The sequence below is a fragment of the Pseudomonas oryzihabitans genome (genome assembly GCF_032027545.1).
In the GTDB taxonomy this organism is placed as follows: Bacteria; Pseudomonadota; Gammaproteobacteria; order Pseudomonadales; family Pseudomonadaceae; genus Chryseomonas; species Chryseomonas oryzihabitans_F.
This window is the reverse complement of record NZ_JAVSJB010000003.1, coordinates 398,022-510,261: the sequence shown is the minus strand read 5'-3', so window position 1 is coordinate 510,261 and position 112,240 is coordinate 398,022. Positions and strand designations below refer to the sequence as shown.

General features: G+C 67.3%; 104 protein-coding genes, 1 tRNA gene, 1 pseudogene and 1 riboswitch (2 of these 107 only partly in view). Of the genes and pseudogenes, 58 read left to right on the top strand and 48 right to left on the bottom strand.

Annotated features, from left to right (window positions below; translation table 11 throughout):
• Both RND78_RS07290 and RND78_RS07285 read left to right on the top strand, forming a co-directional pair.
• Positions 1–1,309: the 3' portion of a HipA domain-containing protein gene (locus tag RND78_RS07290; protein ID WP_312727255.1), read on the top strand. 29 nt of this gene lie to the left of the window's left edge; 1,309 of the gene's 1,338 nt are visible here — the last part of the coding sequence; its start codon lies off the left edge, out of view; it ends in the stop codon at positions 1,307–1,309.
• Positions 1,303–1,587: a helix-turn-helix transcriptional regulator gene (locus RND78_RS07285; RefSeq protein ID WP_312727252.1), complete on the top strand. Its 285-nt coding sequence runs from the start codon at positions 1,303–1,305 to the stop codon at positions 1,585–1,587. The genes RND78_RS07290 and RND78_RS07285 overlap by 7 nt, the downstream gene beginning before the upstream one ends.
• A gap of 202 nt (positions 1,588–1,789) precedes the next feature.
• On the opposite strand, the gene RND78_RS07280 is transcribed toward RND78_RS07285, so the two are convergent.
• The gene (locus RND78_RS07280) at positions 1,790–2,836 is read right to left on the bottom strand and encodes a LacI family DNA-binding transcriptional regulator (protein ID WP_312727249.1); all 1,047 of its coding nucleotides are present in this window, start codon (positions 2,834–2,836) and stop codon (positions 1,790–1,792) included.
• Between the two features lie 138 nt (positions 2,837–2,974).
• Here RND78_RS07280 and RND78_RS07275 point away from each other — a divergent pair, with 138 nt between their 5' ends.
• Genes RND78_RS07275 through RND78_RS07265 form a run of 3 tightly spaced genes read left to right on the top strand, consistent with a single transcriptional unit; the run spans position 2,975 to position 6,058 of the window.
• Positions 2,975–3,901 carry a TIM barrel protein gene (locus RND78_RS07275; RefSeq protein ID WP_312727247.1) on the top strand — a complete coding sequence of 309 codons (927 nt, stop codon included), beginning with the start codon at positions 2,975–2,977 and terminating at the stop codon, positions 3,899–3,901.
• 11 nt (positions 3,902–3,912) lie between these two features.
• Positions 3,913–5,082 (top strand): Gfo/Idh/MocA family oxidoreductase, encoded by a 1,170-nt coding sequence (locus RND78_RS07270; protein ID WP_312727246.1) that lies wholly within the window; start codon positions 3,913–3,915, stop codon positions 5,080–5,082.
• A gap of 49 nt (positions 5,083–5,131) precedes the next feature.
• A complete protein-coding gene (locus RND78_RS07265; RefSeq protein ID WP_312727243.1) occupies positions 5,132–6,058 on the top strand; it encodes a sugar phosphate isomerase/epimerase in 927 nt (308 codons plus the stop codon).
• 45 nt (positions 6,059–6,103) lie between these two features.
• Here the strand turns inward: RND78_RS07265 and RND78_RS07260 are convergent, their stop codons facing one another.
• Positions 6,104–7,015, bottom strand: a complete 912-nt coding sequence (locus tag RND78_RS07260) for a MurR/RpiR family transcriptional regulator (RefSeq protein ID WP_312727241.1) — start codon at positions 7,013–7,015, stop codon at positions 6,104–6,106.
• A gap of 228 nt (positions 7,016–7,243) precedes the next feature.
• On the opposite strand from RND78_RS07260, the gene iolC reads away from it, so the two are divergent.
• The 13 genes from iolC to RND78_RS07195 all read left to right on the top strand — a co-directional run bounded on the left by iolC (position 7,244) and on the right by RND78_RS07195 (position 23,403).
• Positions 7,244–9,181 carry a bifunctional 5-dehydro-2-deoxygluconokinase/5-dehydro-2-deoxyphosphogluconate aldolase gene (gene iolC / locus RND78_RS07255; protein WP_312727240.1) on the top strand — a complete coding sequence of 646 codons (1,938 nt, stop codon included), beginning with the start codon at positions 7,244–7,246 and terminating at the stop codon, positions 9,179–9,181.
• A gap of 28 nt (positions 9,182–9,209) precedes the next feature.
• Positions 9,210–10,112 carry a myo-inosose-2 dehydratase gene (gene iolE / locus RND78_RS07250; RefSeq protein WP_312727237.1) on the top strand — a complete coding sequence of 301 codons (903 nt, stop codon included), beginning with the start codon at positions 9,210–9,212 and terminating at the stop codon, positions 10,110–10,112.
• Between the two features lie 11 nt (positions 10,113–10,123).
• Complete coding sequence (iolB, locus tag RND78_RS07245) at positions 10,124–10,939, top strand: 5-deoxy-glucuronate isomerase (protein WP_312727234.1); 816 nt, start codon at positions 10,124–10,126, stop codon at positions 10,937–10,939.
• A gap of 52 nt (positions 10,940–10,991) precedes the next feature.
• Positions 10,992–12,491 (top strand): CoA-acylating methylmalonate-semialdehyde dehydrogenase, encoded by a 1,500-nt coding sequence (locus RND78_RS07240; RefSeq protein WP_312727232.1) that lies wholly within the window; start codon positions 10,992–10,994, stop codon positions 12,489–12,491.
• 25 nt (positions 12,492–12,516) lie between these two features.
• Positions 12,517–13,356 carry a TIM barrel protein gene (locus tag RND78_RS07235; protein WP_312727230.1) on the top strand — a complete coding sequence of 280 codons (840 nt, stop codon included), beginning with the start codon at positions 12,517–12,519 and terminating at the stop codon, positions 13,354–13,356.
• A gap of 50 nt (positions 13,357–13,406) precedes the next feature.
• The gene (gene iolD / locus RND78_RS07230) at positions 13,407–15,344 is read left to right on the top strand and encodes a 3D-(3,5/4)-trihydroxycyclohexane-1,2-dione acylhydrolase (decyclizing) (RefSeq protein ID WP_312727229.1); all 1,938 of its coding nucleotides are present in this window, start codon (positions 13,407–13,409) and stop codon (positions 15,342–15,344) included.
• Between the two features lie 44 nt (positions 15,345–15,388).
• The gene (locus tag RND78_RS07225) at positions 15,389–16,399 is read left to right on the top strand and encodes a Gfo/Idh/MocA family oxidoreductase (RefSeq protein ID WP_312727227.1); all 1,011 of its coding nucleotides are present in this window, start codon (positions 15,389–15,391) and stop codon (positions 16,397–16,399) included.
• A 297-nt stretch (positions 16,400–16,696) separates the two neighbouring features.
• On the top strand, positions 16,697–16,861 hold the full coding sequence (locus RND78_RS07220; RefSeq protein ID WP_312727226.1) for a hypothetical protein: 165 nt from the start codon (positions 16,697–16,699) through the stop codon (positions 16,859–16,861).
• Positions 16,862–16,996: 135 nt separating this feature from the next.
• Positions 16,997–17,926: a sugar ABC transporter substrate-binding protein gene (locus RND78_RS07215; RefSeq protein WP_312727225.1), complete on the top strand. Its 930-nt coding sequence runs from the start codon at positions 16,997–16,999 to the stop codon at positions 17,924–17,926.
• Positions 17,927–18,438: 512 nt separating this feature from the next.
• Entirely contained in the window at positions 18,439–19,386 is a 948-nt protein-coding gene (locus RND78_RS07210; protein WP_312727224.1) for a substrate-binding domain-containing protein, read from the top strand.
• Between the two features lie 47 nt (positions 19,387–19,433).
• Positions 19,434–20,987 (top strand): sugar ABC transporter ATP-binding protein, encoded by a 1,554-nt coding sequence (locus RND78_RS07205; protein WP_312727223.1) that lies wholly within the window; start codon positions 19,434–19,436, stop codon positions 20,985–20,987.
• Between the two features lie 83 nt (positions 20,988–21,070).
• Positions 21,071–22,096: an ABC transporter permease gene (locus tag RND78_RS07200; RefSeq protein ID WP_312727221.1), complete on the top strand. Its 1,026-nt coding sequence runs from the start codon at positions 21,071–21,073 to the stop codon at positions 22,094–22,096.
• Between the two features lie 191 nt (positions 22,097–22,287).
• Positions 22,288–23,403: a Gfo/Idh/MocA family oxidoreductase gene (locus RND78_RS07195; RefSeq protein ID WP_312727218.1), complete on the top strand. Its 1,116-nt coding sequence runs from the start codon at positions 22,288–22,290 to the stop codon at positions 23,401–23,403.
• Here the strand turns inward: RND78_RS07195 and RND78_RS07190 are convergent.
• The 7 genes from RND78_RS07190 to RND78_RS07160 are packed head-to-tail and all read right to left on the bottom strand — an operon-like array spanning position 23,400 to position 31,109.
• Positions 23,400–24,989 carry a gamma-glutamyltransferase family protein gene (locus RND78_RS07190; RefSeq protein WP_312727215.1) on the bottom strand — a complete coding sequence of 530 codons (1,590 nt, stop codon included), beginning with the start codon at positions 24,987–24,989 and terminating at the stop codon, positions 23,400–23,402. The two genes, RND78_RS07195 and RND78_RS07190, sit on opposite strands and share 4 nt — an antisense overlap.
• An 11-nt stretch (positions 24,990–25,000) precedes the next feature.
• Positions 25,001–25,873, bottom strand: a complete 873-nt coding sequence (locus tag RND78_RS07185; RefSeq protein WP_312727212.1) for an ABC transporter permease — start codon at positions 25,871–25,873, stop codon at positions 25,001–25,003.
• A complete protein-coding gene (locus RND78_RS07180) occupies positions 25,870–26,817 on the bottom strand; it encodes an ABC transporter permease (RefSeq protein ID WP_312727210.1) in 948 nt (315 codons plus the stop codon). Before RND78_RS07180 ends, RND78_RS07185 begins: the two co-directional genes overlap by 4 nt.
• 2 nt (positions 26,818–26,819) lie before the next feature.
• Positions 26,820–28,322: an ABC transporter substrate-binding protein gene (locus RND78_RS07175; protein ID WP_312727208.1), complete on the bottom strand. Its 1,503-nt coding sequence runs from the start codon at positions 28,320–28,322 to the stop codon at positions 26,820–26,822.
• Entirely contained in the window at positions 28,319–29,407 is a 1,089-nt protein-coding gene (locus tag RND78_RS07170) for an oligopeptide/dipeptide ABC transporter ATP-binding protein (protein WP_312727206.1), read from the bottom strand. The genes RND78_RS07175 and RND78_RS07170 overlap by 4 nt, the downstream gene beginning before the upstream one ends.
• Complete coding sequence (locus tag RND78_RS07165; RefSeq protein WP_312727204.1) at positions 29,404–30,390, bottom strand: ABC transporter ATP-binding protein; 987 nt, start codon at positions 30,388–30,390, stop codon at positions 29,404–29,406. Before RND78_RS07165 ends, RND78_RS07170 begins: the two co-directional genes overlap by 4 nt.
• Entirely contained in the window at positions 30,387–31,109 is a 723-nt protein-coding gene (locus RND78_RS07160) for an FCD domain-containing protein (protein ID WP_312727202.1), read from the bottom strand. Before RND78_RS07160 ends, RND78_RS07165 begins: the two co-directional genes overlap by 4 nt.
• A gap of 339 nt (positions 31,110–31,448) precedes the next feature.
• Here RND78_RS07160 and RND78_RS07155 point away from each other — a divergent pair, with 339 nt between their 5' ends.
• The 7 genes and pseudogenes from RND78_RS07155 to RND78_RS07125 form a co-directional block, all read left to right on the top strand.
• Complete coding sequence (locus tag RND78_RS07155) at positions 31,449–32,717, top strand: DUF445 domain-containing protein (protein WP_312727200.1); 1,269 nt, start codon at positions 31,449–31,451, stop codon at positions 32,715–32,717.
• A gap of 284 nt (positions 32,718–33,001) precedes the next feature.
• Positions 33,002–34,078, top strand: coding sequence for a UV DNA damage repair endonuclease UvsE (gene uvsE / locus RND78_RS07150; protein ID WP_312727197.1), 1,077 nt, complete (start codon positions 33,002–33,004; stop codon positions 34,076–34,078).
• A gap of 193 nt (positions 34,079–34,271) precedes the next feature.
• Positions 34,272–35,189: an aldo/keto reductase gene (locus RND78_RS07145; protein WP_312727194.1), complete on the top strand. Its 918-nt coding sequence runs from the start codon at positions 34,272–34,274 to the stop codon at positions 35,187–35,189.
• On the top strand, positions 35,190–36,482 hold the full coding sequence (locus RND78_RS07140; RefSeq protein ID WP_312727192.1) for an MFS transporter: 1,293 nt from the start codon (positions 35,190–35,192) through the stop codon (positions 36,480–36,482). It abuts the gene before it with no gap.
• Positions 36,483–36,580: 98 nt separating this feature from the next.
• Complete coding sequence (locus RND78_RS07135; RefSeq protein ID WP_312727190.1) at positions 36,581–37,699, top strand: metallophosphoesterase; 1,119 nt, start codon at positions 36,581–36,583, stop codon at positions 37,697–37,699.
• A gap of 205 nt (positions 37,700–37,904) precedes the next feature.
• A complete protein-coding gene (locus tag RND78_RS07130; RefSeq protein WP_312727187.1) occupies positions 37,905–38,858 on the top strand; it encodes a GlxA family transcriptional regulator in 954 nt (317 codons plus the stop codon).
• A 175-nt stretch (positions 38,859–39,033) separates the two neighbouring features.
• Positions 39,034–39,729 (top strand): annotated as a pseudogene (locus RND78_RS07125) (winged helix-turn-helix domain-containing protein); the annotation flags it as partial.
• Positions 39,730–40,353: 624 nt separating this feature from the next.
• Here the strand turns inward: RND78_RS07125 and RND78_RS07120 are convergent.
• The 4 genes from RND78_RS07120 to RND78_RS07105 all read right to left on the bottom strand — a co-directional run bounded on the left by RND78_RS07120 (position 40,354) and on the right by RND78_RS07105 (position 43,694).
• Entirely contained in the window at positions 40,354–40,803 is a 450-nt protein-coding gene (locus tag RND78_RS07120; protein ID WP_312727184.1) for an AraC family transcriptional regulator, read from the bottom strand.
• A 113-nt stretch (positions 40,804–40,916) separates the two neighbouring features.
• Positions 40,917–41,504 (bottom strand): VTT domain-containing protein, encoded by a 588-nt coding sequence (locus RND78_RS07115; protein WP_312727181.1) that lies wholly within the window; start codon positions 41,502–41,504, stop codon positions 40,917–40,919.
• 81 nt (positions 41,505–41,585) lie between these two features.
• Entirely contained in the window at positions 41,586–42,308 is a 723-nt protein-coding gene (locus RND78_RS07110; protein ID WP_312727179.1) for a pirin family protein, read from the bottom strand.
• A 162-nt stretch (positions 42,309–42,470) separates the two neighbouring features.
• Positions 42,471–43,694 (bottom strand): MFS transporter, encoded by a 1,224-nt coding sequence (locus tag RND78_RS07105; RefSeq protein WP_312727177.1) that lies wholly within the window; start codon positions 43,692–43,694, stop codon positions 42,471–42,473.
• Positions 43,695–43,783: 89 nt separating this feature from the next.
• Between RND78_RS07105 and RND78_RS07100 the strand changes: the two genes are divergently transcribed.
• A complete protein-coding gene (locus tag RND78_RS07100; protein ID WP_312727175.1) occupies positions 43,784–44,704 on the top strand; it encodes a LysR family transcriptional regulator in 921 nt (306 codons plus the stop codon).
• Positions 44,705–44,739: 35 nt separating this feature from the next.
• Here the strand turns inward: RND78_RS07100 and RND78_RS07095 are convergent, their stop codons facing one another.
• Positions 44,740–45,150, bottom strand: coding sequence for a DoxX family protein (locus RND78_RS07095; RefSeq protein ID WP_312727172.1), 411 nt, complete (start codon positions 45,148–45,150; stop codon positions 44,740–44,742).
• 296 nt (positions 45,151–45,446) lie between these two features.
• Here RND78_RS07095 and RND78_RS07090 point away from each other — a divergent pair, with 296 nt between their 5' ends.
• The 7 genes from RND78_RS07090 (at position 45,447) to RND78_RS07060 (ending at position 52,751) form a co-directional block, all read left to right on the top strand.
• Positions 45,447–45,872: a DoxX family protein gene (locus tag RND78_RS07090; protein ID WP_312727170.1), complete on the top strand. Its 426-nt coding sequence runs from the start codon at positions 45,447–45,449 to the stop codon at positions 45,870–45,872.
• The gene (locus RND78_RS07085; protein WP_312727169.1) at positions 45,869–46,498 is read left to right on the top strand and encodes an antibiotic biosynthesis monooxygenase; all 630 of its coding nucleotides are present in this window, start codon (positions 45,869–45,871) and stop codon (positions 46,496–46,498) included. Before RND78_RS07090 ends, RND78_RS07085 begins: the two co-directional genes overlap by 4 nt.
• Positions 46,495–47,313, top strand: a complete 819-nt coding sequence (locus RND78_RS07080) for an alpha/beta hydrolase (RefSeq protein ID WP_312727167.1) — start codon at positions 46,495–46,497, stop codon at positions 47,311–47,313. The genes RND78_RS07085 and RND78_RS07080 overlap by 4 nt, the downstream gene beginning before the upstream one ends.
• A 165-nt stretch (positions 47,314–47,478) precedes the next feature.
• Positions 47,479–49,320 (top strand): amidohydrolase, encoded by a 1,842-nt coding sequence (locus RND78_RS07075; protein WP_312727290.1) that lies wholly within the window; start codon positions 47,479–47,481, stop codon positions 49,318–49,320.
• Positions 49,321–49,331: 11 nt separating this feature from the next.
• Positions 49,332–50,927 carry an MFS transporter gene (locus tag RND78_RS07070; RefSeq protein ID WP_312727165.1) on the top strand — a complete coding sequence of 532 codons (1,596 nt, stop codon included), beginning with the start codon at positions 49,332–49,334 and terminating at the stop codon, positions 50,925–50,927.
• 46 nt (positions 50,928–50,973) lie between these two features.
• Positions 50,974–51,597 carry an isochorismate family cysteine hydrolase YcaC gene (gene ycaC / locus RND78_RS07065; protein WP_312727164.1) on the top strand — a complete coding sequence of 208 codons (624 nt, stop codon included), beginning with the start codon at positions 50,974–50,976 and terminating at the stop codon, positions 51,595–51,597.
• Positions 51,598–51,839: 242 nt separating this feature from the next.
• Positions 51,840–52,751, top strand: coding sequence for a LysR substrate-binding domain-containing protein (locus RND78_RS07060; protein ID WP_312727163.1), 912 nt, complete (start codon positions 51,840–51,842; stop codon positions 52,749–52,751).
• On the opposite strand, the gene RND78_RS07055 is transcribed toward RND78_RS07060, so the two are convergent.
• A complete protein-coding gene (locus RND78_RS07055) occupies positions 52,729–53,988 on the bottom strand; it encodes an MFS transporter (RefSeq protein WP_312727161.1) in 1,260 nt (419 codons plus the stop codon). The two genes, RND78_RS07060 and RND78_RS07055, sit on opposite strands and share 23 nt — an antisense overlap.
• Before the next feature lie 254 nt (positions 53,989–54,242).
• Between RND78_RS07055 and RND78_RS07050 the strand changes: the two genes are divergently transcribed.
• Positions 54,243–54,611: a hypothetical protein gene (locus tag RND78_RS07050; RefSeq protein WP_312727160.1), complete on the top strand. Its 369-nt coding sequence runs from the start codon at positions 54,243–54,245 to the stop codon at positions 54,609–54,611.
• A gap of 358 nt (positions 54,612–54,969) precedes the next feature.
• Here RND78_RS07050 and RND78_RS07045 read toward each other — a convergent pair whose 3' ends face one another.
• Together RND78_RS07045 and RND78_RS07040 are read right to left on the bottom strand one after the other, a co-directional pair.
• Positions 54,970–55,095, bottom strand: coding sequence for a VOC family protein (locus tag RND78_RS07045; RefSeq protein ID WP_312727157.1), 126 nt, complete (start codon positions 55,093–55,095; stop codon positions 54,970–54,972).
• A 13-nt stretch (positions 55,096–55,108) separates the two neighbouring features.
• Positions 55,109–56,029 (bottom strand): LysR family transcriptional regulator, encoded by a 921-nt coding sequence (locus tag RND78_RS07040; protein WP_312727154.1) that lies wholly within the window; start codon positions 56,027–56,029, stop codon positions 55,109–55,111.
• Positions 56,030–56,131: 102 nt separating this feature from the next.
• Here RND78_RS07040 and RND78_RS07035 point away from each other — a divergent pair, with 102 nt between their 5' ends.
• Both RND78_RS07035 and RND78_RS07030 read left to right on the top strand, forming a co-directional pair.
• Positions 56,132–57,319 carry an MFS transporter gene (locus RND78_RS07035; RefSeq protein ID WP_312727153.1) on the top strand — a complete coding sequence of 396 codons (1,188 nt, stop codon included), beginning with the start codon at positions 56,132–56,134 and terminating at the stop codon, positions 57,317–57,319.
• A 109-nt stretch (positions 57,320–57,428) separates the two neighbouring features.
• On the top strand, positions 57,429–57,794 hold the full coding sequence (locus tag RND78_RS07030; protein ID WP_312727151.1) for a hypothetical protein: 366 nt from the start codon (positions 57,429–57,431) through the stop codon (positions 57,792–57,794).
• 5 nt (positions 57,795–57,799) lie between these two features.
• Here the strand turns inward: RND78_RS07030 and RND78_RS07025 are convergent, their stop codons facing one another.
• The 9 genes from RND78_RS07025 to RND78_RS06985 all read right to left on the bottom strand — a co-directional run bounded on the left by RND78_RS07025 (position 57,800) and on the right by RND78_RS06985 (position 65,627).
• Positions 57,800–58,678 (bottom strand): LysR family transcriptional regulator, encoded by an 879-nt coding sequence (locus tag RND78_RS07025; RefSeq protein WP_312727148.1) that lies wholly within the window; start codon positions 58,676–58,678, stop codon positions 57,800–57,802.
• Between the two features lie 159 nt (positions 58,679–58,837).
• On the bottom strand, positions 58,838–59,938 hold the full coding sequence (ychF, locus tag RND78_RS07020) for a redox-regulated ATPase YchF (RefSeq protein WP_312727146.1): 1,101 nt from the start codon (positions 59,936–59,938) through the stop codon (positions 58,838–58,840).
• 40 nt (positions 59,939–59,978) lie between these two features.
• Entirely contained in the window at positions 59,979–60,563 is a 585-nt protein-coding gene (gene pth / locus RND78_RS07015) for an aminoacyl-tRNA hydrolase (protein WP_312727144.1), read from the bottom strand.
• A gap of 34 nt (positions 60,564–60,597) precedes the next feature.
• Complete coding sequence (locus RND78_RS07010; protein ID WP_312727143.1) at positions 60,598–61,221, bottom strand: 50S ribosomal protein L25/general stress protein Ctc; 624 nt, start codon at positions 61,219–61,221, stop codon at positions 60,598–60,600.
• Between the two features lie 124 nt (positions 61,222–61,345).
• Entirely contained in the window at positions 61,346–62,287 is a 942-nt protein-coding gene (locus tag RND78_RS07005; protein WP_312727140.1) for a ribose-phosphate pyrophosphokinase, read from the bottom strand.
• A gap of 41 nt (positions 62,288–62,328) precedes the next feature.
• Positions 62,329–62,403, bottom strand: a tRNA-Gln gene (locus tag RND78_RS07000).
• 25 nt (positions 62,404–62,428) lie between these two features.
• Positions 62,429–63,289, bottom strand: coding sequence for a 4-(cytidine 5'-diphospho)-2-C-methyl-D-erythritol kinase (ispE, locus tag RND78_RS06995; protein WP_312727138.1), 861 nt, complete (start codon positions 63,287–63,289; stop codon positions 62,429–62,431).
• Positions 63,286–63,906 (bottom strand): lipoprotein insertase outer membrane protein LolB, encoded by a 621-nt coding sequence (gene lolB / locus RND78_RS06990; protein ID WP_312727136.1) that lies wholly within the window; start codon positions 63,904–63,906, stop codon positions 63,286–63,288. Before lolB ends, ispE begins: the two co-directional genes overlap by 4 nt.
• Positions 63,903–65,627 carry a tetratricopeptide repeat protein gene (locus RND78_RS06985; RefSeq protein WP_312727135.1) on the bottom strand — a complete coding sequence of 575 codons (1,725 nt, stop codon included), beginning with the start codon at positions 65,625–65,627 and terminating at the stop codon, positions 63,903–63,905. Before RND78_RS06985 ends, lolB begins: the two co-directional genes overlap by 4 nt.
• A gap of 245 nt (positions 65,628–65,872) precedes the next feature.
• Here RND78_RS06985 and hemA point away from each other — a divergent pair, with 245 nt between their 5' ends.
• The 6 genes from hemA (at position 65,873) to RND78_RS06955 (ending at position 71,260) form a co-directional block, all read left to right on the top strand.
• Positions 65,873–67,141, top strand: coding sequence for a glutamyl-tRNA reductase (gene hemA, locus RND78_RS06980; RefSeq protein WP_312727134.1), 1,269 nt, complete (start codon positions 65,873–65,875; stop codon positions 67,139–67,141).
• Entirely contained in the window at positions 67,138–68,220 is a 1,083-nt protein-coding gene (gene prfA, locus RND78_RS06975; protein WP_312727132.1) for a peptide chain release factor 1, read from the top strand. Before hemA ends, prfA begins: the two co-directional genes overlap by 4 nt.
• Positions 68,221–68,223: 3 nt before the next feature.
• The gene (prmC, locus tag RND78_RS06970; RefSeq protein WP_312727130.1) at positions 68,224–69,054 is read left to right on the top strand and encodes a peptide chain release factor N(5)-glutamine methyltransferase; all 831 of its coding nucleotides are present in this window, start codon (positions 68,224–68,226) and stop codon (positions 69,052–69,054) included.
• A complete protein-coding gene (locus tag RND78_RS06965; protein WP_312727129.1) occupies positions 69,048–69,803 on the top strand; it encodes a molybdopterin-synthase adenylyltransferase MoeB in 756 nt (251 codons plus the stop codon). Before prmC ends, RND78_RS06965 begins: the two co-directional genes overlap by 7 nt.
• Positions 69,796–70,587, top strand: a complete 792-nt coding sequence (gene murI, locus RND78_RS06960; RefSeq protein ID WP_312727128.1) for a glutamate racemase — start codon at positions 69,796–69,798, stop codon at positions 70,585–70,587. Before RND78_RS06965 ends, murI begins: the two co-directional genes overlap by 8 nt.
• A 148-nt stretch (positions 70,588–70,735) precedes the next feature.
• Entirely contained in the window at positions 70,736–71,260 is a 525-nt protein-coding gene (locus RND78_RS06955; protein WP_312727127.1) for an acyloxyacyl hydrolase, read from the top strand.
• Between the two features lie 28 nt (positions 71,261–71,288).
• On the opposite strand, the gene phrB is transcribed toward RND78_RS06955, so the two are convergent.
• The 4 genes from phrB to RND78_RS06935 form a co-directional block, all read right to left on the bottom strand.
• A complete protein-coding gene (gene phrB, locus RND78_RS06950) occupies positions 71,289–72,710 on the bottom strand; it encodes a deoxyribodipyrimidine photo-lyase (protein ID WP_312727125.1) in 1,422 nt (473 codons plus the stop codon).
• On the bottom strand, positions 72,707–73,651 hold the full coding sequence (locus RND78_RS06945) for a MerR family transcriptional regulator (RefSeq protein ID WP_312727124.1): 945 nt from the start codon (positions 73,649–73,651) through the stop codon (positions 72,707–72,709). The genes phrB and RND78_RS06945 overlap by 4 nt, the downstream gene beginning before the upstream one ends.
• A complete protein-coding gene (locus tag RND78_RS06940) occupies positions 73,641–74,612 on the bottom strand; it encodes a DUF523 and DUF1722 domain-containing protein (RefSeq protein ID WP_312727123.1) in 972 nt (323 codons plus the stop codon). The genes RND78_RS06945 and RND78_RS06940 overlap by 11 nt, the downstream gene beginning before the upstream one ends.
• Positions 74,613–74,737: 125 nt before the next feature.
• Positions 74,738–75,835: an NAD(P)/FAD-dependent oxidoreductase gene (locus tag RND78_RS06935; RefSeq protein WP_409457022.1), complete on the bottom strand. Its 1,098-nt coding sequence runs from the start codon at positions 75,833–75,835 to the stop codon at positions 74,738–74,740.
• Positions 75,836–75,901: 66 nt separating this feature from the next.
• Between RND78_RS06935 and RND78_RS06930 the strand changes: the two genes are divergently transcribed.
• Both RND78_RS06930 and RND78_RS06925 read left to right on the top strand, forming a co-directional pair.
• The gene (locus RND78_RS06930) at positions 75,902–76,810 is read left to right on the top strand and encodes a TIGR01777 family oxidoreductase (RefSeq protein WP_312727121.1); all 909 of its coding nucleotides are present in this window, start codon (positions 75,902–75,904) and stop codon (positions 76,808–76,810) included.
• Complete coding sequence (locus RND78_RS06925) at positions 76,807–77,862, top strand: ferrochelatase (protein ID WP_312727120.1); 1,056 nt, start codon at positions 76,807–76,809, stop codon at positions 77,860–77,862. The genes RND78_RS06930 and RND78_RS06925 overlap by 4 nt, the downstream gene beginning before the upstream one ends.
• A gap of 20 nt (positions 77,863–77,882) precedes the next feature.
• Here the strand turns inward: RND78_RS06925 and RND78_RS06920 are convergent, their stop codons facing one another.
• On the bottom strand, positions 77,883–79,148 hold the full coding sequence (locus RND78_RS06920; RefSeq protein WP_409457021.1) for a uracil-xanthine permease family protein: 1,266 nt from the start codon (positions 79,146–79,148) through the stop codon (positions 77,883–77,885).
• Positions 79,149–79,150: 2 nt separating this feature from the next.
• Positions 79,151–79,789: a uracil phosphoribosyltransferase gene (upp, locus tag RND78_RS06915; protein WP_312727118.1), complete on the bottom strand. Its 639-nt coding sequence runs from the start codon at positions 79,787–79,789 to the stop codon at positions 79,151–79,153.
• A 264-nt stretch (positions 79,790–80,053) separates the two neighbouring features.
• Here upp and RND78_RS06910 point away from each other — a divergent pair, with 264 nt between their 5' ends.
• From RND78_RS06910 to RND78_RS06900, 3 genes are all read left to right on the top strand, one after another.
• Complete coding sequence (locus tag RND78_RS06910) at positions 80,054–80,608, top strand: hypoxanthine-guanine phosphoribosyltransferase (RefSeq protein ID WP_312727115.1); 555 nt, start codon at positions 80,054–80,056, stop codon at positions 80,606–80,608.
• On the top strand, positions 80,605–81,075 hold the full coding sequence (locus RND78_RS06905) for a WbuC family cupin fold metalloprotein (RefSeq protein ID WP_312727113.1): 471 nt from the start codon (positions 80,605–80,607) through the stop codon (positions 81,073–81,075). The genes RND78_RS06910 and RND78_RS06905 overlap by 4 nt, the downstream gene beginning before the upstream one ends.
• 109 nt (positions 81,076–81,184) lie before the next feature.
• The gene (locus RND78_RS06900) at positions 81,185–81,472 is read left to right on the top strand and encodes a PA4642 family protein (RefSeq protein ID WP_059230789.1); all 288 of its coding nucleotides are present in this window, start codon (positions 81,185–81,187) and stop codon (positions 81,470–81,472) included.
• A gap of 311 nt (positions 81,473–81,783) precedes the next feature.
• Here the strand turns inward: RND78_RS06900 and RND78_RS06895 are convergent, their stop codons facing one another.
• From RND78_RS06895 to ahcY, 3 genes are all read right to left on the bottom strand, one after another.
• Complete coding sequence (locus tag RND78_RS06895) at positions 81,784–83,667, bottom strand: DEAD/DEAH box helicase (RefSeq protein ID WP_312727111.1); 1,884 nt, start codon at positions 83,665–83,667, stop codon at positions 81,784–81,786.
• 184 nt (positions 83,668–83,851) lie between these two features.
• On the bottom strand, positions 83,852–84,736 hold the full coding sequence (gene metF, locus RND78_RS06890; protein WP_312727110.1) for a methylenetetrahydrofolate reductase [NAD(P)H]: 885 nt from the start codon (positions 84,734–84,736) through the stop codon (positions 83,852–83,854).
• The gene (gene ahcY, locus RND78_RS06885) at positions 84,736–86,142 is read right to left on the bottom strand and encodes an adenosylhomocysteinase (protein WP_312727108.1); all 1,407 of its coding nucleotides are present in this window, start codon (positions 86,140–86,142) and stop codon (positions 84,736–84,738) included. The genes metF and ahcY overlap by 1 nt, the downstream gene beginning before the upstream one ends.
• Before the next feature lie 22 nt (positions 86,143–86,164).
• Positions 86,165–86,307: riboswitch (S-adenosyl-L-homocysteine riboswitch) on the bottom strand.
• Between the two features lie 152 nt (positions 86,308–86,459).
• Here ahcY and RND78_RS06880 point away from each other — a divergent pair.
• A complete protein-coding gene (locus tag RND78_RS06880; RefSeq protein ID WP_059230797.1) occupies positions 86,460–86,855 on the top strand; it encodes an acyl-CoA thioesterase in 396 nt (131 codons plus the stop codon).
• On the opposite strand, the gene RND78_RS06875 is transcribed toward RND78_RS06880, so the two are convergent.
• The 12 genes from RND78_RS06875 to RND78_RS06820 form a co-directional block, all read right to left on the bottom strand.
• A complete protein-coding gene (locus tag RND78_RS06875) occupies positions 86,839–89,613 on the bottom strand; it encodes a response regulator (RefSeq protein ID WP_312727105.1) in 2,775 nt (924 codons plus the stop codon). The genes RND78_RS06880 and RND78_RS06875 overlap by 17 nt on opposite strands.
• Positions 89,614–89,706: 93 nt before the next feature.
• The gene (gene purD / locus RND78_RS06870) at positions 89,707–90,990 is read right to left on the bottom strand and encodes a phosphoribosylamine--glycine ligase (protein ID WP_312727102.1); all 1,284 of its coding nucleotides are present in this window, start codon (positions 90,988–90,990) and stop codon (positions 89,707–89,709) included.
• Positions 90,991–91,080: 90 nt separating this feature from the next.
• Entirely contained in the window at positions 91,081–92,673 is a 1,593-nt protein-coding gene (gene purH / locus RND78_RS06865; RefSeq protein WP_312727100.1) for a bifunctional phosphoribosylaminoimidazolecarboxamide formyltransferase/IMP cyclohydrolase, read from the bottom strand.
• A 66-nt stretch (positions 92,674–92,739) separates the two neighbouring features.
• Positions 92,740–93,060: a DNA-binding transcriptional regulator Fis gene (gene fis, locus RND78_RS06860; protein ID WP_059230803.1), complete on the bottom strand. Its 321-nt coding sequence runs from the start codon at positions 93,058–93,060 to the stop codon at positions 92,740–92,742.
• On the bottom strand, positions 93,057–94,049 hold the full coding sequence (gene dusB, locus RND78_RS06855; RefSeq protein WP_312727094.1) for a tRNA dihydrouridine synthase DusB: 993 nt from the start codon (positions 94,047–94,049) through the stop codon (positions 93,057–93,059). The genes fis and dusB overlap by 4 nt, the downstream gene beginning before the upstream one ends.
• 156 nt (positions 94,050–94,205) lie before the next feature.
• Positions 94,206–95,588 (bottom strand): DUF3426 domain-containing protein, encoded by a 1,383-nt coding sequence (locus RND78_RS06850; RefSeq protein ID WP_312727093.1) that lies wholly within the window; start codon positions 95,586–95,588, stop codon positions 94,206–94,208.
• A 110-nt stretch (positions 95,589–95,698) separates the two neighbouring features.
• The gene (prmA, locus tag RND78_RS06845; RefSeq protein ID WP_312727091.1) at positions 95,699–96,574 is read right to left on the bottom strand and encodes a 50S ribosomal protein L11 methyltransferase; all 876 of its coding nucleotides are present in this window, start codon (positions 96,572–96,574) and stop codon (positions 95,699–95,701) included.
• 94 nt (positions 96,575–96,668) lie between these two features.
• Positions 96,669–98,015, bottom strand: coding sequence for an acetyl-CoA carboxylase biotin carboxylase subunit (gene accC, locus RND78_RS06840; protein ID WP_312727090.1), 1,347 nt, complete (start codon positions 98,013–98,015; stop codon positions 96,669–96,671).
• Positions 98,016–98,031: 16 nt separating this feature from the next.
• On the bottom strand, positions 98,032–98,487 hold the full coding sequence (gene accB, locus RND78_RS06835) for an acetyl-CoA carboxylase biotin carboxyl carrier protein (RefSeq protein ID WP_312727089.1): 456 nt from the start codon (positions 98,485–98,487) through the stop codon (positions 98,032–98,034).
• Between the two features lie 53 nt (positions 98,488–98,540).
• Positions 98,541–98,987 carry a type II 3-dehydroquinate dehydratase gene (aroQ, locus tag RND78_RS06830; protein WP_312727088.1) on the bottom strand — a complete coding sequence of 149 codons (447 nt, stop codon included), beginning with the start codon at positions 98,985–98,987 and terminating at the stop codon, positions 98,541–98,543.
• A 118-nt stretch (positions 98,988–99,105) separates the two neighbouring features.
• Positions 99,106–100,857: a protein-disulfide reductase DsbD gene (dsbD, locus tag RND78_RS06825; RefSeq protein ID WP_312727085.1), complete on the bottom strand. Its 1,752-nt coding sequence runs from the start codon at positions 100,855–100,857 to the stop codon at positions 99,106–99,108.
• A gap of 264 nt (positions 100,858–101,121) precedes the next feature.
• On the bottom strand, positions 101,122–102,741 hold the full coding sequence (locus tag RND78_RS06820; protein ID WP_312727082.1) for a PleD family two-component system response regulator: 1,620 nt from the start codon (positions 102,739–102,741) through the stop codon (positions 101,122–101,124).
• 267 nt (positions 102,742–103,008) lie between these two features.
• Between RND78_RS06820 and RND78_RS06815 the strand changes: the two genes are divergently transcribed.
• The 7 genes from RND78_RS06815 (at position 103,009) to RND78_RS06785 (ending at position 108,470) form a co-directional block, all read left to right on the top strand.
• Positions 103,009–104,025: a DUF2333 family protein gene (locus RND78_RS06815; protein ID WP_312727080.1), complete on the top strand. Its 1,017-nt coding sequence runs from the start codon at positions 103,009–103,011 to the stop codon at positions 104,023–104,025.
• The gene (locus RND78_RS06810; RefSeq protein ID WP_312727079.1) at positions 104,025–104,576 is read left to right on the top strand and encodes an NUDIX hydrolase; all 552 of its coding nucleotides are present in this window, start codon (positions 104,025–104,027) and stop codon (positions 104,574–104,576) included. Before RND78_RS06815 ends, RND78_RS06810 begins: the two co-directional genes overlap by 1 nt.
• A gap of 158 nt (positions 104,577–104,734) precedes the next feature.
• The gene (locus RND78_RS06805) at positions 104,735–105,079 is read left to right on the top strand and encodes a translation initiation factor Sui1 (protein ID WP_312727078.1); all 345 of its coding nucleotides are present in this window, start codon (positions 104,735–104,737) and stop codon (positions 105,077–105,079) included.
• A gap of 86 nt (positions 105,080–105,165) precedes the next feature.
• Positions 105,166–107,079 (top strand): arginine decarboxylase, encoded by a 1,914-nt coding sequence (gene speA, locus RND78_RS06800; RefSeq protein ID WP_312727076.1) that lies wholly within the window; start codon positions 105,166–105,168, stop codon positions 107,077–107,079.
• A gap of 64 nt (positions 107,080–107,143) precedes the next feature.
• The gene (locus tag RND78_RS06795; protein ID WP_059230831.1) at positions 107,144–107,398 is read left to right on the top strand and encodes a hypothetical protein; all 255 of its coding nucleotides are present in this window, start codon (positions 107,144–107,146) and stop codon (positions 107,396–107,398) included.
• Positions 107,395–107,958 (top strand): lipocalin family protein, encoded by a 564-nt coding sequence (locus RND78_RS06790; protein WP_312727073.1) that lies wholly within the window; start codon positions 107,395–107,397, stop codon positions 107,956–107,958. The genes RND78_RS06795 and RND78_RS06790 overlap by 4 nt, the downstream gene beginning before the upstream one ends.
• Positions 107,959–107,975: 17 nt before the next feature.
• A complete protein-coding gene (locus RND78_RS06785; protein WP_312727072.1) occupies positions 107,976–108,470 on the top strand; it encodes a YbhB/YbcL family Raf kinase inhibitor-like protein in 495 nt (164 codons plus the stop codon).
• 16 nt (positions 108,471–108,486) lie between these two features.
• Here the strand turns inward: RND78_RS06785 and RND78_RS06780 are convergent, their stop codons facing one another.
• Positions 108,487–109,293 carry a hypothetical protein gene (locus tag RND78_RS06780; protein WP_312727070.1) on the bottom strand — a complete coding sequence of 269 codons (807 nt, stop codon included), beginning with the start codon at positions 109,291–109,293 and terminating at the stop codon, positions 108,487–108,489.
• A gap of 132 nt (positions 109,294–109,425) precedes the next feature.
• Between RND78_RS06780 and pip the strand changes: the two genes are divergently transcribed.
• The 3 genes from pip to RND78_RS06765 all read left to right on the top strand — a co-directional run.
• Positions 109,426–110,391, top strand: a complete 966-nt coding sequence (pip, locus tag RND78_RS06775; protein WP_312727067.1) for a prolyl aminopeptidase — start codon at positions 109,426–109,428, stop codon at positions 110,389–110,391.
• The gene (dtd, locus tag RND78_RS06770) at positions 110,388–110,825 is read left to right on the top strand and encodes a D-aminoacyl-tRNA deacylase (protein ID WP_312727064.1); all 438 of its coding nucleotides are present in this window, start codon (positions 110,388–110,390) and stop codon (positions 110,823–110,825) included. The genes pip and dtd overlap by 4 nt, the downstream gene beginning before the upstream one ends.
• A gap of 168 nt (positions 110,826–110,993) precedes the next feature.
• Positions 110,994–112,240: the 5' portion of a glucan biosynthesis protein G gene (locus tag RND78_RS06765; RefSeq protein WP_312727062.1), read on the top strand. The gene runs 319 nt beyond the window's last position; 1,247 of the gene's 1,566 nt are visible here — the first part of the coding sequence; its start codon is at positions 110,994–110,996; its stop codon lies off the right edge, out of view.

Here is a 112,240-nt window from a genome sequence, read left to right as displayed (position 1 = left end):
CGGCCGTTGGCAGGATGCGCTGTCGCTCACCTTCGTGCGGCCGGAGCGACTGGCGGAATCCCTGTGTACCAGTGGCTACGAGATGAGCTATCTCGCCGCGCATTATGAGCAACTGGATTCACCTTTCGCGGTATCGGTCAGCGCGGCGCGACGCCTGAGCTGGACGGGTCAGTACGCTACTGGCCTGCCTGCCTTCGTTTACGACCTCTTGCCCGCGGGTGCGGCACGGCGCTGGTTGGAGCAGCGTTTTGGCCAAGAGCGACCAGCGGGCTGGGATCCGGAGCTGTTCCTGCTAGCGCGCTGCACGCCGGCGCCTATCGGCCACCTGCGAATTGCCAGCGCCGAGTGGATAGAACCCTCTGCCTCCCGGGCTTTCTCGCGAGACGAGGTGGTGTCCCGTGCCGAGGAATTTCTCGAATACGCCTATGAACAGGGCGCGGCCATGGGTGGTGCGACCGGCGCGGGCGGCGAGGCGCCCAAGCTGCTGCTGACCGAGGATGCACAGGGTGGACTGCATGCCGATGCCGCCTTGGCCGATGCTCAGGCGCAACGCCATTGGCTGGTGAAGTTCGCCCGCGGCCAGGCGACCGCTCGGGATCGCGACATCCTGCGCAGCGAGTATCACTACTATCGCGCAGTGAATGCGCTGGGCCTGAACACCATCGACCCGCGTGGCCTGGCACTGGCAGAGGGGGACAAGCCCAGTCTCTGGTTGCCGCGCTTCGATCGCAAGGTCGGGGCGAATGGCGTCGAGCGTATCGCGCTGGAGTCCATCTATTCCCTATGTGGTAACACCCGGCCGGGCTCGCATCTGGTCCATGAAGAGGTGGTGGCGCGCCTAGTCGAACTTTGGGACCTCGCCGGTCAGGGGAGTGAGGTAGAGGAACTGGTATTCGAGTACGTGCGGCGCGATCTGCTCAATCGGATTCTGGGCAACTCCGACAACCATGGCCGCAATCTAAGCGTGCTGCGCTATGCGGATCGGTTGGAGCTGGCGCCCATCTACGACCTGGCGCCCATGGTGCTGGACCCGGAGGGCATCAGCCGCAGCACCAAGTGGCGCGAGGAGCAGGCAGGGTCGCCGCCCTGGCGCGGTCTCTGCGATGACTTGGAGCGCCAGTTGGCGAAGCGAGCGGGATACCGGCCCCTGGTGCCAGGTTGGCTCTTCGAACGGGTGCGCGAGCAGGCCCGGGCGTTCCTGGCGCTCCCCGATCTGCTGACGGCTTTGCCAAACGATATTCGCCGCCAGGAGCAACGGCTACCTGTGCTGCGGCTCGAACAACGGCTGCAGGAGTGGGGATTATGGTGAGGCTGCTGGACGTCGCGGAGCGCGATCAGCTGATCACTGACATCTGCCAGGGCGTGATCGACGGCAAACTCGATTTCGCCACCGCTGTGCGCCGGCTGCGGGTCGAGGTGACCGGACTCAACCAGGCGCCTTTCGCGCGAATGTGCAAGATTTCCCTCGGTGCCTTGCTGCAGTTGGAGCATGGCACCGGCAATCCGACGGTGAAGACGCTGGACTCGGTGTTTCGGATATTTGGCCTGCGGTTGTCCCTGGCGCTGCGCACCGACACCCGGCCCTGAGCGGGGTGCCCCAGTCAGCTACAGACGATAGCCCAGCATTAGTGTGGTGTTTCAGAAGTTATCTACACAATTTTGGCGGCGCTTTTTGCCTCCGGGGCGGCGTTGCCACTCCTCGCCATAGCCCTGCTATGACTCGTCGCGGCGCCTGGCCCGGAGACAAAAATCACTCGCCAATTCTTGCGCGAACTTCTGAAACACCACGCTAGTGACATTCCGGAACATCGAGTTGCAGGGGCAGCAGTTCGTAGCCCGGTTGCCCGTTGTCCAGGCTCGCGGCCACCAGGGCCTCCACCGCGCGCCGGGCCAGTTGCTCCCGGGGATGGGAGAGGACGGCCTGGACGAGTCCGCTGCGCAGGGCTTCCCGGGTGACGGGGGTGAGGTCGTGACAGACCACGGTGGGGCGTGGCAGACCCTGATCGTGCAGGTCCTGCAGGGCCTGGACCACCCCCTCGATACCGCCGCCAGCGACATAGAGACCCGCCAGATTCGGATAGGCGCTCAGTAGGTCGAGGGTATTGCCGTGGGCGTAGCCTGGATCCTCCAGTGTCAGGCGGGACGCCAGCAGCTCCCAGTCGCCCGGCGCCTCGGCCAGGTAGCTGCGAAAGCTGAGTTCGCAGAGCTCCTGGCACTGGAATCTCTGGCTGCCCACCATCACCGCCACCGGTCCGGGTTGCTGGGCGAGCTGGGTGACGAACCAGCCGGCGACGCGGCCCATGCGGCGATTGTCCACACCCAGGTAGCCGGCGCCCGCGCGGGTCGCCAGTTCAGACAGCATCGCCAGCACGGGCATGCCGTTCAGGCGCAGGTCCGACACCGCTTCGCGTACCGCCACATGGTCGACCGCCACCACGCCGAGGGCATCGACTTCGCCGCGTTGCGCCGCGATGCGCCGGGCCACCACCAGCGGATCCAGGTCATCGAGATAGCCGATCATCACCCGTACCCGGGCGCGCGCAGTGGCCGCCGCCGCCTCGGCCAAGGCCCGGGCCAATCCCTGGTAGAAGGCCACGCCGCTTTTCTGCAGCAGGAAGCCGAGGCGCAGCGTCGGCTTATCGTGCCGCAGGCGTTGTTCGATGACGCCCTGGGCATGAAAGCCGAGCTTGGCGGCGGCGTTGGCGATGCGTTGCGCGGTGTCCGCCCGCACGCCGGCGCGCAGGTTGAGCACCCGGTCGACCGTCGACAGGCTGACCCCGGCTTCGCGGGCCACGTCGGCCATCGTCGGACGTCGAGACGCTACGGAATCTGACATGAAATGAAAGGCTCCTGGCCTGGCGATGAGGGGTTTTGACAGGTTCGCGCCCCGCACTATAGCAGCCCTAGCAGGCCCGCCTTAGCATCCAGAACACGCCTGTCGCAGGCGCCACAACAACAATATCGGAGCCGACCTATGGCTATTCACATCTCCACCGCGCCCTGTTGCTGGGGCGTCGATGATGTCAAGAATCCCTTCCTGCCACCCTGGCGCCAGGTCCTCCGTGAGGCGGGCCAGGCCGGCTACCGCGGCATCGAACTGGGGCCCTATGGTTACCTGCCGCTGGATGCCGCCGAGGTCGGCCTGGCCCTGAAGGAGAACGGCCTGCACGTGGTGGCCGGCACCATCTTCGACGATCTGGTCGATCCGGCGAATCTGCCCTCCCTGCTGACCCAGACCCACAACCTCTGCGCCCTGCTCAAGCAGTTGCCCGCGGTGCACCAGGAAGCCGGTCAGCGCTTCCCGATGCCCTATCTGGTGGTGATCGACTGGGGGCATGACGAGCGCGACTACGCCGCCGGCCATTCCGATCGTGCGCCCCGTCTGGGCGATGCGGCCTGGAACGCCATGATGGCGCACATCCGTGCCATCGCCACCCTGGCCTGGCGCGAGTACGGGGTGCGCGCGGTGATCCATCCCCATGCCGGTGGCTACATCGAATTCGCCGATGAACTGGCGCGGCTGGTGGACGATATCCCGGACGAGATCGCCGGCCTTTGCCTGGATACCGGTCATCTCTACTACGCGGGCATGGACCCCGCCGCCACCCTGCGACAGTACCAGGCGCGCCTGGATTACCTGCACTTCAAGGATATCGACCAAGGGGTGTTCGACCGGGTACTGAACCAGCGCATCCGCTTCTTCGAGGCCTGCGCCCAGGGCGTGATGTGTCCGCTCGGCCGGGGTGTCATCGACTATCCCGCGCTGCGGACGCTGATCCAGGAGCTGGGGTACCAGGGCTACATCACCGTGGAACAGGAGCGCGATCCGCGCAACGCCAACGGCAGCCTGGACGATGTGGCCGAGAGCCGCGCCTACCTCACCCGTGCCGGTTTCCAATAAGGAACAACCAGATGATCAACGGCAGCAAGCGTCTCTCCCGTCCCCTGCGCTGGGCCATGGTCGGTGGCGGCAGCAACAGCCAGATTGGCTACATCCATCGCTCCGCCGCCCTGCGTGACCAGAACTTCACCCTGGTCGCGGGCGCCTTCGACATAGATCCGGCCCGGGGCCAGGCCTTCGGTGAAACCCTGGGCGTGGCGCCGGAGCGCTGTTATGCGGACTACCAGAGCCTCATCGCCGGGGAAGCCGGGCGGGAGGATGGCGTCCAGGCGATCTCGGTGGCCACCCCCAACGGCACCCACTTCGCGATCACCAAGGCCGCCCTGGAGGCCAGCTTGCACGTGGTCTGCGAGAAGCCGCTGTGCTTCACCCTGGCGGAAGCCGAAACCCTGCGCGAGATCGCCCAGGCGCACAACCGTATCGTCGGCGTGACCTATGGCTATGCCGGCCACCAGCTCATCGAGCAGGCGCGGGAGATGATCGCCGCGGGTCAGCTCGGTGAGATCCGCATGGTGCACATGCAATTCGCCCACGGCTTCCACAGTGCGCCGGTGGAAGCGCAGAGCGAGGCCACCCAGTGGCGGGTGGATCCGCGGCTGGCCGGGCCGAGCTATGTGCTGGGCGACGTCGGCACCCATCCGCTGTACATCGCCGAGACCCTGCTGCCCCAGCTCAAGATCAAGCGCCTGCAGTGCAACCGGCAGAGCTTCGTCAAGAGCCGTGCGCCCTTGGAGGACAACGCCTACACCCTGATGGAATACGAGGGTGGGGCCATGGGCTGGGTCTGGTCCAGTGCGGTCAATGCCGGCTCCATGCACGGCCAGAAGGTCCGGGTGATCGGCTCCCTGGCCAGTCTCGAATGGTGGGACGAGCGGCCCAACCAGCTCAGCTTCGAGGTCCAGGGGCAGCCGGCGCAGGTGCTCGAGCGCGGCATGGGCTATCTGCACGCCAACGCCCTGCTGGACGACCGTATCGGCGCCGGCCACCCCGAGGGCCTGTTCGAGGCCTGGTCCAACCTCTATTACCGCTTCGCCCTGGCGATGGATGCCGCGGACCGCGGCGATGCGGCGGCGCTGGCGGGGCTGCGCTATCCGGATATCCATGCCGGGGTCGAGGGCGTGCGCTGGGTGGAACGCTGCGTGGAGTCCGCCGACCGCGGTGGGGTCTGGATCGATTACTAGGCTGAAGCCGGAGTCGATCCGGCGATTCGAACGTCAGGGGAAAAGCACCATGAAAATAGCCATAGATCCCTACATGTACCGCAACCTGAGCCTGGCGGAGACCTGCCGGCACGTGGCGGAATCGGGCTTCGAGTACCTCGAGCTGTCGCCACGGGAAGATTTCCTGCCCTGGTGGAAGCGCCCGCGCGCGCACCGGGAGCGCATCGCCGAGTTCAAGCAGGCGCTCAAGGACCATGGCCTGCAACTGGCCTCGCTACTGCCCATGTACCGCTGGGCGAGTCCTCATGAAGACGAGCGGCAGGCCGCCGTGGGTTACTGGAAGGAAGCCATCCAGGTGGCCGTGGAGATGGGCTGCGACACCATGAACTCCGAGTTCGGCCGCGGTCCTTCGCCCGAGCGGGGCCATCGGATCAGTTGCTGCGGTGGCAGCCACAGCCATGAATCCAGCGAGGCGGCCTGGTGGCGCTCCATGGAGGAACTGGTGCCGATCTTCGAGCGCGAAGGCATCACCCTGAACATGGAACCCCATCCCGAGGACTGGTGCGAGACGTTGCACCCGGCCATCGACATGCTCAAGAGCCTCGGCTCGAATAACGTCAAGTTCCTCTACTGTGCACCCCATACCTTCTATTTCGGCGACGACATGGCGCAGATGATCCGGGACGCCGGTTCGCTGATCGGCCACGTCCATGTCGCCGACACCTGGAACCACAAGGCCTCTTCCGGGCTGCGCTACATCGTCAATCCACCCGGCGCCCAGGTCACCGTGCACCAGCACATGAATCTGTACCAGGGCGAGATCGACTGGGAACTGTTCTTCGCCTCCCTGGCCCAGGTGGGTTTCGACGGCATCGTCACCTCCTGCGTGTTCGGCTGGGAAGAGAAAGCCGACGAGTCCGGTCGCTTCATGCGCCAGGAGATCCAGAAGTACGTGGATAGGTACTGGCCCGGCGCTACGCCGGGAGCGGCGCGCTAGCGGCGGCACCGGCGCGCGCCGCCGAGCACTGGGCCGCAAGGCGGCTCAGTCTTCGTCCGGCCCCGGCTGGATGTCGTCCATCTTCAGTTCGAGGCGATAGGCCAGCGCCAGGAACAGCGCCTGGCAGAGGCAGAGGGTGGCGGTCAGCGAGCGAAAGGCGAAGGCACTGCCCTCGCTGACCAGCAGCAGGCCGTCGGCGCGCTTGGCCAGGGGCGACAGGGTGCTGTCGGTGATGACCAGGGTCTTGGCCTTGTGGTGCTGGGCGATGCGCGCGCACTGCTGGCTTTCCTTGCCATAGGGGCTAAAGCTGATGGCGATCAGCAGGTCGCCCTGGGCGATGCTGCGCATCTGCTCGCGATAACCGCCGCCCAGGCCGGTGATGAGGTGGATGCGCTTCTTGGTGTGCTGCAGGTTGTAGACGAGATAGTCGGCCACCGCGAAGGAGCGCCGCACCCCCACCACATAGATGTTCTCGGCATTGACCAGCAACTCGATCGCCTGGTCGAAGGCCGCGTCGTCGAATTCCTCGCCCAGCCGCTCGATCCCGGAGCGCGTGGCATTGATGCATTCCCGGGCGAGATCGCTGCCGCTCTCGTTCTTGCTCTTGTTGGCGATCAGGGTGCGGATGCGCTGCTGGTAGTTCTGCACCGGCGTGGTCTTGTGGGTATAGGCCTCGCGGAACAGCGCCTGCATCTCGCTGAAGCCCTTGAAGCCGAAACGCTGGCAGAAGCGCACGATGGCCGAGGGGTGCACCTCGCACTGGCTGGCGATATCGCTGATGCGGTCGACCATCACCCGGTCGCTCTGCTGGCTGACGTAGGCCGCCACGCGCTTGAGCTGACGGGGCAGGCTTTCGTAGTCGTTGGCGATGGCGGCCAGCAACAGCTCGACGCTGATGGGCGGCTCGGCGTGGGGACCGCCCGAGGGCATGGCGTCGGGCAATGTCTCGGAGGACATGGAGGCTTTCTCTCTTATCTGTGCTGTCGGCAAGGTAACCCATTCGCCGGATGGCGTCGAAGTGGCGGGCATGAAAGCGCCTGGCGGCTGATTGGAAAATTAATTCTATAAAATTGCATTTGAAAAAAATATTGATTTTTGTGTTTTCGCGTTCTAGCCTGGGGTCATTCCGAACAAGCTCGATCCTGGTGCAGCGATCGCGGCGATAACAATAAGCAGGAGCCACCCATGGGTGATCAATTCTTCGCCAGCGGGCGCCAGTTGGACGTGATCTGCCTCGGACGCCTGGGGGTCGATCTCTATGCCCAGCAGATTGGCGCGCCGCTGGAGGATGTCAGCAGCTTCGCCAAGTACCTGGGGGGCTCCTCCGCCAACATCGCCTTCGGCACCGCGCGGCTGGGGCTGAAATCGGCGATGCTGACCCGGGTCGGCGACGACCACATGGGCCGCTTCCTGACCGCGGCGCTCAAGCGCGAAGGCTGCGACACCCGCGGCATCACCGTGGACCGTGAGCGGCTGACCGCCATGGTGCTGCTGGGCATCAAGGACCGCGAGACCTTTCCCCTGGTGTTCTATCGCGAGAATTGCGCCGACATGGCGCTCTGCGCGGACGACATCGACGAAGCCTTCATCGCCAGCGCCAAGGCGCTGCTGATCACCGGCACCCATTTCTCCACCGACGGCGTGTTCCAGGCCAGCAGCCGGGCGCTGGACTATGCCGAGCGCCACGGCGTGAAGCGGGTGCTGGACATCGACTACCGTCCGGTGCTCTGGGGGCTGACCGGCAAGGCCGATGGCGAGACCCGCTTCATTGCCAGCGCCGAGGTCAGCGCCCACGTGCAGCGCATCCTGCCGCGCTTCGACCTGGTGGTGGGCACCGAAGAGGAATTCCAGATCGCTGGCGGCAGCGAGGACCTGCTCACCGCCCTGCGCCGGGTCCGAGAGGTGACAGCGGCGACCCTGGTGGTCAAGCTCGGCGCCCAGGGTTGCACAGTGCTGCACGGCGCCATCCCGGCGCGCCTGGAAGACGGCGAGATCCAACGCGGCATCCGCGTCGAGGTGCTCAATGTGCTGGGCGCTGGCGATGCCTTCATGTCCGGTTTCCTGCGCGGCTGGCTGACCGGGGGGGACGATGCCCAGTGCTGCCGGCTGGCCAATGCCTGTGGCGGCCTGGTGGTCTCGCGCCACGGCTGCGCCCCGGCCATGCCGACCCTGGCCGAGCTGGACTACCTGCATGCCAGCCCGGTCCCCATCACCCGGCCGGACCTGGACCCGGTGCTCACGCGGCTGCATCGGGTCAGCACCCGGCGGCGCCCCTGGCAGCAGCTGTTCATCTTCGCCTTCGACCACCGCTACCAACTGGTGGAGTGCGCCCAGCAGGTGGGCGCCGATCCGGCGCGCATCCCGGCGCTCAAGCGGCTATTCGTCCTGGCCATCGAGCAGGTCGAACAGGATCTGGCACGCCACGGCGTGGCGGCCGACGTCGGGCTACTGGCCGACGAGCGCTTCGGCCAGGACGCCTTGAATGCCGCCACTGGCCGCGGCTGGTGGGTGGCCCGCCCGGTCGAGTTGCAGAACTCGCGGCCGCTGGCCTTCGAGCACGGTCGCTCGGTGGGCACCACCCTGCTGAGTTGGCCGAGCGAGCAGATCATCAAGTGCCTGGTGCAATTCCACCCCGACGACGAGCCGCTGCTGCGCCTGGAGCAGGAGGCCCAGCTCAGGGGGCTGTACCAGGCGGCCCAGGCCAGTGGCCATGCGCTGCTGCTGGAGGTGATCCCGCCGAAGAATCATCCTTCCACCCGGCCGGATGTGCTCTATCGCGCCATCAAGCGCCTGTACAACCTGGGTATCTACCCCGAATGGTGGAAGATCGAGGCCCAGCCGGCGGCGGTCTGGGAGCAGCTCGACCAATTGATCGCCGAGCGCGATCCCTATTGCCAGGGCGTCGTGTTGCTGGGGCTCAATGCCCCGGCCGAAGACCTGGCCGAGGGCTTCCGCCAGGCCCGCGCCAGCCAGCGTTGCCAGGGCTTCGCCGTGGGGCGGACCATCTTCGGCCAGCCGAGCCGGGCCTGGTTGGCCGGCGAGATCGACGACGCCGGGCTGATCGCGCAGATCCGCGGCAACTTCGAATTCCTGATCCAGGCCTGGCGTGACGCCCGCGCCTGATGATCGCCACCCGACGAGCAAGGCTGACATGACCGCACAACAACAACGACTCAAGATCGGCATCAACCCCATCTCCTGGGCCAACGACGACCTGCCGGCCCTGGGCGGCGACACTCCGCTTGCGACCATCCTGCGCGAGGGCAAGGAAATCGGTTTCCAGGGTTTCGAGCTGGGTGGCAAGTTTCCCAGCGAGCCCCAGGCCCTGGGCGAGGTGCTCGGCCAGCACGGCCTGGAGCTGGTCTCCGGCTGGTATTCCAGCGGCCTGGCGCACCGCGATGTGGCGGCCGAGATCGAGGCGATTCGCCCGCACTGCCGACTGCTAGCCGAAAACGGCGCCAAGGTGCTGGTCTATGGCGAGGTGGCCGGGTCCATCCAGGGCCAGCGCGTTCCGCTGATCGAGCGGCCGCGCTTCCACAGCGACGCCGCCTGGCAGGCCTATGCCGAGAAGCTCGACCGCCTGGCCGCCTTCACCCTGAGCCAGGGCCTGCGCCTGGCCTATCACCACCACATGGGCGCCTACGTGGAGTCACCCGAGGACATCGCCCGGTTGATGGCGCTGACCTCCCCGGACGTCGGCCTGCTGTTCGATGCCGGCCACTGCTACATGGGCGGTGGCGATCCGTTGAGCGTGCTGCAGCGGCATCTGGACCGGGTCTGCCACGTGCACTTCAAGGACGTGCGCAAGAACGTGGTGCAACTGGCGCGCAACCACCAGTGGAGCTTTCCGGACTGCATCCTCAACGGCACCTTCACCGTACCGGGCGATGGCGACATCGACTTCTCGGCGCTGCTCAAGGCGCTGGTGGCCGGCGGTTATGCCGGCTGGCTGGTGGTGGAGGCCGAACAGGACCCGGCGGTGGCGCCGGCCTACGAATACGCCAAGAAGGGCTACGATCACCTGCGCCAACTGGTGGCGCAGGCCACTGCCTGAGGAGGCCGTCGATGAATCTACTCGTCAAAGCCGCCAAGTCCGCGCGCGACATCGTCAACGTACCGCGCGGTGCCCTGGACTACGTCGGCTTCGCTGCCCATCGCCTGCACGCGGGCGAATCCCTGCCGGTGGTGGCGGGAGACCTCGAGGTCTGCATCGTGCTGCTCAGCGGCGGCGCCAGTATCGAGGGCGGTCATCCGCAGCTGGGCGACTTCGCCTGGCGGGGGCTGGCCGGTCGCCAGAGCGTCTTCGAGGACGTTTCGCCCTATGCCGCCTACCTGCCGCCTGGTAGCGAGGCGCGGGTGACCGCCGAGAGCACCGCCGAGGTCGCCCTCTGCACTTCGCCCGGCAATCCGGTGGCGGCGGACCGGTTGCCACCGCGGCTGATCGAGCCGGCGAGCATGCAGAGATCCACCCGCGGCAAGGGCGCCAATACCCGCTATGTCTGCGACATCCTGCCGGACACGGCGGCGGCCCATTCGCTGCTGGTGGTGGAGGTGCGTACCCCGTCCGGGCATTCCTCCAGCTATCCGCCCCATCGCCATGACCGCGACAACCTGCCGGAGGAGAGCCTGCTGGAGGAGTCCTACTACCACCGCATCGATCCGGGCCAGGGCTTCGTCTTCCAGCGCGTCTACACCGACGAACGCGACCTGGACCAGGCCATGGCGGTGGAGGATCACGACGTGGTGCTGGTGCCGCGCGGCTATCACCCGGTCAGCGTGCCCTATGGCTACGAGTCCTATTACCTCAACGTGATGGCCGGGCCCAAGCGCATCTGGAAATTCCACAACGATCCGCAGCACGAGTGGCTGCTGACCCGGTAACCCCCTTTCGCCTTCGCCATGGCGGCGACCCCAGGACACGAGGATTCAGGACATGAGCGACACCCCCGTCATCGGGCACTACATCAACGGCGAGGTCTCGACCCAGGCCGAGCGCTTCAGCGACGTCTTCAATCCGGCCGAGGGCGTGGTCCAGGCACGGGTCGCCCAGGCCACGGCGCAGACCGTGGACCAGGCCGTCGCCGCGGCCAAGGCGGCCTTTCCGGAGTGGTCCGAGCAGTCGGCCCTGCGCCGGGCGCGCATCCTGTTCCGCTTCAAGGAGTTGCTCGACCAGCACCACAAGGAACTGGCGGCCACCATTACCCGCGAGCACGGCAAGGTGCTGTCCGACGCCATGGGCGAGGTGACCCGCGGCATCGAGGTGGTGGAATTCGCCTGCGGCGCGCCGCACCTGGCCAAGACCAGCTACACCGACAACATCGGCGGCGGCATCGACAACTGGAACCTGCGCCAGCCGCTGGGCGTGTGCGCCGGCATCACCCCCTTCAACTTCCCGGTGATGGTGCCGCTGTGGATGATTCCCATGGCGCTGGCCACCGGCAACACCTTCATCCTCAAGCCTTCCGAGCGTGACCCTTCCGCCAGCCTGCTGCTGGCCGACCTGCTCAAGCAGGCTGGGCTGCCCGATGGCGTGTTCAACGTGGTCCAGGGCGACAAGGTGGCGGTGGATGCGCTGCTGCAGCACCCGGACGTGGAGGCCATCTCCTTCGTCGGCTCCACGCCCATTGCCGAGTACATCCACCAGGAGGGCACCCGCCGCGGCAAGCGCGTCCAGGCCCTGGGTGGCGCCAAGAACCACATGATCGTGATGCCCGATGCCGACCTGGACCAGGCCGCCGACGCCCTGATCGGCGCCGGCTTCGGCTCTGCCGGCGAGCGCTGCATGGCCATCTCCATCGCCGTGGCGGTGGGCGAGGTGGGCGATGCCCTGATCGAGAAGCTCTTGCCGCGCATCGATGCCCTGCGGGTGCGCAATGGCGTGGAGGCCGACGCCGACATGGGCCCGCTGGTGACCGGCCAGCACAAGGCCAAGGTCGAGGGCTACATCACCAAGGGGGTGGAGGAGGGCGCCAAGTTGCTGGTCGACGGGCGCGGCTTCAAGGTGCCCGGCGCCGAGCACGGCTTCTTCGTCGGCGCCACCCTGTTCGATGGCGTGACCCCGGAGATGACCATCTACCAGGAAGAGATCTTCGGCCCGGTGCTGGGCATCGTGCGGGTGCCGGACTTCGCCAGCGCGGTGGCGCTGATCAACGCCCACGAATTCGGCAACGGGGTGTCCTGCTTCACCAGCGACGGCGGCATCGCCCGCGCCTTCGCCCGCACCATCAAGGTGGGCATGGTCGGCATCAACGTGCCCATCCCGGTGCCCATGGCCTGGCACTCCTTCGGCGGCTGGAAGCGATCGCTGTTCGGCGACCACCACGCCTACGGCGAGGAAGGGCTGCGCTTCTATACCCGCTACAAGAGCGTGATGCAGCGCTGGCCCGACAGCATCGCCAAGGGTGCCGAATTCAGCATGCCCACCGCCAAGTAATGCCATCCACACTGCCGGAGCTGCCATGAGTCGACCCCTGCGTTTTGCCCTCAACCGCATGGTAGCGCCATCCCTCGCGCTGCCGGCCTTCATCCAGTTGACCCAGGGGCTCGGCTGCGATGCCCTGGAGCTCCGTAACGATCTCCCCGGCGTCGAGTTGGACGATGGCACGCCGGCGACCGAGGTGCGGGCACTGTGCCAGGCCGCGGGCCTGCGCATCCTGTCGATCAATGCCCTCTATCCCTTCGACGTCTGGAACGACGAGCGCCGCGCCCAGGCGCTGCGGCTGGCCGCCTATGCCCGGGATTGCGGCGCCGAGGGCCTGGTGCTGTGCCCGCTCAACGACCGTGGGGACCCACGCGACGCCGCCCAGCGCGCCCGGGATCTGCGTACCGCCCTGAGCGAGTTGGCGCCCATCCTGCGCGACCACGGCGTACTGGGTTTCGTCGAGCCGCTGGGTTTCCCGGAGAGCGCGCTGCGCCTCAAGCGCCAGGCGGTGGAGGCCATCCGCGCCATCGGCGGACTCGACGTCTTCCGCCTGGTACACGATACCTTCCATCACCACCTGGCCGGCGAGACCGAATTCTTCGCCGAGCTGACCGGGCTGGTGCATGTTTCCGGGGTAGCCGCCGGCGAGGTGCCGGTCGAGCAACTGCGCGATGCCCATCGGGTGTTGGTCGAGGCGGCCGACCGCCTGGGTAACGTGGCCCAGCTCGAGCGCCTGCTGGACGACGGCTATCGCGGTGCGCTGTCCTTCGAACCCTTCGCCGCCAGCGTCCACGGGCTACCCGATGTGGCACCGGCACTGGCGCGGAGCATGCGCCTGCTGCAGGAGCGGCTAAGCTGCGGCGCGGCGCCGGCGTGAGCCTGCCGCACCGACGCCACTCGCGACTCTCATAACAAAAAGGTGAATCCATGAGCACCCAACGTCTGACCATGGCCCAGGCCCTGGTGAAGTTCCTCGATAACCAGTACCTCAGCGTCGACGGCATCGAGACCAAGTTCGTCGCCGGCGTCTTCACCATCTTCGGCCACGGCAATGTGCTCGGCCTCGGCCAGGCCCTGGAGCAGGAGGCCGGCGACCTGGTGGTGCACCAGGGGCGTAACGAGCAGGGCATGGCCCATGCCGCCACTGGCTTCGCCAAGCAGAAGCTGCGCCGGCAGATCTATGCCTGCAGCTCCTCGGTGGGTCCGGGCGCGGCCAATATGCTGACCGCTGCGGCCACCGCCACCGCCAATCGCATCCCGCTGTTGCTGCTGCCGGGTGACGTCTACGCCAGTCGCCAGCCCGATCCGGTGCTGCAGCAGATCGAGCAATTCCACGACCTGTCGATCAGCACCAACGATGCCTTCCGCGCGGTGAGCAAGTACTGGGACCGCATCAACCGCCCCGAGCAACTGATGAGCGCGGCGATCAACGCCATGCGGGTGCTGACCGATCCGGCCGAGACCGGCGCCGTGACCCTGGCGCTGCCCCAGGATGTACAGGGCGAGGCCTACGACTATCCCGACTACTTCTTCGCCAAGCGGGTACACCGCCTGGATCGCCGGCCGCCGGTGGCCGCGGCTATCGAGGATGCCGTGCGACTGCTGTCGGGCAAGCGCAAGCCGCTGCTGATCTGCGGTGGCGGGGTGAAGTATTCCGGCGCCGCCGAGGCCCTGCAGCGCTTCGCCGAACGCTTCGAGATTCCCTTCGCCGAGACCCAGGCCGGCAAGAGCGCCATCGTCTCCAGCCACGAACTCAATGTCGGCGGCATCGGCGAGACCGGTTGCCTGGCCGCCAATTTGCTGGCCAAGGAAGCGGACCTGATCATCGGCGTCGGCACCCGCTACACCGATTTCACCACCTCCTCCAAGTGGCTCTACCAGCATCCCGAGGTAGAGTTCCTGAACCTGAACGTGGCCGCCTTCGACGCCGGCAAGCTCGACGGCCTGGCCGTGGTGGCCGATGCCCGCGAGGCGCTCCTGGCCCTGACCGAGGCGCTGGGCGCCACCGGTTACCGCGCTGGCTGGGGCGCCCAGGTAGGGGAGGCGCGCGAGCAGTACCACCAGGAGGTGGCGCGGGTCTACGCGGCCGGCTACACCGGTGCCGACTTCGTCCCGGAGATCGACGACGACCTGCCGCGGGCGGTGCTGGAAGACTTCGTCCGCCTGACCGGTTCTTCCCTGACCCAGAGCCAGGTGCTGGGCCGGCTCAACGAGCGCCTGGCCGACGACGCCATCATCGTCGCCGCCGCCGGCAGCCTGCCGGGTGACCTGCAGCGCGCCTGGCACAGCAAGGGCGTCAACACCTATCACCTGGAGTACGGCTACTCCTGCATGGGCTACGAGATCAACGCCGCCCTCGGCGTGAAGCTGGCCGAGCCCGCGCGCGAGGTCTATGCCTTGGTCGGCGACGGCTCCTACCAGATGCTGCACTCGGAGCTGGCCACCTCCATCCAGGAGCGGCGCAAGATCAACGTGGTGCTGCTGGACAACATGACCTTCGGCTGCATCAACAACCTGCAGCTGGAACACGGCATGGGCAGCTTCGGCACCGAATTCCGCTTCCGTAATCCGGAGACCGGCAAGCTCGATGGCGACTTCATGCCGGTGGATTTTGCCATGAGCGCCGCCGCCTACGGCTGCAAGACCTATCGCGTGAAGACCCTGGAGGAACTCGATGCCGCCCTGGCCGATGCCCGCCAGCAGCAGGTCTCCACCCTGATCGACATCAAGGTGCTGCCCAAGACCATGATCCACAAGTACCTGTCCTGGTGGCGGGTGGGGGGCGCCGAGGTGTCCACCAGCGAGAAGGTCGCCGCCGTCTCGCGGATGCTCAAGGAGAAGACCGCCCAGGCCCGCCAGTACTGATCGGCTGCTCGCTCCACAACAATTCCAACACGGAGAATGAAGTCATGACCTTGAACATCGGTGTCATCGGGACCGGCGCCATCGGCCGCGAACACATCCGTCGCCTGAGCCATACCCTGCTGGGCAGCCGCGTGGTGGCGGTGACCGACATCAACGCCGAGCAGGCCACCCGGGTGGTCCAGGAGCTGGGCATCGCCGCGGAGGTCTACCCGGACGGCCATGCGCTGATCGCCGCGGCGGACGTCCAGGCGGTGGTGGTCGCCTCCTGGGGCCCGACCCACGAGGAATACGTGCTGGCGGCCATCGCCGCCGGCAAGCCGGTGTTCTGCGAAAAGCCCCTGGCGACCACCGCCGAGGGCTGCCGGCGCATCGTCGAGGCCGAACAGGCTCACGGCAGGCGCCTGGTACAGGTCGGCTTCATGCGGCCCTACGACGCCGGCTACCGCCAGCTCAAGGCGGTGCTCGACGCGGAGCGCATCGGCGCGCCACTGATGATCCACGCCGCCCACCGCAATCCCACGGTGGGCGAAAATTACAGCACCGACATGGCCATCACCGACACCCTGATCCACGAGATCAACGTGCTGGCCTGGCTGCTGGACGATCATTACGTGTCCGCCCAGGTGGTCTTCCCGCGCAAGGCGCCGGCCGCGCGGGAGCAGCTGCGCGATCCCCAGGTGGTGTTGCTGGAGACGGCCAAGGGCGTGCGCATCGACGTCGAGGTGTTCGTCAACTGCCAGTACGGCTACGACATCCAGTGCGAGATCGTCGGCGAGCGCGGCATCGCCCGGCTGCCCGAGCCGACCTCGGTGCAACTGCGCAGTGAGGCGCGGCTGTCCAACGAGATCCTCATGGACTGGAAGGACAGGTTCATCGCCGCCTACGACGTGGAGCTGCAGGCCTTCATCGATGACCTCGCCGCCGGCCAACTGACCGGCCCCTCTTCCTGGGACGGCTATATAGCGGCCGTGACCGCCGATGCCTGCGTCAGGGCGCAGGACAGCGGCGCCATCGAACCCATCAGCCTGCCCAGCCGGCCAGCCTTCTACGGCTGAACGCTGTCCGGCGGCGTGGTGCGAGCAGCCTCGCCCTGGCACCTGCGTGACTGGGCCGGGGTTTCCATCACCCTTGCCGTTCGCCCGCTGGACGACTGGGAGAAAGCCAGCGCCAATGGCGAGCGGCCGCGCCTGGTGGGGTTTTCGCCAGGCGCTGAAGAGGTCTGTATATTTTTTCTATAGCGTTTGTACTGGAAATAAAATTCCAATACAGTGATTTCAGGTAGCTGCACGAACACGACCTTGCGTCTCCAGGCCAAGGCGTAACCAACAAGAACAAGATCAGGTGCCCTCCCCATGAAGACTTCCGCCTCTCCTTCGGTTAGCTCCACCCCCGCGTCCGAACTCGCTCCGCCGCTGCCAGCCGTCCTGGCCTGGCTGCTCCGGCTGTGCAGTCACGAACAGTCAGGCGCCGTGATCGGCGCCATGCCTGGCGCCCCCGTCCTCTACCGACTCAAGTGATGCGCGCCTGAGTCGATCGCGAGCTCAAGCCACGCGGCGGCGCCGATCCCGATAGGTCAGTGCCTTCCTCGGTGTGCCTCGCGGCGACGCCGCGCTGTTGCCTTGTCATCCCGCCTACCGAACGGAGTCTCGTCCATGTCCCGTACACCTCGCCTCGCCGCCCTCGCCGTGTCTCTGCTGCTGGCCAGCACCTCCGTGCTGGCCGACCTGAAGATCGGCGTGAGCATGCCCACCTTCGACGATAACTACCTGACCTACCTGCGCGAGAACATGAGCAAGAAAGCCAAGCAGGACGGGATCTCCTTGCAGTTCGAGGATGCCCGCAACGATGTGGTCAAGCAGTTGAACCAGGTGCAGAGCTTCATCAGCCAGAAGGTCGATGCGGTGATCGTCAACCCGGTGGATACCGCGGCCACGCGCAACCTGATCGAGTCGGCGACCAAGGCCGGTATCCCCCTGGTGTTCGTCAACCGCAAGCCGGACGACGCCAAGCTGCCCAGCGGCGTGGTGACGGTGACCTCCAACGATCGCGAGGCCGGGCATCTGCAGGCGCAGTACATCGCCGACAAGCTGGGCGGCAAGGGGCAGGTGGCCATCTTGCTGGGTGAGCTATCGAACAATTCCACCCAGGTGCGGACTGCCGGCTTCAAGGAGATCCTCGGCAAGTACCCCGATATCAAGATCGTCGAGGAGCAGACCGGCATGTGGTTGCGCGACAAGGGCATGGACCTGACCAGCAACTGGTTGCTGGCGGGCAAGGAGATCGACGCCATCCTGTCCAACAACGATGAAATGGCCATCGGCGCGGCCATGGCGCTCAAGCAGGCCGGCAAGCAGGGCGTGCTGGTCGGCGGCGTGGACGGCACCCCCGATGCCCTGGCGGCCATCAAGCGCGGCCTGATGAGCGTCTCGGTGTACCAGGATGCACGTGGCCAGGCCGAAGGCGCCCTCAACGCCGCCGAGAAAATGGCCAAGAAGGAAACGGTCGAACAGAACGTGACCATTCCCTACCGGCTCATCACCCCGGAGAACGTGGCCGAGTTCCAGGCCATGCTCAAGCAGTAGGGAAGACCTGGCCTGTATCTACCTTGGTGAGCACAAGAAACGCCGCGTTCTCTTCGCCAGAACGCGGCGTTTTCATTATCCGTTCGGAATTGGCCAATGCCGGGTTGCTGCATGGACCCTCTGGGCATCTACCGCTAAAGCCTTATCGCGGCCATGGGCCGCTCCTACGAGATATAGCGGTGCCTGTAGGAGCGGCCCATGGCCGCGATGAGACAGGTGCGCCTACCCTGGGAGCGGCCGCACCGGCGGACCGCCATGGCCGCGATAGCAGGCCTGAAGCCAGATCCAAGCGCTACCGTTGATAGGCACCCACGCCTTCCCGACCCGCTAGGCGAAGGCTTGACTGATGGGCCTTGCCCGCAAGGGAGCCCTTTTCGTCGGTCGGCCGTTAGTACAATAATTTCCAAAAATCTGTTGACTGGAAAATAAATTCCAATCAAAGTCGGGGTATTGGCTAGATCCGATGAGGCCTCTGCTTGCGAAGGCCGCTACAACAATAAGAAGGTGTGATCATGTCGTCCGCTCCCCTGGCGCTCGTGCTTGTCCGCATTCCGCTCGCCTGCTGCCTGGTGCTGCTGCTGACCTTCAGCGGGGTCGCCGCGGCGGAGCTGCGCATCGGCGTCACCGTCGGCAACCTCGACAACTACATCGCCTACCTGGTGCGCGCCATGCAGGACCGCGCCAAGCAGGTGGAGGGCGGCGCCACGCTCCAGGTCGAGGACTCCGCCAGCGACGTGGTCCGCCAGCTCGGTCACGTGGAGAACTTCATCGCCCAGCAGGTCGACGTCCTTATCGTCAATCCGGCCGATACCGCCGCCACCCGCAAGATCACCGAACGCGCCCGCGCTGCCGGCATCCCCCTGGTCTATCTCAACAGCCGTCCGGAAGTGGCCAGCTTTCCCGCCGGTGTCGTGTTCGTCGGCACCGACGAGCGCGCCATCGGCCGGTTGCAGATGCAGTACCTGGCCGAGCGGATGGGCGGCAAGGGCCACCTGGCCATCCTCCTCGGCCGCCTGGCCCACGACGACACCCGCCAGCGTACGGCCGGGGTCAAGGACGTGTTGGCCAACTATCCGGACATCCAGGTGGTGGAAGAGCAATCCGCCGACTGGCAGCGCGAGAAGGGCCTGGACCTGATGAACAACTGGCTACTTGGCGGACGCCAGATCGACGCCGTGGCCGCCAACAACGACGAGATGGGCATCGGCGCCGCCATGGCCCTGCAACGCGCCGGTCGCCACGAGGTGCTGGTGGGCGGCATCGACGGCACCCCGGACGGCCTGGCCGCCATCGCCCGGAAGCAGCTCGCCGTGACGGTGCTGCGCGATCCGGTGGCCATGGGCAACGGCGCGGTGGATGCCGCCGTCAAGCTGGCCCAGCACCAGCCGCTGCAGGGCGATCTGTGGATCCCGGTGCAGCTCGTCACCCCCGACAACTACCAGCAGTTCCAGCGTCTATGACCTAAGCCGCGGGCCGCCCGTTGGCGGGTCGCGAGGAGAGCGTGATCATGCTAAGTCCTGCCACCGCCGCCGCTCCGGGCGTCCTGCCAGCCGCCGCAGCGTCCAGCGAATACCTGCTCGAGATCGTCGACGTCACCAAGGAGTTTCCCGGCGTCAAGGCGCTGTCCCACGTCCAGCTGCGGGTGCGCCCCGGCACCGTGCTGGCGCTGATGGGCGAGAACGGCGCGGGCAAGTCGACGCTGATGAAGATCATCGCCGGCATCTACCAGCCGGATGCCGGCGAGGTGCGGCTGCGCGGCGTGCCGGTGCGCTTCGAGACGCCGCTGCAGGCGCTGCAGGCGGGGATCGCCATGATCCACCAGGAGCTCAACCTGATGCCCTTCATGACCATCGCCGAGAACATCTGGCTGGGTCGCGAACCGCTCAATGCCCTGCACCTGGTGGACCACGGCAAGATGCGCCGCCAGACCCAGGAGCTGCTGGATCGACTGCGCATTGCCCTGGACCCGGACGATAGCGTGGGCGAGCTGTCCATCGCCGGGCGGCAGATGGTGGAGATCGCCAAGGCGGTGTCCTACGACAGCGAGGTGCTGATCATGGACGAACCCACCTCGGCCATCACCGAGACCGAGGTGGCGCACCTGTTTTCCATCATCGCCGACCTCAAGGCCCAGGGTAAGGGCATCGTCTACATCACCCACAAGATGGACGAGGTGTTCCAGATCGCCGACGAGGTGGCGGTGTTCCGCGATGGCCAGTACATCGGCCTGCAGCGCGCCGACAGCCTGAACGGTGACGGCCTGATCGCCATGATGGTGGGCCGCGAACTGACCCAGCTGTTCCCCGAGCGCACGGCGCCGCGCGACGAGGTGCTGCTGTCGGTGCGTGACCTCACGCTCGATGGGGTGTTCTCCGGGGTCTCCTTCGACCTGCGTGCCGGCGAGGTGCTGGGTATCGCCGGGCTGATGGGCTCGGGGCGCACCAATGTCGCCGAGACCCTGTTCGGCGTGACCCCGGCCACCGCGGGCGAGATCCGCATCGACGGCCAGCCGGTGCGGATGAGCGATCCTCACCTGGCCATCCAGAAGGGCCTGGCGCTGCTCACCGAGGACCGCAAGGACACCGGCATCTTTCCCTGCCTGTCGGTGGGGGAGAACATGGAGGTGGCGGTGCTGAACGGTTTCGCCAGCGGCGGCTTCGTGCAGCAGCAGCGCCTCGACCAGCTGTGCGAGGAGATGCGCCAGCAACTGCGGGTGAAGACCCCCTCGCTGGACCAGTGCATCGCCAACCTCTCCGGCGGCAACCAGCAGAAGGCGCTGATCGCCCGCTGGCTGATGACCCGGCCGCGCATCCTGATCCTCGACGAACCCACCCGCGGCATCGACGTGGGTGCCAAGGCCGAGATCTACCGGCTGATCGCCAAGCTCGCCGCCGAAGGCCTGGCGGTGATCATGATTTCGTCCGAATTGCCCGAAGTGCTGGGCATGAGCGATCGGGTGATGGTGATGCACGAAGGCACCGTCACCGGTTTTCTCGATCGCAGCGAGGCGACCCAGGAGCGGGTCATGCACCTGGCCTCGGGCAATCCCGTCCTGCACTAGGCACTTTTCGTACAGCGCCTAGAACGTATCACCCGCGGCGGGCCCTTGCCCACCGCCCCCGGCATACCAAGAGGTAGAACAAGATGAGTGCCCTATTGGACAAGAAAACCGCCGAGCTACCCGCCGCGCGCCCGCGGCGCCGCATCCCCACCGAGCTGGGTATCCTGCTGGTGCTGCTGGGCATCGGCCTGGCCTTCGAAGCCTTCGGTTGGGTCCTGCGCGACCAGAGTTTCCTGATGAACTCCCAGCGCCTGGTGCTGATGATCCTGCAGGTGTCGGTGATCGGCCTGCTGGCCATCGCCGTGACCCAGGTGATCATCACCACCGGTATCGACCTCTCCTCCGGCTCGGTACTGGCGCTGTCGGCCATGGTGGCGGCAAGTCTCGCCCAGACCTCGGATTTCGGCCGGGCGGTGTTTCCCTCGCTGACCGACCTGCCGGTGTGGGTGCCGGTCATGGCCGGCCTTGGCGTAGGGCTGCTGGCCGGCGCCATCAACGGCAGCATCATCGCCGTCACCGGTATCCCGCCCTTCATCGCCACCCTCGGCATGATGGTCTCGGCCCGCGGCCTGGCCCGCTACTACACCGAAGGCCAACCCATCAGCATGCTGTCCGACAGTTACACCGCCATCGGCGCCGGCGCCATGCCGGTGATCATCTTCCTGGTGGTGGCGGTGATCTTCCACATCGCCCTGCGCTACACCAAGTACGGCAAGTACACCTACGCCATCGGCGGCAACATGCAGGCGGCGCGCATCTCCGGGATCAACGTCAAGAAGCACCTGATCATCGTCTACAGCATCGCCGGCCTGCTGGCGGGGCTGGCCGGGGTCGTGGCCTCGGCCCGCGCCGCCACCGGCCAGGCCGGCATGGGCATGTCCTACGAGCTGGACGCCATCGCCGCCGCGGTGATCGGTGGCACCAGCCTGGCGGGCGGGGTCGGGCGCATCACCGGCACCGTGATCGGCGCCCTGATCCTCGGGGTGATGGCCAGCGGCTTCACCTTCCTCGGCGTCGATGCCTACATCCAGGACATCATCAAGGGCCTGATCATCGTGATCGCCGTGGTCATCGACCAGTACCGCAACAAGCGCAAGGCCAAGCGCTGAGGATCGCTGTTCCCCTTCTCCCTCCGGGAGAGGGCCGGGGTGAAGGCCAGCCTGCACCCGATTACTTTTCCCCCTCTTCCTCCGGGAGAGGATTGGGGTGAGGGCGCTCTTCCACCGCTCACCCACCCTTTTACCCGGCAGGCTACTGGCTTCGTCTGCCGGGTCTTTCTACAGCCCTGACGGAGAGAAACATGCGCGACATCGGCATCGGTCTGATCGGCACCGGCTTCATGGGCCATGCCCATGCCCAGGCCTTCCATCATGCGGCGAGCAGCTTCAGCTTGCCGGTGCGCCCACGGCTGGTGGCCCTGGCCGACGCTGATCCGGAGCGCGCCGCGCGTTGCGCCGATGCCTGGGGTTTCACCCGCAGCTGCGAGTGGGAGCGCCTGATCGCCGATCCCCAGGTAGAGCTGGTGGCCATCACCACGCCGAATCTCTTGCACGCACCCATGGCCCTGGCCGCCCTGGCGGCGGGCAAGGCGGTCTATTGCGAGAAACCGCTGGCGGTGAGCCTGGAGGAGGCCACGCGAATGCGTGATGCCGCCCGCCAGGCCGGAGTGGTCAACCGGGTCGGCTACAACTACCTGCAGAATCCCATGCTCAAGCAGGCGCGCGAGCTGATCGAGAGCGGCGAGCTGGGCGAGATCACCAGCTTCAGCGGTGAATTCAGTGAAGACTTCATGGGCGATCCCCAGGGGCCCTTCACCTGGCGCTGCGAGACCCGCCAGGCCGGCGGCGCCCTGGCCGACTTGGGCAGCCATATCCTGTCGCTGGCGCGCTTCCTGCTCGGCCCGGTGGCGGCCCTGTGCGCCGATCTGCACACCGCCCATGGCCAGCGGCCCCACCCGGGGGGCACCCGCACGGTGGAGATCGACGACCAGGCCCATCTGCTGTTGCGCTTCGCCAATGGCGCCCGCGGCACCCTGACCACCAGCTGGCTCAAGCACGGCCGCAAGAATCGCCTGGCGGTCGAGGTCTGTGGCACCCGCGGCACCCTCACCTTCGACCAGGAGCGACTCAACGAACTGCGCCTCTACCAGGTCGGCGACCGCCCTGGCCTGGCCGGTTTCCGTACCCTGCTGGCCGGTCCGCACCTGCCGGACTACGCCGCCTTCTGCCCGGCCCCCGGCCACCAGCTCGGCTACAACGAACTCAAGACCCTGGAAGTCCGCTCGCTGCTGGAAGCCCTGGGTGGCAACCCCGGCCATACCGGCGTCGACTTCCAGGAGGCCTGGGAGGTAGAACGCCTGGCCCAGGCCGCGCGGCAATCGGCGCAGGAGGAGCGCTGGGTCAGGCTGGACGCTTAGTACCCCGCCACCAGGCCATCCTTGCGCGGGTCGGAGCCGCCCACGTAGCCGCCGGCGACGCGCTGGATGATCTGGGCGCCGCCGAAGGCGAACACCCCGGACGGCTCTTCCACGGTCACCTCGTGGCCCAGCGCCCGCAGCGCCGCCAGGGTGGCCGGGTCCAGGCTGCTTTCCACCGCGACCCGGCGGCCGCCTTCGAGGCGCCAGCGCGGGGCGTCGGCGGCGGCCTGGGGATTCTGCCGGTACTTGAGGATGCGCAGCATCAGCTGCAGATGCCCCTGGGCCTGCATCGGGCCGCCCATCAGGCCGAAGGCCATCAGCGGGGTGCCGTCGGCATTCATGGCGAAGCCCGGGATGATGGTGTGGAAGGGCCGCTTGCCCGGTGCCACGCTGTTGACGTGGTCCGGCGCCAGGGTGAAGCCGGCACCGCGATTCTGCAGGCTGATGCCGGTGCCCGGCACCACCACGCCCGAGCCGAAGCCCATGTAGTTGGACTGGATGAAGGAAATCATCATGCCGCTGGCGTCGGCCGCCGACAGGCAGACGGTACCGCCAGGACGGGGTGCGCCATAGCCGGGATCGCCGGCACGTGGCCCGAGCAGTCCAGCGCGTTCGCGCAGGTAGGCGGGGTCCAGCAGGTGCTCGGCCTGGATGCGCATGTGCGCGGAATCGGTGACGTGCTGGTAGAGATCGGCCAGCCCCAGCTTCATGGCCTCGATGGACCGGTGCAGGGTAGCGGGGCTGTCCACGGGATCAGCGCCGATGCCGGCGGCCTCCAGGATACCCAGGCCGGCGAGGGTGGCGATGCCCTGGCCGTTGGGTGGCAACTCGTGCACCACGGCGCCGGCGAAGGGCACCGAGAGGGTATCGATCCAGTCGGCCCGGTGGGCGCGCAGGTCTTCCTCGTCCAGCACCGCGCCGTGTTCGCGGGCATGGCGGGCCATGGCCTGGGCCAGGTCGCCCTGGTAGAAGGCGGCGCCTTCGCTTGCGGCGATGGCTTCCAGGGTTCGCGCATGATCGGGCAGGCGCACCAGGGTGCCGGCGCGGGGGACGCCGTTGGCCAGGAAGCAGGCGGCGAAACCGGGTTGGTCCTTGAGCTGCTCGGCGCCGCGGCGCCAGAGTTCGGCGATCACCGGGGTGAGCAGGAAGCCGTCGCGGGCATAGTGGATCGCCGGGGCGGCGAGGGTGGTCAGCGGCAGCTTGCCGTAACGCTGGGCCAGGGCGACCCAGGCGGAGACGGCGCCGGGCACCGTGACCGCGCCCCAGCCGCGGGCCGGCATGGCGCTCTGGCCGGCGAAGAACTCCGGGGTCCAGCCGCGCGGTGCGCGACCGGAGGCGTTGAGGCCCTGCACCTTCTCGCCGTCCCAGACGATGGCGAAGGCGTCGCTGCCGATGCCGCAGCCGGTGGGTTCCACCACGGTGAGCACCATGGCGGCGGCCACCGCGGCGTCCACCGCGTTGCCGCCGCGGCGCAGCATCTCCACTCCGGCCTGGGCGGCCAGCGGCTGCGAACAGGCCACCAGGTTGCGGCCCATGACCGGCGAGCGAGCCGAGGAATAGGGGTTGTGATAGTCCAGATCGGGCATGGCGAAGGGTCTCATTGGTGACGAGGATCAAGGGCGTCGCGCAGGCCGTCGCCCAGCAGGTTAAAGCCGAGGACGGTGAGGTAGATGCAGACGCCCGGGGCAATGGACATCCAGGGCGCCTGCTCCATGAAGTTCTTGGCGGTGTTGAGCATGGAACCCCAGGAGGGCATCGGCGGTTGCTGGCCGAGGCCGAGAAACGACAGGCTGGCCTCGGCGAGGATGGCGGCGGCGATGGTCAGGGTGGCCTGGACCACCAGCGGCGAGAGGATGTTGGGCAACACGTAGCGCCAGAGAATCCAGCGATCCGGCAGGCCGATGGCGCGCGCCCCTTCGAGGTAGTCCTCGTGGCGGATGGCGAGCACCTGGCCACGGGTCAGCCGGGCGAATACCGGCATGGCGGACAGGCCGATGGCGATCATGGCGTTGCCCAGGCTCGGCCCGAGGAAGGCGCCCAGGGCGATGGCCAGCACCAGGAAGGGGCAGGACAGCAGGGCCTCCACCAGGCGCGAGATAAGGGCGTCCAGCCAGCCGCCGAAATAGCCGGCCACCAGGCCGAGGGGGACGCCCACCAGCAGGGCGATGGCCACCGAGACCACCCCGGCCAGCAGCGAGCTGCGCGCGCCCCACAGTAGGCGCGAGAGCAGGTCGCGCCCGAGTTCGTCGGTGCCCAGCCAGTTCAGCGCCGAGGGCGCCTTGCGTACCGCCAGGAAGCTGGTCTTGAGCGGATCGAAGGGGGCCAGCCAGGGCGCCAGCAGGGCGGCCAGGGCGAACGCCAGGATCAGCGCGGTGCCGAGCAACGCCCCGCGATTGGCGCTGAACTTGCGCCAGAAGGGCGAGCGAGCGGGCCTCAGGGTGGCCGGGCGGGGCAGGGTCAGGGCGTTCATGCGGCTTGCCTCAGGCGCGGATTGATCAGGCGGTAGAGCAGGTCGGCGACCAGGTTGAGCAGCACGAAGCCCACCGCTACGCAGAGCACCACCCCCTGGACCACCGCGTAGTCGCGGTTGAACACGGCGTCGACGATCATCTTGCCGAAGCCGGGGATGCTGAAGACCTGCTCGGTGAGCACCGCGCCGCCGAGCAGCTCGCCGAACAGCAGGGTGGTGAGGGTGACGATGGGCATCAGGGCGTTGCGCAAGGCATGGCGCAGGATCACCACCCGCTCGCGCAGGCCCTTGGCCCGGGCGGTGCGCACGTAGTCGGCGCGCAGCACTTCCAGCATGGCTGCCCGGGTATGGCGCATCAGGGTACCGGAGAGGCCGGCGCCCAGCACGAAGGCCGGCAGGACCAGGGTGCGCAGGTTGCGCAGCGGGTCTTCGTGGAAGGGCACGAAGCCGGAGGCGGGCAGCCATTGCAGCTTCACCGCGAACAGCAGGATCAGCAGGATGCCGAGCCAGAAGTGCGGGATGGAGATGCCGGACAGGGCCACCAGGTTGGCGCCGTAGTCCACCGCCGTGCCCCGGCGTACCGCGGCGAGGATGCCGGCGGGGATGCCGATGAGCAGGGCGATGACGATGGCCAGCAGCGACAGCTCCAGGGTCACCGGCAGCTTCTCGGCGATCAGCGCCGTCACCGGCTGGTCGGTGCGTAGCGAGATGCCCAGGTCACCCTGCAGCACCCCGCCCATCCAGTGCAGGTACTGCACCGGTAGCGGGTCGTTGAGCCGGTACTTCTCGCGCAGGAATTCCAGCACCTGGGGATCGCGCTCCTCGCCGGCCATGGCCAGCACCGGATCGCCCGGCAGCAGTTGCTGCAGGGTGAAGACGAACAGCGACACCAGCAGCAGGGTCGGCAGGGCACTCAGCAGGCCACGCAGGAAGAGGCGCAGCATGGCTATTGCCCGCGGGTGACGCCGGCCAGGCGAATCAGGCCGTCGGGGTTGGGGACGAAGCCCTTGATATCGGCGCGGGTGGCGATGATGCGCGGATCGAAATAGAGGTAGAACACCGGCAATTCCTCGCGCAGCAGGGTCAGGGCCTGGGCATAGAGCGCCTGGCGCTGGGACTGGTCGTTGGTGGTGCGGGCCTGGTTGAGCAGTTGGTCCAGCGCCGCGTTGCAGTAGTGGCCGTCGTTCTGGTTGCCCTTGCAGGTGACGAACTGGTGTACGTTGCCATCCGGATCGGGGCGGCCGGACCAGGCGCTCAGGCCGAGCTGGAAGTTGCCGGCATGCTGTTCCGCCAGCAGGGTGGCGTATTCGGTGGCGACCAGGTTGACCTCGAAGCCGGCCTCGGCGGCCATGGCCTGGATCAGCTGGCCCACCTGCTGGGCGATGGGGTTGTTGGCGATCTTGAGTTCGACCTTGACCGGCAGAGCGACGCCGGCCGCCTTGAGCAGCGCCTGGCTGCGCGCCACGTCGCGGGCCGGCACGGCGAAGGCCTTGTCGTAGTAGGGGCTGCTCTGCGGGAAGGGCTGCACGCTGGGCGCATAGAGGCCCTCGAACACCACCTGGTTGAGCGCGTCACGATCCAGCGCCAGGTCGAAGGCCTGACGCACGCGCTTGTCCCCGGCGAAGGGATTCTTCGCCCGGTCGCCGTTGGCCATGTTCACCATCAGCTGCATGTAGCCCAGGCCCGGGGTGTTGTAGAGGGTGAAGCCGGCCTGGCCCTGCAGGCCCTTGACGTCGGTGGGCGCGACCCGCTCGACGATGTCGAGGTCGCCCGAGCGCAGGTTGGCCAGGCGTACCGAGGTGTCCGGGATGGGCAGGAAGATCAGGCGGTCGAAGTGGTAGGCGCTGGCGTTCCAGTACTGCGGGAAGCGCTCCAGCACGATGCGGTCCTGCTGCACCCGCTGCACGAAGCGATAGGGGCCGGAGCAGACCGGCTTGCTGCCCACGTCGCCCGCCGAGGCCTTGGGCGCCAGCATCATGCCGGCGCGGTCGGAGAGTTGGGCGAGCAGGGTGGCATCGGGTTGCTTGAGGCGGATGCGCACGGTCTGGGGGTCGACCACCTCCACGGTATCCACCGAGGCCAGTTCGCTCTTGCGCAGCGAGTCGGGCAGGGTACGGGCGCGGTCCAGGTTGAATTTCACTGCGGCGGCGTCGAAGGTCTCGCCGTCATGGAAGGTCACGCCCGGGCGCAATTGCAGCGTCAGGCTGCGGTTGTCGTCGCCCCACTGCCAGGCGGTGGCCAGTTGGGGCACCAGCTCCAGCTGTGGCGAGACGTCCACCAGCTTGTCGCACAGGGCGGTGTAGACCAGGCGCCCGGAGTAGGTCCGCGAGCGGTGCGGATCGAGTACGTCGGGATCATCCTGAATGCCGATGCGCAGGGTGGTCTCGGCCAGGGCGGAGCCGCCGGCCAGGAGCAGAAGGGTGGCGGTGAGCCAGGCGGAGGCTTTCATGGGGTGGACTCCAGGAGGGACTGATGACGGTTGAACAGGGCCAGGCGGCGGGTGAAGGCCGGGCTGGTGGCGATCAGCGGCGGCGGGGCGGCGCCGGCCCCGGCGATCTCGCGCCAGAAATGGCAGGCCACCCGGCCCTCGCCGGCAGAGGTTTCCAGCAGCGGTTTGGCCTCGCGGCACAGCGGCCGGGCGTGGGGGCAGCGGGTGTGGAAGCGACAGCCGCTGGGCGGCGCCGTGGGGCTGGGCAGGTCGCCGCCGAGCAGGGTGCGCGGTCGCCGCGCCCGTGGATGGCTGACCGGCACCGCGGCCAGCAGCGCCTGGGTATAGGGATGCAGGGGCGTCTCGAATAGCGCTTCCACCGGCGCCAGCTCGACGATCTCGCCCAGGTACATCACCGCCACCCGGTCGCTCATATGGCGGATCACACCTAGACCGTGGGCGACGATGATCAGGGTCAGGCCGAAGCGCGCCTTGAGGTCTTCCAGCAGGTTCACCACCTGCGCCTGTACCGAGACGTCCAGCGCCGAGACCGGCTCATCGCCGAGCAGCAGGCGCGGTTCGGCGGCCAGGGCACGGGCGATGCCGATGCGCTGGCGCTGGCCGCCGGAGAATTCGTGGGGATAGCGCCCGGCCAGTTCCGGCGCCAGGCCCACGGTGCGCAGCAGCTCGGCCACGCGCTCGGCGCGCTGACCGCGATCCAGCGGCTTGTGCAGCCACACGGGCTCGCCGACGATGTCGCCCACGCTCATGCGCGGATTCAGCGAGGCGAAGGGGTCCTGGAAGATGATCTGCAATTCCTGGCGCACCTGGCGCAGCGCCGCCGGGCTGAGATTGCCCAGGTTGCGGCCCTCGTAGATGACGTCGCCGGCGGTGGGCGCGAGCAGGTTGAGCAGCAGGCGGCCGAGGGTCGACTTGCCCGAACCGGACTCGCCCACCAGGGCCAGGGTCTCACCGCGGCGTACCGCGAAGGAGACGTCGCTCACCGCCTGTACCGGTGGGCGCGGGCGTTGCAGGAAACCGGCCTGGCCGCCGAAGTGCTTGGTCAGGCCGATGGCTTCGAGGATGGGACGTTCGACCGCTTTCATGCACTGGTCTCCAGGTGCTGTTCCAGGGGCGCGCGGAGGCAGGCCACCTGCTGGCCCGGAGCGAGCTCCACCAGTGGCGGCGGGGCCAGGCGACAGGTGTCGAGGACGAAGGGGCAGCGGCTGGCGAAGCGGCAGCCGGCCGGCATCTCGGCGGGCGTCGGTACCCGGCCGGCGATGGTCGCCAGCCGACCCGTGCGCGGCCCCAGCGAGGGCATGGAGCCCATCAGGCCGATGGTGTAGGGATGCTGCGGGTCATCGAACAGCTGGGCGACCGGGCCGGACTCCACCACCCGGCCGGCGTACATCACCGCCATCTCGTCGGCGACTTCGGCGACCACGCCGAGGTCGTGGGTGATGAGGATCATGGCGCTGCCGGTCTCGGCCTGCAGCCCGCCGATGAGTTCGAGGATCTGCGCCTGGATGGTCACGTCCAGCGCCGTGGTGGGCTCGTCGGCGATGATCAGCGCCGGGTCGTTGGCCAGCGCCATGGCGATCATCACCCGCTGGCGCATGCCGCCGGAGAGTTCGTGGGGATAGGCCGCCAGCCGCTGTGCCGCCGCCGGCACCCGCACCTTCTCCAGCATCTCCAGGGCGCGCTGGCGGGCGGCCTGGGCGCTACCGCCGCGATGGCGCAGCACCGTCTCCATCAACTGCTCGCCGACGGTGAAGGCCGGATTCAGCGAGGTCATCGGCTCCTGGAACACCATGGCCAGGCGATCGCCCCGCAGGTCACGGCGGCGCGCCTCGGGCATGCCCAGCAGGTCCTCGCCCATGAAGCTGGCCTGGCGGGCCTGGACCTGGGCGCTCGGCGGCAGCAGCCCCATCAGGGCCATGGAGGTCACGCTCTTGCCACAGCCGGATTCGCCCACCAGGGCCAGGGTCCGGCCCGGCTGCACGGCGAAGCTCAGGCCTTCCACCACCGCCGCCGGGGCGCCGGCGAAGCGCACGCTGAGATCGTCCACCACCAGTACCGGGGCGCTCATAGGGCCTGCTCCAGGGTCTGTTGCAGCACGCTGTCCAGCGCCAGTTGCAGGGCGCGCAGATGGGCGCGCATCACCGCCGCGGCGCGGACCGGATCGCGGGCGTCGAGGGCTTCCACCAGGGCCTGGTGGTCGTCGTGGTAGGCCAGCAGGCGCTGGGCGTTGCGCGCCCGGTGGCGCAGGTCGCGCCAGATCGGGTCGAGGCGGATGGCATCGAGCATCTCGAACAGGTCCAGCAACAGGCGATTGCCGGCGGCCTCGGCGATGCTGCGGTGGAAGGCGCTGTCCCACAGCTCGATGGCATCGGCGTCCTCGCTGTTGCCCAGGCGCTCGAAGGCAGTGCGCTCGGCCATGCGACGGATCAGCGCGCGCTGTTCGCCACTGGCGCGCTGGGCGGCCAGGGCGGCGAGATTCGGCTCCAGGTGCAGGCGCGCTTCCATCACCTCGCTGAAGTTGGTGCGTGCCGACAGCTGGGTGAGGGTGAGGGCCGCGCTCGGCGGCGTGGGGCCCACATAGGTGCCCTTGCCCTGGCGACGCCAGACCTGGCCCTCGGCTTCGAGCACCGCCAGGGCGCGGCGGATGGAGCGCCGGCTGACGCCGAATTCACTGGCCAGCTCGCGCTCCGGCGGCAGGGGCTTGTCGGGGACGCTGCTCTGCTGGGCCACCAGATTGCGCAAGGCATCCAGGGCCAGGCGCGCACTGTCGTCGGTATGGATCTGCATCGAACCTTTGCCTCTTAGGTCTGGGCGGGCGCCCGTGGCGGAGCGCGCTGCCAGCGGCGTCGCGGGGGCATCCGGATACCAGGGGCGGTTGCAAGGCCGATGCCATTGAAAATTGGTTCGCCAGGTCTTTCGGCGCGAGGCTCTGGGGCAATGGCTGGAATCGAGTCGCGGACCAGGTCGTCGGCATTGGTTCGCGTCTGGGCGAACCTTTCACCGCCGGCCTGTCAGGGGCTGCGCTAGGATGGAGCCGGGTCGCACCGTGGCGGCGCGTGGGAAACTCCGTCCGGGCGTCGCTTTCTACCCAGCATCCGTTCCAGGCAAGAGGACCGTCCCATCGTCATGACCACGCGCTCCCGCGACGGCCTTACCCCGGTCCGGCGCATGAAGCTCATCGCCTTGCTGCTGCTATTCCTGGCGGCGGGGCTCTACTGCCTGGCCACCGCGTTGGAAGCCCGGCATCCGGCCTGGGGCTATGCCGCCGCCTTCGCCGAGGCGGCCATGGTCGGCGCCATCGCCGACTGGTTCGCGGTGACTGCGCTGTTCCGCCATCCCCTGGGGCTACCCATCCCCCATACCGCCATCATTCCGCGCAACAAGGCCGGGGTCGGGCGCAAGCTGTCGGACTTCATCTGCCTGCATTTCCTCGCCACGCCCCAGGTGCTGGCCAAGCTGGAAGAGCTGGACGCCGCCGGGCGCCTGGCCGGCTGGTTGCGCCAGCCGGACAACGCGGTCGCGGTGGCCAACCAGGCCACCGGCGTCGCCCGCTACTCCCTGGAAGCCCTGCGCGAGGTGCGGGTGCAGGCCTTCATCCGCCGGGTGGCGGTGGAGCGCCTGCAACGGCTGGACGTGGCGGCGCTGTCCGGCGAACTGCTGGATGTGCTGACCGCCGATGGTCGCCACCAGGCGGTGCTCGACGAGGTGCTGCAGGAGATCGACCGCCTGTTGCAGGACGAGGACACCCAGGCGCTGATCGCCCGTACCATCGGCGGTGAGTTGCGCACCCTCAAGTACCTGGGGCTGGACGAGCGGGTCGGGCGCTGGTCGGCGATCAAGGTGGTGCAGGCGGTGTCGCGCCTGATCGGCGAAGTCAGCCAGGACCGCGAGCACGAGCTGCGCCGGCACTTCGATGGCTATCTGGTCGGCTTCATCGAGCGCCTCAAGCAGGACCCGGCCTTTCGCCTGCGCGGCGAACAGCTGCGCGACCGACTCCTGGAGCACCCGGCGCTGGCCGGCTATCTGCAGGAGCTATGGGGCGAGCTGGTGAACTGGCTGCAGGCGGATCTCGCCGCCCCGGACTCGCGCATCCGCCGTCGCCTGGGCCGACTGCTGGCCGAACTGGGCGAGACCCTGAGCCGCGACGAGGCCATGCGCCTGTGGATCAACGAACAGCTGATCGCCGTCGCCCCGCCCTTCATCGACCGCAACCGCCAGCGCATCGGCGACTACATCGCCGACCGGGTGGCCGCCTGGGACACCGGCGAACTGGTCCAGCAACTGGAGCAGAGCGTCGGCAAGGACCTGCAGTTCATCCGCATCAACGGCACCCTGGTAGGCGGCCTGGTGGGGCTGGTGCTGCATGCCCTGACGGTGTGGTTGGGGCCGGGGTAGGGCAGAAGGCCCTCCAGAACACGCGTGGAAAAGGCTGCGCCGTTTTCCACCCTACCGCCGCCGTAGCGTGGAAAACCGCGCAGCGTTTTCCACTGGCTGCCGCCGCTCAGGCTGATACATCGAGAACGTCGCCCCCTGCCGCACCACCCCCTCTCCCCCTGGGAGAGGGCCGGGGTGAGGGCAAACCCGGACGCCAAACCCCAAGCCCCCTCCACCCATCACCCCACCCGCACCCAGGCGGCGCCGCGCGGACTAAAGCCCATAGTCCCTGTCCCGAGCGTCCCATGTATCGAATCGGCTTTGCCTGCATGTACCGTCATCCCGAGCGCAGTCTGTCGCTCAAGGCACTGGAGCAGGTCGAGCGGGTCTTCAACACCCGCACCACCACCCTGCGCTGGCTGGGCAGCGTCGAGCGCGCCGCCGCCGAGGCCAAGTTGCTGGATGTGGTCACCCACAACCTGGATGCCCAACTGAGATTCGTCGAGCACGTCGCCGACCTGCCGGCCAATCTGCGCATGCTGCGCCTGAGCAGCGACTTGCTGCCCTTCTACAGCCACGCCGAATTCGCCTACTTCTATCGCTCCCAGGAGCTGCAAGCACTGCTGGAAGACCGCTTCGGTCGGCTGGGCGAACTGGCTCGCCGCCGCGACGTGCGGCTGTCGCTGCATCCCGGGCAATTCTGCGTGCTGGGTTCGGACCGCCCCGAGGTGGTGGAGAACAGCCTGGCGGAATTCGAATACCACGCCGACATGATCCGGCTGATGGGCTACGGCCAGCGTTTCCAGGACTTCAAGTGCAACGTACACATCGCCGGTCGCCTGGGCGTGCCGGGAATCCGCGCGGTCTGGCCGCGTCTGTCGAGCGAGGCGCGCAATTGCATCACCTTCGAGAACGATGAAAAGACCTACGGCGTCGACGACTGCCTGCAACTGGCCGACCTCGCCCCGGTGGTGCTGGACATCCACCACTGCTGGATCCACGAGGAGGCCTACATCGATCCCTGGGAGCCGCGGGTGGCGCGGATCATCGACAGCTGGCGCGGCGTGCGCCCCGCCATGCACTACTCCCAGCCACCGGAGGCGCTGCTGGAAATGGGCGTCTCGCCCAGCGAGCGGATCGATATCACGTTCCTGTTGCAGCAGATCAGCAAGCGGTTGCTCTACGGCCACAGCGACATGATGTGGAACGACTGGTGCAATCGCTACGCCTGCCAGTTCCTCGACCGCTTCGACATCATGTTCGAGGCCAAGCACAAGAATGTCACGGTGCGGGATTTCTACGATCGCTACCTGGGGGGCGATGGAAGTCTGCCGCCGCCGGATCATGGCATTCTTGCTGGCCAGGATGCCGCCAACCCGTAGCGTGGAAAACCGCACAGCGTTTTCCACTGATAGGTTCGAGCATAAATAGTGGACAAGGCTGCGCCGTTGTCCACGCTACGGGGCCGCATGCCCGGAAAGCGCAACATGTTGCAATGAGCCCAGGGAGCGGCCGACCGGGGGAAGGTCTTAACTGAAGGGTCACATTCCCGAACCGACCGTCGCGAGGCCCGCCATGCCGACCCGTCGCCATTTCCTGCAGACCACCACCGCCCTGGTCGCCGCCGTGACGGCTGCGCCCTGGCTGTGGCAGAGCGCCCAGGCCGCCGAGCCACTGCTGACCCGCAAGATCCCGCGCAGCGGCGAGGCGCTGCCGGTCATTGGCCTGGGCACCTCGGGCAACCTGAACGTCGATCTGAACGACGCCGCCCTGGCGCCGCTGCAAGAGGTGCTCAAGGCCTTGCTCGACGGCGGTGGCACCCTCATCGATACCGCCCCCAGCTACGGCAACTCCGAGCGGGTGGCCGGCGAGCTGGTCAAGCACGCCCAGGCCCGGGAGCGGGTCTTTCTCGCCACCAAGGTGTCGTCCACCGGCCGCGAGCGCGGCGCCGCCCAACTGGCCGCCAGCTTCCAGGCCCTGCAGACCGACCGCCTGGATCTGGTCCAGGTGCACAACCTGCAGGACACCGCCAACCAGTTGGCCCTGCTGCGCGAACAGCAACAGGCCGGCAAGGTGCGCTACGTGGGCGTCACCCACTACCGCGAGGCGGCGCTGGACGATCTGCTCGCTACCCTGAAACAGGAGAAGGTCGACTTCGTGCAGTTCAACTACTCGGTGGGCGAGCGCGAAGCCGAGCAGCGCCTGTTGCCCTATTGCCGTGACCAGGGCATCGCCGTGCTGATCAATCGACCCTTCCAGCGCGGCAACCTGCTCTCTGGCACCCGCGGCAAGCCGCTACCGCCGCTGGCCGCCGAGCTGGGCGCGACCAGCTGGGCGCAACTGCTGCTCAAGTTCATCCTCTCCGACCCGGCGGTGACCGCGGTGATTCCGGCCACCAGCAATCCGCGCTACATGGTCGACAACCTCCAGGCCGGTCGCGGGCGACTGCCCGATGCCCGCCAGCGCGAGGCCATCGCTCGGCTGTTCGCCTAGATGAAGGACTGGCTCGGCCGCGTCCTCGACGCCCGCGCCGGCGAGTCGTCCGCGGCCCTGGCAGGCTTCGCGTTGTTCCTCTGCCTGTTCGCCGGCTACTTCATGCTGCGGCCGATCCGCGAGGCCATGGGCATCGCCGGTGGGGTGGACAATCTGCAGTGGCTGTTCACCGCTACCTTCGTGGTGATGCTGGTCGCGGTGCCGCTGTTCGCCTGGCTCAATTCGCGAGTGGCGCGCCGGCGCTTCGTCGACTGGGTCTATGGCTTCTTCGCCCTCAACCTGCTGGCCTTCGCCGCCTGCTTCGCCAGCCTGGGCGATGGCGTCTGGCTGGCGCGTACCTTCTACGTCTGGATCTCGGTCTACAACCTCTTCGTGGTCTCGGTGGCCTGGAGCCTGATGGCCGATGTCTTCGACGGCGCCCAGGCGCGGCGGCTGTTCGCCTTCATCGCCGCTGGCGCCAGCGTCGGCGGCCTGCTCGGCCCGGTGCTGGCGGCGGCCCTGGCCCCGCTGGTCGGCGAGGCGGGCCTCGCACTGCTGGCCGCCGCGCTGCTGCTCCTGGTCCTGGCGCTCAAGGCCTATCTGCTGGGCTGGCGCGAGACCCGTGGCGCCGGGCGACCAGGCGCACCTCCTACGGAAAGTCCGCGACGGCCGGTGGCTGGCAATCCCTTCAGCGGCCTGACCCGGGTGCTGGCGTCACCCTATCTGCTGGCGGTCAGCGCCTTCGTCATCCTGCTGGCCACGGTCAGCACCTTTCTCTATTTCGAGCAGGCACGACTGGTGGCCGAGTTGTTCCCCGACCGCGCGCGCCAGGTGCAGGTGTTCGGCCTGCTGGACTTCGTGGTCCAGGCCGGCGCCCTGGCCAGCCAGGTGCTGATCACCGGCCGCCTGGCCCAGCGCTTGGGGGTGCGGGTACTGCTGGCCGGGGTGCCGCTGCTGATGTGCGTGGGCTTCGTGGGGCTCGCGCTGCTGCCCACCTTCGCCGTGCTGGCGGGCTTGATGATCGTGCGGCGCATTGGCGAATACGCCTTCATCCGGCCGGGCCGCGAGATGCTCTTCGCGCCACTGGACGCCGAGACCAAGTACAAGGCCAAGAACTTCATCGACACCGTGGTCTATCGCGCCGGCGACGCCGCCAGCGGCTGGGCCAAGAGCCTGCTGGACCTGCTCGGCCACGGCGCCTGGCTGCCGGCCCTGGTCGGTGCCGGCTGTGCGGCGCTCTGGGCCTGGCTGGGTTTCTACCTGGGCCGCCGCGCCGATCAGGCCGCGCAGGCCGGGGAGGCGGAGCGGCGCTGAATACCGGCTGAATCGTTGTAGCCGGAAACACTCCGGGGCTCCGGCGCCCGGTCGGTAGGGTGCTAAGGTAGAAGCTTCTCCTTGCCCCAGGGCCCTCCATGTTCCGCTCCCGTACCGCGATGTACCTGGTCCTTCTCGCCTTGCACCTGTTCATCGGCGTCAGTCTGATCGGCGATCTCGGGTTGTCGCTGGCCGGGCAACTGCCGTTCTGGCTTCTGTTGATCCTGTCCTTCGTCCTGGTCCCCCTGGGTTTTCGCTCGCGGGACATGAGCTCCCGCCTATTGGCCTGGACGGCGCTGATCGCCATGGGGGTGTTTTCCAGCCTGGCGATCTTCAGCCTGCTGCGTGGCCTGGTCATGGCCCTGGCGAGCCTGGTCGGCCAGCCGCTGGACGCCGCCTGGCGGGCCGGTAGCGCCTGGGCGGTGCTGGGCCTGGTGTTGCTGGTGGCGCTGCGCAGTGTCTACAACGCCCGCCGCACCGCCAAGGTCAAGGAGGTGGAGCTGGCCCTGCCGGCGCTGCCCGCCGGCCTGGACGGGCTGCGCATCGTGCAGTTGAGCGACCTGCACATCGGCCCGACCATCAAGGCCGGCTATCTGCAACGCATCGTCGACCGGGTCAACGGCCTGGACGCCGACCTGGTGGCCATCACCGGCGACCTGGTGGACGGCAGCGTGGCCGAGCTGCAGCACGAATTCCTGCCGCTGCAAGGGCTCAAGGCGCGCCTGGGCACCTACGCCATCACCGGCAACCACGAGTACTACTCTGGCGCCGAGGCCTGGGTGCGCGCCTGGCGTGACCAGGGGCTGGCGATGCTGATCGACGAGCATCGGGTGCTGGAGCATCAGGGCACGCCCTTCGTGCTGGCCGGCATCACCGACTACTCGGCGCCGCTCTATGTCCCCAGCCACAGGAGCGACGCCGCGGCTGCCTTCGCCGGTGCCCCGGAGGGGCTGTTTCGCCTGCTGCTGGCCCACCAGCCGCGCTCGGCGCCCAAGGCCGAAGCCGCCGGCGCCGACCTGCAGCTCTCCGGCCACACCCACGGCGGCCAGTTCTGGCCCTGGATGTACTTCGTGCGCCTGCAGCAACCCTGGGTGGCCGGCAGCCATCGTCTGGGCCGGCTCACCGTCTACATCAGCCGCGGCACCGGCTATTGGGGGCCGCCGCTGCGTTTCGGCGCGCCGAGCGAGATCACGCTGATTCGGTTGCGGCGGGGGTAACGACAATTTCGAATGCCCAATCCGCCAAGAACCGCGCGCTAAACGGGTTATCGCCGTTTGGGCATGGCGGCAGGCTCACGGAGCCCGCTGCCTGGCGTTGTGCCAGTCCTTGCCCCCAGGGGCTGAATCCTTATCCTCAGCCGATATTCGCCCGGACGCCCTGCCGTCCAAGGACCATTCGCCACACGGATAAGGACGTACCACCATGACGAGGACAGTGGCCTTCCTGCTGGTCCCCGAGGTGCTGATGCTGGATTTCGCCGGGCCGGTGGAGGTGTTCTCCATCGCCAATCGCTATCTGCCAGCCGCCGATCACTATCGCCTCGTGACCATCGCCGCCGGGCGGCGGCGCACCCTGCGCTGCTCCAACGGCATGACGATACGCACGGATCTCACCACCCAGCAGCCGCCTGGGGCCTATGACCTGCTGCTGGTGCCCGGCGGGCCGGGGGCCTACCTGGAACCGCACCCGGACGTTGCCGCCTGGTTGCGCCAGGTGCCCGCGCGCTGCGCCCGCTATGGCGCGGTCTGTACCGGGACCTTCCTGCTCGGCAGCGCCGGCCTGCTCGATGGGCGCCGGGTGACTACCCACTGGAATTATCGCGAGCGTCTGGCGCGGCGCTATCCCCGCGCCCAGGTGACCGCCGACGACATCTACCTGAGCGATGGCCCGCTGCTGACCTCGGCCGGCGTCACCGCCGGCATCGACCTGGCGCTGGCCCTGGTCGCCGAGGATCACGGCAAGATCATCGCGCGCGAGGTGGCCAAGGTGCTGGTGGTGGTGACCCAGCGCCAGGGCAAGCAGGCGCAGTTCAGTCCGCTGTTCGACGACCCGGAAGCGACCACGCCCATCGCCCACGTCCAGCGGCATGTGGTCGCCCACATCGACCAGCCCTATTCGATCAACCGTCTCGCGGAGTTGGCGACCATGGGCACCCGCAACTTCGCCCGGGTGTTCAAGCGCGATACCGGCATGACGCCGCTGGAATTCGTGCTGCGGGCGCGCATCGATCACGCCCGTGGATTGCTGGAGACCAGCGACCTGCCGCTGAAGACGGTGGCCTTTCGCAGCGGCTTCGCCAGCGACAGGTGCATGCGCGCTGCCTTCCAGGGCCATCTGGGGCTGACCCCGGCCCAGTACCGCTACCAATTCAGCTGAAAGCGGCCCCGATGGCGGTATCACGCCCATCGATGGCAGCTTCTGGCCGTAGATCGGCGTACGGCCTGCCAGGGCAGCGGCCAGAATGGTATGACCTATCGGCGAAGGAGAGGCGCAGACGCCTACCGGGTCCGCCTGCGCGAGCAGCGGCAGACCTGGCGCGACGCGGCGCAGCATGGTCATGCATGAACTCAAGCCCTTGTCAGTGGCAGGTGCCTACCGCTTCTGCGGTCTGACCCTGGATCCCCGGCGGCGCCTGCTGCTCGACGGCGAGCGCCCGCTCCCCGTCGGCGGGCGGGCCCTGGACATCCTGCGGGTGCTGCTGGAGCACCCCGGCGAGTTGATCGACAAGCAGACCTTGATGGCCAGGATCTGGCCCGACAGCATCGTCGAGGACATCAATCTGCGGGTGCACATTGCCGCCCTGCGTCGGGTGCTGCGCGCCTATAGCGCCCGCGACCCGATCCTCAGCGTACGCCAGCGTGGCTACGGCTTCGCTCTCGCGGTGGAGCGTCTGGGCGAGGAGGATCTCGCGCCGCTGGTCGAAACGCCGCGACCCCTGACGCCCCTGGAAGGCCGCGCGACCAGCCTCGCCGAGTTGCGCCGGCTGCTCGCCCAGCGCCGGCTGGTCTCGCTGGTCGGTCCCGGGGGGATCGGCAAGTCGCTGCTGGTCCAACACCTGCTGCCCACGCAGGGGGAAGGCTTTCCCGACGGCGTGCACTGTCTCGACCTGGCCACCCTTGGCAATGTCATGGGGCTGGTCGAGCGGCTCGTGGGCGAGCTGGGACTGGCGGGCGGGACGGGGTTGCCGGCGCTGCAGGACGCCCTGGCCACCCGGCGGATGCTGCTGGTACTGGACAACGCCGAGCGCCTGGTGGAACCCGGCGCCTGGCTGGTGGAGCGGCTGCTGCAGGGCTGTCCCCAGCTCAAGGTGCTGGTCACCAGTCGTGAAGCCCTGCGGGTGGAGGGGGAGGCGGTGCTGCGCCTGGCTCCCCTGGCGGTCGCGACCCCACCCGTGTGGCGCCTGCGCGAGGCCATGCGCGAACCGGCCTTTCGCCTGTTCGTCCGTCGCGCCCGGGCACGGTTGCCGGGACTGCAGTTGCGGCCGAGCGATGTGCAACTGGTCGGCGAGATCTGCCGGCGCAGCGAGGGGGTGCCGTTGGCCCTGGAGATCCTGGCCGAGCAGGTGGCGGCCCAGGGCCTGGCCGGGGTACTGGCGCAACTCGAAGGGGGTTACTACCTGGACGTGCAGGGCCGGCGCACCGCGGCGCAGCGTCAGCGCAGCCTCGGTGCCATGCTGGACTGGAGTCTGCACAGCCTGAGCGAAGCCGAGTTCGCCGTGCTGGCGACCCTGGCCGAGGCGGGCGAGCGCTTCAGTCGCCCCGAGGCCCTGGCCCTGGCGGCGCAGCGGGGGTTGGAAGAGGCACACTTCATACCCCTGCTGGGGCAACTGGTGGACAAGTCGCTGATCCTGGTGGAGGACGGTGGCGAGCGCCTAGGCTACCGCCTGCTGGCCATGCTGCGACTGCATCTGCGTCAGCTCCGCCAGCAGCCGCCGTTCCAGGGCCTGTTGCTGCCAGGCCAGCGGTGGCACACCCACGGCGCGGGTGAACACCCGGCTCAGATGCGCCTGGTCGAAGAAGCCGCATTCCAGGGCGATCGCCGCCAGGGGTAGCCCATGTTCGGCCAGCAGGTGCTGGGCGCGAACGATGCGCTGTTGGCGCAGCCACTCCAGCGGAGCGAGGCCGGCGCTGAGCTTGAATTGCCGGGTGAAATGGCTGCGCGACAGACCGCAGACCGAGGCGACCTGGCTGACGCTGATCCCGCGCTCCAGGTGCTGCAGCAAGACTTCCTTGGCCAGGCGTTCCTGCCAGGCCGCCAAACCGACCAGACGCCCATCCGGCCGCCTGGATAGGGCTGTGTTGCTATCGACGGTCATGGACATGGCGCTCTCCCTATCAAGCCAGCCTGGCAACGGCGGCCTGGATGAGAATGATTCCGTGCGGTTGTCTGACGTGCGAGTTGCCTATCGTTAATTAGCGTTAAGGCGGCAACCTGTTAGGCGCAGCAGTGTCGTGGATCGGCGTGACGGGCGCGGCGCTGCGGGAGGAAATGCCAGGCCAGGACGGCGAGGCCGAGTCCCGCGGCGACCAACAGCGGGGCCGGACCATAGCCTTCGAGCTCGGCCAGCAGCGCCAGGATCTGTTCTTCGAACAGGCGGCCCAGGGCCAGGCCGGAGCCGATCCAGAGGGTGGCACCGCCGAGGTCGTAGGCGAGGAAGCGCCGCAGGGGCATGGCGCTGGCACCTGCGCTCAGGGTCGCCAGGGCGGCGGCGCCGGGCAGGAACTTGGCCACCAGGAGGATGCCGGGCAACCGGGTGGCGGCAGGGACGTGCCCAGGCAGATGACGCAACAACCAGGCACCGTGGCGCCGGCCAGCCCAGTACCAGAGCAGATCGGCCAGCCCGGTGACCGCGACGGTGGCCAGCAGCGCCAGGAGCAACTCGGTCTCGTCGGCCGCGGCGCCCATCACCACCAGCGACGGATAGGCCGGCAGCGGCAGGCCCAGCTGTTCGCCGAAGACGTTCAGCGTCAGCCAGAGGGTGGCGTTACCGGCCACCAGGGAGGTCAAGGCTTGGGTGCTCATGGCGTGTTCTCGGCAAGGGGGAGGCCGTGGGAGCGGCCTCCGGGCGCAAACTAAGCCTACGATTTCGCGAGCAAATCGTAGTCAGGGCATTTGCGGCAGTTCGTTGGGCCGGAGGTCAAACACCAACACCTCGGCGTCGGACCCGTGGGCCAGGGCCAATTCGCGCTCGCCGCGCAGCCGTACGCCATCACCGGCCTGCAGCAAGACGCCATTCAGCTCCAGGCTGCCGCGGGCGACGTGCACATAGGCATGGCGCTCGGGGGCCAGTTGCAGGGTGGCGCTTTCGGCGCCGTCGAACAGACCGGCGTAGACGCGGGCGTCCTGGCGCACTTCCAGCGAACCCTCGGCGCCGTCCGGCGAGATGATCAGCGCCAGGCGGCCACGCTTGGCCGCGGTGCCGAAATGCTGCTGCTGATAGCGCGGTTCGGCACGGCGGACGTTGGGCACGATCCAGATCTGCAGGAAGTGCACCCACTCGCTTTCAGAGTGGTTGTACTCGCTGTGGCTGACGCCGCTGCCGGCGCTCATCAACTGGACGTCACCGGGACGGATCACCGAGCCGGTGCCCAGGCTGTCCTGGTGCTCCAAGGCGCCTTCGAGCACATAGGAGAAGATCTCCATGTCGCGATGCGGGTGCTCGCCGAAACCCTGGCCCGGGGCCACGGTGTCGTCGTTGATCACCAGCAGGTCGGAGAAGCCCTGCTCCGCCGGGTTGCGATAGCTGGCGAAGGAAAAGGTGTGGAAGGACTTGAGCCAACCGTGGTTGGCGGCGCCGCGATCGGAAGCTTTACGAATGGCCAGCATGGTGAGGCTCCTTCTGTAGGTGAGGGCGCGGTCGGTGCCGACGCCATGGAAGATATCCTACTGTGGAGCCGGACTTTGATTAACGAGCTGTCAGGGGAAGGTTCGTCCTGTTTTGGTTGACGATCATCAGGTGGGATATGGCGACCCGAGCCGCCATTCTCCCTACGCTTGGCGCGGTCGTGCCGGCCACAGCCGCACCAGCAACGCCAAGAGCGCGGCAGTGAGCGCGAGACCAGCGACGCCGCTCCAGCCCAGCCGGGCGAGCAACAGGCTGCCCAGGGCCGCGCCACTGGCCATGCCGACGAACATGCCGGTGAAGAGCACCGCGTTGAGCCGGCTGCGCGCCTCGGGTTCCAGGCCGTAGACCTGCGCCTGGTGCGCGATGAGCGTGGCCTGGACGCCGAGGTCGAAGACCACCGTCGCCACCGCCAGCAGGACCAGACCGGTCACCCCCGGCAGCCAGGGCAGGGTGAGCAGGCTGGCGAAGGCCAGGGCGGCGAGGCCGATGCCCAGGCGCGTCACCCATTCCGAGCCGTGGCGATCCGCCAGGCGGCCGGCCCAGGGCGCGGCCAGGGCTCCGGCGGCTCCGGCCAGGCCGAAGGCGCCGGCCGCGGCGCTGCCCAGTTGGAAGGGGCCGGCATGCAGATAGAGGGCGAGGGTCGACCAGAAGGCGCTGAAGCCGACCGACAGCAGCCCCTGGGCCAGGGTCGCCCGGCGCAGGGCGGCATGCCGGCGCCAGAGGGTGCCCAGCGAGCCGAGCAGCGCGGGATAGCTCACCTGGGTCGTCGCCGGGAAGCTCGGCAGCCCGCGCCAGACGGCCACGCCGATGGCGGCGATGCTCGCCGCCGCCAGCACGAAGAGCGCCCGCCAGCCGAACAGCTCGCCGACCAGGCCGCTGACCACCCGCGACAGCAGGATGCCCAGCAGTAGCCCGGTCATCACCGTCCCGACGATCCGTCCGCGTTCGGCCGGCGGCGCCAGGGTCGCGGCGGCGGGCACCAGGTCCTGGGCCACGGTGGCGGCCAGGCCGGTCACCAGGCTGGCGACCAACAGTGCATGCAGACCCGGCGCCAGGCTGGCGCCGAGCAGGGCCAGCAGCAGGACCGCCAGCTTGGCCAGGATGATGCGCCGACGGTCGAAGCGATCGCCCAGGGGCGCGAGCAGCAGCAGCCCCAGGGCATAGCCGAGTTGGGTAAGGGTGGGGATCAGACCCACGTCGGCGGCGGTTGCCGGCAGGGTGCTGGCCAGGGTACCCAGCAGCGGCTGGCTGTAATAGAGGTTGGCCACGCTCAGGCCGGCGCCGGTGGCCAGCAGCCCCAAGAGGGCAGGGGAGAGGCTGGCCGTACGGGAAGGGTGTTGGTCATGCGAAAGCGGAATGTCGGTCATGCGGGTTCTCCTGGCGATGGGCCCATTCTTCGCCATCTTCCTGGCCCCTGGTAGCCGAACGCACGGTACAGGGGGTATACGTAGAGCGTATGAACACGACCTTTTCCCATGATCGGCTCGACCTGCTGGAAACCTTCGTCCGCATCGTCGAGGCCGGTAGCCTGTCGGCGGCGGCGCGCCAGCTCGGCACCACCCAGCCCACCGTCAGCCGGCGCCTGCAGGCGCTGGAAGCGGCGCTGCAGGTCCGCCTGGTGCAACGCTCGACCCACGCCCTGCGCCTGACCGAGGACGGCCAGCGCTGCTATCGCCAGGCGCAGCAGTTGCTCGGCGACTGGCAAGCCTTCGCCGCGGCCCTGCACGGCGCCCATGCCGAACCCGAGGGGCGGCTGCGGGTGGTGATGCCCCACGCCTTCGGCCAGGAGCAACTGCTCGATCCCCTGGAGGCCTATCTGCGCCGCTATCCGGGCATGCAGGTGGACTGGGTGCTCAGCGACCGGGCCCCCAACTTCGTCGCCGATGGCGTGGATTGCGCCATCCGCGTGGGCGTGGTGGAAGATCCGGACACGGTGGCAGTGCGCCTGGGCGATGTCCAGCGCATCCTGGTCGCGGCGCCGGAGCTGGCTGGAACCCTGAGCGGGCCCGAGGAACTGGCGGCGCTGCCCTGGATCGCCATGACCCAGTTCTACCAGAACGAGTTGCGCCTGGAACGCCAGGCCTCGGGCGAGAGCCAGGTGGTGACCCTGCGCCCGCGCCTGGCTACGGAAAGCCTGTTCGTGGCGCGCCATGCCGCGGTCCGCGGCCTGGGTTGTGCGGCGCTGTCGCACTGGATGGTGCGCGAGGACGTGGCAGCAGGGCGGCTGGCGCACCTGCTGCCCGAGTGGCAGGCCGCGCCCCTGCCGCTCTATCTCATCTATCCCTACGCCCGGGTCTATCCGGCACGACTACGGTTGTTCCTCGACCTGCTGCGCGAGGCCTGCGCGCAGATGCTGGACGTGACGGCGCCCGCCTGACCGCGGAATCAGGCGGGCGCATCAACCGAGCGCGATCAGGCCAACCGGGCCGCCCGTACCGGCCGCCGACCATCCACGCTCAGGGCCCCGGCACCGAAGGCGGCCACCTGCAATAGGCCACCGGCGATGGCGACGTTCTTGAGGAAGTGGATCAGCTGGTTCTGGTCGGCGAAGTTGTGGTGGAACACCAGGGCGGTCACCAGGGTGAAGGCGGCCATGGCCAGCGCCACCGGGCGGGTGCGATAGCCGATCAGCAGCAGGCTGGCGAGGCCCAGCTCCACCACCAGGGCGCCCAGGTAGGCGAGGTCCGGGAAGGGCAGGCCCATGGCGGCGATGTAGCCCTTGGTGGCGGCCGGGGCGAGCAGCTTGCCCACGCCGCTGAACAGGAAGAGGCTGGCCAGCAACAGGCGGCCGGTGGTGGCGGTGAAGGCTTGGGTGGTGTTCATCGTCAGCGGTCCTTTCAAGGTCTGGCATCCGTCGTGGATGCGATGGGTGCAGATTACTGTCCACCCTCATCCCGATTAAGTAGCTGATGGGTGTTTTACCGTCACGTATGAGTTGACTGTTCAGCACGTTCAGGTCGTTGTTGTGACCTGAATCCTTTCACCTGCACGCCACAGCACAGACGTACAAAAACCAGCACAGGCGTCCAAGGCCGAGCCTCGTCGTCCGGGCGAAAGTCCGCCCCATCGACGGCGCGGGGTCTTTCTCGCAGCCGACTCTCTCATCAGGAGGATGGGCCATGCGTGACGCGCGGCTGGATCTGGGGCTCTTGTTCCTGCGCCTGGGTGGCGCCGGGCTACTCTTGGCGGTGCACGGCCTGCCCAAGGCGCTGCACTTTCGCCAGCAGCTCGGATTGATCGAAGACCCTTTGCACCTCGGTGCCTGGCCGACGCTGGGCTTCGCCGTCTTCGCCGAGGTGCTCTGCCCGCTGCTGATCGCCCTGGGCTGGGCGACACGCCTGGCCTGCCTGCCGATCCTCGGCGTGCTGCTGATCGCCCTCCTGGTGGTGCATCCGCAGTGGTCCCTGGAAGAGGGCCAGTTCGGCTGGCTGCTGCTGGTGCTGTTCGGCACCCTGGCGCTCACCGGGCCGGGTCGCTACTCGCTGGAGGCGCGGCTGGCCAGGCGTCATGCCGCCCAGGGCGGTTTCGCGAGGGCGCTGTCATGACCGCCGCATTCGGGCAAGGTCCGCAACAGACCCATGGCCGCATCGTCACCCTGGTGATCCGTCACCAGCCGCTGGCCGGCCAGCACCACGCCTACCAGCGCTGGCTGGAGCGCGCCGTCACCGCCGCCCGCGAAGCCTGCGGCCACCTGGGCGTGGACGTCATCCCGCCAGCCGAGGAGGGCGCCGCCTTCACCACCCTGGTGCGCTTCGCCGACGTCGAGCAACTGCAGGCCTGGCTGGCCTCGCCCCGGCGCCAGGCGTTGATCGCGGAAGTGGCGCCGCTGCTGCGCGAGGCCGATGCGCCTGAGGTGCATGCCGACGCCGAATTCTGGTTCAACCCGCCGCGTCCCGGTGTGCGCCCGCCCCCGGCCTGGAAGCAGGCGGTGCTGACCTATCTGGTCATCGCGCCCCTGACGATGCTGATCCCGCCGCTGTGGCAGCCGCTGTTCACGCGCTATCCCGCGCTGGCCGGCACGGTGCCGAGCAACCTGCTGATCACCCTGTGCATCGTGCCGCTGGTGGTGTTCCTGATCATGCCCAGGGTGAGTCGCCTGTGCGCACCCTGGCTCAACGCCCGCTCGGGCGCCTTTTCCACTCCTTCCACCCACCGAGGCGAACAACCATGAGCACCTTCACCACCCGCGACGGCGTCGAGATCTATTTCAAGGACTGGGGCAGCGGCAAGCCCGTGCTGTTCAGCCACGGCTGGCCGCTGGATGCCGATATGTGGGACTACCAGATGCACCAACTGGCCGCCAACGGCTATCGCGCCATCGCCTTCGACCGCCGCGGCTTCGGGCGCTCCGATCAGCCCTGGAATGGCTACGACTACGACACCTTCGCCGACGACATCAAGGAGCTGATCGAGCACCTGGACCTGCGCGACGTCACCCTGGTGGGCTTCTCCATGGGCGGTGGCGACGTCAGTCGCTACCTGGCGCGCCACGGTTCGGCGCGGGTGGCCAAGCTGGCGCTGCTGGGCGCCGTCACCCCGCTGTTCGGCCAGAAGCCGGACTTCCCCCAGGGCGTGGATAAAGGCGTCTTCGACGGTATCCGCGGCGGATTGCTGAAGGACCGCGCCCAGTTCCTCGCCGACTTCGCACCGATCTTCTATGGCACCAACCAGGGCCAGGAGGTCTCCGCGGGCGTCTTCACCCAGACCCTCAACATCGCCCTGCTGGCCTCGCTGAAAGGCACCCTGGACTGCGTCACCGTCTTCTCCGAGACCGACTTCCGCCCGGACATGGCCAAGATCGACGTACCCACCCTGGTGATCCACGGTGACGCCGACCAGGTGGTGCCCTTCGCCACCACCGGCAAGCTCGCCGCCGAGGCGATTCGTGGCGCCGAACTCAAGGTGTACGCCGGCGCGCCCCATGGCTTCGCGGTGACCCACGCCGAGCAGCTGAACCAGGACCTGCTGGCCTTCGTGGCGAGCTGAGTACCCGCCCGGGCAGCTTCAGGCGCTGGCCGGGCCGCGAGCGCCGCCATGAGCCAAGAACCCCTGGACCCCCAACGCCGCCGCGCCCTCCTGCTGGGCGCCGCCGGCGCGCTCTGGTCCGTCCTGCCCCTGGCCGGACGCGCCGACAACGCCTCTGGAGGCATCATGCAACACGCCGATCTGATCCTGCACAACGGCAAGCTCCACACCGTCGATCCCGAGCGGCCCGAAGCCACCGCGGTCGCCATCAAGGACGGCGTCTTCCTCGTCGTGGGCAGCGACGGCGAGGCCATGGCCCATCGCGGCCCGGCCACCCAGGTGGTCGACCTGCGCGGTCGCCGCGCCATCCCCGGCCTCAACGACTCCCACCTGCACCTGATCCGCGGCGGCCTCAACTACAACCTGGAGCTGCGCTGGGAGGGCGTGCCCTCGCTGGCCGACGCCCTACGGATGCTCAAGGACCAGGCCGAGCGCACCCCGGCGCCCCAGTGGGTGCGGGTGGTGGGCGGCTGGAACGAATTCCAGTTCGCCGAGCGGCGCCTGCCGACCCTGGACGAACTCAACCAGGCGGCGCCGGACACCCCGGTGTTCATCCTCCACCTCTACGACCGGGCGTTGCTCAATCGCGCCGCCCTGCGGGTGGTCGGCTACACCAGGGACACACCCAATCCGCCAGGCGGCGAGATCCAGCGCGACGCCAAGGGCGAGCCCACCGGCATGCTGATCGCCCGGCCCAACGCCATGATCCTCTATGCCACCCTGGCCAAGGGGCCCAAGCTGCCGCTGGAATACCAGGTCAATTCCACTCGCCAGTTCATGCGCGAACTCAATCGCCTGGGCCTGACCAGCGCCATCGACGCCGGCGGCGGTTTCCAGAACTACCCGGACGATTACCGGGTGATCCAGGAACTGGCCGATGCCGACCAGCTCACCGTGCGCATCGCCTACAACCTCTTCACCCAGCGGCCCAAGGAAGAGCTGACCGACTTCAAGAACTGGACCAGCAGCGTCACCCTGCACCAGGGCACCGACTTCCTCCGCCACAACGGCGCCGGCGAGATGCTGGCCTTCTCCGCGGCCGACTTCGAGGACTTCCTCGAACCGCGCCCGGACCTGCCGTCCACCATGGAAGCCGATCTGGAGCCGGTGGTGCGCCACCTGGTGGAGCAGCGCTGGCCGTTCCGCCTGCACGCCACCTACGACGAATCCATCTCGCGCATGCTCGACGTCTTCGAGAGTGTCAACCGCGACGTGCCCTTCAATGGCCTGCCTTGGTTCTTCGATCACGCCGAGACCATCAGCCCGCGCAACATCGAGCGGGTCAAGGCGCTCGGCGGCGGCATCGCCATCCAGGATCGCATGGCCTTCCAGGGCGAATACTTCGTCGACCGCTATGGCGCCCAGGCCGCCGAGCAGACCCCGCCGATCCAGCGGATGCTCGCCGAAGGCGTGCCGGTGGGGGCCGGGACGGACGCTACCCGCGTCTCCAGCTACAACCCCTGGACCTCACTGTACTGGCTGGTCAGCGGTCGTACCGTCGGCGGCCTCGCGCTCTACCAGGAGGGCCTGCCACGGGCCACCGCCTTGCAACTGTTCACCCAGGGCAGCGCCTGGTTCTCCTCGGAGCAGGGCAAGAAGGGCCAGCTGCGGGTGGGCCAGCTGGCTGACGTGGCGGTGCTCTCGGCGGACTTCTTCACGATCAAGGAAGAGGCCATCAAGCACCTGGAGTCGGTACTGACCGTGGTCGGCGGCCGCATCGTCCATGGCGCCGAGGAATTCGATCGCCTCGGCCCGGCCCCCCTGACGGTCACCCCGGACTGGTCGCCGGTGGTCAAGGTGCCCGGCCACTGGAAGCCCGGTGCACCGCTGCAGGCCGCCGTGCACCAGTGCGCCGGCGCCTGTGCCGTGCATGGCCACGGCCATGAGCGGGCGCGCCAGAGCCGGGTGCCGGTGAGCGACTTCAGTGGCTTCTGGGGCGCCTTCGGCTGCTCCTGCTTCAGCTTCTGAGGACCGCCGCCATGACCGCCGCCGCCCTGAATCCCAACGCCGCCTCGCCTTGGCAACCCTTGCGCCAGCGCACCTTCCGCTGGCTGTGGCTGGCCAGCATCGCCTCCAACATCGGCACCTGGATGCACGAGGTGGGCGCCGGCTGGCTGATGACCTCGCTGTCGGCCAGTCCGCTGGCGGTGGCCCTGGTGCAGGTGGCGGGCGCCTTGCCGATGTTCCTGCTGGCGCTGCCGGCCGGCGCCCTGGCCGACATCGTCGACCGGCGCCGCTACCTGCTCGGCGTGCAGCTGTGGATGGCCGCGGTGGCCTTGGCCCTGGCGGGTCTGACCCTGGCTGGCTGGATGACCGTACCCCTGCTCCTGGGCCTGACCCTGGCCATGGGCGTGGGCACGGCGCTGATGCTGCCGGCCTGGTCGGCGCTCACCCCCGAGCTGGTGGACAAGAGCGAACTGCCCGCCGCCATCGCCCTGTCCAGCCTGGGCATGAACGTGGCGCGGGCCCTGGGTCCGGCGCTGGCCGGGGTGCTGGTCAGCCTGGCCGGTCCCTGGCTGACCTTCGCCCTCAATGCCGTCTCTTTCCTTGCCGTCATCGTCGCGCTCCTGACCTGGCGGCGAGAGCCTGCAGCCGCCGTGCTGCCCGCGGAGCGCCTGCTGGGCGCGGTCCGGGTCGGTTTCCGCTATGCCCGCAGCTCTCCCCGGCTGCAGGTGGTGCTGGCCCGGACCGCCGCGTTTTTCCTCGGTGCCAGCGCCGGCATGGCCTTGCTGCCGCTGCTGGTCCGCCAGGCCCTGCAGGGCACCGCCCTGGATTTCGGCATCCTGCTCGGTTGCGTCGGGCTGGGTGCCATCGGCGGCGCCATGCTCTTGCCGCGCCTGCGCGAACGGCTGTCCAGTGACCTGCTGGTCGCCAGCGCCAGTGCGCTCTATGCCCTGGTCCTGCTGGGCCTGGCCTGGATTCGCGACTTCGCCTGGCTGCTACCGGTGATGCTCGCTAGCGGCCTGGCCTGGATCGCCGTGCTCTCCAGCCTGCAGGTGGCGGCCCAGACCGCCGTGCCCGGCTGGGTACGGGCTCGCGCCCTGGCCGTCTACATCCTGGTGTTCTTCGGTACCAGCGCCCTGGGTGGCGTTGTCTGGGGCGCCCTGGCCAGCCACTTCTCCCTGAGCCTGGCCCTGAGCGCGGCGGCTGCGGTACTGCTGGCTGGCATCGGGCTCACCTGGCGCCTGCGCCTGCCGGTCACCCCGGCGGCGGACATCGCGCCTGCGCTGCACTGGCCGGCGCCCATCCTCGACGATTCCCTTGACCGCGAGCGCGGCCCGGTGATGGTCACCCTGGAATACGACATCGCCCCCGAACACGGCCCGGCCTTCCGCCAGGCCATGCAGGCGGTAGGTGCCATGCGCCGCCGCAACGGCGCCTTCTCCTGGGCCCTGCTGCAAGACAGCGCCGAACCGAGACGCTGGCAGGAATTCTTCTGCGACGAATCCTGGCTGGAACACCTGCGCCACCACCACCGCGTCACCCAGGGCGAACAGCGCCTGGAAGCGGCGGCGCGGCAGTACCAGACCCCCGGCGTGCCCGTCGCCATTCGCCATCTCCTGGGCGGCGCCTGACGTCGCCCTTCATCCCAAGCACCACCACTCCACTGAGGACTCCACCATGAGCAAGCCCTACAACCGTCTCGACAAGAACGATGCCGTCGTCCTACTGATCGACCACCAGGCCGGTCTGATCTCCCTGGTGCAGGATTTCACCCCCAGCGACTTCAAGAACAACGTCCTGGCCCTGGCCAACAGCGCCAAGTTCTTCGGCCTGCCCACCATCCTCACCACCAGCTTCGAACAGGGCCCCAACGGCCCGCTGGTGCCCGAGCTGGTCGAGCTGTTCCCCGAGGCGCCCTACATCGCCCGGCCCGGCCAGATCAACGCCTGGGATAACGAAGACTTCGTCGCCGCCATCAAGGCCACCGGCCGCAAGCAGCTGATCATCGCCGGCGTGGTGACCGACGTCTGCGTGGCCTTCCCGGCGCTGGCGGCCATCGCCGAGGGCTTCGATGTCTTCGTGGTGACCGATGCCTCCGGCACCTTCGACAAGACCGTGCAACAGGCCGCCTGGGCACGCATGAGCGCCGCCGGGGTGCAACTGATGAACTGGTTCGGCGTGGCCTGCGAACTGCACCGCGACTGGCGCAACGACATCGAGGGCCTGGGTGCCCTGCTGTCCAACCACATCCCCAACTACCGCAACCTGATGACCAGCTACGCCAAGCTGGCCGCCAAGTAAGAGCCTATCCAAAGTCTGCTGCGCGTCGGCCAAACGGCGTTGAAGAGGCCCTGGGTCGCCAGCCCCACCTAGGCGGCCCCGTCGGAATGCTCATTTACTATTTGTAAACTCGAGCGCGAGTCCGATCCGCTTCCTCAGGCCTCTTCGCCTTGTTTGGCTCTAGCTCGCGAGACTTTGAACAGACTCCAAGGTAACGACAGTCAGGCGCCCCTTCCGGCGCCTGACCTTCGCGGAGGGATGCCGTGAACCGCAACGACCTGCGCCGCATCGACCTGCACCTGCTGGTGGTGTTCGAAAGCCTGATGCACGAGCGCAATCTCACCCGCACCGCGGAAAAGCTCTTTCTCGGCCAGCCGGCCATCAGCGCCGCCCTGGTGCGCCTGCGGCAATTCTTCGACGACCCCCTGCTGGTGCGCAGCGGTCGCGCCATGGAGCCCACGCCGCGGGCCCTGGCCATTCTCGATCGGCTGCGCCCGGCCCTGGACAGCCTGTCCAACGCCCTGAGCGAGGTCGACGACTTCGATCTCGGTGCCAGCCGCGCGGTGTTCCGCATCGGCATGTCCGACGATGTCGAGTGCGGCCTGCTGCCACCGTTGCTCGCCCATCTGCGCGAGGTGGCGCCGCACTGCGTGCTGGTGGTGCGCAACGCCAACTTCCTGCTGCTGCCCGGCCTGCTCGCCAGTGGCGAAGTCTCCCTGGGCATCAGCTACACCACCCAACTGCCGGCCAACGCCAAGTGCCGCACCCTGAGGCACATCCGCGCCCTGGTGGTCCGCGCCGACAGCGATCCCGCGCCCCTGAGCCTGGACGACTACTGCGCTCGGCCCCATGTGCTGGTATCCATGTCCGGCGATCTCTGCGGCAACATCGACGACGACCTGGCGCGCCTCGGTCGCAGCCGCAAGGTGGCGCTCGGCGTGCCCCACTTCAACGGCCTCGGCGCCCTGCTGGCCGGCAGCGAACTGCTCGCCACCGTGCCCGACTACGCCGCCCGCGCCCTGGCCGCCGGTGGCGGCCTGCGTATCGAGGAGCCGCCCTTTGCCATCGTCCCGGCCAAGCTCTCGCTGGTCTGGCGCGCTGCCCAGGACCAGGACCCGGGCGAACGCTGGCTTCGTGGCGAAATTTTCAGGTTCATGGGCGAGCCGGCTGCGTGAGTCGTGCCGGTTGGCTCGCGGCCGACGGGTCGGCCACCGCTCCGGAAATCCGCATGCCACGGGTTTCCTTGCCGAAGGCCACGAACAGCACGATCAGCACGGCGACGGTACCGGCCACCAGCGCCATGGCCAGGCCATAGTTGCCGTCGTGGGCCGCGGCGATCTGCGCCTGCAGGGTGGCGTTGACCGAGGCCAGTAGGTTGCCCATCTGGTAGACGAAGCCTGGTAGCACGGCGCGCGCATTGCCCGGCACCAGTTCGTTGAGATAGGTGGGTATCACGCCCCAGGCGCCCTGCACCATGAACTGCATCAGGAAGGCGCCGATGCCCAGCGTCCAGGAGCCGCTGGCGAAGGCCCACAGCGGCAGGATCGGCAGCGACAGCAGGGCGGCCAACATGATCGCCTTCTTGCGCCCGATGCGCTCCGACAGCGAACCGAAGAAAACCCCGCCGAGCATCGCCGCGATGTTGTAGCTGATGGCGATCAGGCTCACGGTGTGGGCGTCGAACTGGTGCTGCACCTTGAGGAAGGTGGGATAGAGATCCTGGGTGCCGTGGCTGAAGAAATTGAAGCAGGCCATCAGCAGCACCATGTACAGACAGATCGGCCAATGCTGGCGCAGGATCGGCAGCAGGGCGGTGCTCTCCTTGCGCTCCCGCGCCGCCAGCCACACCGGTGACTCCGGCACCTTGAAGTAGATGAAGGGCAGCAGCAGGATCGGCACCGCGCCGATCAGGAACAGGCCGCGCCAGCCCACCGCCTCGAAGCACAGCCCGTAGACGATGGAGGCCAGCAGGTAGCCGCAGGGATAGCCGGCCTGGAAGATCCCCGACATCAACCCGCGCGAGCGATCGGGGATGGTTTCCATCGCCAGCGACGAGGCCACGCCCCAGACCCCGCCCATGGCCACGCCGTAGAGGATGCGGAAGGCCATGAAGGCGGTGAAGGTCGGCGACCAGGCGGAAAGGACCTCGAACAGCGAGAACAGCACGATATTGAGCATCAGGATCGGCCTGCGCCCGTGGCGCTCGGCCAGGCGCCCGAACAGCAGGGCACCCATCGGCCGTACCGCCAGGGTCAGCATGATCGCCAGGGATACGTCGGTCACGGAGTCCTGGAAGTACTGCGCCAGGTTGCTGAGGACGAACACCAGGATGAAGAAGTCGAAGGCATCCAGCGTCCAGCTGGCGAAGGTGGCGAAGGCCACGTTGCGTTGCGTGGAGGTCCAGCTAGACATGGCGATCTCCTTGCCCGAAGGGCTTCCCGTCCCTGGCGGCAGGAGCGGCCGGGGAGGGAGGCGACAGGGTTGTGGTGGTTGTGCCTCCAGCCTCCACCCGCCCGGCTTACCAGAACCTTAAGGTGGACATCACCGTCTTCCCCGCCTGACCGGGGGTAGCCATCAGCCGCGTCGATAAGCGCTATCCGCCGGTACGATTTATGGACGAGGGATGGGTTTCTTACGATGGCTCCATACTTTTCGGAGCCACTCCCATGCCCCTCGCCGCCCTTCGCAACGCCCTCCGCCTGCTGGCCTGCGCCGGCTCGCTCGCCCTGCTGGCCGGTTGCGCCAGCTCCCATACCGCCTACCTGCAGGACGGCCGTACCGCCTACCTGGTGCAGTGCAACGGGGTGTTCGGCAACTGGTCCGGCTGTGCGGGCGAGGCGGCCGAGCGTTGCGCCACCGGCAGCTATCAGGTGCTGGCCCGCAACCACCTCGACGGCGCCAGCGAAGCCCAGGCCGAAGCCAGCGTAGCCGGCCAGTCCTATCCGGTGCGCAACCTGTTGGTGCAGTGCCAGGGCGAACAACTGGCCTGGCGCGTCGGCACCTTCGTCCGCCGCCTGCCGGTGAGCGAGGGTTGAGGGTAGCTCGGGAGGCTACCGAGCCTTTGGCCGTTGGCTTTAGGCAAGGCGCGGAGGTACCGCTCCTACGGACAGGGGCCGGAGGCTGATCGCGAGCCTGCCGGGGTTGCTGGAGATGAACGCCTGCTCGGATAACCCCCTCTCCCCTCGGGAAAGGGTTGGGGTGAGGGCGCCCCGCGCAACGAAGTCACCCGCGGAAAAGGCTGCGCCGTTTTCCAGGCTACGACTCGGTAGCCGATTGATCTGTGATTTATCGCGGCCATGGGCCGCTCCTACGGGCTATCCGGCTGCTGTAGGAGCGGCCGCATCGGCGGACCGCCATGGCCGCGATCATGCGATCAGACCGTTCGCCAAATCCTCAGGCATGCTCCAGGAAATTCAACAGCCGCCCGCCGGGATCGCGGACGAAGAAGCGCCTCACGCCCCACGGCTCCGTCACCGGGCCATACTCCGGCGCATAGCCCGCGCTTTCCAATCGACGCAAGACCTCGTCCAGATCATCGATTTCCAGGGACAGCTCCGGCACCGGTGTTCCCGCGCCGCCTTCCACCGAGCGCCTCTGCCACGATCTGCAAAAACTCCCGGGTCGCCGGCGTCGGTAGCCGTGACCAGATGGCATGGACATTACGCTGCGGCGCATCGCTCACCGGCACGCAGGCCAGGCCGCTGAAGGTCAGCGCCAGGCTGCGTGGTACCAGTCCCACTGCCAGGCCGCGGCGAACGAAGCGCTCCAGCAACTGCATGTGGCTGGTCTCGAAGCGCACCCGATGAGGCAGGCCCAGGGCGGCGAAGGCCTCGTCGGTCTGCCGCCGCGCCCCGCTGCCGGCCGGCAGATCCACCAGCGGCAGATCCACCAGCTCGTGCAGCGACAGCCTGTCCCGCCCGGCCAGGGCGTGCTCCGTGGGCAGCACCGCCACCAATTCCTCGCTGAGCAGCAGACGACTGTCGACCCCCTCCAGCCGGACCTGCCGCGAGACGCCGATCAGGGCGAAATCCAGCTGCCGCTCCCGCACCGCCGCCAGCAGCGTCTCGCTCTTGTCCTGGCGCAGCTCGATGTCCACCTGGGGATGGCGGGCGTGGAAGGCCGCCAGCAGCTCGACGATGTCCAGCCGCGGCACCGAGGAAATCAGGCCTACCGTCAGGCTGCCACGAATGTCGCCCACCGCCGCCGCCACGTCCTGCTGCAACCGCTCCACTGCCGCCAGCGCCTGGCGCGCATTGGCCAACATCGCCTCGCCCGCCGGGGTGATACGCACCTGGCGCGGCAGCCGCTCGAACAGGGTAGCGCCCAGCTCGGCTTCCAGCCGGGCGATCTGGTGGCTGAGCGCCGACTGCACCACGTGGCACCGCTCGGCGGCGCGGGTGAAGTGGCGCTCCTCGGCCAGGGCGACGGCGAATTCCAGTTGCTTGAGATTCATGGCGCTATCTTGAAGTGAGATCGAAGTCATCTTAAGGATTCATTTAACCGATAACTACCGTTGTCCGATACTGATCAGCCTCTCGCTTGCCGGATCTCGCGGATGTCGACCCCAACGCCACCCCTCAGCCGCTGGCTGACCCTGCTCATGGCCGTCGCCACCGGCATCGCCGTGGCCAGCAACTACTACAACCAGCCGCTGCTGCACACCATCGCCCAGCGCTTCGACCTCAGCTACACCCAGGCCGGCAGCATCGTCACCACCGCCCAGCTCAGCTATGCCGCCGGGCTCCTGCTGCTGGTCCCGCTGGGCGATCTCCTGGAGCGGCGGCGGCTGATCGTCAGCATGAGCGTGATCGCCGCGGCGGGCCTCGCCCTGAGCGCCACCGCCACCAGCCTGCCCTGGCTGCTCTTGGGTACCGCCATGACCGGACTCTTCTCGGTGGTGGCCCAGGTGCTGGTGCCCTTCGCCGCGACCCTGGCGGCGCCAGAGCAGCGGGGCAGGGCGGTGGGCACGGTGATGAGCGGTCTCATCCTCGGCATCCTGCTGGCCCGTACCGTGGCCGGGGCGCTCTCGTCCCTGGGCGACTGGCGCACCGTCTATGCCGTGGCGGCCGGTCTGATGCTGGCTACCTCCCTGGCCCTGCGCCTGGCGCTGCCGCGCTATCAGCAGTCGGCGGGCCTGAGCTATCCGCGGCTGCTGGGCTCAGTGTTCGTGCTCTTGCGTGACGAACCCCTGCACCGGCTGCGCACCCTGCTGGGCTGCCTGGGGTTCGCGGTCTTCGCGGTGTTCTGGACGCCCCTGGCCTTCCTGCTCGCCGCCGAGCCGTATGGCTTCGGCGACGGCACCATCGGCCTGTTCGGTCTTGCCGGCGCGGTGGGGGCACTGGCCGCCAACCTGGCCGGGCGCATGGCCGACAAGGGCCAGGGCAATCTCGCCACCAGCATCGGCCTGGCGGCCATGGTCCTCGCCTGGCTGCCGCTGGCCTTCGCCCAGGCTTCGCTGGCGGCGCTGTTGCTCGGCGTCCTGGTGCTGGATCTCGCCGTGCAACTCACCCACGTGAGCAACCAGAACGTGGTCTATCGCCTGCGCCCGGAAGCCCGCAGCCGCCTCAATGCCGGCTACATGACCGGCTATTTCCTCGGCGGCTCCCTCGGTTCGCTGCTGTCGGCGCGGCTGTACGAACACTTCGGCTGGACCGGTGTGAGCCTGGCCGGCTGCCTGCTGGCAGCCACGGCCTTGGGTGTCTGGTGCCTGTTCCTGCTGCGTCAAGGCCAGGCACGGGGCTAGTCCTGGACGATCATCAGCGCGGTCGATGATCGCTATCCCGCAAGACGATTTCTAGGCGAGGGATGGGCTGGGGACAATGAGTCCACACCCACCCGACAAGGTACTCGCCATGAAAACCCTCACCGCACTCTTCGCCGCTTCCCTGCTCACCGCTGCCGTCGTCCAGTCGGCCCAGGCCGAGGAAAGCGCCCTGCGTCCCCTGGGTTCGCTGATCGAAAAACACCAGCAAGGTGCTGACCGTACCCTGGCCGAGAACGGCACCGACCGTAGCCTGCAGCCCTCGATCGAGCGCCAGCAGCAACGCCTGGAGCCGCGTCGCGCCCTGGCCGAGAACGGCACCGACCGTAGCCTGCAGCCCTCGATCGAGCGTCAGCAGCAGCGTCTCGATGGTCGGCGTCTGGCGGCAGATGGCGCCGAGCGTACCCTCCAGCAATGGCCCCAGCGTAAGCCGAGCCCCCAAGGCACCGTGGCTTGAGTCGGCTAGACCGTCAGTCGGTCGCGCAGATAGTCCGAGAACAGCTGGACGATGCGCGCCGACTGGCGATGCTGGGGATAGACCGCATAGACCGCCGCACTGGGCAGGGTGAAGTCCTCCAGCACCTGCACCAGCGCCCCTGAGGCCAGTGCCTCGTTGACGATGAAGGTCGGCAGCACCGCGATCCCCTGGCCGGCCATGGCCGCATCCCGCACCACCTCCCCGTTGTTGGCCCTGAGCTGACCCTGCATGGGCAGTACCAGCGGCTTGCCCCCACGCTGGAAGCGCCACTCCACCTGGCGACCATGCCCATAGAGCAGACAGCTGTGCCCGGCCAGATCCTCCGGCTGCACGAGTGGTGGCGCCTGGCGCAGATAATCCGGGCTGGCGCAGGTCACCAACTGCATCTCGGTCAGCCGCTTGGCGATCAGGCTGGAATCGGCCAGGGTGCCGATCCGGATCGACATGTCGTAACCCTCGGCCAGCAGATCCACCGCCCGGTCGTTGAGGTCCAGCTCCAGGCGAATCTGCGGATAGGCCGAGAGAAAATCCGGTAGCAAGGGACTCAGATGCAGCGTGCCGAAGGTCATGGGGGCACTGACCCTCAGTACCCCCTGGGGCACCGTGCGCCGGCTGGAGAGCAACTCCTCGGTGTCGTTGACGTCCTCGAGGATCTTCACCGCCCGCTCATAGAGCAGCACCCCCAGCTCCGTCGCCTGCAAGCGTCGCGTGGTGCGATTGATCAACCGCACGCCAAGACTCTCTTCCAGCAACAGGGTCCGCCGACTGACGAACTGCTTGGACAGCCCCAGCTTGTCGGCAGCGGCCGTGAAGCTGCCCTCGTTCAGGGTGGTGACGAACAGGCGCAGGTCATCGAAATTCATGGCGGCATCCAGGCAGCGGGAGACGTTCGACGGCGGTCGGATCGCCGTCATTGTGCCAAATCGCCAGGCGTCCGGTGTCAGCAGGCCGTTGGCGAACGGGCAAAAGAAAACCCCCTCGCCACCTTGCGGTGAGGAGGGGGTTCTGGCGTTCGCAGTCGCTTAGACATTGAAGCGGAAGTGCATGACATCACCGTCCTTGACGATGTAGTCCTTGCCTTCCAGGCGCCACTTGCCGGCTTCCTTGGCACCGTTCTCGCCCTTGAAGGCGATGAAGTCGTCATAAGCCACCACTTCGGCGCGGATGAAGCCCTTCTCGAAGTCGGTGTGGATGACGGCAGCGGCCTGGGGCGCGGTGGCGCCGATGCGCACGGTCCAGGCACGGACTTCCTTCACCCCGGCGGTGAAGTAGGTCTGCAGGTTGAGCAGCTCGTAGCCGGCGCGGATCACCCGGTTCAGGCCCGGCTCTTCCATGCCCATGGATTCGAGGAACATCTGCTTTTCCTCGTCGTCGTCCAGCTCGGCGATTTCCGCCTCGATCTTGTTGCACACCGGCACCACCACGGCGCCTTCTTCCTCGGCGATGGCACGGACCACGTCCAGGTGCGGGTTGTTCTCGAAGCCGTCTTCGGCGACGTTGGCGATGTACATCACCGGCTTGCTGGTCAGCAGGTGGAAGCTGCGCACCAGGCGCTTCTGCTCGTCGTCCAGGCCCTTCAGCAGGCTACGGGCGGGCTTGCCGGCCTCGAAGTGGGGGATGAGCTGTTCCAGCAGGGCCTTTTGCGCCAGGGCTTCCTTGTCGCCGCCCTTGGCATTGCGGGTGACGCGCTGCAGTTGCTTCTCGCAGCTGTCGAGGTCGGCGAAGATCAGCTCCAGGTCGATGACCTCGATGTCGCGCTTGGGGTCCACCGAGTTGGCCACGTGGATGACGTTCTCGTCTTCGAAGCAGCGCACCACGTGGGCGATGGCATCGGTCTCGCGGATGTTGGCGAGGAACTTGTTGCCCAGGCCTTCACCCTTGGAGGCGCCCGCCACCAGGCCGGCGATGTCGACGAACTCCATGGTGGTGGGGATCACTCGCTCGGGCTTGACGATTTCCGCCAGGGCGTTCAGCCGCGCATCGGGCATGGGCACGATGCCGCTGTTGGGCTCGATGGTGCAGAAGGGAAAGTTTTCCGCCGCGATACCGGATTGGGTCAGGGCATTGAACAGGGTGGACTTGCCGACGTTGGGCAGGCCGACGATGCCGCAATTGAATCCCATGGTGTGTGTCCTCGCGGAAGAAAAGGAAGAGAGTGGGGGGTCAGGTCTTGCGACTGTGCAGGCGCTGCATGGCGCGGGTCAGATCACCGGCCAGCAGTTCCGGCACGACTTCCAGGGCGGCGTCTATGCTGGTGTCGAGCAGGTCCTGCTCGCTGCGCGGTGCGCGGCCCAGGACGAAGTTGGAGACCAGGCTGGCGTGCCCCGGATGGCCGATGCCCAGGCGCAGGCGCTGGAAGCCGTTCTGATTGCCGAGCTGGGCGATGATGTCGCGCAGCCCGTTGTGACCACCATGGCCGCCGCCGGTCTTGAGGCGCGCGGTGCCGGGTGGCAGGTCGAGTTCGTCGTGAGCCACCAGGATGGCCGCCGGCGGGATGCGGAAGAAGCCGGCGAGCGCCGCCACGGCCTGGCCGCTGCGGTTCATGTAGGTGGTGGGAATGAGCAGACGAACATCGTTGCCCGCGTGGCGAAAGCGCCCCACGAGGCCGTGATACTTGCGCTCGACCGCCAGGCTGGCGCCCTGGGCGGCGGCGAGTCGCTCAACGAAAAGGGCCCCTGCATTATGCCGGGTCTGGTCGTATTCGGGGCCTGGATTACCCAGGCCAACGATCAGTTGAACGGCAGTCATGTCAGGGGCCCTTCTCGGTCAGGCGTGCGCGAGATTACTCGGCAGTGCCTTCTTCGGCAGCACCGTCAGCAGCTTCTTCACGGATGCGCGGCAGGTGGATGCTGGCAACCGGCAGATCGCTGCCGTGGGCCAGGGACACCAGCTCGACGCCAGCCGGGACCTTCAGGTCGCTCAGGTGAACGATCTGGTCCAGCTCGACCTTGGCCATGTCGACTTCGATGAATTCCGGCAGGTCTTTCGGCAGGCAGGAGACTTCGACTTCGTTGACGGTATGCAGGATCTCGCCACCTTGCTGCTTCACGCCCACGGAAGTTTCCTGGTTCATGAAGTGCAGGGGTACGTGAGCGGTCAGCTTCTGGTCGGCGATGACGCGCAGGAAGTCGGCGTGCATGACGTAGCCCTTGGAGGGGTGACGCTGCAGGGCCTTGACCAGGACGCTTTCGTTGCTGCCACCGACCTTCAGGGTGATGACGCTGGCGAAAGCGGCTTCGCTTTCCAGCATCTTGGCCAGGTCCTTGCCGACCAGGGTGATGGACGTCGGGGCCTTGTCGCCACCGTAGATCACGGCGGGAACGTTACCGGCGTTACGACGCAGGCGGCGGCTCGCACCTTTCCCCAGGTCGGAACGCACTTCGGCATTCAGAGTGAAATCAACCATTGTGAATCTCCAGGATAAGGAATCGGCGGGACGCGAACTTGCGACCAGTTTCTACGACCCTACCGACTAAAAAGCCCCGGTAGGCCATCACGGCCTTCCGGGGCGCTTCCAGAGCGGCTGTTCCTTAACGGAACATCGCGCTGATGGATTCTTCGTTACTGATCCGGCGCACTGCCTCGGCCACCACTGGCGCGATGTCCAGCTGGCGGATACGGCTGCAGGCCTGGGCCGCGGTGGACAGCGGAATGGTGTTGGTCACCACCAGCTCGTCCAGCACGGAGTTGTCGATGTTCTTGATGGCGCGGCCCGACAGCACCGGGTGGGTGCAGTAGGCCAGGACCTTGGCGGCGCCGTGTTCCTTCAGGGCCTTGGCCGCATGGCACAGGGTGCCGGCGGTGTCGACCATGTCGTCGACCAGCACGCAGGTGCGGTCCTGGATGTCACCGATGATGTGCATCACTTCCGACTGGTTGGCCTTGGGACGACGCTTGTCGATGATCGCCAGGTCCACGCCCAGGCTCTTGGCCACGGCACGCGCACGCACCACGCCGCCGATATCGGGGGAGACGATCATCAGATTCTCGAAACGCTGGTCTTCGATGTCATCCACCAGGGCGGGGGAGCCGTAGATGTTGTCCACGGGAATATCGAAGAAACCCTGGATCTGGTCGGCGTGCAGGTCAACGGTGAGCACCCGGTTGATGCCCACCACGGTCAGCATGTCGGCCACGACCTTGGCGCTGATGGCGACCCGCGCGGAACGCGGACGGCGATCCTGGCGCGCATAGCCGAAATAGGGGATGACTGCGGTGATACGCGTCGCCGAGGAGCGGCGGAAGGCGTCCGCCATCACCACCAGTTCCATCAGGTTGTCGTTGGTCGGCTCGCAGGTTGGCTGGATGATGAAGACATCCTTGCCGCGCACGTTCTCGTTGATTTCGACGCTGATCTCGCCATCGGAGAATTTGCCGACGGAGACGTCACCGAGAGGGATATGCAGCTGGCGCACGATGCGCCGTGCCAGATCGGGGTTGGCGTTCCCCGTGAAGACCATCATCTTGGACACGCTGCAGTTCCTGCGGCTTGAGGTGGGTCTTGGAAGGAAAATGGCAGGGGCGGCTGGATTCGAACCAACGCATGGCAGGATCAAAACCTGCTGCCTTACCGCTTGGCGACGCCCCTGTATCTTGCTGAGTACTAGCTGTACTCATTCTCTGGTCAGACTTGCTAGCGCTCGGTGCAACATCGAAACGTTGCTGCCCTTGGCTACGAAGCCTGGAAGTGATGCTGGTAGCTGGCTCGCCACTGTATCAGCTTCGGTCTTATTTGGAAAGCTTCCAAATATGCAACCTCCAGTGCCGGTTAATCTAGCTGAAACAAATTTGTTTAGCAAGATCAAAGCGTTACGAATTTCTGGGTAACGCTTCTCGACCGTACTCTGGCAGTCATTCCGACCTGTCCACTCGAGAACGGCGCAAACTTTAATGGCGGGAGTGTCTCGTGTCAACAGCGGATCGGAAAAAATTTCTGCTGTACTTACAGAGACTTGCGGCACGGCCACGAGATACCAGGGTTCCGGCGGTGCGACCGGGGTGAGCTTTTCCCCCACGCCCTCGGCGAAGGCGGCCTGGCCGCGGACGAACACCGGTACGTCGGCGCCCAGGCGCAGCCCCAGTGCTGCCAGGTCGTCGAGGCTGGCACCGAGGCCCCAGAGGTGGTTGAGGCCGAGCAGGGTGGTGGCGGCGTCCGAGCTGCCGCCGCCGATACCACCGCCCATGGGCAGGCGCTTGGTCAGCCAGAGATCGGCGCCGCGGGTGGTACCGCTTTCCGCTTGCAGCAGACGGGCGGCGCGCAGGATCAGGTTCTGTTCCGGGGCGACCCCGGGCAGGCCGTCGTGCAGCTCGAGGGTGCCGTCGTCACGCGCGGCGAAACCCAGGTCGTCGCCCCAATCGAGGAATTGGAAGAGCGTCTGCAGTTCGTGGTAGCCGTCCGGCCGGCGACCGAGGATGTGCAGGAACAGATTGAGCTTGGCCGGCGCCGGCAGGATGAAGGCGGGCGCCGCGGTCATTTGCCCAGCTCACGCGGCTGCCAGCTCTTCACCACTAGGATGACTTCCAGGTCCTTGCCGGTGAGCTTGAGGCGCTCGGGCAAGGTGTAGCCGTTCTGTTCGGTATAGCGGGTGTATTCGACGGTCCAGCCGTCCTGCACCAGGCGCGCCAGATGGCTGTCGGCGTCCAGGGTCAGCTGGCTGCGGCTGTCCGGTGCCGGCAGGCCGCGAACCCACCAGAGCAGGTGCGAGACCGGCAGGCGCCAGCCGAGTTGCTGTTCGAGCAGGGCTTCGGGAGAGTCGGCCTGGTAGCTGCCCTGGCCGGAGACGTCGAGGGTGACGGCACCCGGACGCCCGGTGAGGCGGGTGGCGCCGCGCCCCAGGGGGCCGGCCAGGCGGATGTCGTAGTAGTCCTGGCGCTGCAGCCAGAACAGGGTGCCGCTGCCGGAATCGCGCGGGGCACGGATGCCGACCTTGCCGTCGATCTGCCAGCCGTCGAGGGCGGCGATGCGCTGCTTGTGGGCCTGCCACTGGGCAGCGTTGCCCTGGCGTTCCACGGCCTCCTGGCGAGAGGTGCTGGCGCAGCCGGCCAGCAGGGCGAGCAGGAACAGGGTGAGGAGGGTACGCACGCGGATCATCGGAGGGTTTCGCTTCCAGTCAGGCGTTTGAGGGTGCTGCGCAGGATGGCGTCGTCGGCATCGGCGTCGAGACCGGCGCGCCAGACCTTGCGGGCTTCACTGCGCTTGCCCTGGGCCCAAAGCACCTCGCCGAAGTGGGCGGCTACCTCAGCATCGGGGAAGCGTTCGAAGGCCTGGCGCAGGTAGCGCTCGGCGTCGGCCAGCTGGCCCTGGCGATAGCGGACCCAACCCATGCTGTCGAGGATGGCCGGATCGTCCGGGCTCAGCTGGTGCGCCTTGTCGATCAGTTGGCGCGCCTCGGTCAGGCGGGGGGTGCGATCGGCGAGGGTGTAGCCCAGGGCATTGAGCGCCATGGCGTTGTCGGGGTCGTGGGCGATGATGTAGCGCAGGTCGCTCTCCAGCTGACCGAGATCGCCGCGCTTCTCCGCCAGCATGGAGCGGACGTAGAGCAGGTTGAGGTCGTTGGGGTATTGCTGCAGGGCCTGCTGCACGGTCTGGTCGGCGAGGGCGAGCTGGTCGGCGCTGGCCAGGCCCTCGGCTTCGAGCAGGTACAGCGGCACGGCGTATTCGCTCTGGCGCTTGCGGGCCTCGGCCAGGTGCTGGCGCGCCTCCACGGTGCGGCCGGCGCCGAGCAGGATTTCCGTCTGGCGCTGCTGGGCGGCGAGGTAGTCGGTGCCCGGACCGACCTGGGCGTATTCGGCCAGGGCTTGCTCGGGCTGGTCGAGTTCTTCGTAGCTGCGCCCCAGGTTGAGGTGTGCGGCGTCCACATGGCTGCCGCGGGCGACCAGCTCCTTGAGGTAGACCTGGGCTTCCTGCCAGGCCTGGGCCTCCAGGCAGACCAGCGCCAGGGAGAATCTGAGGTCGTCGTCATCGGGGAACTGGCTGACCAGCTCGGCGAATTCGCGCTTGGCCTGGTCCAGGCGATCCAGCTCCACCAGCAGGCGCGCATGGGCCAGGCGCAGGCGACGGTCTTCCGGATGTTGGCGGATGCCGGCCTCGAGCAGCGGCAGGGCCTCGGCGCTGCGATCCTCGCTCTGCAGCAGGCGGGCCCGCAGCAGCAGCGGGGCGACTTCGCGCTTGGCCGCCGGATTGCGCTCCAGCAGTTTCAGGGCTTCGTCGGCACGACCGTCCTGCTGCAGCAGCAGTGCCTTGCCGAACAGCAGCTGGCCGTTGTGCGGGTACTTGGTCAGCAGCCGGTCGAAGCTCTTGAGCAGGCCGGCGCGGGTGGTTTCGTCGGTTTCCGCGGCGGACAGCGCGAGGAAATCGAAATGGGTATCGCCCTGGCCCTGGAGCACCCTTTCCATGTAGACCATGGATTCGTCATAGCGCCCGGCGCGGGCCAGCATGATGGCGGCGGCACGCTGGGCGTCCAGGTTGTCCGGCGCGTTGCGGGCCCAGATCTGCGCGGTTTCCAGCGCCGGGGTGTCGGCGCCGAGGTATTCGGCGATGCGGAAGGCCCGTTCGGCCACGCCCGGATCCTGGGTCGACTTGGCCTGTTCGACGTAGTTGGTCAGGGCGATGTCGAAGCGATTGCGCTGGCCGGCCAACTCGGCGACCAGCAGGTCATAAAGGGTGTCTTCGCGGAAGGAGCCGGCCGGTTGTGGCGTGCTCGTCTTGGCGGTGGGCGCAGGAATGGCGGCTTCGGGCGTCGGTTGACGGCCGAGATTCTGGCAGCCGGCGAGCAACAGGGCGGTCGTCAGCAGCGCGAGGTATCTGGTCATAGGGTCGGGGCGGCCTTTTTACAGTCGGTCCATCATGCCACAAGAGTCGCCGTGGCCGCGTTGCCCACGCGTGGCGACGCGCACGGGAAGTGCGGTGGTCGAGGCTGTTGACGCCTTTTGTCCGGCAAGATTCATTCGCCCAGGCTATGACGGCCATTGTCCGACGGCTCGTCGCTGCTGGTTGTCGCCACCGCCCGCGCGTAGGACAATGGCCGGCTTTCCTATCCGTTCGACTGCTTGCGTCCATGGCCTTTCTCGCGCTCGGCATCAATCACAAGACCGCCTCGGTTGAGGTGCGCGAACGTGTGGCTTTCACTCCGGAGCAGACGGTCGAGGCCCTGCGCCAGCTGGAGCAGGCCACCCACAGTCGCGAAGCGGCCATTCTCTCCACCTGCAATCGCAGTGAACTCTACCTGGAGGTGGAGCCCAGTCTGGCGGAAGCCGTGCTGGCCTGGCTCGCCCAGTATCACCGGGTGCCGCTGGAGGATCTGCGCGCCAGCATCTATTTGCATCAGGACGAAGCCGCGGTGCGCCACATGATGCGGGTGGCCGCGGGCCTGGATTCCATGGTGCTGGGCGAGCCGCAGATCCTCGGCCAATTGAAGTCGGCCTATGCCGTGGCGCGCGAGGCGGGTACCGTCGGCCCGCTGCTGGGACGGTTGTTCCAGGCCACTTTCAACACTGCCAAGGCGGTGCGCACCGACACGGCGATCGGCGAGAACCCGGTGTCGGTGGCCTTCGCTGCGGTCAGCCTGGCCAAGCAGATCTTCAGCGACCTGAGTCGCAGCCAGGCGCTGCTGATCGGCGCCGGCGAGACCATCACCCTGGTCGCCCGCCATCTCCACGAGCAGGGCGTACGCCGGATCGTGGTCGCCAACCGCACCCTGGAGCGTGCCAGCCACCTGGCGGAAGAGTTCGGCGCCCACACCGTGCTGCTCGCCGATATTCCCGACGAACTGGTCAACAGCGACATCGTCATCAGTTCCACCGCCAGCCAGTTGCCCATCCTCGGCAAGGGCGCGGTCGAGCGGGCGCTCAAGCAGCGCCGGCACAAGCCCATTTTCATGGTCGACATCGCCGTCCCACGCGACATCGAGCCGGAGGTGAGCGAGCTGGAAGACGTCTACCTCTATACGGTGGACGACCTGCACGAGGTGGTGGCGGAGAATCTCAAGAGTCGCCAGGGCGCCGCCCAGGCCGCCGAGAAGCTGGTGCTGGCCGGGGTCGAGGACTTCATGCAGCGGCTGCGCGAACGCGCCGCGGTGGACGTGGTCCGCGCCTATCGCCAGCAGGGCGAGCAGATCCGCGACGACGAACTGGCCCGTGCCCAGCGCCTGCTGGCCAATGGCGCGGATCCCCAGGAAGCCCTGGCGGCCCTGGCGCGTAGCCTGACCAACAAGCTGATGCACGCACCCAGCGTGCAGCTCAAGAAACTATCCGCCGAGGGGCGCGTCGATGCGCTGACCCTGGCCCAGGAACTCTTCGCCCTCGACGAGGGTTTGGACAAGACATGAAGACCTCTCTGTTGCACAAGCTCGACGGTCTGCAGGATCGTTTCGAGGAACTGACGGCGCTGCTCGGCGACGCCGAGGTCATCAGCGACCAGACCCAGTTCCGCGCCTATTCCAAGGAGTACGCCGAACTCGAGCCGGTGAGCCAGGCGTTCAGCGAGTATCGCAAGGTGCAGGCCGATCTGGAGGGCGCCCAGGCGCTGCTCAAGGACAGCGATCCGGACCTGCGCGAGATGGCCGAGGAGGAGGTCGCCACCGCCAGGGCGCGGCTGCAGGCGCTGGAAGACGAGTTGCAGCGCATGATGCTGCCCAAGGACCCCAACGATGGGCGCAACGTCTTCCTGGAAATCCGCGCCGGCACCGGTGGCGACGAGGCGGCGATCTTCGCCGGCGATCTGTTCCGCATGTATTCGCGCTATGTCGAGCGCCAGGGCTGGCGGCTGGAAGTGCTGTCGGAGAACGAGGGCGAGCACGGTGGCTTCAAGGAAGTCATCGCCCGGGTCGAGGGTGACAACGTCTACGCCAAGCTCAAGTTCGAATCCGGTGCACACCGGGTCCAGCGCGTTCCCGAGACCGAGTCCCAGGGCCGCATCCACACCTCGGCCTGCACCGTGGCGGTACTGCCCGAGCCCGACGAGCAGCAGGCCATCGAGATCAATCCGGCGGACCTACGCGTCGACACCTATCGTTCCTCCGGCGCGGGCGGCCAGCACGTCAACAAGACCGACTCCGCCGTGCGCATCACCCACCTGCCCACCGGCATCGTGGTGGAGTGCCAGGAAGAGCGCTCGCAGCACAAGAACCGCGCCAAGGCCATGGCCTGGCTGTCGGCCAAGCTCAACGACCAGCAGGATGCGGCGGCGCACAAGGAAATGTCCGATACCCGCCGCCTGCTGGTGGGCTCCGGTGACCGTTCCGAGCGCATCCGCACCTACAACTTTCCCCAGGGCCGGGTGACCGATCACCGCATCAACCTGACGCTCTATTCCCTGGGCGAGGTGATGAATGGCGATGTGCAGCAGGTGATCGACCCGCTGCTGCAGGAATACCAGGCCGATCAACTGGCGGCGCTGGGAGACTGACCCATGGCCACCATCGGCGCCTTGCTGCGCGAAACCCAGTTGCCGGACTCGCCCAGCGCTCGCCTCGACATGGAACTGCTGCTGGCCGCCGCCCTGGGCAAGCCGCGCAGTTACCTGCGCACCTGGCCGGAAAAGCTGGTGCCGCGCGAGGTCCTGGCGCGCTTCCAGGCCGATCTCGAGCGGCGCCGCCAGGGCGAGCCGGTGGCCTACATCCTCGGGCAGCAGGGCTTCTGGTCGCTGGACCTGGAAGTGAGTCCCGACACCCTGATTCCCCGCCCGGACACCGAGGTGCTGGTGGAGACCGTCCTGGCGCTGCCCCTGGCCGAGGAGGCGCGGGTACTGGATCTGGGGACCGGCACGGGCGCCATCGCCCTGGCCTTGGCCCACGAGCGGCCGCGCTGGACGGTGCTCGGCGTGGATCGCATTCCTGAGGCGGTAGAACTGGCGCGCCGCAATGCCCAGCGCTTGCGCCTGGCCAACGCAGGCTTCGAGCAAAGTCACTGGCTCGCCGCCCTGGCTGGCCAGCGCTTCGAACTCATCGTCAGCAATCCGCCCTATATCGCCGGTGACGATCATCATCTGGATGAAGGCGACGTGCGCTTCGAGCCGCGCAGCGCCCTGGTGGCCGGCGCCGATGGCCTGGACGACATCCGTGAATTGGTCGCGACGGCGCCCGCCCACCTGCAGCCCGGTGGCTGGCTGTGGCTGGAGCATGGCTTCGAGCAGGCGGCCGAGGTGCGCGAGCTGCTGGTACGCCAGGGCTTCAGCGCGGTCGAGAGTCGGCGCGACCTGGGCGGTCATGAGCGCATCAGTGGAGGCCATTGGCCATGCTGAGCGACGGCGAGCTGCTGCGCTACAGCCGGCAGATCCTGCTGGCCCAGGTAGACATCGCCGGACAATTGCGGCTGAAAGAAGCCAAGGTGCTCATCGTCGGTCTCGGCGGCTTGGGCTCGCCAGTGGCGCTCTACCTGGCAGCCGCGGGCGTCGGCGAGCTGCACCTGGCCGACTTCGACCAGGTCGACCTGAGCAATCTGCAACGCCAGGTGCTGCATGACGAAAGCCGCATCGGCCAGGGCAAGGTGGATTCCGCCCTGCAACGCCTGGCCGCGCTCAATCCCGAGGTGCGCCTGGTGCCGCTGCGCGAGGCGCTGGATCCCGACAGTCTGCGCGAGCGGGTAGCCGCAGTCGATCTGGTGCTGGATTGTTCGGATAACTTCACCACCCGCGCCGCGGTGAACGCCGCCTGTGTCGCCACCGGTCGCCCGCTGGTCAGTGGTGCGGCCATTCGCCTGGAGGGCCAGCTCAGCGTCTTCGATCCGCGCCGAGCCGACAGCCCCTGCTACCACTGCCTCTACGGCGAGGGTAGCGAAGCCGAACTCAGCTGCAGCGAAGCCGGTGTGCTCGGCCCGGTGGTGGGGTTGGTAGGCAGCCTGCAGGCGCTGGAAGCCCTGAAGCTGCTGGCCGAATTCGGCGAGCCCCTGGTGGGCCGCCTGCTGCTGGTGGATGCGGCGAGCAGTCGCTTCCGCGAATTGCGGGTCAAGCGCGATCCGGGCTGTCCGGTGTGCGGCGGGCGTCATGGCTGACGAGGCGCCGATCGGGGTCTTCGATTCCGGCGTCGGCGGCCTGTCGGTGCTGGCGGAGATCCGCCGGCTGTTGCCGGCGGAAACCCTGCACTACGTGGCCGATTGCGGCCATATCCCCTATGGCGAGAAAACCCCGGAATACATCCGCGAGCGCTGCCAGGTGATCGCGGCACGGCTGCACGACCAGGGTGCCAAGGCGCTGGTGGTGGCCTGCAACACCGCGACGGTGGCGGCGGTGGCCGATCTACGCGAGCGCTATCCCGACTGGCCCATCGTCGGCATGGAACCGGCGGTGAAGCCTGCGGCAGCCGCCACGCGCAATGGCGTGGTGGGCGTGCTGGCGACCACCGGCACGCTGCAGAGCGCCAAGTTCGCCGCCCTGCTGGACCGCTTCGCCCATGGCGTCCAAGTACTCACCCAGCCGTGCCCGGGTCTGGTGGAACAGGTCGAGCGGGGCGACCTCGTAGGGCCCCAGACCCGACAGCTGCTGCAGGGATTCCTGGCGCCGCTGCTGGCTGCCGGCTGCGATACCCTCATCCTCGGGTGCACCCATTATCCTTTCCTGCGTCCGCTGCTGGCTGAACTGGTCCCGCCGGAGGTCACCCTGGTGGATACCGGCGCCGCCGTGGCGCGGCGGCTGCAGAGCCTGCTGGAGGTGAACCAGCGCCTGGCGACGGGGTCCGCGGGTCCGACTCTCTTCTGGACGTCGGGCGATCCAGGCGCTCTGGCGGCGGTGCTGCCCCAGCTATGGCCGGCAGGCGCCGAGGTGAAGGCGTTCGTCTGACTTTCCCTCGGAGTTTCGCTCGCCAAGCCTCTGTCCAACGACTAGCATTCAGCCTTGTAGGTAAAATGCCGCAGCCTGTGAACCCCTTCACGACTTCGCGGTCAATCTGCTGTTCGTAAAAACTAGAAACATCAACAAGGGCACTCTTATGAACAAATTGCTTTCCTTCGCAGTAGCCACCGCGCTTGCGCTCGGTGGAGTGGCGTCGGTACAGGCCGCCGAGATCACCGGTGCGGTCGGTGCGACCAGCCAGAGCGGGATGACCTACCGCCTCGGTGCCGGTTGGAAGTGGGACAAGAGCTGGTGGGAAAGCTCCACGGGCCGCCTGACCGGCTACTGGGATGCCGGCTACACCTACTGGGAAGGCGAGAGCGGCCATTCCTCCGGTGAGCATTCGCTGTCCTTCGCTCCGGTATTCGTCTATGAATTCGGCAGGGGCTACGTGAAGCCCTTCGTCGAGGCCGGTATCGGCGTTGCGGTGTTCTCCAGCACCAAGGTCGGCGAGCAGGACCTGGGTTCGGCCTTCAACTTCGAGGACCGCATCGGCCTGGGTCTGAAGTTCGGTGAAACCCAGCGCGTCGGCATTCGCGCGACTCACTATTCCAACGCGGGGATCAAGCAGCCCAACGATGGCATCGAGTCTTACGCGCTGTTCTACAGCCACAGCCTCTGAGCCGCGGTTGGAATGAAAAAAGCCGGACCTAGTCCGGCTTTTTCTTTGCCGTCTTCCGCGCCATGCCACGATAGGCGGCCAGGGCGCGCTGGCGGCTCTCGCCGAGATCCACCAGGGGCGTCAGGTAGCGGGCGCCCGGGGTGTGCACGGCCTTGCCCTTGAGCTCGGCCAGTTCCGGTACCCAGGTGCGCACGTAGTCGCCCCGCGCATCTATCTTCAACGCCTGGGTCTGGGGATTGAACACCCGGAAGTAGGGCACCGAATCCGTGCCGGTGGAGGCGCTCCACTGCCAGCCGCCGTTGTTGGAGGCCAGGTCGCCATCGACGAGATGACGCATGAACCAGCGCTCGCCCTCACGCCAGTCGATCAGCAGGTTCTTGCAGAGGAACATGGCGGTGAGCATGCGCATGCGGTTGTGCATCCAGCCGGTCTGCTGGAGTTGGCGCATGGCCGCATCGATGATGGGAATGCCGGTGCGACCTTGCTGCCAGGCGGCGAGGCCGTCGGGATCGTCGCGCCAGGGCAGGGCGGCGAGCTCGCGATTGAAGGGTTGATGACGCGAAACCCAGGGATAGCCCACCAGCACATGGCGATAGAATTCGCGCCAGAGCAGCTCGGTGATCCAGGTCGCCGCGCCTTGGCTGCCGCCGCTCAAGCGACCGCCGTTGGCCTCGACCGCTGCCTGCAGGCATTGCCGTGGCGACAGCACACCGGCATTCAGATAGGCCGATAGCTGGCTGGTACCGGGTTCGGACGGGATGTCGCGTGCCTGGTGATAATCGTCCAGGTCATCGCGGATGAAGGTCGCCAGGCGCTGCAGTGCCGCCTGTTCACCTGCCGGCCAGAGCTGGCGCACCTCGGCCACAGGCTCGGCGAAGCCATCGATCCGGGTGGGCAACTCGTCGGACTGAAGCGCAGCCTTCTGTTGCTTGCCAGGCGCTGGCAGCGGCGTAGGCAAGCCGGTCTCCAGGCGCGCCAGACAGGTCTTCTTGAACTGGCCGAAGACCTTGAAATAACCGCCACTCTTGGTCAGCACCGTACCCGGCGCGAACAGGGTCTGGTCCAGATAACGATGCACGACGAGCCCGGCGGTGTCGAAGGCCTGGGTCACCGCCTCGTCACGGGCGGCTTCGTTGAGGCCGTATTCATCGTTGAAATAGAGATGCTGGGCCTCGACTTCCCTGGCCAGGTCGAGCAGCACCTGCGGCGCCTGCTCCCAGGTAGCGGCCTTGCGGACCAACAGGGGAATGCCCAATGCCTTGAGGGTCTTGCCCAGCTCGGCAAGATTGCGCAGCCAGAAGTCGACCTTGACCGGCGCCTCGTCGTGCGCCTGCCATTGCGCAGGGCTCACCAGGAAGACGGCGATGACCGGTCCCTGTTCGACGGCGGCGTGGAGAGCGGGATGGTCAAGGTGGCGCAGGTCGGTTCGAAACCAGACGAGGCCACTCATGCATGGCGTTCCTGACGCAACAGCCCGGCGCTCTGCAGGCGGTCGAAGGCTTCGCCCGGACCGCGGGCCGGTGCGGCATCGGCGGTCAGGGACTCGCCCAGCGCACCCAGGGTCAGGCAGGGCAGCGAATGCCGGTTGGCGAAGGCATGCAGCTGGCGGCGCAGCTCGCTGTCGGGACGGCTGTCGCGGCAAAGGATCAGTGCACGGGGTTTGAGCTGTTCGACCAGGCGATCCAGATTGCTGGCCGGGATCGACCATTCCACCAGCTCCACCGGGCAATCCGCGGCGCTGATCAACCAGGCGCACAGCCAGAGCGACGCGTTCATCGGCGTCTCGTCCAGATTCAGCAGCACCAGCGGGGCACCACGCAGACTGTGCTGGCTATGGTAGATACGCGCCCCCAGCTTGCTGCGCAGCCAGGTATGGAAGAACACCTGCTGCAGGCGACCGTCGTCGGTGGCCTGGCACAGCCGCTCCAGTTCGCGCAGCAGGGGCGCCAGCAACTGGTCCAGCAATACTCGCGGCGGATAGAGCGACGCCGCGCGGTTGTAGGCTTCATCCAGTGACCGCGAGGCGAGCCGGCCGATGGCGTCCATCATCTCCCGATGGATGCCTTGCCAGGGCGTATCGCTGGGCAGCACCGCCGGCCGCTGCTCGTCGAGCAGTCCCTTGACCTGGCTGACCGCTACGCCACGGGCGATCCAGGCGAGGACCTGCTGTACGCGGACCACATGGGCCTCGCTGTACAGGCGATGGCCCTTGGGGGTGCGCTTGGGCACCAGCAACCCATAGCGACGCTCCCAGGCGCGCAGGGTCACGGCATTCACCCCCGTACGCCGGGCGATTTCGCGGATGGGCAGCCACCCTTCGTGGAGGGCGGAATCGTAGTCCTGATCCTCACCGCCGGGCGATGAAGGCAGGGGGGTAGCGCTAGATGGCATTTCGCAGACTCAGACGTTCGGGGTGCGGTTGCAGGTAGGCCTGCTCGTTCACATAGCGATCCGGATGCTGGCGGAAGTGATGCTTGAGCAGGGTCAGGGGGACTACCAGCGGGACGATCCCCTCATGGTACTGCTCGATCAGCTGCTGCATCTCCTGCTTCTCGCTGTCGCTCAGCACACGACGCAGATAACCGAAGAGATGATAGAGCACATTGCAGTGGGTGCCACGGGTCGCGCAGCGCTTGAGCGCCGCCATCAAGCCACTGAAGTACTCCTGGCCCAGTTCGTCCAGGTTGCGCTGGCCGATGCTGCCGACCAGTTGGCCGAGCACCCGGGCGCGCTGCGGATCGTGGGCCATCAGCTGATACTTGTAGCGGGAATGGTAGGACAGCAGTGCCCGCGCCGTCAGACCCTGTTGCACCAGTTGCAGCCAGTGGGCGTGGGCGAAGACGCGGGTGACGAAGTTTTCCCGCAGCACCGGATCGTTCAGCCGACCGGCTTCTTCCACCGGCAGGTCCGGTCTCAGACGCATGATGGCGGCGGCGAACAGGCCACGCCCGTCGCTGTCGCTACCCTGGCCGTTGGCGTGATAGACCTTGACCCTTTCCATGCCACAGGACGGAGATTTCTGCATGAAGATGAAGCCGGACAGGTCGCTGAGTTCGGCCGCCATCCTCTCGCCGTAGCCGGTGAGTGCGGCGGTCACGTCGAGATCGCGGTCGACGGTGCCGACGGCGCGTGGCGCCTGGGAATCACCCAGCAGCCGAATGGGTTCGCGCGGCGTCCCCAAGCCAATCGCCATCTCCGGGCAGACCCGGACGAAGTCGAAGTGCTCGGCGAAGGTCTGGCTGCAGAGCCGGGATTCCTTGTGTCCACCGTTGTAGCGGACTTCGTCACCCAGCAGGCAGGCACTGATACCCAGGCGCGGGCGGGGCAGGCTGGAGGAGGCATTGGCAACCATGGAGATCCCCTGTCGTGTAATTTCTTGTACAAGGTTTTCCTATTTGTACAAGTTTGGTGCAACTTTCGACAGGGGGCTGCGGCAAAAGATTCGCCGCAGGTTACAGACGGCGTGCGCTTCGTCGATTAATCCAGACTGCCAAGGAGCTGCTGCGCGGCCTCATGACCACTCAACCAGGCCCCTTCCACCCGCCCGGTGGAACACCAGTCGCCACAGGCGAAGACGCCCATGTCCGGATCGGCCAGGGCGCCCCACTGGTGCGGCTGGGCCGGCCGGGCATAGAGCCAGCGATGGGCCAGGGTGAAGCTCGGCGCTGGCAGAGGGCAGCCGATCAGCTCGGCGAAGGCACCGTGCAGCCGCTCGATCACCTCGTCCTTGGTGGCGTCGATGTGCGCCTTGCTCCAGGCGCTGGTGGCGTGCAGCACCCAGGTGTCCAGGGCGGCATCGCGGCCGGGCTTGCAGCGGTTGCGCGCCAGCCAGTCCAGCTCGCTGCCCTGCACGAAGCAACCCTCCACCGGCGTCTGCAACGGCGTGGCGAAGGCCAGCGCGACCGACCAGGTCGGCTCCATGCTGACGCCGGCCACGGTCGACGCCAGCTTGGGCACGCTGGACAGCAGCGCGGCGGCCTGGGGCGCCGGCATGGCGATGATGACCTGGGCGAAGGGGCCGTGGGTCTCGCCGTTGGCATCCAGCAGGTGCCAGTGCTTGGCACCGCGGAAAACCTCGGTGATGCGGCAATCGAAGGTGGTCGGCAGATCGGCCAGCAGGTGGCGGGTGATGGCGCTCATGCGCGGCACCCCGACCCAGCGCGGCTGCTCGTCCTGCGACGGACTCAGGCGCCCGTCGCGATACTGGTAGAGCGACGGATTCCATTCGGCCGCGCAGCCGGCGCGGCGCCATTCGTTGAGGGCGTCGATGAAGCGGCGATCCCGCGCCGTGAAATACTGGGCGCCCAGGTCCAGGGCACCGGCTTCGCTGCGCTTGCTGGCCATGCGGCCGCCGCTGCCGCGGCTCTTGTCGAAGATCTGGACCTGCTGCCCGGCGCGAATCAGCGTCTGGGCAGCGGAAAGTCCGGCTATTCCTGCGCCAATGATGGCGATAGGGGCAGTCATGATGGACCTCGCTTGTCTGACGAATCGCCCTCGACGAACGTTTGCGCGCGCAAGGGCTCTACGGCTACGACTGGCAACCGTTCTGGATCTTTCGACCCACGACCATAACAAACAATCCTCATCCCTATCGTCCAGATGCCAACTGGCGAGAGGGCTTTACGAGAAGGAAGTGACGACATGCATATCCTGCTGACGGGTGGTACCGGACTCATCGGCCGCGCCCTGTGCCGCCAATGGACGGCGGCTGGGCACCGGCTCAGCGTGCTCAGCCGCGATCCGGGGCGGGTCGCCCGGGAGTGCGGACCGGGCGTGCGCGGCATCGCCCGGCTGGAAGAACTGGGTGACGAACCCCTGGACGCCGTGGTCAACCTGGCCGGTGCGCCCATCGCCGACAAGCCCTGGACGCGCAGTCGCAAGGCCGAGCTCTGGGAGAGCCGGATCGGCACCACCGAACGGCTGGTCGACTGGTTGCGCGGCCGCAGTCAGAAGCCCGCGGTGCTGCTCTCCGGCTCGGCGACCGGCTTCTATGGCGACAGCGGCGAGAAGCCGGTGAGCGAGACCGACAACCTGGCGGGTCCCGATTTCGCCGGCGAGCTGTGCCTGGCCTGGGAGCAGATGGCCAACGAGGCCGAGAAGCTGGGGATCCGAGTGGTCAATCTGCGTACCGGTCTGGTGCTGGCCGCCGACGATGGCTTCCTGCTGCGCCTGTTGCCACCCTTCCGCTTCGGTCTGGGCGCGCGCCTGGGCAATGGACGCCAATGGATGCCCTGGATTCATTTGCAGGATCAAATCGGGGCCATCGATTTTCTTCTCAACCGCAGCGACGCCCGGGGTCCCTATAATCTCTGTGCCCCCCAGCCGGTGCGCAACCGCGACTTCACCGAAGCCCTGGGCCGGGCCTTGCGGCGCCCGGCGCGATTGCTGATTCCTGCCTTCGCCCTGCGCCTGATGGGAGAGCTGTCCATCCTGCTGCTGGGTGGCCAGCGCGCCCGCCCCGAGCGCCTGCTCGCGGCCGGGTACGTCTTTCGCTATCCCGAGCTGGACGCGGCCCTGACCGACCTGCTCGCTGCCAAGGATTCACGATGACTGCCAACGCTCTGCTGCTCGCCAACCTGGGTTCGCCCGATTCGCCCCACGTCCCCGACGTGAAGCGCTATCTCAATCAGTTCCTGATGGACCCCTACGTGGTCGACCTGCCCTGGCCGCTGCGTCGGTTGCTGGTCTCGCTGGTGCTGATCAAGCGACCCGCGGCCTCGGCCGAGGCCTATGAGTCGATCTGGTGGGACGACGGCTCGCCGCTGATCGTGCTCAGTCGCCGGCTGCAAGAAGTCGTGCGCCCGCACTGGCGCCATGGCCCGGTCGAGCTGTGCATGAGATACGGCGAGCCGTCGGTGGAGTCGGTGCTCAAGCGCCTGGCCAGCCAGGGCATCCGCGAGGTGACCTATGCGCCGCTCTATCCGCAATTCGCCGACAGCACCACCACCACCGCCATCGTCGAGGCACGGCGGGTGATCGAGACCCACCAGCTGCCGCTCACGCTGAAGATCCTGCCGCCCTTCTACGACCGTCCCGAGTACCAGGCGGCCCTGGCGGCCAGCGTCGAACCCTATCTGCAGGAGCCCTACGACCACCTGCTGCTGTCCTTCCATGGCCTGCCCGAGCGGCACATCCGCAAGCTGGTCAAGGATCGTAGCCACGACCTGCGCGCGCCCGACAGCAGCAAGGTCAGCGCCAAGGCCCTGGCCGTCTGCTATCGCAGCCAGTGCCAGCGCACCGCCGAGCTGGTGACCAAGCGCCTGGGCATTCCCGACGGCAAGTGGTCGGTGTCCTTCCAGTCGCGACTGGGCAAGGACAAATGGATCGAGCCCTACACCGAAGCGCGGCTGGACGAGCTGGCCAAGGCGGGGGTCAAGCGCCTGCTGGTGATGTGCCCGGCCTTCGTCGCCGACTGCATCGAGACGCTGGAGGAAATCGGGGATCGCGGGCGCGAGCAGTTCATCGAGGCCGGTGGCCAGGAGCTGGTGCTGATCCCCTGCGTCAACGACCACCCGGCGTGGGTAGAGGCGCTGGTGGAGCTGTGCGAAGAGGTGGCGGAACTGCCGCCGCAGCCCATCGAACAGCCCGAGATGCCGGCCTAGCCGACATCTCGGGCGAGCCGTCAGAGCAGCGGGCGCTCTGGCGGTTCGGCGTTCTTCTTCCAGGCATTGTGCCCGGGCAGGACCAGGTTGAGGCCGATGGCGATCAGGCCGCAAAGCGAGATGCCCTTGAGGCCGATGTCGCCATTGCCGAAGACGATGCCGCCAATACCGAACACCAGGGTCACCGAGACGATCACCAGGTTGCGTGCCTCGGACAGGTCCACCTGGTGGCGGATCAGGATGTTCAGGCCTACCACCGCGATGGAGCCGAACAGCAGGCAGAGGATGCCGCCCATGACCGGTACCGGGATGGTCTGCAGCGCCGCGCCGAACTTGCCGACGAAGGCCAGCACCATGGCGAAGCCCGCCGCCCACAGCATGACCCTTGGGTTGTGGTTCTTGGTCAGCATCACCGCGCCGGTCACCTCGGCGTAGGTGGTGTTGGGCGGGCCGCCGAACAGGCCGGCGGAGGAGGTGGCCAGGCCATCCCCCAGCAGGGTGCGGTGCAGGCCGGGCTGCTTAAGGTAGTTCTTGCCGGTCACTCCCCCCACCGCGATCACCCCGCCGACGTGCTCGATGGCCGGCGCCAGGGCGACCGGGACCATGAACAGGATGGCGCCCCAGTGGAATTCCGGTGCGACGAAGGCCGGGATCGCCAGCCAGGGCGCGGCGCCTATGCCCTCGGTATGGACGATGCCGAAGACGAAGGCCAGGGCATAGCCGACGAACACGCCCGCGAGGATGGGGACCAGGCGGAACATGCCCTTGCCATAGATGGCCACCAGCAGGGTGGTGACCAGCGCCGGCATGGAGACCAGCATCGCCGTGGCATAGGGCACCAGCTGGGCGCTGCCGTCGCCGGCCTTGCCCATCGCCATGTTGGCCGCCACGGGTGACAGGCCCAGGCCGATGGAGATGATCACCGGGGCGATCACCACTGGCGGCAGCAGCCGGTCGATGAAGCCCACGCCGCGCAGCTTCACCGCCAGGCCCAGGAAGGTGTAGACGAAGCCCGCCGCCACGACGCCGCCCAGCACCGCCGGCAGGCCGAATTCGGCCTTGGCGGCGATGATCGGGGCGATGAAGGCGAAGCTCGACGCCAGGAATACCGGCACCTGGCGGCCGGTGACCAGGTGGAACAGCAGGGTGCCGAAGCCGGCGGTGAAGAGGGCTACATTGGGGTCCATGCCGGTGATCAGCGGCATCAGCACCAGGGCGCCGAAGGCCACGAAGAGCATCTGGGCACCGACCACGATTTCCCGCCAGAGCGGTTCCCGCGTCGTCACGCTCAGGCGTCCTTCTGCTTGGTGCCGAAGATCTTGTCACCGGCATCGCCCAGCCCCGGCAGGATGTAGCCGTGCTCGTTGAGGCGCTCGTCGATGGAGGCGGTGTAGAGGCGCACGTCCGGATGGGCTTCCGCGACCGCGGCGATGCCTTCGGGCGCGGCCACCAGCACCAGGGCGCGGATCTCCTTGGCGCCGGCCTTCTTCAGCAGGTCGATGGTGGCGATCATGGAGCCGCCAGTGGCCAGCATGGGGTCGATGATCATGGCCAGGCGCTGGTCCAGCTCACCGACCAGCTTCTCGAGGTAGGTGTGGGCCTGCAGGGTGGATTCGTTGCGGGCGAGGCCCACCACGCTGACCCGGGCGCTGGGGATCAGGCTGAGCACGCCGTCGAGCATGCCGATGCCGGCGCGCAGGATGGGCACCACGGTGACCTTCTTGCCGGAGATCTTCTCCACCTGCACGGTGCCGCACCAGCCCTCGATGTCCACCGTTTCCACCGGCAGATCCTGGGTCGCCTCGTAGGTGAGCAGGGCGCCGACCTCCTGGGCCAGCTCCCGAAAATTCTTGGTGCTGATGTCGGCGCGGCGCATCAGGCCCAGCTTGTGGCGGATGAGCGGGTGGCGGATTTCGTGGACGGGCATGGGATTCTCCAGAGACGGTGGGGCAGCGGATCGCCGCGAGCGAGGAGGGTGTCGGTACGACCGGCGGCCCGAAGGCTTGCCGCAGGGTAGGGCAAGCCATAAAAAAACCGCGGTACATTAAAGCATCCGACTCGAGCTGGGCAGTACCCTGCGACAATACTAGCCGCCTGCCGGCGCTTGAGATCGGCCGGCGGTATCTGTACCTTTGCCGCCTTTTATCCGCGCCAACCACCAGGCAGGCGCCCCGTCCCCCGGAGAAGCCCCATGTCCGCCGATCTCGCCCATATCCGCCAGGTCATGCAGGAGGCCGACTGCCTCTATGACGAAGCCCAGGTCGAAGCGGCCATCGACAAAGTCGCTGCGGCGATCACCGCCGATCTCGCCGAGCGCAACCCGGTGGTCTTCTGCGTGATGAACGGTGGCCTGATCTTCACCGGCAAGCTGGCCACCCGGCTGAACTTCCCGCTGGAAATGTCCTATCTGCACGCCACCCGCTATCGCAACGAGACCACCGGCGGCGAGCTGTTCTGGAAGGCCAAGCCCGAGGTGTCCTTCATCGATCGCGACGTGCTGATCGTCGACGACATCTTCGACGAGGGCCACACCCTCAAGGCCATCATCGACTTCTGCTGCCATGCCGGTGCGCGCCAGGTCCACACCGCAGTACTGATCGACAAGACCCACGACCGTAAGGTCAAGGGCCTGGAAGCCACCTACGTCGGCCTGCCCTGCATCGATCGCTACATCTTCGGCTATGGCATGGACTACAAGGGTTACTGGCGCAATGCTCCCGGCATCTATGCCGTGAAGGGGCTGTGACCGCTCGCCTGTTCGATCAGGCGCTGTTCGCCGATCTGCTCCGGCAGGCGGCGCTCAGCCCACGGCGACGTGCCCACCACGCCCTGCACGCCATGGACGAGCCCTGCCATCGGCTAGTGGTCGGCCTGTGCGAAGACAGCTACGTCCCGCCCCATCGCCACCTGGATCCGCACAAGGCCGAGAGTCTGCTGGTGCTGCAAGGGCGGCTCGGGCTGCTGACCTTCGCCGAGGACGGCCAGGTGCTGCTGCGCCGCGAACTGTCCCAGGTCGCCGGCTGCCTCGGTGTCGATCTGGCGCCAGGCCATTTCCACGCCCTGGTCGCCCTGGGCGGCGATTGCCTGTTCTTCGAATGCAAGGCCGGCCCCTTCGTACCCCTGGGCGAAGGCGAGCGGCCCGCCTGGGCGCCGCTGGAAGGGGCTGCGGATGCCGACCGTTATCGCGCCTGGATGCGTGCTCAGTTCGATTGAACTTTTGGTCGGCCTCGCGGTATTGCCATGGCTTTGTCACTGGCGGGGCGGCGGACGGCGGGGGTAGAATCGATCCTCCCTCAAATCCCCCAGCACAGGTAGCCAAAGGATGCGCAAGGATAAAAAGCAGGTCATCGGTGAAGAGATCAGTGACGAGCAGATCAAGCTGTTCCTCGACGTCGAACCGGCGGACGATACCCCGGCGTCTCTGCACAAGCTGGTCAAGGCCTATCGCGGGTTGCGTCCCGACGACTTCGAGCGTTTCGTCGGCTTCTTCGTCGAAGCGGGCTACGATCTCGATGCACGCAATGCCGAGGGTGAAGACTTCATCGCGCTGATCCGCAGCCATCGCCAGGCCGAGCCCTATATCGACGCCCTGCGCGCCGCCCACGCCTGATTCGGTTGATAAGTGCCTGCGCTCGGTCATGCTGCGTTAAAAACCGGCTGGATCGCCAGCTCGGCCTAGGCGGCCCCGTCGCAATGCTCATTTACCCGTAAACGCGAGCGCGAGTCCGGTCCGCTTCCTTGCCGATTTGACTCGTTGGCGCTCACCCTTCGGGCCAGCCATTGGCTGTTACTCCCGTTGGTCGTTGCGCCTTGCCTGACCTTCGCTCGGCGACTTCTCAAACAGGCCTAAAAAAGAAACCCCGCCATGGCGGGGTTTCTTTTTGCCTGATGGATGGGCCGCCAGGGCGGCCCATCCATTCCTCAGGCTTCGCGGTTGCGGGTCAGCAGCGCAGGCTTCTCGCTACGCGGCCGGCTTGGCAGCTCTTCCAGCTGCTCCAGCGTCGGCAGGCGGTCGGCACGGGATGGCTTGTGTACGATCTTTGGCTGCGGCTTGCTCGACGCCCGCTCTTCGGTGGCATAGGCGCGTGGCTCGCTCGGTGCGGCTTCGTAAGGCCGCGCCGCGCGGGGCTGGCCAGCGTTCTGGCCACGGCGCTTGCCGGGCTGCTGCTGTTGCTGACCACGCGGACCACGGGCGGCGGCGCCCTGGCCCTGGCGGGGCTGGCCAGTGCCAACTGCGGCGGCAGCAGGACGGGCGCCATTGCTGCCATTGCCGCTACGCGGGCCTTTGCGACCCTTGCCCTGGTAGGGGCTGACGTAGTCGACGCTATTGCCGAAATTGTCGTAATCGTCGTCCAGGAATTCTTCCGGGTCGCGATTGCGCGGCTGCTGGGCCACGGCCTGGCCGGGCTGGGCGGCCTTGTCCTGGCCGGCATCATCGCGATCGCGGCGGTTGCGACGATTGCGGGTGCGGCCCTTGCGCTCGCCCTGGGGCTGCGCGCCGGAGGCCTCGCCATTGCTGGCTTTGCCTTGACCTTGGCCCTGATTCTGGCCCTGGCCTTCACTGCGTGCCGGCTTCTCGGCCTTCTTCTGGCGATTCTGCTGCGGCTTGCCACGCGGCTCGCGCGGCGCCCGAACTTCCGGTTGCTCCGGTGGGACGCTGGCGGGGTCGAAGCCCTGCATGTCGCCGTCGGGGATGCTCTGCTTGGTCAGGCGCTCGATGGCCTTGAGCAGCTTCTCTTCGTCCGGCGATACCAGCGAGATGGCCTCGCCGCTACGACCGGCCCGGCCGGTACGGCCGATACGGTGCACATAGTCTTCCTCGACATTGGGCAGCTCGAAGTTGACCACATGGGGCAACTGGTCGATGTCCAGGCCGCGGGCGGCGATGTCGGTGGCCACCAGCACACGGATGTCGTTGCTCTTGAAGTCGGCCAGGGCCTTGGTCCGCGCGTTCTGGCTCTTGTTGCCATGGATCGGCGCGGCCGGCAGGCCATGCTTGTTCAGGTACTCGGCCAGACGGTTGGCGCCATGCTTGGTGCGGGTGAACACCAGCACCTGCTCCCAGGCCCCCAGGGTGATCAGGTGGGCGAGCAGGGCGCGCTTCTGGTTGGCCGGGATACGGAAAAGCCGCTGCTCGATGCGCTCGACCGTGGTGTTCGGCGGGGTGACCTCGATCCGCTCGGGATCCTGCAGCAACTTGCCGGCGAGGTCGGTGATGTCCTTGGAGAAGGTGGCCGAGAACAGCAGGTTCTGGCGCCGCGCCGGCAGGCGGGCCAGGACTTTCTTCACGTCATGGATGAAGCCCATGTCGAGCATGCGGTCGGCTTCGTCCAGCACCAGGACCTCGACGGCGGACAGGTCGACGCTCTGCTGGCCGGCGAGGTCCAGCAGGCGGCCGGGGCAGGCGACCAGGACGTCGACACCCTTGGCCAGGGCGGTAACCTGCGGCTTGAGGCCGACGCCGCCGAAGACGCAGGCGCTGCGCATGGGCAGGTCGCGGGCATAGACCTTGAAGCTGTCGTGCACCTGGGCTGCCAGCTCGCGGGTCGGGGTCAGCACCAGCACGCGCGGTTGCTTGGCGACATAGTGGTGACCATCGGGATGACCGTTGGGGAACAGCCGCTCCAGGACCGGTAGGGCGAAGCCGCCGGTCTTGCCGGTGCCTGTCTGGGCCGCCACCATCAGGTCGCGACCCTGCAGGACGGCCGGAATGGCGCGTTGCTGGACGGGAGTGGGGTTCGTGTAGCCGGCGTTTTCCACGGCGCGGGCAAGGGCCTCGGAGAGACCGAGGGAAATGAAGGACATGCGGGGTTCCTGTCTCTGTCGGCGTCCCGCCGACGTGGGGGCGCGGTTGCGCTCCTGGTTGACGTCCGGAAAGATCCAGGCGTCTCGCCCGCACTCGTCATCCTGCGCTGGATGAAAAGCCGGGCGATGACCGGAAGCGGTAATCACGATTGGGTGAAGCCGCCGCCAAAACGCGTGGCCGACTTCAGAAGCCGAGGTTTCGCCAGATGGCGATGCACGGCTCCGCTTGGTTCAGGGTGTAGAAGTGCACGCCGGGTGCCCCGCCTTCGAGCAGACGCTCGCACAGGGCGGTCATGACTTCTTCGCCAAAGGCTTGGATGCTCTGGGTATCATCACCATAGGCTTCCAATTGCTTCCGCAGCCAGCGCGGCAGTTCAGCGCCGCAGGCATCGGAGAAGCGCGCCAACTTGCTGTAGTTGGTGATCGGCATGATGCCAGGGATCACCGGAGCTTCGACTCCCAGTTTGCGGACACGTTCCACAAAATGGAAGTAGCAATCGGCGTTGAAGAAGTACTGGGTGACCGCGCGGTCGGCACCAGCCTCCATCTTGTACACGAAATTGCGCACGTCGTCCGTAAAGCTGCGCGCCTGCGGGTGGGTTTCCGGATAGGCGGCGACCTCGATATGGAAGTGATCGCCGGTTTCCTCGCGGATGAAGGCGACCAGATCGCTGGCATGCCGCAACTCACCACCGCCCGACAGGCCCATGCCGGAGGGCAGGTCGCCACGCAGGGCGACGATGCGGTTGATGCCGGCTTCCCGGTATTGCTGCAGCAGTTCGCGCAGCTTGGCCTTGCTGTCGCCCACGCAGGACAGGTGCGGCGCGGTCGGTACGCCGACCTCGTCGTTGAGCTGGCGCACGGTGCGATAGGTGCCATCGCGGGTCGAACCGCCGGCGCCGTAGGTGCAGGAGAAGAACTCCGGCCCGTGGCCTGCCAGCTGCCGCGCGGTAGCGATCAGCTTTTCGTGGCCCGCCTCGGTCTTGCAGGGAAAGAATTCGAAACTCAGACTGGGTTTCACGTCGTTTCTCTCGTGAGAAGCCCCGCCCTCGCGGGCGGGGCGCGCCATCAGTAGCGGTAGCTGTCCGGCTTGAAGGGGCCGTCCTGGGTCACACCGATGTACTTGGCCTGGGCCTCGGTCAGGCGGGTGACGACGCCACCGAAGCCTTTCACCATTTCCAGGGCCACTTCTTCGTCGAGCTTCTTGGGCAGGACCATGACGGTGACATTGGCGGTCTTCTCGGCGACCGGCAGGTCGGCGAACTTCTCCTGGTACAGGTGGATCTGCGCCAGGACCTGGTTGGCGAAGGAACCGTCCATGATGCGGCTGGGGTGGCCGGTGGCGTTGCCCAGGTTCACCAGACGGCCTTCGGCCAGCAGGATCAGGTAGTCGTCGTTGGTCGGGTCGACGGTCAGGCCGGTGCGGTGAATCTTGTGCACCTGCGGCTTCACCTCTTCCCAACCCCAGTGCTGGCGCATGAAGGCGGTGTCGATCTCGTTGTCGAAGTGACCGATGTTGCACACCACGGCACGCTTCTTCAGGGCCTTGAGCATGTTGGCGTCGCAGACGTTGACGTTACCGGTGGTGGTGACGAGCAGGTCGATCTTGCCCAGCAGGGCGCGATCCACGGAGCCTTCGCTGCCGTCGTTGAGGCCGTCGACATAGGGCGAGACCAGCTCGTAGCCGTCCATGCAGGCCTGCATGGCGCAGATCGGATCGACTTCCGAGACCTTGACGATCATGCCTTCCTGACGCAGCGAGGCGGCCGAGCCCTTGCCCACGTCGCCGTAGCCGATCACCAGCGCCTGCTTGCCAGACAGCAGGTGGTCGGTGGCGCGCTTGATGGCGTCGTTGAGGCTGTGGCGGCAGCCGTACTTGTTGTCGTTCTTGCTCTTGGTGACCGAGTCGTTGACGTTGATCGCCGGGACCTTGAGGGTGCCGTCCTTGAGCATGTCCAGCAGGCGGTGCACGCCGGTGGTGGTCTCTTCGGTGATGCCGTGCACGCGCTCCAGCACCTGCGGGTACTTGTCGTGCAGGATCTGGGTCAGGTCACCGCCGTCGTCCAGCACCATGTTGGCGTCCCAGGGCTGGCCGTCCTTGAGGATAGTCTGCTCGATGCACCACTCGTACTCGGCTTCGGTCTCGCCCTTCCAGGCGAACACCGGAATGCCGGCGGCGGCGATGGCGGCAGCGGCCTGGTCCTGGGTGGAGAAGATGTTGCAGCTGGACCAGCGCACTTCGGCGCCCAGGGCCACCAGGGTCTCGATGAGCACGGCGGTCTGGATGGTCATGTGGATGCAGCCGAGGATCTTGGCGCCGGCCAGGGGTTGCTCGCCGGCGTACTTGCGTCTCAGCCCCATCAGGGCGGGCATTTCCGATTCGGCGATGATGACTTCGCGACGACCCCAGTCGGCCAGGGAAATGTCGGCGACCTTGAAATCGTTGAAAGCGGCAGGCGTAAGGACAGCGCTCATTGAAGAGTCTCCATTCGTTAGGTGCGAATGGGCGCCGTTGATGCGTTCTGATAACGCTCCGCTCGAGCCTGACAACGTCTGGCGTCATGCCCGCCGAGATTCCCGCAGCGGCGGCGGGTCGGCTAGGATGGGATAACGCAGCGTGCTGCAGCGCCCCTCGAGCGGAAGGCGGGGCGGCCTGGTGGCCGCGATGCGCGGGCAGTATAACGAGGATCGCACTAAACCCAAAGGGTGGCGCTCTGCCTCATGTCGACCGGAATCTACCGCGCGCCCCCTGATCTGATGCCCCAACCCCCCTGGACATTCAAGGAACCCCGATGAACTTCCATACCCGCAAATGGGTGAAACCCGAGGACCTCAACGCCAACGGCACCCTGTTCGGTGGCAGCCTGCTGAAGTGGATCGACGAGGAGGCGGCGATCTACGCCATCGTCCAGCTGGAAAATCCCAAGGTGGTCACCAAGTACATCTCGGAGATCAACTTCATCAGCGCCTCGCGCCAGGGCGACATCATCGAGCTGGGCATCACCGCCACCGAGTTCGGCCGGACCTCCATCACCCTCAGATGCGAGGTGCGCAACAAGATCACCCGCAAGAGCATCCTCACCATCGACAAGATCGTCTTCGTCAACCTCGACGAGGAGGGCAATCCGGCGCCGCACGGCAAGACCGAGATCACCTACGTCAAGGACAGGTTCAAGGATGCGCCTTGAGACCGGGCTTGCTCACGTCCAGGCGCCGGCGTTCGGCCCAGTAGAGCAGCAGCTCGCGTAGCTGGGACAATTCGATCGGCTTGCCCATGTGGCCGTCCATGCCAGCCTCCTGGGCGCGATCCTTGTGCTCGGTGAGAATGTGGGCGGTCAGCGCCACCACCGGCGTCCGCGACCTATGGTTCTGCTGCTCCCAGGCCCGCAACCGGCGCGTGGCCCCGAAGCCATCGAGCAGCGGCATCTCGCAGTCCATCAGGATCAGGTCATAGGTGTTCTGCTGGATCTTCTCGAAGGCCTCCAGGCCGTTGCTCACGGTGTCGGGCTCCACGCCCAGCTTCTTGAGCATGCCGCGGATGACCTTGACCGAGATGCTGTTGTCCTCGGCCACCAGCACCCGGAAGTCGGCCGGAACGCCACTCGGCTGTTCCTGGGGCTCAGGTTCGCTGGCGCGTTGGCCGCGGCGGGATAGTTCGTCGGCGAGGGTGGCTCTGAGGGTATAGCCGGCCACCGGCTTGGCCATGATGCGCTTGATGCCGGCGTTGCGGGCGATGACCTTGCTGGGCGCGTTGCTCAGCCCGGTGAGCATGATCAGCAGCAAGTCGTGGTTGAGGTTCTCGTCTTCGTTGATGCGCGCGGCCAGTTGCATGCCGGTCATGCCGGGCATCTGCTGGTCGAGCAGGACCACGTCGAAGTATTCGCGCAGGTGCGACTGGGTGCGCAGCAGCGCCAGGGCCTCGCGGCCAGAGGCGGCGGTGACCACCTGCATGCCCCAGGCGCTGCATTGTTGCTGCAGCACCTTGCGGCACAGCTCGTTGTCGTCGACCACCAGGACGCGCACGTCCTGCAGCGGGTAGTCGCTGTCGCCGCGGGAGAGCACCAGCGCCTGGGCCGGTATGGGCAGGCTGATCCAGAAGCTGGAGCCGCCCTCGGCGTTGTTCTGGATGCCGAACTCACCCTGCATCAGCAGCACCAGCTGGCGGGCGATGATCAGGCCGAAGTCGAGGCTGTCGGTGTCGCCGGTGAGGAAGTCACGGCTGTCGAGATGGCTGGAGAGCAACTGGCGGCTGAGGGTGGCGTCCAGCGGCGTGCCACTGTCCTGCACGGAAATGCGCAGCCGCGGCGCGTGGCCGGCGGCTTCTTCCAGGGAGATCACCAGCAGGATCTCGCCCTCTTCGGTCCGGTGGAAGGCGTTTTCCAACAGGTTGAGCAGGATCTGGCGCAAGCGGGTCGGGTCGCCGATGAAGCGGCGCGGTACCTGGGGCTGGATGAAGCTGAGCAGTTCGACCCGGTGCTCCTCGGCGCGGGGGCGGAAGATGTCCAGGCAGTCGTCGAGCAGGGCGTTGAGGTCGAAGGTGACCTCTTCCAGTTCGATCTGGCCGCTTTCCAGGCGGGTGATGTCGATGATCTCGTTGATCAGGTTGAGCAGTTCGGCGCCGGCGCTGTGGATGGTCTGCACGTAGTCGCGTTGCTTGGCCGACAGCGCGGTGCCCTGCAGTAGTTCGGTCATGCCCAGCACGCCGTTCATGGGGGTGCGGATCTCATGGCTGATGCGCGAGAGGAACTCGGCCTTGCCCTTGAGCTCGGCGTGGTTGGCGGCGCGATCGCGGGTGCGGGTGAACTGCTCCTCGCGCAGGTAGCGGCGGCGCTCTTCCAGCGCCAGGGTGAGCAGGATGCCGGCGAGCATGCAGCTGCTCATCAGCGCCCGGCCCAGCCACAGGGGGGCATTGGCGTAGCCGGAGAGCGCCGGCAGGGCGATCAGGCCGGACAGCCCCAGCAGGGCGCTGCTGACCACCAGCAGCCGCGCATAGCGGTCGCCCTGGTGCCAGCGCTCGCTGGCGATGACCAGGCAGGCGAACAGCACCAGGCCGTTGACCAGCATCAGCCAGTCGCCGACGTAGAGGTCGCCGGCGAGTATCCGTCCCGCGGCCGCCACGCCCACCAGGGCCAGCAGGACCCGGACCACCCGCCGGGTCCAGATCGGCAACCGGCGCCAGCCGAAGAAGGCGGCGACCAGGTGCAGTCCGGCCGCGCTGCAGGCGAGTACCGACAGATCGGTCAGTAGCGGTGCCTGGTTCTTGAAGGTGCCGAGCAGGAACTTGCTCAGGCCGAAGAGATTGAGCGCCACGCACACCAGCATCACCAGCAGCACGGTCAGGGCGCTGGTGGCGCGGCTGCGGTGGTAGAGCAGCTGCACACCGTTGTACAGCGCGAGCATGGCCAGGCAGCCGAGCAGCACGCCGAACATCACCAGCCGATGGGTGATCTCGGCCTCGGCGCTGTTGCTGAGCGTCAGCGCGATGCGCATCGGCTGGGGCGATTCGAATCTCAGGAACAGGTCCAGTGGCTCGGTGCTGGGTGGGATGGGAAAGACGAAGTCGCGGCTGATCTGCTGGGGATTGAGCAGCGGTCGGGCCAGGCCATCGCGAATCTCGCTGAGCATCTGGTCTTCGCTGTAGGCGTAGAAATCCAGGTAGCCGACGTTGGGCGAGATGATGCGCAGCAGCCGCTGCTGGGTATCGGGCGAGACTCGGGTGTGCAGCCAGAGGGCACCCGGGCCGGCGGGTCTATGGGTCTTGTTGGCGATCAGCGGCTTGAAGGCGGAGAGGCGGTCGCGCACGTCGTCCAGCCGGAATTCACCGGTAGCGTCTTCGTACTGCGCCCAGCCCGCGTCCGGCGGGCTCTCGGCTTGCACGGAATTGGCCACCGCCAGCAACAGTAGCCAGCTGACCACAAAGCCTAGGGCGATCCAGAGCCGGTGCACGAGAGTTCCCTTCGCGGATGCAGGTATCGAGTATAGATCAGCCCGTCGCAGCCGGTGACGTCATCGGCTGGACGGACGAATCCCGGAAGAGCGTCACTGTCGCTCGCGGGCGATGGCACGGTAGCCGATGTCGCTACGGAAGAAACAGCCATTCCAGGAAATTTCGCGAGCCAGTGCATAGGCATTCTGCTGGGCAGCGGAAACCGTATCACCTAACGCCGTGGCGCACAGCACCCGGCCACCGGCTGTTACAACCTGACCGTCGCGCAGGGCGGTACCGGCATGGAACACCTTGCCCGGCCGCGCAGCGGCAGCCGCCAGGCCGGCGATGGCGTCGCCCTTGGCGTAGTCGCCCGGATAGCCGCCGGCGGCCAGGACGATGCCCAGGCTCGGCCGCGGATCCCAGCGGGCTTCGATCTTGTCCAGCGCCTCGGCCAGCGCCGCTTCCACCAGCAGCACCAGGCTGGACTGCAGGCGCAGCATCACGGGCTGGGTCTCGGGATCGCCGAAACGGCAGTTGAACTCGATGACCTTGGGCGCACCGCTGGCATCGATCATCAGACCGGCATAGAGGAAGCCGGTGTAGACATTGCCTTCGGCAGCCATGCCGGCCACGGTGGGCTCGATGATCTCGCGCATGACCCGGGCGTGTACCTCGGCGGTCACCACCGGTGCCGGGGAGTAGGCGCCCATGCCGCCGGTGTTGGGGCCGCTGTCACCGTCGCCGACACGCTTGTGGTCCTGGCTGGTGGCCATGGGCAGCACGTTCTTGCCGTCGACCATGACGATGAAGCTGGCTTCCTCGCCGTCGAGGAATTCCTCGATCACCACCCGCGCGCCGGCATCGCCGAAGGCATTGCCGGAGAGCATGTCACGCACCGCGTCCTCGGCTTCGGCCAGGGTCATGGCGACGATCACGCCCTTGCCGGCGGCCAGGCCGTCGGCCTTGATGACGATAGGGGCACCCTGCTCGCGCAGGTAGGCCAGCGCCGGCTCCACTTCGGTGAAGTTGGCGTAGGCAGCGGTGGGAATCCGGTGGCGCGCCAGGAAATCCTTGGTGAAGGCCTTGGAGCCTTCCAGCTGGGCGGCGCCGGCGGTGGGGCCGAAGCAGGGCAGGCCACGGCGGCGGAACAGGTCGACCACCCCGGCCACCAGGGGCGCCTCGGGGCCGACGATGGTCAGCTGCACGTTGGCGGCGGCGAAGTCGGCCAGTTGCTCCAGGGCCAGGACGTCGAGGGCGACGTTCTCGCACTTGGCTTCGGTGGCGGTGCCGGCGTTGCCGGGGGCGACATAGACCTTGGTGACCCGGGTGTCCTGGGCGACCTTCCAGGCCAGGGCGTGTTCGCGACCGCCGCTGCCGATGATGAGTACGTTCATGCAGAATTCCTCTCCGGCGGTCGCATCGGGGCGGCCACCGCTGAAAATTGGCGCCACGGCGAGGCCTTGCGGCCGCGCCGTGGCAGGCTCTTAGTGGCGGAAGTGGCGCATACCGGTGAAGACCATGGCGATGTCCGCTTCGTCGGCGGCGGCGATGACCTCGGCGTCACGCATGGAGCCGCCTGGCTGGATCACCGCGGTGATGCCGACGGCCGCGGCGTTGTCGATGCCGTCGCGGAAGGGGAAGAAGGCGTCCGAGGCCATGACCGCCCCGGCCACGGCCAGACCCGCGTGCTCGGCCTTGATGGCGGCGATGCGCGCCGAGTTGACCCGGCTCATCTGGCCGGCGCCGATGCCAACGGTCTGCTGGCCCTTGGCGTAGACGATGGCATTGGATTTGACGAACTTGGCCACCTTCCAGGCGAAGATCAGGTCCTGCAGCTCCTGCTCGCTGGGCGCGCGCTGGGTCACCACCTTGAGGTCGGCGGCAGTGATCATGGCGATGTCACGGCTCTGCACCAGCAGGCCGCCGTTGACGCGCTTGAGGTCCAGGCCGGGCTTGCGCTCGGCCGGCCACTCGCCGCATTCCAGCAGGCGGACGTTGGCCTTGGCGGCGACGACGTCACGGGCTTCGGCACTGACGCGCGGGGCGATGATCACCTCGACGAACTGGCGCTCGACGATGGCACGGGCAGTCTCGGCGTCCAGCTCGCGGTTGAAGGCGATGATACCGCCGAAGGCCGATTCGTTGTCGGTGGCGTAGGCCAGTTCGTAGGCCTGGCGGATATCGCCGGCCGCGGCCACGCCGCAGGGGTTGGCGTGCTTGACGATGACGCAGGCCGGCTGGTCGTAGCTCTTCACGGTTTCCAGGGCGGCGTCGGTGTCGGCGACGTTGTTGAAGGACAGTTCCTTGCCCTGCAGCTGGGTGGCGGTGGCCACGCAGGCTTCGCTGGCGTGCTCGACGTAGAAGGCCGCCTGCTGGTGCGGGTTTTCGCCATAGCGCATGTCCTGCGCCTTGATGAACTGGGCGCTGAAGGTGCGCGGGAAGGCCGCGCGGCCTGCGGTGGACAGGGTCTCTGCCTGCTGGTCGATGCTGCCCAGGTAGTTGGCGATCATGCCGTCGTAGGCGGCGGTGTGCTCGAAGGCCTTGAGCGCCAGGTCGAAGCGCTGGGCATAGGTCAGGCCACCAGCCTTGAGGTCGTCGAGGATGGCCGCGTAGTCGCTGGCATTGACCACGATGGCGACGTCCTTGTGGTTCTTGGCCGCGCTGCGGACCATGGTCGGGCCGCCGATGTCGATGTTCTCGATGGCGTCGGCCAGGCTGCAGCCGGGCTTGGCCACGGTGGCGGCGAAGGGGTAGAGGTTGACCGCAACCAGGTCGATGGGGCGGATGCCGTGTTCGCTCATCACCTCATGGTCGACGCCGCGACGACCGAGGATGCCGCCGTGGATCTTCGGGTGCAGGGTCTTGACGCGGCCGTCCATCATCTCCGGGAAGCCGGTGTAGTCGGCCACTTCCAAGGCCGGGATGCCTTCGTCGCGCAGCAGCTTGTAGGTGCCGCCGGTGGACAGGATTTCCACGCCGATGGCCGCGAGTTCGCGGGCGAAGTCGACGACGCCCGTCTTGTCGGACACGCTGATCAGCGCGCGGCGGACGGGGAGGCGAGAGGTCTGGTCGGTCATGGTCATGTCCATCAGGAGAAGAGAGGCCGCCGGTGAGCCCGCTTGGCCCGCCGGCGAGGAGGCGGATCAGAGCAGGTCGTACTGCTTGAGCTTCTTGCGCAGGGTGCCGCGATTGAGGCCGAGCATTTCCGAGGCCTTGGTCTGGTTGCCCTTGACGTAATTCATCACGCTTTCGAGCAGCGGTGCTTCCACTTCGCAGAGCACCATGTTGTAGACGTCGGTCACCGGCTGCCCATCGAGATGGGCGAAATAGTTGCGCAGCGCCTTCTCGACGCTGTCGCGCAGCGTCTGGCCCTCCTGCAGGGGGGCGGTCAGGTGCTGCTTTAAGTCGCCGTTGTCGCTCACGGGCGCTATTCCAGTCAAAGGGGTCTGGGTCATCGAATTCATGCCACCTGCTTCCCGGTCGGGGGCTGCGCGAAGAAGGCGCGAATGCTGGCGTGCTGCGCGTCCGCGTCTTGCAAACGATTGAACAGGGCACGCGATTCCGCCGCGCCGGGGCGGTCGGCCAGGTACCAGCCGACGTGCTTGCGAGCGATGCGGACGCCCATCTCCGGGCCATAGAAGGCGTGCAGGGCAGCCAGGTGCTCCAGCAGGATGGCTGCCACCTCGGCGTCGGTCGGCGCCGGCAGGTGCTCGCCGGTCGCCAGGTAATGCGCGATCTCGCGGAAGATCCAGGGGCGGCCCTGGGCGGCGCGGCCGATCAGCAGGCCGTCGCAACGGGTGTGCTCGAGCACCGCCCGGGCCTTTTCCGGGCTGTCGATATCGCCATTGGCGAACACCGGGATGCCGACCGCCCGCTTGATGGTGGCGATGGTGTCGTACTCGGCGGCGCCGAGGAAACGGTCGTCCCGGGTGCGGCCATGCACGGCGAGGGCCTGGATGCCCGCGGCTTCGGCCAGCTGCGCGATGCGCAGGCCGTTGCGATTGTCGGGATTCCAGCCGGTACGGATCTTCAGGGTCACGGGGACGTCGACGGCCGCCACCACGGCGGCGAGGATCTCGGCCACCAGGGCCTCGTCCTTCATCAGCGCGGAACCGGCAGCCTTGTTGCAGACCTTCTTGGCCGGGCAGCCCATGTTGATGTCGATGATCTGGGCGCCCAGCTCGACGTTGCGCCGGGCCGCTTCGGCCAGCATGGCCGGATCGCCGCCGGCGATCTGCACCGAGCGCGGCTCCTGCTCGCTGGCGTGAATCAGGCGCAGCCGCGACTTGCGGCTGTCGTAGAGACGCACGTCGCTGGTCACCATTTCCGACACGGCCATGCCGGCGCCCAGTGCGAGGCACAGGCGGCGGAAGGGCAGGTCGGTGACCCCGGCCATGGGCGCGAGGATCAGCGGATTGGGCAAGGTATAAGGGCCGATGCGCACCATCGACATATCTTTTTCCCTGGCGAATAGGCGCCTGTTCCGCCTGCGCCGGAAACCGGCCGCGGACAGGGACTGCGGTGCTTGAAAAGGGTTGGGAATGATACCCGCTCGCCGCCTCCGGATAAAGCGCGAGTTGGCTAGTTTATGAGCAATTCCCGGGTGCCCTCACTCCGGCGAGAAGAAGCTCAGGCTGTAATTCACCGCCCGCGGACCGGGATCGAGGATGTCCAGGGCGATGTGGATCGGCGTCTGCGGCGGCATCTCGTCCTGGCCCTTGAGCTCGCCGTTCAGGTACTCGCCGGGCTTGAAGCGGCGGCTGGCGAGCAGTTGGCCGTTGAGGTCGGCGAAGCGCAGTTCCAGCAGCGGGAAGGGCTGCGAGAAGGGCGCGCGGTTGTAGAGGATGGCGTCGACGCGCAGGGCACCGGAGAATTGCGGATGGCTGCGTACCACCAGGTTGCTGCTGCGGATCTGCTGGACGTCGACCTTGGAGGGCACCTTGCAGCCGAGGCTGGCACAGGCCTGGACGAACAGCGGCCGGTAGCTGTCCTGCCGCGCCAGTTCGTCGAAGTGGTAGTAGACGTACTGGCCGGCCAGGGCCAGCAGGGCCAGCAGGCAAAGGAAGATCCATAGCAGGCGCCGCCCCCAGCGCGGGCGTTCGCGGCGGGTGCCCAGCAGCAGGGGGTCGTCGTGCAGGTCGACCAGGGGATCGTCCTGCCATTCCGGCTCGCTGCGCAACGCGGTCGCCGACTTGGCCGGCGGGGCTTCGTCTTCGCCGTCACGGTCGGCGCTGAGCGGCTCGGTGACCGGTTCCCGCCAATCGTCCAGTCGGCCCAGGCCGGGTTCGGCGCGGTCGTCGTCCTCGGCATCGACGCGGCCGAGGGCCGGCTCCTGGCGTTCGCGTGCGGGTACCGTGAGCGGGGCGGGCGGCGGCGGGGCGGCCGGGCGCAGGGGGGCCGCGTTGGCGGTGATCGGCGGCAGGGCGGCTGCCGACCGTGCGGTGACGGCTGGTGGTTCGGGTTCGGGTTCGGCTGCAGGCTCGGGACGGTCGTCGAGCTCCGGCTCGACAGCGGTCCGCAGCGCCAGGGGCTCGGGTTCGGCTTCCCGCTCGGCGGTGACGGGGCCCAGTGCCGGCAGTTCGAGCGAGTCCTCGTCGTCCTCGCGACGGCGCGCGGCCAGGCCAGGCTCCGGCGCCGGCTCTTCCTGCGGTGCCTTCACCGAGGGGGCTGCAGCGGGCATGGCCGGAACACGGCGCTGCTCTTCCAGTGCGCCGAGGCGGGCGACCTCGGCGTCGAGTTCCAGGTGGCTGAGATCCAGCTCGTCGTGCGGCCAGGCGGCTTCGCTCGGCGCCGGCTCGGTCGCGGCTGGCGGCGGTGCCACCGGGGTAGGCGCGGCGACCGGAGCGGTCAGGGGCGCGGCCTGGTTGGTGGCGTTGAAGACTTCCAGGCAGACGCCGCACCTGACGTCACCGTCCGCGGCAGCCAGATGTTCCTGGGTGACGCGGAAGCGAGTATGGCAATGCGGACACTGGGCGACGAGGGAATCGGTCATGGCGAGGCGACAGCCAGGGAATTTAAGCGCGCTAGTGTACCCGAAGGCCCTGGCGAAAGAAGGGCTTCCGCCGGGCCGCCCGGTGAGCGGTTCGGCGGTGGGACAGCTGCCTAGTGGCGGCGGGTGCCGCTGATGCGCACCCAGCCGTCGAGGGTGGCGGTGGGCTCCAGGTCGAAGCTGCCGGCGTAGGCGGCGCGCACGTCCTCGGCCTGCTCGGCGAGGATGCCGGAGAGCGCCAGGCGTCCGCCGATGCGGGTCAGGCGGGTGATCTGCTCGGCCAGCCCGACCAGCGGACCGGCGAGGATATTGGCGACCACCACGTCGGCCGGCTCGCTCGGCAGGTCGGCGGGCAGGTATAGCGGAAAGCGTGCCGGGTCGATGCCGTTGCGATTGGCGTTCTCCCGCGAGGCTTCCAGTGCCTGGACGTCGATGTCGGTACCCACCGCGCGCTTGGCGCCCAGCAGCAGGGCGGCGATGGCGAGGATGCCCGAGCCGCAGCCGAAATCCAGTACCTGACGTCCTTCCACCGGCTCGCCGTCCAGCCATTGCAGGCACAGGGAGGTGGTGGGGTGGGTACCCGTGCCGAAGGCCAGGCCCGGGTCCAGCAGCAGGTTGACCGCGTCCGGTTCCGGCGCCTCGTGCCAGCTGGGCACGATCCACAGGCGCTGGCCGAAGCGCATGGGCTGGAAGTTGTCCATCCAGCTGCGTTCCCACTCCTGGTCTTCCAGGCGCTCGACCTCGTAGGTCAGGCCGTTGGCCAACAACTGGACGCGCTGCTCCAGGGCGGTGGCGTCGGTATCGCCTTCAAACAGCGCCAGCAGGTGGGTCTGGGACCACAGCGGCGTGGTGCCCAGGTCCGGCTCGAAGATCGGCTGGTCCTCGGCGTCCATGAAGGTCACCGAGACGGCGCCCAGTTCGAGCATGAGGTCTTCGTAGGTTTCCGCCTGGGCGGGGGTGATGGCGAGGCGGACTTGCAGCCAGGACATGATGGGCTACCTGAATCGGGTCAAAGCGGGGAGGGTAAATGAAAACGGGCTGCCCGAGGGCAGCCCGTTCACTGAATCAGCAGTCGTCATGCACTCAGTGGCGCATGCCCAACTTCTTCTCCAGGTAATGGATGTTCACCGCGCCCTGGCCAAAGGCCTGGTCGCGGGTCAGCATCCGGTGCAGATCGGCATTGGTCTTGATGCCGTCGACGATCAGCTCGTCCAGGGCGTTGCGCATCCGGGCCATGGCCTCGTCGCGGGTCTTGCCCCAGGTGATCAGCTTGCCGATCAGCGAATCGTAGTTCGGCGGAACCTTGTAGCCGCTGTACAGGTGAGAATCCACCCGCACGCCATTGCCGCCCGGCGCATGGTAGTGCTTGACCAGGCCCGGGGAGGGCATGAAGGTCTTGGGATCTTCGGCGTTGATCCGGCACTCGATGGCGTGGCCGGTGATCTTGATGTCTTCCTGCTTGATCGAAAGCGGGTTGCCAGCGGCGATGCTGAGCATCTCCTTGACGATGTCGACGCCGGTGATCATCTCGGTCACCGGATGCTCCACCTGCACGCGGGTGTTCATCTCGATGAAGTAGAAGCGGCCGTCCTCGTAGAGGAACTCGAAGGTGCCGGCGCCGCGGTAGCCGATGTCGATGCAGGCCTTGACGCAGCGGGCCAGGACTTCTTCACGGGCCTTCTCGTCGATCTGGGGCGCAGGCGCTTCCTCGATGACCTTCTGGTGACGACGCTGCAGCGAGCAGTCGCGGTCGTAGAGGTGCACGGCGTTGCCCTGGCCATCGGAGAGCACCTGGACTTCCACGTGACGCGGATTGCCGAGGAATTTCTCCATGTAGACCATGGAGTTGCCGAAGGCGGCGCCGGCTTCGGTCTGGGTCAGCTTGATCGACTTGATCAGCTCGGCCTCGTCTTCGACCACGCGCATGCCGCGACCACCACCGCCACCGGCGGCCTTGATGATCACCGGATAGCCGACTTCGCGACCGATGCGCAGGCACTCGGCCTCGTCATCCGGCAGGGCGCCGTCGGAGCCCGGGACGGTGGGCACACCGGCCTGCTTCATGGCGTTCTTGGCGGAGACCTTGTCGCCCATCAGGCGAATCACGTCGGCGGTGGGGCCGACGAAGGCGAAGCCGGATTGTTCCACCTGCTCGGCGAAGTCGGCGTTCTCGGCGAGAAAGCCGTAGCCGGGGTGGATGGCGGTGGCGCCGGTGACTTCCGCGGCACTGATGATGGCCGGGATGTTCAGGTAGGACTGGGGCGAGGGGGCCGGGCCGATGCACACCGATTCGTCGGCGAGGGACAGATGCATCAGTTCGCGGTCGGCGGTGGAATGAACCGCCACCGTCTTGATGCCCAGCTCCTTGCAGGCACGCACCACGCGCAGGGCGATTTCCCCGCGGTTGGCGATCAGGACTTTTTCCAGCATCGTGGGCTCCACGGGCTTAGACAATGGTGAACAGCGGCTGGTCGAATTCGACGGGCTGACCGTTCTCGACCAGCACCTGGCCGATGGTGCCGCTGGCTTCGGCTTCGATGTGGTTCATCATCTTCATGGCTTCGACGATGCACAGGATGTCGCCTTTCTTCACCTGCTGGCCGACTTCGACGAAGGGCGGGGTGGTGGGCGAGGAAGCGCGGTAGAAGGTGCCGACCATGGGCGAACGAGCCACGTTACCGGTCAACTGCGGGGCGGCGGCTTCGGCGGGGGCAGCAGCAGCCGGCGCCGGAGCCGGGGCGGCGACCGGAGCGGGAGCGGCGGCGTAGACGGTCTGCATGCCCTGGCCACGGCCAGTGTTGCGGCTGATGCGCACGGACTCTTCGCCTTCGCGGATTTCCAGCTCGTCGATACCGGACTCTTCCAGCAGCTCGATCAGTTTCTTGACTTTACGGATGTCCATTGGCGTTGGCTCTCCCCTCGGGTTCAGGTGATGTTCTAGATATTGGGGCGCGTTCAGCCGCGGGCGGCGAGCTGTTCGCAGGCGGCTTCCAGCGCCAGGCGATAGCCACTGGCGCCGAGCCCGCAGATGACCCCGACCGCCACGTCGGAAAAGTAGGAGTGGTGGCGGAAGGGTTCGCGCTTGTGCACGTTGGAAAGGTGCACTTCGATGAATGGGATGCTCACCGCGAGCAAGGCGTCACGTAGGGCGACGCTGGTATGGGTGAAGGCGGCCGGATTGATCAGGATGAAATCCACCCCTTCGTCGCGCGCGGCATGGATGCGGTCGATCAGCTGGTGCTCGGCGTTGCTTTGCAGGTATTGCAGGCGATGACCGGCAGCGCTGGCGCGGGCTTCGAGATCGGCGTTGATCTGGGCCAGGGTGGTGGCACCGTAGACGCCCGGCTCCCGGGTCCCCAGCAGATTCAGGTTGGGCCCATGCAGTACCAGCAGATGCGCCATAGCCGCCTTGCCTCACGTTTTCGCAACCAGATTGGCCGCGGACTATGCCGCAACCTGAGGTGACTGTCCAGTCGCTGGACGTTTGCCGGAAATGCCAGCACGTTGGGCGAAATTTCTTTTAATCGCTGGCGATGAGCCTTTTTACCCCAGCCAGGCGGGCGAGAAAGCCGGTGGCGTCGATTTCGCCGACGATGCGAGCCGAGGTCCGCTCCTGGCCCCTTGCATCGTAGAACAGGATAGCTGGCGGGCCGAACAGGCCCTGGCGCTCCAGCCATTGCCGCTGTTCCCGGTCGCTCGCCGTCATATCGAAGCGGATCAGCGTGAAATCCCGCAATTGCGCCTGTACCCCAGGGTCGCCGAACACCTCGCGCTCGATGAGTTTGCAACTGATGCACCAGTCGGCATAGACATCCACCAGCACCGGGCGGCCCTGGCCAAGGGCGGCGGTGAGGGCCGCCGGATCGCTCAGGCTGCGCATTTCCTCCGTGCGCGCGGCCAGCGGCGGAGCGGCGGATTCGCCCAGCGGCCGTTGCGGATCGCTGGCCCCACGCAGGGCGCCGATACCGCAGGCGGCGCCGTACAGCAGCAGGGCCAGGCCGAGCAGTTGCAGCAGCCGCTGGCGCGGTGGCTTGGGTACGAAGTCCAGGGCGCCGAGGAAGAGACCGCTACCGGCCGCCAGCAGGCCCCAGCCGGCCAGGGCCAGCGGACCCGGCAACAGGCGTTCGAGCAACCACAGCGCCACCGCCAGCAGCAGTACGCCGAAGGCATTGCGCACGCCCACCAGCCAGGCACCGCTGCGGGGGAGCAGGGCGCCACCGCCGGCGGCGACGACGATCAGCGGCATGCCCATGCCCAGGCCGAGGGCGAACAGGGCCAGGCCGCCGCCGGTGACGTCCGCGGTGGTGCTGATGTAGAGCAGCAGCCCGGCCAGGGGCGCCGAGATGCAGGGCGAGACCACCAGGCTGGAGAGCACGCCGAGGGTCGCGGCACCACCCAGGGAGCCACCTTGGCGGCTCTGCAGCAGGCGTTCCAGCCGCTCGCGCAGCGGGGCGGGCAGGCGCACGTCGAAGAGGCCGAACATCCCCAGTCCGAAGACGACGAAGAGCGCGGCGAAGGGCACCAGCACCCAGGGCGACTGCAGGCGTGCCTGGAGGTTGAGCCCGGCGCCGAACAGGCCCATCAGGGCACCCAGCACGGCGAAACACAGCGCCATGGGTAGCACATAGGCTAGCGCCAGCAGCAGCCCGCGTCCTGGCCGTGCCCGCCCGGCCAGCACCACGGCGGAAAGGATCGGCAGCATGGGCAGCACGCAGGGCGTGAAGGTTAGGGTCAGGCCGGACAGGAAGGCCAGCAGCGCCTGCTGCAGCCAGCCTGGGGCGGGCGGCGCCAGCCAGGACCAGAAGCCCTGTGGCGGCGTGGCGATGTCCAGGGTGCGGGTTTCGGGGGGATAGCAGAGGCCGCGGTCGGCGCAGCCCTGGTAGGTGACGCGCACCTGGCCGCCACGCCCGGCCGCGAGGGGCAGGGGAATGTCCACTCCCGCGTGATAGACCTGGACGTCGCCGAACCACTCGTCGTGCTTGGGCTCGCCGGGTGGCAGGCGCACCGGACCGGCCAGCAGGCCGGGATCGGCGGCGAAGGCGAAGCGCTGGCGATAGAGGTAGTAGCCTTCGGCGATGGTGAAGCGCACCACGGTACGTCCTGCGGCGTCCTGGCGCTGTTCGAAGCGGAACGCCTGGTCCACCGGCAGGAATGGCTGGCTGGCGCGCTGGCCCCCCAGGCCCAGGTCGGCAGCCGGGCGTGGCGCGTCGAACAGGCCCGCGGCGGCGGGCAGGGTCAGCAGCAGGGTGAGCAGGAACAGCAGGACACGCATGGGCTTCTCGAAGATCGGCAGCGGCCGATCATAGCAGAGGCGCCAGCGGGTTCCGGCTAGTGTGGTGTTTCAGGGGTTCGCGCAAGAATTGGCGAGGGATTTTTTGACGGTTCGGCGCTCCGACGGTTCGGCGCCCCGACTGGGCCAGGCGCCGCGACGAGTCATGGCAGGGCTATGGTGAGGAGTGGCAACGTCGTCCGGACGGTCCGCCGCTGCGGCCGAAAAAGCGCCGCCAAAATTGTGCAGACAACCTCGAACACCACACTATTCCTGGCCGTACTGGCGCACGCAGTTGCGGCCGGCGCGCTTGGCCGCGTAGAGCGCCTGGTCGGCCTGCTTGGCGAGCAGCGTCATCTCCTGGTTGGGCTCCAGCTGCGCCAGGCCCGCACTGAAGGTACAGCTGAGTTCCTTGGGCGAGGCGGGATAGTGGATCTCGGCGAAGCGCTGGCGGATCTCGTCGATCAGCCGGGTGGCGGTGGCCAGGTCGGTATCGGGCAGGACGATGGCGAATTCCTCGCCACCGTAGCGACCGATATGATCGGACTTGCGCAGGCGTTGCTTGAGGAACAGCGCCAGGCTCTTGATCACCCGGTCGCCCATGGGATGGCCGTAGTGGTCGTTGACCTGCTTGAAATGGTCAATGTCCAGCATGGCGAAGGTGATCGGCCGCTGGGTGCGGCGGGCGCGGAAGCAGGCGTCTTCCAGCAACTGCAGGGTATGGGTGTGGTTGTACAGGCCGGTGAGGCTGTCCTGGACGATGCGCGCCTGCAGGCTGCGCGCCCGGGCGGCGCGGGTGCGGACGGTAGCGATCAGGTGACGCGGCTTGATCGGCTTGGTGAGGAAGTCGTCGCCGCCTTCGCTCATGGCGTCCAGCTGCTTGTCGAGATCGTCCTCGGCCGACAGATAGATGATGGGCACGCTGACATAGCGCTCGTGCTGGCGGATGACCTTGGCCAGTTCGGTGCCGATGCACTCGGGCATGTACATGTCGAGGATGATCAGGTCAGGCACGAATTCGGCCAGGTGGGACATCACCGCGCCAGGCTGCATCAGGGTGCGGGTGACGATGCCGGCACTGTTGAGCGCCATTTCCGTGGCCATGGCCTGGGCGCGTGAGTCGTCCACCACCAGGGCGCGGATCGGATCGTAGTAGACGGTGCGGGTGAGGTTCTCGATCTTTTCCAGCAGCCGCGCCGAATCCAGGGTGCCGGTGTAGAACTCCTGGCCGCCGGCGCGGACCGCTGCCAGGCGAAAGGGCGTGTCGGCCTCCTGGTGGCTGTAGAACAGCACCGGCAGCTTGCGCTCCAGGCCGGTCTGGGCCTCCAGCGCCAGCTGGATACCCGCGCCGACGCCGCCGAAGTCGACGTCCATGACGATGACCGCCGGGTGGCGGGTATCCAGCATCTGGCGGAATTCCTCGGCGCCGCGGCAGAGCTGGATGACCACACCGAAATATTCCATCTGCTGCGCCAGGCGCTCGGCACGTTCGGTATCGAGCAGGGCGATGTAGATCGGCTTGCGCAGCGGCGGCAAGCTGGTGGTTTCCAGCTGGTCGCCCTGGCGCAGGCCGGTGCGCGACAGGCTCTGCATGGCCTGGCTGAGCTCGGTGATGGCCTGGCTGTTGAGGCGACCGCGATTGGCCGCGACCTGAACCAGGGTAGCGGCGATGGCCTCGGCGAGTTCGGCGTGTCCCTGCTGGTCGAAGCGCTTGGCGTACTGCAGTAGGCGCGCATTGGCATCGGTCAGCTCGGCAAGGCTGCTCGCGTTCCACTCGTCCCGCTGCAAGCGCTGCCAGATCTCCAGTACCTGGCGCGACTGATGAATGACCCGCTGGGCGAAATGCAGCTTCAGGCGGTCGCGGCTCGGGTCTTCAGGTTCGCTCACGAATTGATCCGTCATTCTTGAGTTGATGGCTCTATGCTACCAATTGAAGAGCGGCAGGGAAGAGGCGTTACCCTGGTTAGCGGCGGCGATGCCGCTCGCATGGACACTGCCGGTCGCTTCTGGAGTAGCGTCCGTCGCCTGTTACCCTAGTCTCGGGATGACCGCCGACGCGATGCTGCCGCCTGCGCCCGATCTTGCGTGCGCAACCGGCGCCACCGGCGACAGTCCAAGCGCAGACCCCTTTGAAATCATTGCAAGGAATTGCCCATGCGGGAGTGGAATATGAGGTCGGGATGGCTCCGGCTGGTGGCTGTGCTGGTGGCACTCTATCTGCTGGTCACCCTGGCGATAGGTTGGTACTGGAGCCGCGAACCGGATTTCTTCCCGGTGCAGCAGCATGCCCAGGAGGCGGCCACGGCCAGCGGGCGCAAGCTGGTGCTGGGCTACACCACGGTGGAGACGCTCAAGCAGGTGGCCAGCACCCTGCTCGACAAGCCGGGTGGCTACCTCTCCAACGACATCCTGCCGCCGGGCGTCTGGCTGGACGACATGCCGTCCTGGGAATATGGCGTGCTGGTGCAGACCCGCGACCTGGCCCGTGCCCTGCGCAAGGACTTCGCGCGCTCCCAGTCGCAATCCACCGAGGATGTCGACCTGGCCCAGGCCGAGCCACGCTTCAACTTCGACAACCACAGCTGGGCCATGCCCTCGTCGGAGTCGGAATACCGCGCCGGCATCGCCTCCCTGGATCGCTACCTGGCGCGCCTGGGTGGCCAGAATGCCCAGGGCCAGCCTGCCGCCTACTTCTATTCGCGTTCCGACAACCTGCGCAACTGGCTGGGTGACGTCGAGACCCGCCTGGGCTCGCTGTCCCAGCGGCTTTCCGCCAGCGTCGGTCGGGTGCGCCTGGATGCCGAGGTGCAGCCGAACCAGGACATTCCCGCCGGTCAGGTGCCGGAGGTGCACGAGCAGCGCGTCGAGACGCCCTGGCTGCAGATCGACAACGTCTTCTACGAAGCCCGCGGCCAGGCCTGGGCGCTGTCGCACATCCTGCGTGCCATCGAGGTGGACTTCGCCGACACCCTGGCCAAGAAGAACGCCACGGTGAACGTGCGCGAGATCATCCGCGAACTGGAAGCGGCGCAGCAGCCGATCTGGAGTCCGATGATCCTCAACGGCAGCGGCTTCGGCATCCTGGCCAACCACTCGCTGGTGATCGCGAACTACATCTCCCGCGCCAACGCCGCCATCATCGACCTGCGCCAGTTGCTGGAACAGGGCTGATGGCGATCGAGGAGCGCGAAGCGGCGCATCGCGCCGCGTCCGACCGGGAAGCGGTGGTCTGGGTCGACCGCGACGACCGCATCCAAGGCCACCTGCCGCGGGCCGAATTGCGCGCCCGCGGTCTGATCGGCCGCTGTACCTTCATCCTGCTGTTCAACGGCGCGGGCGAGCTCTGCGTGCACCGCCGTACCCTGAGCAAGGCGCTCTACCCGGGTTACTGGGACGTGGCCGCCGGTGGCATGGTGGCGCCGGGAGAAAGCTACGCCGAGTCCGCGGCGCGGGAAATGGCGGAGGAACTGGGCGTGAGCGGCGTCCCGCTCCGCGAGCACGGTACCTTCTATTACGAGGAGCCAGGCAATCGGCTCTGGGGCGGGGTGTTCAGCGCCCGCTGGGATGGCCGGCTGCAGCTGCAGCCGGAAGAGGTGCTGGAAGCGCGCTTTCTCGCTCCTGCGGCCATCGTCGAACAGGCGCGCGAGATGCCCTATTGCCCGGACTCGCTGGCCGCGCTGCGGCTCGTCCTGACCGGTGCCGATGTCGCATCCCTGCCTTAATTTCTCGCATTCGTCCCTTAGCATCCGGCGACGATGCTGCTACATTGCGCGGCCCCGGAATAGCGCGGCCCGAGCCGGCCGGCGCAGCTTCCAAGGTTGCCTCCAGGCGTCCGTCGCCTGGTGCCCGACGCCTGTCCCCGAGCTGGGAGGACCGCCCCTTGAGCAAGAAATCCACATCCCTGTCGGACCTCAGCCGCCTGGTGTACTCCACCGACGTCGGCCGCATTCGCCCGGAGGAGCCGGCCGCGCCGGCGCCGGCCGGCGACGGCATCGCCCGGGTGCGGCGCGAGACCAAGGGGCGCGGCGGCAAGACGGTGACCACTGTCACCGGCGTGCCACTCGAGGGTGATGAACTCAGGGAGCTGGCCAGTGCGCTCAAGCGTCGCTGCGGCACCGGCGGCGCGCTCAAGGAAGGCGTCATTGAGATCCAGGGCGACCACGTCGAGCTGCTGGTCGGTGAACTCGAGAAGCGCGGCTTCAAGACCAAGCGAGCAGGCGGCTAGATCGCACCCTCGGTGCTCCTGCGTACAACTTACCGCCCTTGGTGGCGGTCCATCCAAGCAAGATTCCCAACAGGAGATTCCCGCGAATGTCCCCACGACGCACGCGCAAAGACGACGGCAGCCAGTGGACCGTGGCGGACAGCCGCAGTGTCTACGGTATTCGCCACTGGGGCGCCGGCTACTTCGCCATCAGCGACACCGGCAACGTGGAGGTACGCCCCCACGGCCCGGACGGTTCGCCGATCGACCTGCACGTGCTGGTCGGCCAATTGCGCGAGGCAGGGCTCTCGTTGCCGCTGCTGGTCCGTTTCCCGGACATCCTGCAGGGCCAGGTACGCCACCTGACCGGCGCCTTCGACCGCAACATCGAGCGACTCGACTACCAGGGCCGCTACACCGCCCTCTATCCGATCAAGGTCAACCAGCAGGAAGCGGTGGTGGAGAACATCATCGCCACCCGCGACGTCTCCATTGGCCTGGAAGCCGGTTCCAAGCCGGAATTGATGGCGGTGCTGGCGCTGGCGCCCAAGGGCGGCACCATCGTCTGTAACGGCTACAAGGACCGCGAATTCATCCGCCTGGCGCTGATGGGCCAGAAGCTCGGTCATAGCGTCTTCATCGTCATCGAGAAGGAATCCGAGGTTCCGCTGGTGATCGAGGAGGCCGCTGAGCTGAAGGTCACGCCCCAGGTTGGTCTGCGCGTGCGGCTGTCGTCCCTGGCGTCGAGCAAATGGGCCGATACCGGCGGCGAGAAATCCAAGTTTGGTCTCTCCGCCGCCCAGCTGCTGTCGGTGATCGAGCGCTTCCGCGCCGCTGGCCTGGAGCAGGGCGTGCGCCTGCTGCACTTCCACATGGGCTCGCAGATCGCCAACCTGGCCGACTACCGCCAGGGCTTCCGCGAAGCCATCCGCTACTACGCCGAGCTGCGCGCCCTGGGGCTGCCGCTGGACCACATCGACGTCGGCGGCGGCCTGGGCGTGGACTACGACGGTACCCACTCGCGCAACGCCAGCTCCATCAACTACGACATGGACGACTACGCCAGTACCGTGGTCGGCATGCTCAAGGAGTTCTGCGACCAGCAGGAATTGCCGCATCCGAACATCTTCTCGGAAAGCGGTCGGGCCATGACTGCCCATCACGCCATGCTGGTGATGCAGGTCACCGACGTCGAGCGCCACAACGACAGCGTGCCGGCCAGCGAGCGTTTCGAAGGCAAGGCCGAGGTGGTGCAGTGGCTGGCCGAGCTGCTCGGCGATACCGATCCGGAGATGGTCACCGAGACCTACTGGCGCGCCACCCAGTACGTCAGCGAAGCCGCTGCGCAGTACGCCGCCGGCACCCTGAGCCTGAGCGACAAGGCCCTGGCCGAGCAGTGCTACTTCGCCATCTGCCGCCGCCTGTACAACCAGCTCAAGGCCCGCCAGCGCTCCCATCGGCAGGTGCTCGACGAACTCAACGACAAGCTGGCCGACAAGTACATCTGCAACTTCTCGGTGTTCCAGAGCCTGCCCGACACCTGGGCCATCGACCAGATCCTGCCCATCGTGCCGCTCACCCGGCTCGATGAAGAACCGGTGCGCCGCGCCGTGCTGCAGGACCTGACCTGCGATTCCGACGGCAAGATCAAGCAGTACGTCGACGAGCAGAGCATCGAGACCAGCCTGCCGGTACACGAGGTGCGCGAAGGCGAGGACTACCTGCTGGCGGTGTTCCTGGTGGGCGCCTATCAGGAGATCCTCGGCGACATGCACAACCTGTTCGGCGACACCGACTCGGTGAACGTCTACCAGGACGCCGACGGCAGCGTGCGCCATGGCGGTATCGAGACCCACGACACCATCGAGGACATGCTCAGGTACGTGCACCTCTCGCCCGAAGAGCTGATGACCTACTACCGCGACAAGGTCGCCAGCGCCCGGCTCACCGCCCGCGAGCGGACCCAGTTCCTCGACGCCATGCGCCTGGGGTTGACCCGTTCCTCCTACCTCGCCGGCTGAGATAGCGAACCCTGACGGCCAGGCGGGTTCTATAGCCTTGCCGTCAGGATGGAGGAGAGGACCCATGAAGCTGCGTACGGCGTCGCTGCTGTTGAGCTGCCTGGTATTGGCCGCGTGTGGCAAGGTGACCCAGGAAAACTATTCCCGGCTCAAGGCCGGCCAGACCAAGGCGGAAGTGGAGCAGATCCTGGGCGCGCCCACCGAATGCGCCGGCGCCCTGGGCGTCACCACCTGTACCTGGGGTGATCGCGGCTCCTTCATCAGCGTGCAGTATCTCAACGACAAGGTGGCGATGTTCGCCGGGCAGGGTCTGCGATGAAAACTTCTACCAAATTGTTACTGCTGGCGGGCGCCGCCGGGCTGCTCGCGGCCTGCGCCGGTAGTCCGAAGCCGGTGCCGCCGCTCACCGCCGGCAATGTCGACCTGCAGCGCTACCAGGGGCACTGGTACGAACTGGCGCGGCTACCGATGTTCTTCCAGCGCAACTGCGCCCAGTCCGAAGCCAACTACCACGTCATGGCCGATGGCAAGGTCGCGGTGTTCAACCGTTGCCGCACCCTGGATGGCAAGGTCCAGGAAGCCACGGGCACCGCCACGCCGATCAAGCCGGGCGTGACCGATCGCCTGGAAGTCCGCTTCGATACCTGGTTCAGCGGGGTATTGCCCAATGTCGCCAAGGGGCCGTACTGGATTCTCTACGTCGACGACGACTACAAGACCGCGCTGGTCGGCAGCCCCGATCGCAAGTACCTCTGGCTGCTGGCGCGCAGCCCCGAGATCTCTTCGGCGCAGAGCGAGAAGCTGCTGCGTATCGCCCGTGAGAAGGGCTACAACCTCAACCGTCTGGTCTGGCGCGAGACCGACGCCCATATGCCTTGAGTGACAGGAGCCCGTTCATGAAACTCTGGACCGATGCCTTCGCCGACAACGGCTTCATGCCCAAGCGCCACGAATTCGATGTGGCCGACTTCGGCGCCCACGGCGAGAACGTCTCGCCCGCCCTGCAATGGTCCGACCTGCCAGCCGGCACCCAAAGCCTGGCGCTGACCGTCTACGATCCCGACGCGCCCACCGGCAGCGGCTTCTGGCACTGGGTCGTGGTCAATATCCCGGTCGGCACCCAGGGCCTGGCGGAAGACGCCGGGCGTGCCGATGGTTCCGGCCTGCCGGCCGGTGCGCTGCAGTTGATCAACGACTACGGTACCCGCGGCTTCGGTGGGGCGGCGCCGCCCAAGGGCGACAAGCCACATCGCTACATCTTCCAGCTGCATGCGCTCAAGGTCGCTCAGCTGCCGCTACCGGCAGAGGCGACCAACGCCGTCGGTCGCTTCATGATCCACCTCAATCAACTGGCCTCGGCGACCTATACCGGTCTCTACGAGATCAAATAGGGGCTGGACGGACGAGCTAGAACAGCGCGTCCGTCGACGCCACCAGCCGCACGCCAGCGGCGCGCATCTCGGCCAGAAAGGCTTCGCCCTGAGACTCGAACCCGGGCACCGAGTGGCTGCAATCGGTCAGCAGCACCAGATCCTTGCGCCGGTCTGTCGGCAAGACCTCGAGTAGATCGCGCAGGGTGCTGGCCACGCAGTGTGACAGGGCTTCACCGGCCACCAGCAGGGTGTCGGCGTCTTGCAGGCGGGCGATCAGGCGGGCATCGAGTGCGGTGCTCGGGTCTGTTGGATCCGGCACCTCGGCGCGCAGGGCCGAATAATGCTCCGTCCGGGGATTGCCGCCCTTGACGATGAAGTCCACCAGGCGCCCGTGCGCTCTTCCCCAGGCATTGAGTGCCTGATGCACGTCCTGCTGCACACCGTGTCCCCAGCCGCCGACCAGGCAGTGCTCCGGCCAGATCACCAGTCGATAGCGCCCGCCTGCTTCCAAGGCCTGCACATAGGCCAGGCCTTTGGCCTGCTGCGCCGGATCACGGGTCTGCCAGCGTCCGTTGGCCACTTCGTCGGCACCGATCTGAGTGAAGGGCGCTGGCGGCTGACCGGCGGCGTCCTGCCACCAGTGCGGATGGGCAATATGCAACGGCTGGTGGGAGTCCAGCGTCAGGTGTACCTGGTCGAGGCGCGCCCCGAGGCGTTCGACCAGGGTAGCGACGCGCTGTAGACCGGCGACCGCGCCGGGGACGGGCAGGGCGGCGCCTGGCAGATCGCAGAAGTCGTTCTGCGGGTCGATCAGCAGCAGGTGCAGCTTGGACTCGGACATGGGGACTCCTCGGGCGAAGGGCTGATGATGGTGCGGGCAGGCGCGGACGGCAGGCAAGCCCCGGGCGGCATGGAAACCCGGTAAGGTGCAGGTCTATGATGAACAGGCCGACCCTGCACCGCGGAGCGCGACATGCTGAATCTGTACCCGGAAATCAAGCCCTATGCCCGCCACGAGCTGGCCGTCGAAGCCCCCCATGTGCTCTATGCCGACGAGAGTGGCTCGCCCGACGGTCTGCCGGTGCTGTTCATCCATGGTGGCCCCGGCTCCGGGTGTGATCGGCTCAGCCGGCGCTTCTTCGACCCCAATCTCTATCGCATCGTCACCTTCGACCAGCGCGGCTGCGGTCGCTCCACGCCCTACGCCAGCCTGGAGAACAACACCACCTGGCACCTGGTGGACGACATCGAGCGCCTGCGCGAGCACCTGGGCATCGAGCAATGGGTGCTGTTCGGCGGCTCCTGGGGCTCGACCCTGGCACTGGCCTATGCCCAGCGCCACCCCGAGCGCGTCCGGGCGATGATCGTCCGCGGCATCTTCCTCTGCCGCCCGGTGGATCTGCAGTGGTTCTACCAGGAAGGAGCGAGCCGGCTCTTCCCGGACTTCTGGCAGGACTACCTGAATCCCATCGCCGAGGACGAACGCGGCGAGCTGATCAACGCCTACTACCGGCGCCTGACCGGTCCGGACGAACTGGCGCAGATGTCCGCCGCCCGTGCTTGGTCCTGCTGGGAAGGTCGTACCGCCACCCTGAGGCCCAACCCCGACGTGCTGGAGAAGTTCAGCGAGCACGCCCTGGCCATCGCCCGCATCGAATGCCACTACTTCGTCAACGACGCCTTCCTCGAACCCAACCAGTTGCTGCGTGACATGCCCCGGATCGCCCATATCCCGGCGGTGATCGTCCACGGTCGCTACGACATGATCTGCCCGCTGGACAACGCCTGGGCACTGCACCATGCCTGGCCGGGCAGCGAATTGCAGATCATCCGCGACGCCGGCCACGCGGCCAGCGAACCCGGCATCTGCGACGCCCTGGTGCGAGCGACCGACCAGATCGCCCGTCAGCTGCTCGACCTGCCGCAGGAAGCCGAATGAAGGCACTGCTGCAGCGGGTCACCCGCGCCGCGGTCGAGGTCGAAGGCGTCGCGGTCGGTACCATCGGCCCGGGCCTGCTGGTCTTCGTCGGCATCGAGCCCCAGGATGACGAGACGACCTGCGCCCGCATGCTCAAGCGCCTGCGGGAATACCGGGTGTTCGCCGATGGCGAGCAGCGCATGAACCTGTCGCTGCAGGAGGTCAATGGCGGCCTGCTGTTGGTGTCCCAGTTCACCCTGGCGGCCGATACCCGCAGCGGGCGCCGCCCGAGTTTTTCCACCGCCGCGCCGCCGGCCCAGGGGGAGCGCCTGTTCAGTCATCTGGTAAGTCTCGCCCGCGACCTGCATCCGGAGGTGCAGACCGGGCGTTTCGGTGCCGATATGCAGGTTTCCCTGGTCAACGACGGACCGGTGACATTTTTATTGTCGATTTAGTGAGGGCGCCCCTTACAGCGCCCTGCCAAGTGTCTATGATTGCGCAGTTCGAGTTTGAACGGTCGTCCAACTGGGGAATCATTGACCCCTGAGGGAGTCGGACCACTGCCTATCCGTTTCGCGACCGTGGGTCGCCGAACGTATTCGTACGCTGATTTAGGAGGCTGCGTGTTATCCAATTCCAAAGTTAAGCCGGGCAAGCAGGGCTTCGCCCTTGCCGGGCTCACCATCGCGCTGGGCCTGTTCAGTGCCCAGGCCCTGGCCTTCAGCCTGGACGACGTGGCCGCCAAGGCCAAAGAGCTCTCCGGGCAGAAGTTCGTCGCGCCCAAGAGCAACCTGCCGGCATCCTTCAGCGGCATGAAGTACGCCGACTATCAGCAGATCACCTTCAATCAGGACAAGGCCTACTGGAAGGATGCCAAGACCCCCTTCCGCCTCAACTTCTATCATGAGGGCATGCACTACAGCGTGCCGGTGAAGATCAACGAGGTCACGGCCACCAACGTCGAGGAGATCAAGTACGATCCGTCGATGTTCAACTTCGGCAACCTGCAGATCGACCAGAGCCAGCTCAAGGATCTCGGCTTCGCCGGCTTCAAGGTGCTCTATCCGCTGAACAAGGCGGACAAGTACGACGAAGTCATGACCATGCTTGGCGCCAGCTACTTCCGCGTGATCGGCAAGAACCAGGTGTACGGTCTGTCGGCCCGCGGCCTGGCCATCGATACGGCGCTGCCGTCCGGCGAGGAATTCCCGCGCTTCACCGAATTCTGGATCGAACAGCCCCAGGCGGATCGTCGCAACCTGGTGATCTATGCGCTGCTCGATTCGCCGCGCGCCACCGGCGCCTATCGCTTCGTGCTGACGCCCGGCAAGGACAGCACCGTCGACGTCGAGTCCAAGGTGTTCCTGCGCGACAACGTCAACAAGCTCGGCCTTGCCCCGCTGACCAGCATGTACCTGTTCGGCCCCAACCAGCCGAGCCCCCAGGTCAACTATCGTCCGGCCCTGCACGATTCCAACGGCCTGGCCATCGCCGCTGGCAATGGCGAGTGGCTGTGGCGCCCGCTGAACAACCCGCGGCGCCTCTCGGTCAGTACCTACACCATCGAGAATCCGCGCGGCTTCGGCCTGCTGCAGCGCGGCCACGAGTTCTACAAGTACCAGGATCTGGACGAGCGCTACGACAAGCGTCCCAGCGGTTGGGTCGAGCCCAAGGGTGACTGGGGCAAGGGCCACATCGAACTGGTGGAGATCCCCACGCCGGACGAGACCAACGACAACATCGTGGCCTTCTGGACGCCGGATACGCTGCCTGAAAAGGGCCAGCCGATCGAGATGAGCTACCGGCTGCACTTCACCACCGACGAGCCGGCGCTGCACACCAAGGACCTGGCCTGGGTCGCCCAGACCCG

Coding starts and splice junctions, on each gene's coding strand:
- RND78_RS07285 (WP_312727252.1), top strand. CDS start 1,303: ATGGTGAGGCTGCTGGACGTCGCGGAGCGCGATCAGCTGATCACTGAC.
- RND78_RS07280 (WP_312727249.1), bottom strand. CDS start 2,836: ATGTCAGATTCCGTAGCGTCTCGACGTCCGACGATGGCCGACGTGGCC.
- RND78_RS07275 (WP_312727247.1), top strand. CDS start 2,975: ATGGCTATTCACATCTCCACCGCGCCCTGTTGCTGGGGCGTCGATGAT.
- RND78_RS07270 (WP_312727246.1), top strand. CDS start 3,913: ATGATCAACGGCAGCAAGCGTCTCTCCCGTCCCCTGCGCTGGGCCATG.
- RND78_RS07265 (WP_312727243.1), top strand. CDS start 5,132: ATGAAAATAGCCATAGATCCCTACATGTACCGCAACCTGAGCCTGGCG.
- RND78_RS07260 (WP_312727241.1), bottom strand. CDS start 7,015: ATGTCCTCCGAGACATTGCCCGACGCCATGCCCTCGGGCGGTCCCCAC.
- iolC (WP_312727240.1), top strand. CDS start 7,244: ATGGGTGATCAATTCTTCGCCAGCGGGCGCCAGTTGGACGTGATCTGC.
- iolE (WP_312727237.1), top strand. CDS start 9,210: ATGACCGCACAACAACAACGACTCAAGATCGGCATCAACCCCATCTCC.
- iolB (WP_312727234.1), top strand. CDS start 10,124: ATGAATCTACTCGTCAAAGCCGCCAAGTCCGCGCGCGACATCGTCAAC.
- RND78_RS07240 (WP_312727232.1), top strand. CDS start 10,992: ATGAGCGACACCCCCGTCATCGGGCACTACATCAACGGCGAGGTCTCG.
- RND78_RS07235 (WP_312727230.1), top strand. CDS start 12,517: ATGAGTCGACCCCTGCGTTTTGCCCTCAACCGCATGGTAGCGCCATCC.
- iolD (WP_312727229.1), top strand. CDS start 13,407: ATGAGCACCCAACGTCTGACCATGGCCCAGGCCCTGGTGAAGTTCCTC.
- RND78_RS07225 (WP_312727227.1), top strand. CDS start 15,389: ATGACCTTGAACATCGGTGTCATCGGGACCGGCGCCATCGGCCGCGAA.
- RND78_RS07220 (WP_312727226.1), top strand. CDS start 16,697: ATGAAGACTTCCGCCTCTCCTTCGGTTAGCTCCACCCCCGCGTCCGAA.
- RND78_RS07215 (WP_312727225.1), top strand. CDS start 16,997: ATGTCCCGTACACCTCGCCTCGCCGCCCTCGCCGTGTCTCTGCTGCTG.
- RND78_RS07210 (WP_312727224.1), top strand. CDS start 18,439: ATGTCGTCCGCTCCCCTGGCGCTCGTGCTTGTCCGCATTCCGCTCGCC.
- RND78_RS07205 (WP_312727223.1), top strand. CDS start 19,434: ATGCTAAGTCCTGCCACCGCCGCCGCTCCGGGCGTCCTGCCAGCCGCC.
- RND78_RS07200 (WP_312727221.1), top strand. CDS start 21,071: ATGAGTGCCCTATTGGACAAGAAAACCGCCGAGCTACCCGCCGCGCGC.
- RND78_RS07195 (WP_312727218.1), top strand. CDS start 22,288: ATGCGCGACATCGGCATCGGTCTGATCGGCACCGGCTTCATGGGCCAT.
- RND78_RS07190 (WP_312727215.1), bottom strand. CDS start 24,989: ATGCCCGATCTGGACTATCACAACCCCTATTCCTCGGCTCGCTCGCCG.
- RND78_RS07185 (WP_312727212.1), bottom strand. CDS start 25,873: ATGAACGCCCTGACCCTGCCCCGCCCGGCCACCCTGAGGCCCGCTCGC.
- RND78_RS07180 (WP_312727210.1), bottom strand. CDS start 26,817: ATGCTGCGCCTCTTCCTGCGTGGCCTGCTGAGTGCCCTGCCGACCCTG.
- RND78_RS07175 (WP_312727208.1), bottom strand. CDS start 28,322: ATGAAAGCCTCCGCCTGGCTCACCGCCACCCTTCTGCTCCTGGCCGGC.
- RND78_RS07170 (WP_312727206.1), bottom strand. CDS start 29,407: ATGAAAGCGGTCGAACGTCCCATCCTCGAAGCCATCGGCCTGACCAAG.
- RND78_RS07165 (WP_312727204.1), bottom strand. CDS start 30,390: ATGAGCGCCCCGGTACTGGTGGTGGACGATCTCAGCGTGCGCTTCGCC.
- RND78_RS07160 (WP_312727202.1), bottom strand. CDS start 31,109: ATGCAGATCCATACCGACGACAGTGCGCGCCTGGCCCTGGATGCCTTG.
- RND78_RS07155 (WP_312727200.1), top strand. CDS start 31,449: ATGACCACGCGCTCCCGCGACGGCCTTACCCCGGTCCGGCGCATGAAG.
- uvsE (WP_312727197.1), top strand. CDS start 33,002: ATGTATCGAATCGGCTTTGCCTGCATGTACCGTCATCCCGAGCGCAGT.
- RND78_RS07145 (WP_312727194.1), top strand. CDS start 34,272: ATGCCGACCCGTCGCCATTTCCTGCAGACCACCACCGCCCTGGTCGCC.
- RND78_RS07140 (WP_312727192.1), top strand. CDS start 35,190: ATGAAGGACTGGCTCGGCCGCGTCCTCGACGCCCGCGCCGGCGAGTCG.
- RND78_RS07135 (WP_312727190.1), top strand. CDS start 36,581: ATGTTCCGCTCCCGTACCGCGATGTACCTGGTCCTTCTCGCCTTGCAC.
- RND78_RS07130 (WP_312727187.1), top strand. CDS start 37,905: ATGACGAGGACAGTGGCCTTCCTGCTGGTCCCCGAGGTGCTGATGCTG.
- RND78_RS07120 (WP_312727184.1), bottom strand. CDS start 40,803: ATGTCCATGACCGTCGATAGCAACACAGCCCTATCCAGGCGGCCGGAT.
- RND78_RS07115 (WP_312727181.1), bottom strand. CDS start 41,504: ATGAGCACCCAAGCCTTGACCTCCCTGGTGGCCGGTAACGCCACCCTC.
- RND78_RS07110 (WP_312727179.1), bottom strand. CDS start 42,308: ATGCTGGCCATTCGTAAAGCTTCCGATCGCGGCGCCGCCAACCACGGT.
- RND78_RS07105 (WP_312727177.1), bottom strand. CDS start 43,694: ATGACCGACATTCCGCTTTCGCATGACCAACACCCTTCCCGTACGGCC.
- RND78_RS07100 (WP_312727175.1), top strand. CDS start 43,784: ATGAACACGACCTTTTCCCATGATCGGCTCGACCTGCTGGAAACCTTC.
- RND78_RS07095 (WP_312727172.1), bottom strand. CDS start 45,150: ATGAACACCACCCAAGCCTTCACCGCCACCACCGGCCGCCTGTTGCTG.
- RND78_RS07090 (WP_312727170.1), top strand. CDS start 45,447: ATGCGTGACGCGCGGCTGGATCTGGGGCTCTTGTTCCTGCGCCTGGGT.
- RND78_RS07085 (WP_312727169.1), top strand. CDS start 45,869: ATGACCGCCGCATTCGGGCAAGGTCCGCAACAGACCCATGGCCGCATC.
- RND78_RS07080 (WP_312727167.1), top strand. CDS start 46,495: ATGAGCACCTTCACCACCCGCGACGGCGTCGAGATCTATTTCAAGGAC.
- RND78_RS07075 (WP_312727290.1), top strand. CDS start 47,479: ATGCAACACGCCGATCTGATCCTGCACAACGGCAAGCTCCACACCGTC.
- RND78_RS07070 (WP_312727165.1), top strand. CDS start 49,332: ATGACCGCCGCCGCCCTGAATCCCAACGCCGCCTCGCCTTGGCAACCC.
- ycaC (WP_312727164.1), top strand. CDS start 50,974: ATGAGCAAGCCCTACAACCGTCTCGACAAGAACGATGCCGTCGTCCTA.
- RND78_RS07055 (WP_312727161.1), bottom strand. CDS start 53,988: ATGTCTAGCTGGACCTCCACGCAACGCAACGTGGCCTTCGCCACCTTC.
- RND78_RS07050 (WP_312727160.1), top strand. CDS start 54,243: ATGCCCCTCGCCGCCCTTCGCAACGCCCTCCGCCTGCTGGCCTGCGCC.
- RND78_RS07040 (WP_312727154.1), bottom strand. CDS start 56,029: ATGAATCTCAAGCAACTGGAATTCGCCGTCGCCCTGGCCGAGGAGCGC.
- RND78_RS07035 (WP_312727153.1), top strand. CDS start 56,132: ATGTCGACCCCAACGCCACCCCTCAGCCGCTGGCTGACCCTGCTCATG.
- RND78_RS07030 (WP_312727151.1), top strand. CDS start 57,429: ATGAAAACCCTCACCGCACTCTTCGCCGCTTCCCTGCTCACCGCTGCC.
- RND78_RS07025 (WP_312727148.1), bottom strand. CDS start 58,678: ATGAATTTCGATGACCTGCGCCTGTTCGTCACCACCCTGAACGAGGGC.
- ychF (WP_312727146.1), bottom strand. CDS start 59,938: ATGGGATTCAATTGCGGCATCGTCGGCCTGCCCAACGTCGGCAAGTCC.
- pth (WP_312727144.1), bottom strand. CDS start 60,563: ATGACTGCCGTTCAACTGATCGTTGGCCTGGGTAATCCAGGCCCCGAA.
- RND78_RS07010 (WP_312727143.1), bottom strand. CDS start 61,221: ATGGTTGATTTCACTCTGAATGCCGAAGTGCGTTCCGACCTGGGGAAA.
- ispE (WP_312727138.1), bottom strand. CDS start 63,289: ATGACCGCGGCGCCCGCCTTCATCCTGCCGGCGCCGGCCAAGCTCAAT.
- lolB (WP_312727136.1), bottom strand. CDS start 63,906: ATGATCCGCGTGCGTACCCTCCTCACCCTGTTCCTGCTCGCCCTGCTG.
- RND78_RS06985 (WP_312727135.1), bottom strand. CDS start 65,627: ATGACCAGATACCTCGCGCTGCTGACGACCGCCCTGTTGCTCGCCGGC.
- hemA (WP_312727134.1), top strand. CDS start 65,873: ATGGCCTTTCTCGCGCTCGGCATCAATCACAAGACCGCCTCGGTTGAG.
- prfA (WP_312727132.1), top strand. CDS start 67,138: ATGAAGACCTCTCTGTTGCACAAGCTCGACGGTCTGCAGGATCGTTTC.
- prmC (WP_312727130.1), top strand. CDS start 68,224: ATGGCCACCATCGGCGCCTTGCTGCGCGAAACCCAGTTGCCGGACTCG.
- RND78_RS06965 (WP_312727129.1), top strand. CDS start 69,048: ATGCTGAGCGACGGCGAGCTGCTGCGCTACAGCCGGCAGATCCTGCTG.
- murI (WP_312727128.1), top strand. CDS start 69,796: ATGGCTGACGAGGCGCCGATCGGGGTCTTCGATTCCGGCGTCGGCGGC.
- RND78_RS06955 (WP_312727127.1), top strand. CDS start 70,736: ATGAACAAATTGCTTTCCTTCGCAGTAGCCACCGCGCTTGCGCTCGGT.
- phrB (WP_312727125.1), bottom strand. CDS start 72,710: ATGAGTGGCCTCGTCTGGTTTCGAACCGACCTGCGCCACCTTGACCAT.
- RND78_RS06945 (WP_312727124.1), bottom strand. CDS start 73,651: ATGCCATCTAGCGCTACCCCCCTGCCTTCATCGCCCGGCGGTGAGGAT.
- RND78_RS06940 (WP_312727123.1), bottom strand. CDS start 74,612: ATGGTTGCCAATGCCTCCTCCAGCCTGCCCCGCCCGCGCCTGGGTATC.
- RND78_RS06930 (WP_312727121.1), top strand. CDS start 75,902: ATGCATATCCTGCTGACGGGTGGTACCGGACTCATCGGCCGCGCCCTG.
- RND78_RS06925 (WP_312727120.1), top strand. CDS start 76,807: ATGACTGCCAACGCTCTGCTGCTCGCCAACCTGGGTTCGCCCGATTCG.
- upp (WP_312727118.1), bottom strand. CDS start 79,789: ATGCCCGTCCACGAAATCCGCCACCCGCTCATCCGCCACAAGCTGGGC.
- RND78_RS06910 (WP_312727115.1), top strand. CDS start 80,054: ATGTCCGCCGATCTCGCCCATATCCGCCAGGTCATGCAGGAGGCCGAC.
- RND78_RS06900 (WP_059230789.1), top strand. CDS start 81,185: ATGCGCAAGGATAAAAAGCAGGTCATCGGTGAAGAGATCAGTGACGAG.
- RND78_RS06895 (WP_312727111.1), bottom strand. CDS start 83,667: ATGTCCTTCATTTCCCTCGGTCTCTCCGAGGCCCTTGCCCGCGCCGTG.
- metF (WP_312727110.1), bottom strand. CDS start 84,736: ATGGCGCGCCCCGCCCGCGAGGGCGGGGCTTCTCACGAGAGAAACGAC.
- ahcY (WP_312727108.1), bottom strand. CDS start 86,142: ATGAGCGCTGTCCTTACGCCTGCCGCTTTCAACGATTTCAAGGTCGCC.
- RND78_RS06880 (WP_059230797.1), top strand. CDS start 86,460: ATGAACTTCCATACCCGCAAATGGGTGAAACCCGAGGACCTCAACGCC.
- purD (WP_312727102.1), bottom strand. CDS start 90,990: ATGAACGTACTCATCATCGGCAGCGGCGGTCGCGAACACGCCCTGGCC.
- purH (WP_312727100.1), bottom strand. CDS start 92,673: ATGACCGACCAGACCTCTCGCCTCCCCGTCCGCCGCGCGCTGATCAGC.
- fis (WP_059230803.1), bottom strand. CDS start 93,060: ATGAATTCGATGACCCAGACCCCTTTGACTGGAATAGCGCCCGTGAGC.
- dusB (WP_312727094.1), bottom strand. CDS start 94,049: ATGTCGATGGTGCGCATCGGCCCTTATACCTTGCCCAATCCGCTGATC.
- RND78_RS06850 (WP_312727093.1), bottom strand. CDS start 95,588: ATGACCGATTCCCTCGTCGCCCAGTGTCCGCATTGCCATACTCGCTTC.
- prmA (WP_312727091.1), bottom strand. CDS start 96,574: ATGTCCTGGCTGCAAGTCCGCCTCGCCATCACCCCCGCCCAGGCGGAA.
- accC (WP_312727090.1), bottom strand. CDS start 98,015: ATGCTGGAAAAAGTCCTGATCGCCAACCGCGGGGAAATCGCCCTGCGC.
- accB (WP_312727089.1), bottom strand. CDS start 98,487: ATGGACATCCGTAAAGTCAAGAAACTGATCGAGCTGCTGGAAGAGTCC.
- aroQ (WP_312727088.1), bottom strand. CDS start 98,987: ATGGCGCATCTGCTGGTACTGCATGGGCCCAACCTGAATCTGCTGGGG.
- dsbD (WP_312727085.1), bottom strand. CDS start 100,857: ATGCGTGTCCTGCTGTTCCTGCTCACCCTGCTGCTGACCCTGCCCGCC.
- RND78_RS06815 (WP_312727080.1), top strand. CDS start 103,009: ATGCGGGAGTGGAATATGAGGTCGGGATGGCTCCGGCTGGTGGCTGTG.
- RND78_RS06810 (WP_312727079.1), top strand. CDS start 104,025: ATGGCGATCGAGGAGCGCGAAGCGGCGCATCGCGCCGCGTCCGACCGG.
- speA (WP_312727076.1), top strand. CDS start 105,166: ATGTCCCCACGACGCACGCGCAAAGACGACGGCAGCCAGTGGACCGTG.
- RND78_RS06795 (WP_059230831.1), top strand. CDS start 107,144: ATGAAGCTGCGTACGGCGTCGCTGCTGTTGAGCTGCCTGGTATTGGCC.
- RND78_RS06790 (WP_312727073.1), top strand. CDS start 107,395: ATGAAAACTTCTACCAAATTGTTACTGCTGGCGGGCGCCGCCGGGCTG.
- RND78_RS06785 (WP_312727072.1), top strand. CDS start 107,976: ATGAAACTCTGGACCGATGCCTTCGCCGACAACGGCTTCATGCCCAAG.
- RND78_RS06780 (WP_312727070.1), bottom strand. CDS start 109,293: ATGTCCGAGTCCAAGCTGCACCTGCTGCTGATCGACCCGCAGAACGAC.
- pip (WP_312727067.1), top strand. CDS start 109,426: ATGCTGAATCTGTACCCGGAAATCAAGCCCTATGCCCGCCACGAGCTG.
- dtd (WP_312727064.1), top strand. CDS start 110,388: ATGAAGGCACTGCTGCAGCGGGTCACCCGCGCCGCGGTCGAGGTCGAA.